This window comes from Aquabacterium sp. TM01 (genome assembly GCF_057808345.1).
Map to the genome: position 1 here is coordinate 2,907,609 of NZ_AP046529.1, position 107,452 is coordinate 3,015,060.

The 107,452-nt window shown below is 63.6% G+C and carries 124 protein-coding genes and 1 tRNA gene (2 of these 125 only partly in view); 51 read left to right on the forward strand and 74 right to left on the reverse strand.

Annotated elements, in window-relative coordinates; translation table 11 throughout:
- Window positions 1-38: the 5' portion of a DNA internalization-related competence protein ComEC/Rec2 gene (locus tag AC3WW4_RS13305; RefSeq protein ID WP_488828959.1), read on the reverse strand. The gene continues 2,671 nt to the left of window position 1, outside the view; 38 of the gene's 2,709 nt are visible here — the first part of the coding sequence; its start codon is at window positions 36-38; its stop codon lies beyond the left edge, outside the window.
- 58 nt (window positions 39-96) lie between these two features.
- The gene (locus AC3WW4_RS13310; RefSeq protein WP_488828960.1) at window positions 97-1,668 is read right to left on the reverse strand and encodes a methyl-accepting chemotaxis protein; all 1,572 of its coding nucleotides are present in this window, start codon (window positions 1,666-1,668) and stop codon (window positions 97-99) included.
- A gap of 47 nt (window positions 1,669-1,715) precedes the next feature.
- Here AC3WW4_RS13310 and AC3WW4_RS13315 point away from each other — a divergent pair, with 47 nt between their 5' ends.
- The 6 genes from AC3WW4_RS13315 (at window position 1,716) to AC3WW4_RS13340 (ending at window position 6,085) form a co-directional block, all read left to right on the forward strand.
- Window positions 1,716-2,171, forward strand: a complete 456-nt coding sequence (locus tag AC3WW4_RS13315; protein WP_488828961.1) for a RidA family protein — start codon at window positions 1,716-1,718, stop codon at window positions 2,169-2,171.
- Window positions 2,172-2,175: 4 nt separating this feature from the next.
- Entirely contained in the window at window positions 2,176-2,664 is a 489-nt protein-coding gene (locus tag AC3WW4_RS13320; protein ID WP_488828962.1) for a disulfide bond formation protein B, read from the forward strand.
- Window positions 2,657-4,519, forward strand: coding sequence for a chorismate-binding protein (locus tag AC3WW4_RS13325; RefSeq protein WP_488828963.1), 1,863 nt, complete (start codon window positions 2,657-2,659; stop codon window positions 4,517-4,519). The genes AC3WW4_RS13320 and AC3WW4_RS13325 overlap by 8 nt, the downstream gene beginning before the upstream one ends.
- Window positions 4,520-4,604: 85 nt before the next feature.
- Window positions 4,605-5,018: a lactoylglutathione lyase gene (gene gloA, locus AC3WW4_RS13330; protein WP_488828964.1), complete on the forward strand. Its 414-nt coding sequence runs from the start codon at window positions 4,605-4,607 to the stop codon at window positions 5,016-5,018.
- 323 nt (window positions 5,019-5,341) lie between these two features.
- The gene (locus tag AC3WW4_RS13335; protein ID WP_488828965.1) at window positions 5,342-5,548 is read left to right on the forward strand and encodes a type II toxin-antitoxin system HicA family toxin; all 207 of its coding nucleotides are present in this window, start codon (window positions 5,342-5,344) and stop codon (window positions 5,546-5,548) included.
- 108 nt (window positions 5,549-5,656) lie between these two features.
- Window positions 5,657-6,085 (forward strand): type II toxin-antitoxin system HicB family antitoxin, encoded by a 429-nt coding sequence (locus tag AC3WW4_RS13340; protein ID WP_488828966.1) that lies wholly within the window; start codon window positions 5,657-5,659, stop codon window positions 6,083-6,085.
- Between the two features lie 39 nt (window positions 6,086-6,124).
- Here AC3WW4_RS13340 and AC3WW4_RS13345 read toward each other — a convergent pair whose 3' ends face one another.
- From AC3WW4_RS13345 to AC3WW4_RS13375, 7 genes are all read right to left on the reverse strand, one after another.
- Window positions 6,125-6,448 (reverse strand): hypothetical protein, encoded by a 324-nt coding sequence (locus tag AC3WW4_RS13345; protein WP_488828967.1) that lies wholly within the window; start codon window positions 6,446-6,448, stop codon window positions 6,125-6,127.
- A 1-nt stretch (window position 6,449) separates the two neighbouring features.
- Window positions 6,450-6,941: a hypothetical protein gene (locus tag AC3WW4_RS13350; protein ID WP_488828968.1), complete on the reverse strand. Its 492-nt coding sequence runs from the start codon at window positions 6,939-6,941 to the stop codon at window positions 6,450-6,452.
- Window positions 6,938-7,483, reverse strand: coding sequence for a hypothetical protein (locus AC3WW4_RS13355; RefSeq protein WP_488828969.1), 546 nt, complete (start codon window positions 7,481-7,483; stop codon window positions 6,938-6,940). Before AC3WW4_RS13355 ends, AC3WW4_RS13350 begins: the two co-directional genes overlap by 4 nt.
- Window positions 7,480-7,875, reverse strand: a complete 396-nt coding sequence (locus tag AC3WW4_RS13360; protein WP_488828970.1) for a phage holin family protein — start codon at window positions 7,873-7,875, stop codon at window positions 7,480-7,482. The genes AC3WW4_RS13355 and AC3WW4_RS13360 overlap by 4 nt, the downstream gene beginning before the upstream one ends.
- Before the next feature lie 39 nt (window positions 7,876-7,914).
- Window positions 7,915-9,438 carry a DNA cytosine methyltransferase gene (locus AC3WW4_RS13365; protein WP_488828971.1) on the reverse strand — a complete coding sequence of 508 codons (1,524 nt, stop codon included), beginning with the start codon at window positions 9,436-9,438 and terminating at the stop codon, window positions 7,915-7,917.
- The gene (locus AC3WW4_RS13370; RefSeq protein WP_488828972.1) at window positions 9,435-9,821 is read right to left on the reverse strand and encodes a hypothetical protein; all 387 of its coding nucleotides are present in this window, start codon (window positions 9,819-9,821) and stop codon (window positions 9,435-9,437) included. The genes AC3WW4_RS13365 and AC3WW4_RS13370 overlap by 4 nt, the downstream gene beginning before the upstream one ends.
- A gap of 100 nt (window positions 9,822-9,921) precedes the next feature.
- Entirely contained in the window at window positions 9,922-10,104 is a 183-nt protein-coding gene (locus AC3WW4_RS13375; RefSeq protein ID WP_488828973.1) for a hypothetical protein, read from the reverse strand.
- 15 nt (window positions 10,105-10,119) lie between these two features.
- Here AC3WW4_RS13375 and AC3WW4_RS13380 point away from each other — a divergent pair, with 15 nt between their 5' ends.
- Window positions 10,120-10,524 (forward strand): hypothetical protein, encoded by a 405-nt coding sequence (locus AC3WW4_RS13380; RefSeq protein WP_488828974.1) that lies wholly within the window; start codon window positions 10,120-10,122, stop codon window positions 10,522-10,524.
- An 18-nt stretch (window positions 10,525-10,542) separates the two neighbouring features.
- On the opposite strand, the gene AC3WW4_RS13385 is transcribed toward AC3WW4_RS13380, so the two are convergent.
- A complete protein-coding gene (locus tag AC3WW4_RS13385) occupies window positions 10,543-10,785 on the reverse strand; it encodes a helix-turn-helix domain-containing protein (RefSeq protein WP_488828975.1) in 243 nt (80 codons plus the stop codon).
- Between AC3WW4_RS13385 and AC3WW4_RS13390 the strand changes: the two genes are divergently transcribed.
- The 22 genes from AC3WW4_RS13390 (at window position 10,784) to AC3WW4_RS13495 (ending at window position 21,689) form a co-directional block, all read left to right on the forward strand.
- Window positions 10,784-11,608 carry a S24 family peptidase gene (locus AC3WW4_RS13390; protein ID WP_488828976.1) on the forward strand — a complete coding sequence of 275 codons (825 nt, stop codon included), beginning with the start codon at window positions 10,784-10,786 and terminating at the stop codon, window positions 11,606-11,608. The genes AC3WW4_RS13385 and AC3WW4_RS13390 overlap by 2 nt on opposite strands.
- Before the next feature lie 83 nt (window positions 11,609-11,691).
- On the forward strand, window positions 11,692-12,030 hold the full coding sequence (locus tag AC3WW4_RS13395) for a hypothetical protein (RefSeq protein WP_488828977.1): 339 nt from the start codon (window positions 11,692-11,694) through the stop codon (window positions 12,028-12,030).
- Between the two features lie 266 nt (window positions 12,031-12,296).
- Window positions 12,297-12,755: a hypothetical protein gene (locus AC3WW4_RS13400; protein ID WP_488828978.1), complete on the forward strand. Its 459-nt coding sequence runs from the start codon at window positions 12,297-12,299 to the stop codon at window positions 12,753-12,755.
- A complete protein-coding gene (locus AC3WW4_RS13405) occupies window positions 12,752-13,510 on the forward strand; it encodes a DUF1828 domain-containing protein (RefSeq protein ID WP_488828979.1) in 759 nt (252 codons plus the stop codon). Before AC3WW4_RS13400 ends, AC3WW4_RS13405 begins: the two co-directional genes overlap by 4 nt.
- Before the next feature lie 267 nt (window positions 13,511-13,777).
- Complete coding sequence (locus AC3WW4_RS13410) at window positions 13,778-14,164, forward strand: hypothetical protein (protein ID WP_488828980.1); 387 nt, start codon at window positions 13,778-13,780, stop codon at window positions 14,162-14,164.
- Window positions 14,165-14,250: 86 nt separating this feature from the next.
- Complete coding sequence (locus AC3WW4_RS13415) at window positions 14,251-14,394, forward strand: hypothetical protein (protein ID WP_488828981.1); 144 nt, start codon at window positions 14,251-14,253, stop codon at window positions 14,392-14,394.
- Window positions 14,391-14,546: a hypothetical protein gene (locus tag AC3WW4_RS13420; protein WP_488828982.1), complete on the forward strand. Its 156-nt coding sequence runs from the start codon at window positions 14,391-14,393 to the stop codon at window positions 14,544-14,546. Before AC3WW4_RS13415 ends, AC3WW4_RS13420 begins: the two co-directional genes overlap by 4 nt.
- On the forward strand, window positions 14,543-14,884 hold the full coding sequence (locus AC3WW4_RS13425; RefSeq protein WP_488828983.1) for a hypothetical protein: 342 nt from the start codon (window positions 14,543-14,545) through the stop codon (window positions 14,882-14,884). The genes AC3WW4_RS13420 and AC3WW4_RS13425 overlap by 4 nt, the downstream gene beginning before the upstream one ends.
- Window positions 14,885-14,891: 7 nt before the next feature.
- Entirely contained in the window at window positions 14,892-15,695 is an 804-nt protein-coding gene (locus AC3WW4_RS13430; RefSeq protein ID WP_488828984.1) for an ERF family protein, read from the forward strand.
- Between the two features lie 72 nt (window positions 15,696-15,767).
- Entirely contained in the window at window positions 15,768-16,022 is a 255-nt protein-coding gene (locus tag AC3WW4_RS13435; protein ID WP_488828985.1) for a hypothetical protein, read from the forward strand.
- 30 nt (window positions 16,023-16,052) lie between these two features.
- Window positions 16,053-17,177, forward strand: a complete 1,125-nt coding sequence (gene rdgC, locus AC3WW4_RS13440) for a recombination-associated protein RdgC (protein ID WP_488828986.1) — start codon at window positions 16,053-16,055, stop codon at window positions 17,175-17,177.
- A complete protein-coding gene (locus AC3WW4_RS13445; protein ID WP_488828987.1) occupies window positions 17,174-17,653 on the forward strand; it encodes a hypothetical protein in 480 nt (159 codons plus the stop codon). The genes rdgC and AC3WW4_RS13445 overlap by 4 nt, the downstream gene beginning before the upstream one ends.
- Window positions 17,650-17,874 carry a hypothetical protein gene (locus tag AC3WW4_RS13450; protein WP_488828988.1) on the forward strand — a complete coding sequence of 75 codons (225 nt, stop codon included), beginning with the start codon at window positions 17,650-17,652 and terminating at the stop codon, window positions 17,872-17,874. The genes AC3WW4_RS13445 and AC3WW4_RS13450 overlap by 4 nt, the downstream gene beginning before the upstream one ends.
- Window positions 17,871-18,197 carry an N-acetyltransferase gene (locus tag AC3WW4_RS13455; RefSeq protein WP_488828989.1) on the forward strand — a complete coding sequence of 109 codons (327 nt, stop codon included), beginning with the start codon at window positions 17,871-17,873 and terminating at the stop codon, window positions 18,195-18,197. Before AC3WW4_RS13450 ends, AC3WW4_RS13455 begins: the two co-directional genes overlap by 4 nt.
- On the forward strand, window positions 18,194-18,814 hold the full coding sequence (locus AC3WW4_RS13460) for an ASCH domain-containing protein (protein ID WP_488828990.1): 621 nt from the start codon (window positions 18,194-18,196) through the stop codon (window positions 18,812-18,814). The genes AC3WW4_RS13455 and AC3WW4_RS13460 overlap by 4 nt, the downstream gene beginning before the upstream one ends.
- A complete protein-coding gene (locus tag AC3WW4_RS13465) occupies window positions 18,811-19,308 on the forward strand; it encodes a hypothetical protein (RefSeq protein WP_488828991.1) in 498 nt (165 codons plus the stop codon). Before AC3WW4_RS13460 ends, AC3WW4_RS13465 begins: the two co-directional genes overlap by 4 nt.
- Window positions 19,305-19,547 carry a hypothetical protein gene (locus AC3WW4_RS13470; RefSeq protein ID WP_488828992.1) on the forward strand — a complete coding sequence of 81 codons (243 nt, stop codon included), beginning with the start codon at window positions 19,305-19,307 and terminating at the stop codon, window positions 19,545-19,547. Before AC3WW4_RS13465 ends, AC3WW4_RS13470 begins: the two co-directional genes overlap by 4 nt.
- Entirely contained in the window at window positions 19,544-19,732 is a 189-nt protein-coding gene (locus AC3WW4_RS13475; protein WP_488828993.1) for a hypothetical protein, read from the forward strand. The genes AC3WW4_RS13470 and AC3WW4_RS13475 overlap by 4 nt, the downstream gene beginning before the upstream one ends.
- On the forward strand, window positions 19,729-20,784 hold the full coding sequence (locus tag AC3WW4_RS13480; RefSeq protein ID WP_488828994.1) for a hypothetical protein: 1,056 nt from the start codon (window positions 19,729-19,731) through the stop codon (window positions 20,782-20,784). The genes AC3WW4_RS13475 and AC3WW4_RS13480 overlap by 4 nt, the downstream gene beginning before the upstream one ends.
- Complete coding sequence (locus tag AC3WW4_RS13485; RefSeq protein WP_488828995.1) at window positions 20,781-21,275, forward strand: hypothetical protein; 495 nt, start codon at window positions 20,781-20,783, stop codon at window positions 21,273-21,275. The genes AC3WW4_RS13480 and AC3WW4_RS13485 overlap by 4 nt, the downstream gene beginning before the upstream one ends.
- The gene (locus AC3WW4_RS13490) at window positions 21,272-21,439 is read left to right on the forward strand and encodes a hypothetical protein (protein ID WP_488828996.1); all 168 of its coding nucleotides are present in this window, start codon (window positions 21,272-21,274) and stop codon (window positions 21,437-21,439) included. The genes AC3WW4_RS13485 and AC3WW4_RS13490 overlap by 4 nt, the downstream gene beginning before the upstream one ends.
- Window positions 21,423-21,689: a helix-turn-helix domain-containing protein gene (locus tag AC3WW4_RS13495; protein ID WP_488828997.1), complete on the forward strand. Its 267-nt coding sequence runs from the start codon at window positions 21,423-21,425 to the stop codon at window positions 21,687-21,689. Before AC3WW4_RS13490 ends, AC3WW4_RS13495 begins: the two co-directional genes overlap by 17 nt.
- On the opposite strand, the gene AC3WW4_RS13500 is transcribed toward AC3WW4_RS13495, so the two are convergent.
- The 4 genes from AC3WW4_RS13500 to AC3WW4_RS13515 all read right to left on the reverse strand — a co-directional run bounded on the left by AC3WW4_RS13500 (window position 21,640) and on the right by AC3WW4_RS13515 (window position 26,312).
- Window positions 21,640-22,857 carry a tyrosine-type recombinase/integrase gene (locus AC3WW4_RS13500; protein ID WP_488828998.1) on the reverse strand — a complete coding sequence of 406 codons (1,218 nt, stop codon included), beginning with the start codon at window positions 22,855-22,857 and terminating at the stop codon, window positions 21,640-21,642. The genes AC3WW4_RS13495 and AC3WW4_RS13500 overlap by 50 nt on opposite strands.
- Before the next feature lie 323 nt (window positions 22,858-23,180).
- On the reverse strand, window positions 23,181-24,278 hold the full coding sequence (gene aroC, locus AC3WW4_RS13505) for a chorismate synthase (RefSeq protein ID WP_488828999.1): 1,098 nt from the start codon (window positions 24,276-24,278) through the stop codon (window positions 23,181-23,183).
- A 122-nt stretch (window positions 24,279-24,400) separates the two neighbouring features.
- Entirely contained in the window at window positions 24,401-24,874 is a 474-nt protein-coding gene (locus AC3WW4_RS13510; protein WP_320365417.1) for a CBS domain-containing protein, read from the reverse strand.
- A 196-nt stretch (window positions 24,875-25,070) separates the two neighbouring features.
- Window positions 25,071-26,312: a YihY family inner membrane protein gene (locus tag AC3WW4_RS13515; protein ID WP_488829000.1), complete on the reverse strand. Its 1,242-nt coding sequence runs from the start codon at window positions 26,310-26,312 to the stop codon at window positions 25,071-25,073.
- Between the two features lie 69 nt (window positions 26,313-26,381).
- On the opposite strand from AC3WW4_RS13515, the gene AC3WW4_RS13520 reads away from it, so the two are divergent.
- Both AC3WW4_RS13520 and AC3WW4_RS13525 read left to right on the forward strand, forming a co-directional pair.
- Entirely contained in the window at window positions 26,382-26,834 is a 453-nt protein-coding gene (locus tag AC3WW4_RS13520) for a DUF2069 domain-containing protein (protein ID WP_488829001.1), read from the forward strand.
- Entirely contained in the window at window positions 26,831-28,306 is a 1,476-nt protein-coding gene (locus tag AC3WW4_RS13525; RefSeq protein ID WP_488829002.1) for an FAD-binding oxidoreductase, read from the forward strand. The genes AC3WW4_RS13520 and AC3WW4_RS13525 overlap by 4 nt, the downstream gene beginning before the upstream one ends.
- Window positions 28,307-28,348: 42 nt before the next feature.
- Here the strand turns inward: AC3WW4_RS13525 and AC3WW4_RS13530 are convergent, their stop codons facing one another.
- The 23 genes from AC3WW4_RS13530 to tsaD all read right to left on the reverse strand — a co-directional run bounded on the left by AC3WW4_RS13530 (window position 28,349) and on the right by tsaD (window position 50,081).
- The gene (locus tag AC3WW4_RS13530; protein ID WP_488829003.1) at window positions 28,349-28,897 is read right to left on the reverse strand and encodes a DUF1178 family protein; all 549 of its coding nucleotides are present in this window, start codon (window positions 28,895-28,897) and stop codon (window positions 28,349-28,351) included.
- Window positions 28,898-28,919: 22 nt separating this feature from the next.
- Window positions 28,920-29,525 (reverse strand): NUDIX domain-containing protein, encoded by a 606-nt coding sequence (locus AC3WW4_RS13535; protein ID WP_488829004.1) that lies wholly within the window; start codon window positions 29,523-29,525, stop codon window positions 28,920-28,922.
- Between the two features lie 20 nt (window positions 29,526-29,545).
- Entirely contained in the window at window positions 29,546-29,851 is a 306-nt protein-coding gene (locus AC3WW4_RS13540) for a DUF2818 family protein (protein WP_488829005.1), read from the reverse strand.
- 39 nt (window positions 29,852-29,890) lie between these two features.
- Window positions 29,891-31,372, reverse strand: coding sequence for an NADH-quinone oxidoreductase subunit NuoN (nuoN, locus tag AC3WW4_RS13545; protein WP_488829006.1), 1,482 nt, complete (start codon window positions 31,370-31,372; stop codon window positions 29,891-29,893).
- Window positions 31,373-31,385: 13 nt separating this feature from the next.
- Window positions 31,386-32,864, reverse strand: coding sequence for an NADH-quinone oxidoreductase subunit M (locus AC3WW4_RS13550; RefSeq protein WP_488829756.1), 1,479 nt, complete (start codon window positions 32,862-32,864; stop codon window positions 31,386-31,388).
- Between the two features lie 25 nt (window positions 32,865-32,889).
- Window positions 32,890-34,899, reverse strand: coding sequence for an NADH-quinone oxidoreductase subunit L (gene nuoL, locus AC3WW4_RS13555; protein WP_488829007.1), 2,010 nt, complete (start codon window positions 34,897-34,899; stop codon window positions 32,890-32,892).
- A gap of 18 nt (window positions 34,900-34,917) precedes the next feature.
- Window positions 34,918-35,229 (reverse strand): NADH-quinone oxidoreductase subunit NuoK, encoded by a 312-nt coding sequence (gene nuoK / locus AC3WW4_RS13560; RefSeq protein ID WP_300153787.1) that lies wholly within the window; start codon window positions 35,227-35,229, stop codon window positions 34,918-34,920.
- Complete coding sequence (locus AC3WW4_RS13565) at window positions 35,226-35,873, reverse strand: NADH-quinone oxidoreductase subunit J (protein WP_300153789.1); 648 nt, start codon at window positions 35,871-35,873, stop codon at window positions 35,226-35,228. Before AC3WW4_RS13565 ends, nuoK begins: the two co-directional genes overlap by 4 nt.
- A gap of 6 nt (window positions 35,874-35,879) precedes the next feature.
- Window positions 35,880-36,374: an NADH-quinone oxidoreductase subunit NuoI gene (nuoI, locus tag AC3WW4_RS13570; RefSeq protein ID WP_300153791.1), complete on the reverse strand. Its 495-nt coding sequence runs from the start codon at window positions 36,372-36,374 to the stop codon at window positions 35,880-35,882.
- A 12-nt stretch (window positions 36,375-36,386) separates the two neighbouring features.
- Window positions 36,387-37,445 (reverse strand): NADH-quinone oxidoreductase subunit NuoH, encoded by a 1,059-nt coding sequence (gene nuoH, locus AC3WW4_RS13575; RefSeq protein WP_300153793.1) that lies wholly within the window; start codon window positions 37,443-37,445, stop codon window positions 36,387-36,389.
- A 19-nt stretch (window positions 37,446-37,464) separates the two neighbouring features.
- Window positions 37,465-39,780, reverse strand: a complete 2,316-nt coding sequence (nuoG, locus tag AC3WW4_RS13580) for an NADH-quinone oxidoreductase subunit NuoG (RefSeq protein ID WP_428021145.1) — start codon at window positions 39,778-39,780, stop codon at window positions 37,465-37,467.
- A gap of 14 nt (window positions 39,781-39,794) precedes the next feature.
- Window positions 39,795-41,138, reverse strand: a complete 1,344-nt coding sequence (gene nuoF, locus AC3WW4_RS13585; RefSeq protein WP_300153796.1) for an NADH-quinone oxidoreductase subunit NuoF — start codon at window positions 41,136-41,138, stop codon at window positions 39,795-39,797.
- A 12-nt stretch (window positions 41,139-41,150) separates the two neighbouring features.
- Window positions 41,151-41,636 (reverse strand): NADH-quinone oxidoreductase subunit NuoE, encoded by a 486-nt coding sequence (nuoE, locus tag AC3WW4_RS13590; RefSeq protein ID WP_300153798.1) that lies wholly within the window; start codon window positions 41,634-41,636, stop codon window positions 41,151-41,153.
- Window positions 41,637-41,651: 15 nt separating this feature from the next.
- Complete coding sequence (locus AC3WW4_RS13595; protein WP_488829008.1) at window positions 41,652-42,905, reverse strand: NADH-quinone oxidoreductase subunit D; 1,254 nt, start codon at window positions 42,903-42,905, stop codon at window positions 41,652-41,654.
- A 17-nt stretch (window positions 42,906-42,922) separates the two neighbouring features.
- Complete coding sequence (locus AC3WW4_RS13600) at window positions 42,923-43,534, reverse strand: NADH-quinone oxidoreductase subunit C (protein ID WP_488829009.1); 612 nt, start codon at window positions 43,532-43,534, stop codon at window positions 42,923-42,925.
- Between the two features lie 14 nt (window positions 43,535-43,548).
- A complete protein-coding gene (locus tag AC3WW4_RS13605; RefSeq protein WP_035035151.1) occupies window positions 43,549-44,025 on the reverse strand; it encodes a NuoB/complex I 20 kDa subunit family protein in 477 nt (158 codons plus the stop codon).
- Between the two features lie 45 nt (window positions 44,026-44,070).
- Entirely contained in the window at window positions 44,071-44,430 is a 360-nt protein-coding gene (locus AC3WW4_RS13610; RefSeq protein WP_300154523.1) for an NADH-quinone oxidoreductase subunit A, read from the reverse strand.
- A 242-nt stretch (window positions 44,431-44,672) separates the two neighbouring features.
- Window positions 44,673-44,757: transfer RNA gene (locus AC3WW4_RS13615), tRNA-Leu, on the reverse strand.
- Between the two features lie 127 nt (window positions 44,758-44,884).
- On the reverse strand, window positions 44,885-45,238 hold the full coding sequence (gene secG / locus AC3WW4_RS13620) for a preprotein translocase subunit SecG (protein WP_488829010.1): 354 nt from the start codon (window positions 45,236-45,238) through the stop codon (window positions 44,885-44,887).
- Between the two features lie 38 nt (window positions 45,239-45,276).
- Complete coding sequence (gene tpiA / locus AC3WW4_RS13625) at window positions 45,277-46,032, reverse strand: triose-phosphate isomerase (RefSeq protein WP_488829011.1); 756 nt, start codon at window positions 46,030-46,032, stop codon at window positions 45,277-45,279.
- Entirely contained in the window at window positions 46,029-48,329 is a 2,301-nt protein-coding gene (gene pnp / locus AC3WW4_RS13630) for a polyribonucleotide nucleotidyltransferase (protein ID WP_488829012.1), read from the reverse strand. The genes tpiA and pnp overlap by 4 nt, the downstream gene beginning before the upstream one ends.
- 205 nt (window positions 48,330-48,534) lie before the next feature.
- Window positions 48,535-48,804 (reverse strand): 30S ribosomal protein S15, encoded by a 270-nt coding sequence (rpsO, locus tag AC3WW4_RS13635; RefSeq protein ID WP_300153809.1) that lies wholly within the window; start codon window positions 48,802-48,804, stop codon window positions 48,535-48,537.
- A 161-nt stretch (window positions 48,805-48,965) separates the two neighbouring features.
- A complete protein-coding gene (tsaD, locus tag AC3WW4_RS13640; protein ID WP_488829013.1) occupies window positions 48,966-50,081 on the reverse strand; it encodes a tRNA (adenosine(37)-N6)-threonylcarbamoyltransferase complex transferase subunit TsaD in 1,116 nt (371 codons plus the stop codon).
- A gap of 89 nt (window positions 50,082-50,170) precedes the next feature.
- On the opposite strand from tsaD, the gene AC3WW4_RS13645 reads away from it, so the two are divergent.
- The 4 genes from AC3WW4_RS13645 to AC3WW4_RS13660 all read left to right on the forward strand — a co-directional run bounded on the left by AC3WW4_RS13645 (window position 50,171) and on the right by AC3WW4_RS13660 (window position 54,088).
- Entirely contained in the window at window positions 50,171-50,803 is a 633-nt protein-coding gene (locus AC3WW4_RS13645; protein ID WP_488829014.1) for an ANTAR domain-containing response regulator, read from the forward strand.
- 308 nt (window positions 50,804-51,111) lie between these two features.
- Window positions 51,112-52,335, forward strand: a complete 1,224-nt coding sequence (locus AC3WW4_RS13650; RefSeq protein WP_488829015.1) for a CmpA/NrtA family ABC transporter substrate-binding protein — start codon at window positions 51,112-51,114, stop codon at window positions 52,333-52,335.
- An 18-nt stretch (window positions 52,336-52,353) separates the two neighbouring features.
- Window positions 52,354-53,262, forward strand: coding sequence for a nitrate ABC transporter permease (gene ntrB, locus AC3WW4_RS13655; RefSeq protein WP_488829016.1), 909 nt, complete (start codon window positions 52,354-52,356; stop codon window positions 53,260-53,262).
- 25 nt (window positions 53,263-53,287) lie between these two features.
- A complete protein-coding gene (locus AC3WW4_RS13660) occupies window positions 53,288-54,088 on the forward strand; it encodes an ABC transporter ATP-binding protein (protein ID WP_488829017.1) in 801 nt (266 codons plus the stop codon).
- A gap of 121 nt (window positions 54,089-54,209) precedes the next feature.
- Here the strand turns inward: AC3WW4_RS13660 and lgt are convergent, their stop codons facing one another.
- From lgt to AC3WW4_RS13675, 3 genes are all read right to left on the reverse strand, one after another.
- The gene (lgt, locus tag AC3WW4_RS13665; RefSeq protein WP_488829018.1) at window positions 54,210-55,028 is read right to left on the reverse strand and encodes a prolipoprotein diacylglyceryl transferase; all 819 of its coding nucleotides are present in this window, start codon (window positions 55,026-55,028) and stop codon (window positions 54,210-54,212) included.
- Between the two features lie 39 nt (window positions 55,029-55,067).
- Window positions 55,068-55,829: a dihydrodipicolinate reductase C-terminal domain-containing protein gene (locus AC3WW4_RS13670; protein WP_488829019.1), complete on the reverse strand. Its 762-nt coding sequence runs from the start codon at window positions 55,827-55,829 to the stop codon at window positions 55,068-55,070.
- 195 nt (window positions 55,830-56,024) lie between these two features.
- Entirely contained in the window at window positions 56,025-56,540 is a 516-nt protein-coding gene (locus AC3WW4_RS13675) for a MarR family winged helix-turn-helix transcriptional regulator (RefSeq protein WP_488829020.1), read from the reverse strand.
- A 23-nt stretch (window positions 56,541-56,563) separates the two neighbouring features.
- On the opposite strand from AC3WW4_RS13675, the gene AC3WW4_RS13680 reads away from it, so the two are divergent.
- Window positions 56,564-57,904 (forward strand): chloride channel protein, encoded by a 1,341-nt coding sequence (locus AC3WW4_RS13680; protein WP_488829021.1) that lies wholly within the window; start codon window positions 56,564-56,566, stop codon window positions 57,902-57,904.
- Here AC3WW4_RS13680 and ilvD read toward each other — a convergent pair.
- Together ilvD and AC3WW4_RS13690 are read right to left on the reverse strand one after the other, a co-directional pair.
- Window positions 57,895-59,745, reverse strand: coding sequence for a dihydroxy-acid dehydratase (gene ilvD, locus AC3WW4_RS13685; RefSeq protein WP_488829022.1), 1,851 nt, complete (start codon window positions 59,743-59,745; stop codon window positions 57,895-57,897). The genes AC3WW4_RS13680 and ilvD overlap by 10 nt on opposite strands.
- 78 nt (window positions 59,746-59,823) lie before the next feature.
- Window positions 59,824-60,078: a TIGR04438 family Trp-rich protein gene (locus tag AC3WW4_RS13690; protein ID WP_488829023.1), complete on the reverse strand. Its 255-nt coding sequence runs from the start codon at window positions 60,076-60,078 to the stop codon at window positions 59,824-59,826.
- 133 nt (window positions 60,079-60,211) lie between these two features.
- Here AC3WW4_RS13690 and AC3WW4_RS13695 point away from each other — a divergent pair, with 133 nt between their 5' ends.
- Window positions 60,212-60,517, forward strand: a complete 306-nt coding sequence (locus AC3WW4_RS13695; protein WP_488829024.1) for a c-type cytochrome — start codon at window positions 60,212-60,214, stop codon at window positions 60,515-60,517.
- Window positions 60,518-60,613: 96 nt separating this feature from the next.
- Here AC3WW4_RS13695 and AC3WW4_RS13700 read toward each other — a convergent pair whose 3' ends face one another.
- The gene (locus AC3WW4_RS13700; RefSeq protein WP_488829025.1) at window positions 60,614-62,269 is read right to left on the reverse strand and encodes an MFS transporter; all 1,656 of its coding nucleotides are present in this window, start codon (window positions 62,267-62,269) and stop codon (window positions 60,614-60,616) included.
- A gap of 253 nt (window positions 62,270-62,522) precedes the next feature.
- Window positions 62,523-64,499 carry an acetate--CoA ligase gene (acs, locus tag AC3WW4_RS13705; protein WP_488829026.1) on the reverse strand — a complete coding sequence of 659 codons (1,977 nt, stop codon included), beginning with the start codon at window positions 64,497-64,499 and terminating at the stop codon, window positions 62,523-62,525.
- Window positions 64,500-64,639: 140 nt separating this feature from the next.
- Between acs and AC3WW4_RS13710 the strand changes: the two genes are divergently transcribed.
- The 3 genes from AC3WW4_RS13710 to AC3WW4_RS13720 all read left to right on the forward strand — a co-directional run bounded on the left by AC3WW4_RS13710 (window position 64,640) and on the right by AC3WW4_RS13720 (window position 68,081).
- Window positions 64,640-65,236: a TIGR00645 family protein gene (locus tag AC3WW4_RS13710; protein ID WP_488829027.1), complete on the forward strand. Its 597-nt coding sequence runs from the start codon at window positions 64,640-64,642 to the stop codon at window positions 65,234-65,236.
- Window positions 65,237-65,376: 140 nt separating this feature from the next.
- Window positions 65,377-66,903, forward strand: coding sequence for a fumarate hydratase (locus AC3WW4_RS13715; RefSeq protein WP_488829028.1), 1,527 nt, complete (start codon window positions 65,377-65,379; stop codon window positions 66,901-66,903).
- 113 nt (window positions 66,904-67,016) lie between these two features.
- Complete coding sequence (locus AC3WW4_RS13720; RefSeq protein ID WP_488829029.1) at window positions 67,017-68,081, forward strand: MBL fold metallo-hydrolase; 1,065 nt, start codon at window positions 67,017-67,019, stop codon at window positions 68,079-68,081.
- A gap of 41 nt (window positions 68,082-68,122) precedes the next feature.
- Here AC3WW4_RS13720 and clpB read toward each other — a convergent pair whose 3' ends face one another.
- The 8 genes from clpB to AC3WW4_RS13760 all read right to left on the reverse strand — a co-directional run bounded on the left by clpB (window position 68,123) and on the right by AC3WW4_RS13760 (window position 78,289).
- Window positions 68,123-70,729 (reverse strand): ATP-dependent chaperone ClpB, encoded by a 2,607-nt coding sequence (gene clpB, locus AC3WW4_RS13725; protein ID WP_488829030.1) that lies wholly within the window; start codon window positions 70,727-70,729, stop codon window positions 68,123-68,125.
- A gap of 118 nt (window positions 70,730-70,847) precedes the next feature.
- Window positions 70,848-72,026 (reverse strand): GGDEF domain-containing protein, encoded by a 1,179-nt coding sequence (locus AC3WW4_RS13730; protein WP_488829031.1) that lies wholly within the window; start codon window positions 72,024-72,026, stop codon window positions 70,848-70,850.
- A 25-nt stretch (window positions 72,027-72,051) separates the two neighbouring features.
- A complete protein-coding gene (locus AC3WW4_RS13735; RefSeq protein ID WP_488829032.1) occupies window positions 72,052-72,582 on the reverse strand; it encodes a molybdenum cofactor biosynthesis protein MoaE in 531 nt (176 codons plus the stop codon).
- A 1-nt stretch (window position 72,583) separates the two neighbouring features.
- On the reverse strand, window positions 72,584-72,841 hold the full coding sequence (gene moaD / locus AC3WW4_RS13740; RefSeq protein WP_488829033.1) for a molybdopterin converting factor subunit 1: 258 nt from the start codon (window positions 72,839-72,841) through the stop codon (window positions 72,584-72,586).
- 16 nt (window positions 72,842-72,857) lie between these two features.
- Window positions 72,858-74,156 carry a molybdopterin molybdotransferase MoeA gene (locus tag AC3WW4_RS13745; RefSeq protein ID WP_488829034.1) on the reverse strand — a complete coding sequence of 433 codons (1,299 nt, stop codon included), beginning with the start codon at window positions 74,154-74,156 and terminating at the stop codon, window positions 72,858-72,860.
- A 52-nt stretch (window positions 74,157-74,208) separates the two neighbouring features.
- Window positions 74,209-75,630, reverse strand: coding sequence for a threonine synthase (gene thrC, locus AC3WW4_RS13750; RefSeq protein ID WP_488829035.1), 1,422 nt, complete (start codon window positions 75,628-75,630; stop codon window positions 74,209-74,211).
- The gene (locus AC3WW4_RS13755) at window positions 75,627-76,949 is read right to left on the reverse strand and encodes a homoserine dehydrogenase (protein ID WP_488829757.1); all 1,323 of its coding nucleotides are present in this window, start codon (window positions 76,947-76,949) and stop codon (window positions 75,627-75,629) included. The genes thrC and AC3WW4_RS13755 overlap by 4 nt, the downstream gene beginning before the upstream one ends.
- 104 nt (window positions 76,950-77,053) lie before the next feature.
- Window positions 77,054-78,289 (reverse strand): pyridoxal phosphate-dependent aminotransferase, encoded by a 1,236-nt coding sequence (locus AC3WW4_RS13760; protein ID WP_488829036.1) that lies wholly within the window; start codon window positions 78,287-78,289, stop codon window positions 77,054-77,056.
- Window positions 78,290-78,402: 113 nt separating this feature from the next.
- On the opposite strand from AC3WW4_RS13760, the gene AC3WW4_RS13765 reads away from it, so the two are divergent.
- The 3 genes from AC3WW4_RS13765 to AC3WW4_RS13775 all read left to right on the forward strand — a co-directional run bounded on the left by AC3WW4_RS13765 (window position 78,403) and on the right by AC3WW4_RS13775 (window position 81,477).
- The gene (locus tag AC3WW4_RS13765; RefSeq protein WP_488829037.1) at window positions 78,403-78,777 is read left to right on the forward strand and encodes an Mth938-like domain-containing protein; all 375 of its coding nucleotides are present in this window, start codon (window positions 78,403-78,405) and stop codon (window positions 78,775-78,777) included.
- Between the two features lie 113 nt (window positions 78,778-78,890).
- Window positions 78,891-79,370, forward strand: coding sequence for a peroxiredoxin (locus AC3WW4_RS13770; RefSeq protein WP_320366322.1), 480 nt, complete (start codon window positions 78,891-78,893; stop codon window positions 79,368-79,370).
- Window positions 79,371-79,677: 307 nt separating this feature from the next.
- Window positions 79,678-81,477: a PhoH family protein gene (locus AC3WW4_RS13775; RefSeq protein WP_488829038.1), complete on the forward strand. Its 1,800-nt coding sequence runs from the start codon at window positions 79,678-79,680 to the stop codon at window positions 81,475-81,477.
- Window positions 81,478-81,599: 122 nt separating this feature from the next.
- On the opposite strand, the gene rlmD is transcribed toward AC3WW4_RS13775, so the two are convergent.
- From rlmD to surE, 4 genes are all read right to left on the reverse strand, one after another.
- Entirely contained in the window at window positions 81,600-83,027 is a 1,428-nt protein-coding gene (gene rlmD / locus AC3WW4_RS13780; RefSeq protein WP_488829039.1) for a 23S rRNA (uracil(1939)-C(5))-methyltransferase RlmD, read from the reverse strand.
- Window positions 83,028-83,100: 73 nt separating this feature from the next.
- Entirely contained in the window at window positions 83,101-83,976 is an 876-nt protein-coding gene (locus AC3WW4_RS13785) for a peptidoglycan DD-metalloendopeptidase family protein (RefSeq protein ID WP_488829040.1), read from the reverse strand.
- Between the two features lie 49 nt (window positions 83,977-84,025).
- The gene (locus AC3WW4_RS13790) at window positions 84,026-84,922 is read right to left on the reverse strand and encodes a protein-L-isoaspartate O-methyltransferase family protein (RefSeq protein ID WP_488829758.1); all 897 of its coding nucleotides are present in this window, start codon (window positions 84,920-84,922) and stop codon (window positions 84,026-84,028) included.
- Between the two features lie 2 nt (window positions 84,923-84,924).
- Entirely contained in the window at window positions 84,925-85,674 is a 750-nt protein-coding gene (surE, locus tag AC3WW4_RS13795) for a 5'/3'-nucleotidase SurE (RefSeq protein WP_488829041.1), read from the reverse strand.
- A gap of 90 nt (window positions 85,675-85,764) precedes the next feature.
- Between surE and AC3WW4_RS13800 the strand changes: the two genes are divergently transcribed.
- Window positions 85,765-86,478: a LuxR C-terminal-related transcriptional regulator gene (locus AC3WW4_RS13800; RefSeq protein ID WP_488829042.1), complete on the forward strand. Its 714-nt coding sequence runs from the start codon at window positions 85,765-85,767 to the stop codon at window positions 86,476-86,478.
- Between the two features lie 5 nt (window positions 86,479-86,483).
- Window positions 86,484-87,404, forward strand: a complete 921-nt coding sequence (locus AC3WW4_RS13805; protein ID WP_488829043.1) for a sensor histidine kinase — start codon at window positions 86,484-86,486, stop codon at window positions 87,402-87,404.
- On the opposite strand, the gene tfpB is transcribed toward AC3WW4_RS13805, so the two are convergent.
- Entirely contained in the window at window positions 87,389-89,191 is a 1,803-nt protein-coding gene (gene tfpB, locus AC3WW4_RS13810; protein WP_488829044.1) for a type IV pilus assembly ATPase TfpB, read from the reverse strand. The two genes, AC3WW4_RS13805 and tfpB, sit on opposite strands and share 16 nt — an antisense overlap.
- Window positions 89,188-89,952, reverse strand: a complete 765-nt coding sequence (locus AC3WW4_RS13815) for a spermine/spermidine synthase domain-containing protein (RefSeq protein WP_488829045.1) — start codon at window positions 89,950-89,952, stop codon at window positions 89,188-89,190. The genes tfpB and AC3WW4_RS13815 overlap by 4 nt, the downstream gene beginning before the upstream one ends.
- Window positions 89,953-89,979: 27 nt before the next feature.
- On the opposite strand from AC3WW4_RS13815, the gene AC3WW4_RS13820 reads away from it, so the two are divergent.
- Genes AC3WW4_RS13820 through AC3WW4_RS13830 form a run of 3 tightly spaced genes read left to right on the forward strand, consistent with a single transcriptional unit; the run spans window position 89,980 to window position 91,605 of the window.
- Window positions 89,980-90,537, forward strand: coding sequence for a DNA-deoxyinosine glycosylase (locus tag AC3WW4_RS13820; RefSeq protein WP_488829759.1), 558 nt, complete (start codon window positions 89,980-89,982; stop codon window positions 90,535-90,537).
- A 16-nt stretch (window positions 90,538-90,553) separates the two neighbouring features.
- Window positions 90,554-91,234: a phosphatase PAP2 family protein gene (locus AC3WW4_RS13825; RefSeq protein ID WP_488829046.1), complete on the forward strand. Its 681-nt coding sequence runs from the start codon at window positions 90,554-90,556 to the stop codon at window positions 91,232-91,234.
- Window positions 91,231-91,605 carry a diacylglycerol kinase gene (locus AC3WW4_RS13830; protein ID WP_488829047.1) on the forward strand — a complete coding sequence of 125 codons (375 nt, stop codon included), beginning with the start codon at window positions 91,231-91,233 and terminating at the stop codon, window positions 91,603-91,605. The genes AC3WW4_RS13825 and AC3WW4_RS13830 overlap by 4 nt, the downstream gene beginning before the upstream one ends.
- Window positions 91,606-91,609: 4 nt before the next feature.
- Here the strand turns inward: AC3WW4_RS13830 and AC3WW4_RS13835 are convergent, their stop codons facing one another.
- From AC3WW4_RS13835 to AC3WW4_RS13895, 13 genes are all read right to left on the reverse strand, one after another.
- Window positions 91,610-92,053 (reverse strand): DUF1810 domain-containing protein, encoded by a 444-nt coding sequence (locus AC3WW4_RS13835; protein WP_488829048.1) that lies wholly within the window; start codon window positions 92,051-92,053, stop codon window positions 91,610-91,612.
- A complete protein-coding gene (locus AC3WW4_RS13840; RefSeq protein ID WP_488829049.1) occupies window positions 92,050-92,472 on the reverse strand; it encodes an MAPEG family protein in 423 nt (140 codons plus the stop codon). The genes AC3WW4_RS13835 and AC3WW4_RS13840 overlap by 4 nt, the downstream gene beginning before the upstream one ends.
- Before the next feature lie 42 nt (window positions 92,473-92,514).
- Entirely contained in the window at window positions 92,515-93,168 is a 654-nt protein-coding gene (locus AC3WW4_RS13845; protein ID WP_488829050.1) for an FMN-binding negative transcriptional regulator, read from the reverse strand.
- A gap of 89 nt (window positions 93,169-93,257) precedes the next feature.
- Window positions 93,258-93,671: a VOC family protein gene (locus AC3WW4_RS13850; RefSeq protein ID WP_488829051.1), complete on the reverse strand. Its 414-nt coding sequence runs from the start codon at window positions 93,669-93,671 to the stop codon at window positions 93,258-93,260.
- Between the two features lie 152 nt (window positions 93,672-93,823).
- Window positions 93,824-94,261, reverse strand: a complete 438-nt coding sequence (locus tag AC3WW4_RS13855; RefSeq protein ID WP_488829052.1) for an SRPBCC family protein — start codon at window positions 94,259-94,261, stop codon at window positions 93,824-93,826.
- Between the two features lie 163 nt (window positions 94,262-94,424).
- Window positions 94,425-96,044: a TIGR04141 family sporadically distributed protein gene (locus tag AC3WW4_RS13860; protein WP_488829053.1), complete on the reverse strand. Its 1,620-nt coding sequence runs from the start codon at window positions 96,042-96,044 to the stop codon at window positions 94,425-94,427.
- A gap of 95 nt (window positions 96,045-96,139) precedes the next feature.
- Complete coding sequence (locus AC3WW4_RS13865; protein WP_488829054.1) at window positions 96,140-97,021, reverse strand: hypothetical protein; 882 nt, start codon at window positions 97,019-97,021, stop codon at window positions 96,140-96,142.
- A gap of 152 nt (window positions 97,022-97,173) precedes the next feature.
- A protein-coding gene (locus AC3WW4_RS13870) for an IS3 family transposase (RefSeq protein WP_488829055.1) occupies window positions 97,174-98,324 on the reverse strand; the annotation gives its coding sequence in 2 pieces (ribosomal slippage) (window positions 97,174-98,078 and window positions 98,078-98,324; 1,152 coding nt in all).
- A 307-nt stretch (window positions 98,325-98,631) separates the two neighbouring features.
- Window positions 98,632-99,477: a TatD family hydrolase gene (locus tag AC3WW4_RS13875; protein WP_488829056.1), complete on the reverse strand. Its 846-nt coding sequence runs from the start codon at window positions 99,475-99,477 to the stop codon at window positions 98,632-98,634.
- A gap of 20 nt (window positions 99,478-99,497) precedes the next feature.
- Window positions 99,498-100,178 (reverse strand): lipoprotein-releasing ABC transporter ATP-binding protein LolD, encoded by a 681-nt coding sequence (lolD, locus tag AC3WW4_RS13880; protein WP_488829057.1) that lies wholly within the window; start codon window positions 100,176-100,178, stop codon window positions 99,498-99,500.
- A 5-nt stretch (window positions 100,179-100,183) separates the two neighbouring features.
- Complete coding sequence (locus tag AC3WW4_RS13885) at window positions 100,184-100,393, reverse strand: DUF2788 domain-containing protein (protein ID WP_488829058.1); 210 nt, start codon at window positions 100,391-100,393, stop codon at window positions 100,184-100,186.
- A gap of 1 nt (window position 100,394) precedes the next feature.
- Entirely contained in the window at window positions 100,395-101,168 is a 774-nt protein-coding gene (locus AC3WW4_RS13890) for a DUF2189 domain-containing protein (RefSeq protein WP_488829059.1), read from the reverse strand.
- The gene (locus tag AC3WW4_RS13895) at window positions 101,161-102,414 is read right to left on the reverse strand and encodes a lipoprotein-releasing ABC transporter permease subunit (RefSeq protein ID WP_488829060.1); all 1,254 of its coding nucleotides are present in this window, start codon (window positions 102,412-102,414) and stop codon (window positions 101,161-101,163) included. The genes AC3WW4_RS13890 and AC3WW4_RS13895 overlap by 8 nt, the downstream gene beginning before the upstream one ends.
- Before the next feature lie 36 nt (window positions 102,415-102,450).
- On the opposite strand from AC3WW4_RS13895, the gene AC3WW4_RS13900 reads away from it, so the two are divergent.
- On the forward strand, window positions 102,451-103,485 hold the full coding sequence (locus AC3WW4_RS13900) for a hypothetical protein (RefSeq protein WP_488829061.1): 1,035 nt from the start codon (window positions 102,451-102,453) through the stop codon (window positions 103,483-103,485).
- Between the two features lie 2 nt (window positions 103,486-103,487).
- The gene (gene recJ / locus AC3WW4_RS13905; RefSeq protein ID WP_488829062.1) at window positions 103,488-105,209 is read left to right on the forward strand and encodes a single-stranded-DNA-specific exonuclease RecJ; all 1,722 of its coding nucleotides are present in this window, start codon (window positions 103,488-103,490) and stop codon (window positions 105,207-105,209) included.
- A gap of 33 nt (window positions 105,210-105,242) precedes the next feature.
- Here the strand turns inward: recJ and AC3WW4_RS13910 are convergent, their stop codons facing one another.
- The 3 genes from AC3WW4_RS13910 to flgA all read right to left on the reverse strand — a co-directional run bounded on the left by AC3WW4_RS13910 (window position 105,243) and on the right by flgA (window position 106,862).
- The gene (locus AC3WW4_RS13910; RefSeq protein WP_488829063.1) at window positions 105,243-105,620 is read right to left on the reverse strand and encodes a hypothetical protein; all 378 of its coding nucleotides are present in this window, start codon (window positions 105,618-105,620) and stop codon (window positions 105,243-105,245) included.
- A 14-nt stretch (window positions 105,621-105,634) separates the two neighbouring features.
- Window positions 105,635-105,937 carry a flagellar biosynthesis anti-sigma factor FlgM gene (flgM, locus tag AC3WW4_RS13915; RefSeq protein ID WP_488829064.1) on the reverse strand — a complete coding sequence of 101 codons (303 nt, stop codon included), beginning with the start codon at window positions 105,935-105,937 and terminating at the stop codon, window positions 105,635-105,637.
- Between the two features lie 136 nt (window positions 105,938-106,073).
- Entirely contained in the window at window positions 106,074-106,862 is a 789-nt protein-coding gene (gene flgA, locus AC3WW4_RS13920) for a flagellar basal body P-ring formation chaperone FlgA (RefSeq protein WP_488829065.1), read from the reverse strand.
- Window positions 106,863-107,015: 153 nt separating this feature from the next.
- On the opposite strand from flgA, the gene flgB reads away from it, so the two are divergent.
- On the forward strand, window positions 107,016-107,452 hold the 5' portion of the coding sequence (gene flgB / locus AC3WW4_RS13925) for a flagellar basal body rod protein FlgB (protein WP_488829066.1). 1 nt of this gene lie beyond the right edge of the window; only the first 437 of its 438 coding nucleotides appear in the window; it begins with the start codon at window positions 107,016-107,018; only part of the stop codon is in view: it crosses the right edge, with 2 bases visible at window positions 107,451-107,452.

The window sequence follows — 107,452 nt, forward strand, 5'->3', positions numbered from 1 at the left end:
CTCACCCAGAAGGGGTCACCCTCCAGGGCGATGGACAAGCGCGCCTCCCGGCGGGGCGTTCAGCCAACTCGCGTCAAACGCTCACACGGTGCGCACTCAGCGCACCTGCCCCACATTGAACACGGAGACCATCTCCATCAACTCGGCGGCCTGGTTGCGCAGGCTCTCGGCCGCCGCCGCGCTTTGCTCCACCAGTGCAGCGTTCTGCTGCGTCCCCTGGTCCAGCGAGTTCACCGCCAGGTTCACCTGATGGATGCCACTGGTCTGCTCCTGCGCCGAGGTGTGGATCTCGGAGATCAGTTGGGTCACGTGGTTCACTTGCCGCACGATCTCGGCCATGGTCTCGCCCGCCTCGTTCACCAGGCGGCTGCCCTGCTCCACCCGGTCCACCGAGTCAGCGATCAGGCTCTTGATTTCGCGGGCGGAGTTGGCGCTGCGCTGCGCCAGGTTGCGCACCTCACCGGCCACCACCGCGAAGCCACGGCCTTGCTCACCAGCCCGAGCGGCTTCCACCGCGGCATTGAGCGCCAGGATGTTGGTCTGAAAGGCAATGCCGTCCATCACCCCGATGATGTCGGCAATCTTGCGGCTGCTGTGCGTGATTTCGTCCATGGTGCGCACCACGCGGCCCACCACCTCGCCCCCTTGGTTGGCCACCTGGGCGGCCTGTCCGGCCAGCTGCGCCGCCTGCTGGGCATGGCTGGCACTGGTCTGCACCCCATCGGTCATCTCCTGCATCGACGCGGCGGTTTCCTCCAGCGCGGCGGCCTGCTGTTCGGTGCGACGCGACAAGTCGCCGTTGCCCGTGGCGATCTCGGCAGACGCCGTGGCAATGCTGTCGGCCGACTGACGCACCCGCGCCACGATGTCACGCAGAGAGTCTCGCATCCGCTGCAGCGAGGTCGCCATCTCCCCGATTTCGTCACGCCGAGCCACCTCGATGTGCGCGGTCAGGTTGCCTGCACCGACCTGATCAGTGGCCTGCCCCAGCGAGTGAAGCGGGTCCAGCACGGCCTTGGCCAATTGGCGGGTGGTCAGCACCAGCAGCACCGCAATGGCCACCATGCCCACAACCACCCACCAAAGCACGGTCATGGCACGTGCCTGCGCCTCTCCACGCAAAGCCTCTGAGCGGGCGCTCTGGTATGCCACGAACTCGCGCTGTGCCCCCAGGTATGCCACCACAGACGGCAACACCTGTGCTTTCAGCGCCTGCAAGGCTGCTGCTTCCTGGCCATCCTTCTTGAGCTGTCGGGCCTGATTGCGCAGATCGATGTACTCTTTGCGCTTGCCTGCCACGGTGTCGAGCAGTGCCTTCTCCTCGGGCAGCTCCGAACTGGTCTCCAGGCCCTTTTGCAGGTCGGAGATGCGTGCTGAGGTGGCATCCACATCGGGCTTGAGTCGGGCATCCAATGCGGCATCGGCCGACTGCAACACCGCCACCACGCGCGCGGCATTGGCCTCGGTCAGGCCGGCCCAGGTGTAGGCATCGCCCAATTTGGCTTGCTGATCACTCAAAGCGCGGGCCGACTCGGCGTCCACCCGCTGCATGGTCCAAGCCGCGCCTGCGCCCATGGCCACGGCCGCCACGCCGATCACCAAGGGGGGCAGCCAGAGGCGGCGTGCAATCGTCAGTGTTTTTTGTGTGCGTGTCTCAGTAGATGTCATCGGTGTAGGATCTGAACTTATTGTGGCCCCTCATTTCTGACACACCCATGTCCATCGAACAACGCCTGCAAACCCTCGGCATCAGCCTGCCGCCCGTGGCCGTTCCAGCCGCTGCCTATGTGCCTTTCGTGCGCACGGGCAACCAGATCTTCTTGTCCGGGCACATCGCCAAGAAGGACGGCCAGGTCTGGGTCGGCAAGCTCGGCCAGAACATGACGACCGAAGAAGGCAAGCAGGCTGCCCGCGCTGTGTCCATCGACCTGATGGGTACCCTGGCCGTGGCCGCTGGCGGCCTGGACAAGGTCGTGCGCATCGTCAAGGTCATGAGCCTGGTCAACAGCACGCCGGAGTTCACCGAACACCACCTCGTCACCAATGGCTGCTCCGAGTTGCTCGGCGAAGTCTTCGGCGAAAAGGGTGTGCACGCACGCAGCGCCTTTGGCGTGGCCCAGATCCCGCTGGGTGCCTGTGTCGAGATCGAACTGATCGCCGAAGTGGCCTGACGCGATGCGCGCCCTGAGTCCCCGCGTGATGCTGTTGGTGCTGAGCCTGCTGTGCGCCGGCTCGGTGGGCTTGGCGCTGCTGGCACAGCATCGCTTCGACATGCAGCCTTGCCCCTGGTGCATCCTGCAGCGCATCCTGTTCATTGCCTTGAGCGTGCTGGCCCTGGTCGGCGCGGCCCTGCCCGGTGGTCTGGGGCGACGGGTGCTCTCGGCACTGAGCCTGCCGCTGGCTCTGGGTGGCATTGCCGCGGCCCTGTGGCAGCACTTTGTTGCCGCCAAGAGCAGCTCTTGCGCCCTGACCTTCGCCGACCGTGTGAACAGCTTTTTCGGGCTGGACACCCGCTGGCCGGAGTGGTTCGAGGTGCGTGCCAACTGCTCAGAAGCCGCGGCCAGCGTGCTGGGCGTGCCGTTCGAGTTCTGGGCACTGGCTCTGTTTGCGGTCGCCGCCGTCGTGCTGCTGATCAACGCCCTGACACCCCAACGTCGTGCTTGACCAAGACCCGGCCCTGCCGACCGCCCTGGTCGACTTTCCGCCTCCCCCCGAGGCCCCCCAGGGCCCACGTCAACGCTGGCGCTTCGAGCGCCCCAGCCGCTGGCTGGTGGCCCATGACCCCAGCCAGGTCGCTGGCCTGCTGGACGCCGCGCACGCACTGGCGCAAGCCGGACAATGGTGTGTGGGTTGGGTGGCGTACGAAGCGGCACCGGGCCTGAACCCGCACCTGCCCGTCAAAGCCCTGCCCCCTGGTCAGCCTTATGCGGTCTGGGCCGTGTTCGACCAGGCCACGCCGTGGGATGGTCAACCGGTGGCCAACACCGATGGCAGCAGCCCCTCGTGGCAAGCCGGCCCCTGGCAAGCCGACCTCGATCAACCCGCCATCGAGCACAAAGTCGCGCAGATCCGGTCGCTGATCCAGGCAGGCGAGGTCTACCAGATCAACCTCACCGGCCAGTTGCACAGCCCCTTCCAGGGTGAGCCCGCCGCCCTGTGGCCCTGGTTCATGGCCCTGCGTCGCAGCCAGCCGCAGAGCTACGCCGTGATGCTGGATGCGCGGGCGGCCTGCCGCGTGCCCGGCGCGGTGCTCAGCGTCTCGCCCGAGCTGTTCTTTGACTGGGACGGCCAGCACCTCACCACCCGCCCCATGAAGGGCACAGCGCCGCGCGGACTGGATGCCGACAGCGATGCCGCCGCCGCCGAGCACCTGCGCAGCAGCGCCAAGGAGCGGGCCGAAAACCTGATGATCGTGGACCTGCTGCGCAACGACCTGTCGCGCGTGGCCGAGGTGGGCAGCGTGCGCGTGCCCGACCTGTTCGAGCTGCACGCCCTGCCCACCGTCTGGCAGATGACGTCCACCATCACCGCCCGCAGCCGCACCGGTCTGCGCCTGAGCGAGCTGTTCGCGGCCCTGTTCCCCTGCGGCTCCGTCACTGGCGCCCCCAAGCGCCAGGCCATGCACCACATCGCACGGCTGGAGCGCAGCGCCCGAGGCGTCTACTGCGGCGCGGTCGGCCTCATGGCCCCAGGCGGGCGGGTCACCTTCAACGTGCCCATCCGTACCGTCACGGTCGACACCCTGCCGCCCCCGGCGCCTTGGCGCGCGCACTGCGGCATCGGCAGCGGCATCACCCTGGATGCCACCGGGCCCGGTGAGGCGCAGGAGTGGCTGGCCAAGCAGGCCTTTCTGCACCGTGCCGACACGCCCTTCCAACTGCTCGAATCGCTGCGACTGGAGAACGGCGAGTTCGCCCGCGTGCCGGCGCACCTGACACGCGTCCAGCAGGCCGCCCTGGCATTCCACTTTGCCGACGCCGACCAGTTCCCGGATCTCGCTCATCGCGTGAGCGAGGCCTTGCACGCCCTCGCCAGCACCCACCCCACGGGCATCCACAAGGTGCGCCTGCTGATCAACGATCGCCTGCACCTCACCGCCGAGGCCGCGCCCTTGCCCAGCACGCCCGAGCCCATCCGGGTGGCCCTGGCCACGCAGCCCATGCCCCCGGCCGATGCCTTCATCCGCCACAAGACCACCCGGCGCACGGCCTATGCCCCCTTCACCCCGCCACCGGGCTGTTTCGACACCCTGCTCTACAACGCGGCGGGCGAGCTCACCGAGTTCACCATCGGCAATCTGGCCCTGCAGCTCGATGGCCAGTGGTACACACCGCCGCTGTCCAGCGGCCTGCTGCCAGGCGTGATGCGTGCCACGCTGTTGGCCGAAGGCCGCCTGCAGGAGCGCCGTCTCACCCTGGACGATCTGCATCACGCGCAAGGCCTGGCCCTGCTCAACAGCGTGCGCGGCTGGTTGACGGTTGACCTCGACGCACTGCGCCTTCACCTCGCCGCCTCTTGAGGCCTTGAGAAACCCCAGGCCGCATGAGCTGCCTCATCCCTGGCAGACTGTGGCCCTGTCTGACACCCCACACGGACCTACCACCATGCGTCTCTTGCACACCATGCTGCGCGTCGGCAACCTGCAGCGCTCCATCGACTTCTACACCCAGGCTCTGGGCATGAGCTTGCTGCGCACCACCGACCGGCCCGAGCAGCAGTACACCCTCGCCTTCCTGGGCTACGGCCGCAACCCCGAGCACGCCGAGATCGAGCTGACCTACAACTACGGCGTGGACCACTACGAGCTGGGCACCGCTTACGGCCACATCGCGCTGGGCGTCGACAATGCCGCTGCGGTGTGCGAGGCCGTGCGCGCCAAGACCGCCACCCTGGGCGGCAGCATCAGCCGCGAGGCCGGTCCCATCAAGGGCGGCAACACCATCATCGCCTTCATCACTGACCCGGACGGCTACAAGATCGAATTAATCCAATTGAAATCATTGGATTACCTCGCCTGACGCCATTCAGCCGCCATTTTGCGCGCCGCCGCCGTGAACCACTCCGGCCTGTCATCCACCATCGAGCACCGCCCGTGCCGCACGTGCGCCCACTGGGTGCGCGACGCCCTGGTGCGCGAGTCGGGTGGATCTGTGGTGCGCTGGTATTCCGACCCAGACACGGCCGAGTGCAGTTACGGCGGCAGCATCAGCATCCGGCCCCAGGCATCCAGGGGCTGCGCCTTCTGGGTCAGGGAGCCGGGATCTGACGACGCCACCACGTCAGCATGACACACCCCATAAGGTAAACATTTTTGTTGACAATGTAATCATTTTTGATTACAATGACCACATCGCAACAACATGGAGTCATATTGAAAATCAGCGAGTTCAAGAGGTGGCTTGAACAGCAGGATGTGAGAATCGAGAACGGCACCAATCACTGGAAGCTGTACGCGAACGGAAAGCAAAGCACCCTGCCGAGACACCCAAGCAAAGAGTTGAATGAGAACCTCAGAAAAGCAATTCTCAAACAGCTTGGAATGAAGTAAACCAGGGGGGCCTGAAAGGGCCTACCCAGCTTCACCGAACTTGCCGATAGACGAATGACTCTTGCTCGCACGCAATACAAGGCGCGAGCTATTTATTGAGGATCTGTCATGTTGACCTACGCCGCAGTCTTTGAACGGGACGACGACGGCTACTTTGTGAGCTTCCGGGATATTCCCGAGGCCCTTACCCAGGGTGACACCCTGGAAGGGGCCATGCAAGCTGCGCAAGATGCCATCGTCACGGCAATTGATTTCTACTTTGAGGATGGTCGCCAAGTTCCGCCACCCAGCCCAGCGCAAGCTGGTGAAGTGATGATCGCGTTGCCTACATCAGTGGCCACCAAGGTTCTACTTTTAAACGCCATGGTGGAAGACCACATCAGGCCCGCCAACTTGGCCAAGGCCATGGAAGTAAAGCCTCAGGAGGTTACCCGCATCCTGAACCTGCACCACGCAACCAAGATTGACACTCTTGAGAAGGCCTTCCGCTCCATTGGGCGAGAGTTGCAGTTCTCAGCCCCACGCGCTCACGCGTAAGGCCTCAGCAGGATCACACACGGCCCGACTGGCGAACGCCTATCGGGCCTTTTTTGCGCCTGCATCAACCGGATGAATCTGGCAGCTCGGCCAGTTCATCGCCTTCAAGTACGCCCTCATCATCGCCCTCAGTGGGCACGGGTCGAACTCAGTGACCCAGCCATTGAGTGGAGGCACCCCACCAGGGATGCGGGCCGACACCTTGCAGGGCTCCCCTGGCAGGTTTACCACCACCTCCACCGCCCGCATCAGGCTCAGGACCTCACGCAACACAGCGGGGTCAAGCGCGGCCGGGTCCGTGATGCCTCTCAACCGCATCACAGCCTCTTTCAACTGCTCATCGGTCAGGGCATCGACGTTCATGTCAGTGCCCCGTCACTTCGATGGCTGGCCAGGCTTCGAGGATGGTTCGCGCATCGCTGGCGTGCCCATCAGCTTGAGCCGCCACCTCTCCATATCGCGCCGAGCACTCAGCGAATACGTCTCCGAGGGTGTTGGCGTACTCAAGGACGGCGGGGGCGGGAGCTTGGGCAAGTCGGCGGGCTGCTTCTGAGGCTTGTGCCCGCATGCTTGCAGCAGCATCGCGCACGGCAACAAGATCAGAACGTAAAACACGTTCACGATCACGCCCAGCATTGAGGGCCGCTTGGTACTTGGCATTCCAGTCTCCTTCGACTTTGCGCACCCGCTCGGCGGCGGCTGCTTTCTCGTCCAGAACTTCGGCCCGGTACCGCGAGGCCTCGGCCCGCAATCCGGCCAGGGTCGCGCCGAGGCGGAAGCCGTTTGCTGACCAGCCTAGGTTGAGGCCTAGAATCGCCCCAGCGGCCAATGCGATGACTGCAGCGCGCGGGATCATGCTCGCGCCCCAGTGATGAACTCACGCGCCGCGGCGTGGTTGCGGTCGAACTTGGCGCGCAGCTCCTGACGCTGCGCATCGGTGCCGCGCTCGTATGCGCCAGGGCGCCAAGTGCGCAGGTACAGGCGCCAGGCCGCCGCCACGTCGGACGGGGCCGGCATGGCGATTGGGTCGGTCCAGATCAGCAGGCGGGCAAAGGCGGCGCCGAGCACATCGTCAACTGCCATGCGCTCCCAGGCCGCGCGGCTGTCGGCATTGACGCCGCGTGCCGCGCAGATGCGGCCGGCATGGATGCGGCTGGCCTTGTGTTGGAGCACACCCAGCACGCCCCCTGCCCGCTCGAACTGCCAGAACGACAAGGCGGGGCCGAGCACGGTGTTCTTGCCACCCGCCTCCAACTGGTCCCGATGCTCGAAGCGCGACTCTTGCAGGCCAAAGGTCAGCATCAGCACGCGGGCGCCCGGCGTGTCCATGATGGACGGCAGCAGGGCCAGCGCCGGCTCGATGGCCGAATGCAGGACTGCGGTGAGCTTTCCGGTCATTGCGTACCGCCCAGCTTTGAAGCGGCGCGGCGCTTGGCCTCGTCCTCGATCAGCGTGATGACCTTGGCTCCCATGTGCCCGCTGATGCCGACCAGCGGCGCGGTCAGCATCTGGTCAATTTTCAGGTACTCGCACAGGTAGAAGACCAGCAGGCCTGCGAAGGCGCTTGTGGCAATCTCACCGACCAGGTGCATGAGGCTCAGAGCCTCAACCTCACCACGGCGGACCTTGCTGTAGAAGCTGACCAGCCCGCCAAAGATCGCCAGCCCAAGCATGAGTCCGTATGTCTTGACGGGGTAGCTCAGCGGGTCGCGTGGCACGTTTGCTTGAGCCCATGAGATCGCCGGGCCAAGCAGGTGCAGGCACAGGATGAGCTGGATCAGGTACTTCATGGCGCCTTTCTGGTGTCTATGCGCCGATGCTAGGGAGGCTCAGGTCTCCTTGACCTTCACAAAAGCTTCGTACTCCTTCTTGCGCCCTCCCACCGTCGTGATGCGTAGCGTCAGCTTGTACTTCTTACCGTGTACGCCACCTATCACCCAGAACTTGACCCAGCCACCCTGATGGGCCAGCTCTTGCGATCCGGTGCCCAGCGACACCTCGTCACCGACTCCAGCCGGCAGCGCGATGACCGCGCTTGCAATCGTGTCGCCGCTGATCTCGCTCAGGTAAGGGTTGATGTCGAGGTCGTAGTCCTGCTCGTCCCATGGCTGCTTGTCGAAGGTGCCGGCCGCTGCGCCAGATGCGGTGACGGTGTTGAGCGGGTCGGCCACGCTGCGGATGCCGTGACTGAATCGCTTGGCGCCGTCTTTGCCCTCGCCGTGGCCCATGTGCACCAGGTTGGCCGTGACAAGGCTGTGGTGGTCCACCGTGGTGGCGGTGCCCATGGGGTCGGCCAGATCAGAGCCCACCACGCCGGTGTAGTGCTTTGCCAGCCAGGCGCTCACCAGTGCGTGCTTCTGACCGGCCACCACGGTGCCCAGCGGCTTGCCAATGTCCAGTGCCCGGGGTGCTTGGCCGTCGCGCTCGCCGTAGCCGGTTTGCACCAGGGTGGGTACGCACAGGGCGTGGTGGCCCCCCTTGGGGTTGGCCGTCACGGTCGACAGTGGTTCGGCTGTTGTGCGCACGCTGTCGCTAGACCAGTTGGCGATGCTGACAATGAACGGCTCGTCAGCCTCGACCACGTACCGCATGATCCCCTTGGCGATGCGCCGGCAGGTGGCGTCGGCTAGTGGCTTGCTGCGCTCAAAGATGCTCGGCGCGGGCACGCTCCAGTCGATGCACTCGGCGGCGGTGCGCCAAGGCTTCAGGCGCTTCTGTTTCACGGGCAGGCTGTCGGGCTTGCCGTGGGTGGCCTCGGGCCACACGATGGGCATGCCGTCGCGCCGGGCCACCAGGAACAGGCGCTTGCGGATGGTGGGTGCGCCGAAGTCGCATGCGCGCATCTCGCGGTGCTCCACCACGTAGCCCATGCGCTCGAGCTGGCGCTTCCAGCGCTGGAAGGTTTGGCCTTTGCGCAGCGGGCATGGCTTGTCGTCAGCGCCCAGAGGTCCCCAGGTCTGGAACTCTTCGACGTTCTCCAGGCAGATCACGCGCGGCTTTACCGCAGCGGCCCACTTCACCACCACCCAGGCCAGTGAGCGGATTTTCTTGCTAACGGGCTTGCCGCCCTTGGCTTTGCTGAAGTGCTTGCAGTCGGGTGATGCCCACAGCAGGCCCACGGGCTGGCCGTCTGTGACCACCACCGGGTCCACCTCGAAAACGTCGCTCACGAAGTGGCGGGTCTGCGGGTGGTTCGCTTCGTGCAGACTGATCGCCTCGGGGTCGTGGTTGATGGCAATGTCGACATGACGGCCGATGGCCTGCTCGATGCCGGTGCTGGCTCCGCCACCCCCCGCAAACAGGTCAACGACCAACTCATGAGCGATAGAGAGGATGAACTGATCTCCAATCACAGTGCGCCCCCAGTCTTGCGATACAGGGCCACCGGGTGGGCGCGTGTTTCTGGGCTGCTGGCCTTGCGGTACTCGCCGGCCGGCTCCATCGGCAAACCCGCCGCGATCAGCACGCGCGGCATGGCGCCCCAAACATGTGGGCTGTGGGGCACCGGGTGCTCGCAGGCGTCCGCGTAGGCGCGCAGATCCTCAATGGCGAACTTGGCGCCTACGTCGAGGCTGGTCAGGTAGGTCTTGGCCAGGAACACGAAGCGGTTGACCCACTCCTGCTTCTCGGCCTCAAGGGCGGCGTCTTGCCCTGCCCGCTTGCGCTGCTCGCCGGACACCACCGCGCGGCTGGCGGCTGTCCTGGCGTCAACGTAGACAAGATCTGCTTGTGTCATGTAGCATTCACTCCGTCTGATAGGCCCGCTGAGGTGTTGCACCACCGATGAAGCGGGCCTTTTCTTTGCCTGCACGTTGTGGCCGCAGGCATCGCCAGATTCAAGCCGCCGACCGCAGCGGGCGCGACCCGTAGGCCAGCGCATCAAGGCGCTGGATGCGCTCAGCCATCTCAGACAGGGCGCGAGTCGATTCGATGAACTGACGCTTCAGCTCGTCCGCCTCATCACGAGGCTCGATTGGCACCGGCTCGGAATAGCTCAGGCTGCGCGCTACGTGGCTCACGTAGGCGTGGCACCCGTGATCACGAGCAAGGCGAGCAATCAGCAGAACCTGATCAGGCGTCAGGCGCTCAGCCTTGCCTTCGTTCAGGCAGTTCAAGAGGTGGCGCTGCGCTGCGTCTACCGTCTTCTCAGGCCACACGCGATGCCCGACAACCTTGGAGCCGCCAGCCTGACGAACGCACTCAATCAGGCACTCGTTGAGGGATTCAAACTCGGTCATATCAACCCTTCCGAAAAGTTCGGAGCCGTTCGGATTGCCGTCATGCAGGCAAAAAAAGAGACTTCGTTCATGACGAAGCCAAACGAAACATCTAATGAAGCCTGGGCAGCCGCGAAGCTCTCTTCGCTGCTTGCCCTGATCGAGTCACGCGCAGCCGTGGTCCTGGCCTGGGTGGCGGACCTTGATGAGCTGGGGGATTGAGTGGCCACGGCGCGCATGTCAGGCGGCGGTGGGCTCTGCGGTGATGGAAGTCGCCGCGGCTCGGTCGATATCCTTGAGGACGTCCGGCCTCGCAACTTCGAGGTACATCATTCGCGCCTCGGGGATTCCGCACTCCCGCCACTTGCTGACGGAGGGCATGCGGATCCTGAACAGACGGGCAACCTTGGCGGTGCCGCCGAGATCGTCGATTACTTTGCAAGCGTTAGCGTTCATAACGCTTATGTTAGCCGCGGCGAACATGAAATGCAAGCCTGCGCGAACCTTGCCGCTGTTAGGCTGGGCTTATATGAATACGCTACAAGAACGCCTGCTTGAACTCTTCCCAGAGCCTCACAAACGCGGGTTGAAGGCCGAGATCGCACGCCTGTGCCATGTCAAGCCGCCATCAGTCACGGCATGGTTCAGTGACCCCCTGAAAGTGACGACGCTGCACCGAACCCACGCAGAACGAATCTGCGCCACGTATCACCAAGACATCTCGCCGATTTGGTTGGCAGAGGGGGTCGGGCCAAAGATGCGCCCCGAACTTCCCTTGCTCAGCCAAGACGCCCTCAATGTAGACGGCGGTGCGCGCCACCGGAAAGGATCATCCCTCAGGGACTCCATCCGGAGCCTTATGTCAGACGGTCTAGAGCCTGGCCAGGTCCGTGTTCCAGTCCTTCAAGTGACTGGAAGCATGGGCTCGGGCGAAGAGACGCCAGCCGATGAGGCGATCTCGGGATCCATTACTTTGGCTATCGAATGGGTGACGAATCACCTGCGCGCGACCAAGGCTGACCACCTGCGGTTCATACACGGGCACGGGGACAGCATGAGCCCCACCTTTGAATCGGGGGACGTCCTTTTGGTGGACTCGGGCGTCAAAGAGGTCCAAATCGACGGAATATATGTCCTGTCCGCACATGGCCGGCTCTTCATCAAGCGGGTTCGTCAGCGGATGGATGGTAGTTTCGAAGTCAGTAGCGATAACCCGGCGCACAAGACCGTTGACGTTCTGAATGGACAGGAGGATGTCTCCATCCACGGGCGGGTCGTGTGGGCGTGGAACGGCAAAAAAATCTAAAGCTAGGCAGGCAAAGCATGAAAGCACTTGTAGCAGCACTCTCCCTCGCAGTCTTGAGCGGGTGCGGAGCGACCGGAGTTCGGGTGACCGAGGAGCAGCTCAACTCATTCAAGAAGGGAGAGGCCACTGTCGACCAGGTGGTTGCCACACTGGGGGAGCCCAACATGCGCATGCGCCTTCCTAACGGCACGATCATGCTCACCTACTCCTATTCGGAGTACAGCGCCCGCCCGGCCAGCTTCATCCCGATCATTGGCCCGTTCGTTGGTGGCGCTGACGCCAAGGCGACCGCCGCCACGCTGAGCTTCGCCCCGGACGGAAAGCTCATCGACACCGTATCGACTGAGACCTCATACGGCACTGGGAACGGCACGGCATCAGGCATCCAGTCTCCGATTGAGACGCAGCAGCCACGCAAATGACCAGCGAAGCCACGAAGCGCAAAGCCGCTCAAGACTTGGCCCGCTTCCTGGCGGAGACCTTCCGCATGCTTGCGGCAAGGGGTCGGCGAGAGACGCAAATGGCTGAGCGATTTGCGCTGATATGGGGTCGCCGGGTTAAGGGTGAGTAGAGCTCGCTCCACTATCTCAGTGACATTCTCCGCATTTCCGTAGTGAAGGGCGAGGGTACCGCCCTACAAATTCAAAGTTTTGGCTGAATACAATGATTTTTTCGAAGGGGATTTGTCTTGAATGACCTGCCGGAAGCAGAGGCGGAGGCGATACTTGGAAAACAGTATTTCTGCGAAGACCCTACTGACTGGATCGAAAACAATAGACCACTGTCGACCTGGACGCTTGAGCAGGGTCTGTTGGATGGAGATGGCTTTAGTGTCGGATTGTTCGTAAGGCTGTGCGTTAAACAGTCAGCCAGAACTCGAACGACCGCCTACAACTTCGGCGTCTTCAAGAGGAAAAACAGGCGCGTGGACACTCCGCGGGTCTATGCTTTGGATGTTCCGCTTACGGCAACGGATCCACAGGATTGGCACGCCTCGGCCCATGAGCACATTGGTGACCGGCGTCACGAGGTCAATAGCGGCCGCCCTTTCGCGAACTTCGAGGCTACCTTAGACTACTTCTGTTCAAGAGCCAACATCACGTTCACTCCGCCCCTTGGCAACCCACTAACATTCACGCTCAAATGATCTGCTCGAATCTCGCACAGCTCACTGGCTTGGAGTGCGTGCCGCTTGCTAAGGACGGTTCCCTGGCTCTGATCAAGACGCCGTTTACGTTTGCGGACGGAAGCCCTATCAGCCTGTTCACGGAGAGGGTTGGCGAACACGTTCGCTTTTTTGATGACGGCCTAGTTCTCTTTCACTTCATAGCGCGCGGGTTAAAGCTGCCGGTGACTTCGAACCCGCGCTTTCTAATGAACATAGCGGAATCGACTGAGGTCAACTGCAATGACGAGGGAGTCCTGGAAGTTCTCGCCCGCGCTGATCGCGCTTCTGAGGCTTTTGCAAAATTCACATCTTGCATGCTCAAGATTGTGGAGTGGGAGCAAGTGAACACCGGCTTGAACTCGCACGCTGCCTATTTTGTCGAGGAAGTTACACATGCGCTCCGCTCTTGGAGGCATGGTGCAACCATCGCGAAATCACCGATCTATACAGGAAGCTCGGGCAAGAAGCACACTGTTGATTTCATGTTTAACGATGAAGGGGTGATGGCGATTACGCCGCATCCCAATGCTGCTGCAGCAGCCCTTCACAAGTTGATCGACATTCAGAATGCGTCAGCCAACTCTGATCAGCGATTCCTGATCGTGATTGATGACCGTAGCGATGCGCGCCGTGCGCATCATGAGTTTGCGATCTTTGAGGCCGTGACAACTACGGTGATGTATTCAAGGTTGGCAAAACTTGCAGAGCCAACTGAAGCTGGCGTTCTTCACTAGCAGCAGCCAACTTCACAAAGCCACCTTCGGGTGGCTTTTTTTTGGCCATCACATCCATGTGCGCTCAGCCTGGCGCGAGAAGCCGAGGCATCACCTCAGCCGCGCCACCCCGGCCTACTCTTTCGCTCGCACCCCTTGTTCGCGGGGCGGCCCCCCTCATCTCACATTTTGTTAGCCTGTCGTTAGCTACGGCTATTGACATGTAGTTAGCTACGGCAAATAATAAGGCCTCGACACACGAAGCCGCTCAGCGGCACGGAGTAGTAGATGGCCTACCTTGACTTTGATGACCTTGCGCTTGCAGCGCACGACCGCGCCGAGTGCGAAGCCGCTGACCGAGAAGCGGCGATGGATGCCCTGACCGACCGCGTGCAGCTCGAAATCGAGCGCGACGTGATGGCCTGCACTGAGCTGGGCGACTTGTCCAAGGGCTTCGTGACTGCCGGTGATGCAATCGGCGGCGGAAAGTCCCGCGAACTCGCGCAGCCTGTCCGCGACGCCTTCCTTGGGGCGGTGATCGACAACGAGCGAAACCTGGGCCTGCTGTCCAAGCTGATCGCGTCGCCGGCCGGCAAGGAACTGCGCGAGGCGTTCGCCAAGACCCACGCGGCCATCAATGCAACAGCAGTTGCGGAAGCGCGGGGGCTGTCATGAGCAACAGAGACACAAGCCCGCCAGCGTTTCCGCTTGCAGATTCCTGCTGCGAGTACGGCGGCACCAATCGCAGCGGCGCAAACGGCATGACCCTGCGCGACTACTTCGCAGCGAAGGCGATGCAGGCGGCAGCCACGAACCCCACGGGCGCTGATGGATTCACCTTCGATGAGCGCGCCAAGTGGGCCTATGCCCAGGCCGACGCAATGCTGGAGGCACGCAAGCAATGAACCGCATCGCCCAAGTCGCCAGCGACTTCGCTGTGTTCTTGCGCGACCCCGTGGAAAGCCTGCTGCGCGCCCTGAACGAGGGCAAGACCTTTGACCGAGCGGTGGTCGTCATCGGTGTCGCCGGCCTGATCGTGATTGGAGCAACCCTGTGAACTACCCAGTCGAAGCCCTGGAGGCTTGCGAGGCCCTGAGCCACCCACTGACCCACCCTGACATGCGAGAGCACGCCAAGCGCACATCAGACGACTCCATCGTTGAGTGGCTTTACACGAAGGACGGCGGGGCCAAGGTGGACACCCGGCACCCCGGCCCCATCGAGATGCTGGATGGCCCCGACGAAGAGCCGGCCATACCGGCCAAGACCGCCCGCATCGACGCCTATCTGGTTGTGGCGGTGCTGTGCGTGATCGCTGTCATTGGCCTCGCACACAAGGCCGCACCCCTGATCGAAACCCACCAGCCTGCCCTGATGGGCGCAACTGCGAAGTGAGGATGACATGAACGAAGTCATTGAAGCCCCAGCACGATCCGTCCAGACGGCCACATCACAAAGCGACTCGTCAGCATTGATCCAAGCAATCACCGCCGCGGCGAACAACCCCCACACGGACATCGAAAAGATGGAGCGCCTGTGGGCCATGCATGAGCGGATGGCCTCCCGCGATGCTGAGCAGGCTTTCAACGAAGCCATGATGACGGCTCAGTCTGAAATGGGCCGGGTCTCCACTGATGCCACCAACAACCAGACCCGAAGCAAGTACGCAACCTACGGGCAACTGGACAAGCACTTGCGCCCAATCTACACGCGCAATGGCTTCTCTCTGAGCTTCGACACGGCGGAAGGTGCGCCAGACGGCCACCTGCGCGTGCTGGCATACGTCTCCCACAAGGCGGGTCACACGCGAACCTATCGCGCCGATGTTCCCGCGGATGGGAAAGGCGCCAAGGGCGGCGACGTGATGACGAAGACTCATGCGACGGGCTCGGCAATGTCCTACGGCATGCGCTACCTGCTCAAGATGATCTTCAACGTGGCCATCGGCGAAGACGACGACGACGGCAACGCGGCCGGTGTTGACGCAGTGAAGCAGGTGGCGGCGGAAACCATCGCCAGCACCATGCTGACCACGTTCAGGGAGCAGCTGCCCAAGACATCGACAGATGAGGCGGCGGCATCTCTGTGGGCCACTGCCGGCAAGGCCCTTCTCGCAACAGGGTGCAGATCTGCATACACGGCATTCCGTGATGAGGTCATCTCTCACCGAACAGCAATGCGCAACACAGGAGGTCAGCATGCTTGACTTCCGCATCCGCTGCAGCTCGGTCGGCAAGATCATGACGGAGCCGAAAACCAAGGCCGAGGGCACCCCCCCATGGCGGCAGCCGCGGCCAGGGCGAATCGCGAGGCCGAGCTTTCCGCCTGGATCAAGACCGGCCGAGTTGGCGCTGCGCCAAAGCCATTCGACGAGGACGTGTGGCGATCAACTGCCCGCCTGAAGGCCGTCCGCTCCAAACCTTACGAAATTGAGTCGTCTGCGCAGCAATGCGCCCAGCTGGCGAAGTCCAGCGGGTGGACCGAGGTTCAGGTTGTTGAGATCAAGAAGAGCCTCAACCCATCTCATGCCTGAGCGACGCCGGGCCAACATCAAACACACACCATGTTCAAGAACCTCACCATCTACCGCATCGGGCCTGACTGGTCCGCCGACCTAGCCACCGTCGAGGAAGCACTCGGCAAGGCGCCCTTCGCCGAGTGTGGCGCCACACAGCAAAAGTCGTCTGGCTTCGTCCCGCCGCGCGGTGAAGCCAACGGCGCCCTGGTGGAGGCCGTCGACGGCCAGTGGATCATCAAGCTGATGACCGAGCAGCGAGTGGTGCCCGGCGCCACGATCAAGAAGCGCGCCGACGAGATCGCCGCCCAGATCGAGGAACAGACCGGCCGCAAGCCGGGGAAAAAGCAGATCAAGGAGCTGAAGGAGCAGGCCCTGCACGAACTGCTGCCCATGGCGTTCACCAAGTCCTCCAGCACCATGGTCTGGATCGACCAGGCCAACCGCCTCCTGATGATCGACAGCGCCAGCCAGTCAAAGTCCGACGAGGTGGTCACGCTGCTGGCTCAGACCTGCCAAGGCCTGTCCATGAGCCTGCTGCAGACCGCCATGTCGCCCAGGGCGGCCATGACCCGCTGGCTCGGTACCGGCGAAGCGCCCTGGAACTTCACCATCGACCGCGAGTGCGAGCTCAAGTCCACCGACGAAATGAAATCCGTGGTGCGCTATGGCCGCCACAACCTCGACACCGACGAAGTGAAACAGCACATCGTCAGCGGCAAGGCGCCCACCCGCGTGGCCATGACCTGGCGCGATCGGGTGTCGTTCGTCCTGACCGACGCCATGACCATCAAGAAGCTGGCCTTCCTCGACGTGGTGTTTGAGGGCGCCGTCTCCGTGGACAAGGGCGAGACGTTCGACGCTGACGTGGCCATTGCCACCGGTGAACTGAGCCAGCTCATCCCCGATCTGGTCCAGGCCCTGGGCGGCGAGCAAACAGTGCCAGCGCCAGCCGCCCCGCTCCTTGAAGTCGATGGGCCTGATCCGATGTATGCCGCAGCCGTGGCCATCGTCACCAAGCATGGCAAGGCGTCGATCTCCCTGGTTCAGCGCCACCTGCGCATCGGCTACAACCGCGCCGCCCGGTTGCTGGAAGCGATGGAAAAGGCCGGAGTGGTCAGCCGCATGGACAGCACGGGCAGCCGCACCATCCTGAAAGGCGGTACGGCATGAGCGACAAGACCCTGCGCGATGCCTTCGAGGCATCAGTCATTGAGCGCATGAAAGAAAGCGGCTTTCTGGAAGTCCAGATCCGTGTGGAATGCCTTGTCCGCAGTGGCGAGGACTACCAAGACGAACTGATCAACTTTGGTTGGTGGGCATGGCAGGCGGCCATCCGCCAGCAGCCCTCCGCCGCTGATCCGGATGGCGGCCTCTGCTACGTGCAGGACTCGCGCACCTACGTGGGCAATTGCCCGCTGTGGTGGCGCGCTGAAGGCAAAGGCTACACGACCAACCTTGACGAGGCTGGGCGCTACACCTTCGATGAGGCCATGCGCATGCATGAGAGCAGGTCAACTGACATCCCTTGGTTCTGCCGAGAGATCGAGCCCCTGCGCCGCGCTACCGTCGACGCCCAATACCTTCCGCGCGACACCCGCGATCAAGGCGCTGCCATGCTCGCAGCCAAGGAAGGCGGTGCTGCATGAACACCCAAGCACCCGCCCAGCCCGTCGCCCAGCACCACTGGCGCTTCATTGAGTTCACCCCCCGCCGCGCCATGCGTGGCGCCGAGGCCGCCCGCGTCGAGATCGACCCATCCGGTGAATGGGTGTGGATGAGCAAACGCGACATCAAGCTCAACATCCGCGACTTCGGCCACCACGCCGAGCTGCAGAAAGCACTCAACGCCTACGGAGAAAAGGCATGACCCGCTACACCACCGAATACGGGGCCTTCTGCATCGAGCAGATCCCCAATCAGCCGCAGCTTGCGCATTGCCACTCGTTTCACATCAAAGACGAGTTCAAAGGCAAGGGCCTGGCCCGCCAGCTCAAGCTGTTCCAGTGCCACGTCCTGCAAACCCTGTCCTTCGACTACGCCACCTGCACCACCGCTGGGGACAACATGCGCCAACACCGCGTACTTGAGGGCCTGGGCTGGGAGCGTAAGGACGAGTTCAAGAACAGCGCCACTGGCGCAACCACGATCCTGTGGGGCTGGAAGGTGCAACCTATCGAGGCCAAAGCATGAAACAGCGCCCCATCCTGTTCAGCGCGCCAATGGTGCGCGCCCTGCTGGACGGCACGAAGACACAGACACGGCGCTTGGTGAAGATGAAGTCACACCATCAGATCGAGCAGCGTGACGACGGCAGCAATTGGCCGTGGATGTACGACGGCGCACGTGACGCCGATTGGTGGATGCCCTGCCCCCACGGCCAGCCAGGCGACCGCCTGTGGGTGCGCGAGACGTGGGCCTATGGCATCCACGCCATGGCAGCCAATCGCGATGAGGACGGCCCGTTTGTCTATGCCGCTGACGGCACCACCCAGGGGCGCCTCTGTGATCGCTGGCGCCCGAGCATCCACATGCCACGCACGGCCAGCCGCATCACCCTGGAGGTGACTGGCGTGCGCGTGGAGCGGTTGCGGGACATCAGCATCGAAGACGCCAAGGCAGAGGGCGCCTGGGGCCCGGACGATTCCATCGTTGACAAGGTGGCCACGTACTTCGGCATCGACGTCCTCGGCGCCAACCCTCGCCTCGCCTTTCAAATGCTCTGGGAATCCATCAACGGCCCCGGATCTTGGGATCTGAACCCCTGGGTGTGGGCGATCGACTTCAAGCGCCTGGAGCAGCCAGCATGAAAAAGCGCACCAAGGCATACCGCCCCAAGCGCGTGGCCTCCAACAACATGTTCCTCGCCGCCCAGAACATGGGTGTCCTCACGGATGACGAACGCACCTTTCTGGTCACGCCGCTGCGGGTCGCCTTCGAGGCCCTGCGCACCGGTCAATGCACCATCGAGCAGTGGGAACTGCTGGCCGACGCCGCAAACATCGCCGGCGAACTCGTCAAGCTGCTGATCTGCACCGATCAGCCGTCCGTCAGCATCCTGACTGAAATGCTCCTGGCCCTCGGCTCTGTGTGCACCCGGTACCACCGCACCGGACGCATCGGCGCCACCGGTGAAGAGCTCAAAGCGATCGCGGCCGGCATCGAGCGTCACGACATCCAGCTTGAGTTCACGACTGGCCTGGATCTCAAGAAAGCCGGCGCCGCGCTGGAGCGCCTGAAATCCGAAGCCCGAGCAGGCCGCGTGCCGTCTCTGGGAATCAAACAAGTGGAAGCGAACCCATGAGCACCACCAAATACAGCGACATCGAGCCCGTCACATCGGTGACGCACGTGACCACGGCCGGCGGTACCGGCGAGGCCTTCGCCGGCCCCATCGTCATCGGCCACTACACCAGCAACGACGGCGAGGTCTGGATCGAGCAAGAAGGCAAGCGCGTGCACATCCCCGCCGAGCACTTCAAGGCAGTCATGAAGCAGCTGAAGCGTGCAAACCAGATCGCCAAGGAGGCATGCAGCAAATGAAAACCGTGACCGTGAACGCTCAAGCCCTACGCCAGGTGCTGTCCGCCCTCGTCGGCCCAGGCCATCTGATCCGTGAGCTGCAGGCAACCCGAACCATTGATCAGCTCACCGGCAGAGAAAACCCCATCAACACGCTGCTGCGTGAGTTCAAAGAGCAAGCAGACGCCAAGGAACACACCCAATGAATCACGCACTGAAACTGGCGGACGAGTTCAACCGCTACTTCACCTCTTCCAATGGCGTTGACGTGCCCGAGCGCGTGAGCGTTTCGCGTGACGAGTGGCGACAGCTCCATACAGCCCTGCAATCCCGCGCACAGGTTGGGCAGGTGCCGCTGCTCGACCTGCCCGAATGGAGCGACATTTTGGATAAAAACAATGCTGGCCTGGAGTTAACCCCAGTTGAGCAATTTATCCATGACAACGAGCCGTCGGGAGATCAAGTAGAACAGTTCCGCAGCGGGCTTATCCGCGTCATCTCCCACGCTGCCGCCCCAACACCAGTGCAGGAGCAAGCCCAGTCCAGCGGAGACAGGCAGCGCCGCGATGTGGGAAACATCATGCGAAAGCTGGACGGCCTGGTGTCCAACATCAACGAGATTCACAAAGCGCGCACTGACGCTGAGCGCGATGAGTTGATCCGCGAAGCAAATACAAACCGACAGTACCTGGTCCAGTTAATCACGCGGGCCATTTATCGGCAGGAGCAAGCCCAGGCCGAAGCGCCGAACCTTTCCGACCCAGCCGTGCAGAAGCGTTTGGCTGCGCAGTGGGGCTATGTGCCAGCCCAGGCCACGCCAGTTTGTGGAGCGCAAAACGCTGAATCTGATCAACAAGCACCGTTGTCACTCACAGGAACCACGCAACCGGCAGAGGTGACGGACCGGGACATCGAGCGGGTGTTTGCCGACCACGGGCTTGTGACAACGAAGCGGTCGATGCGTGCCGCCCGCGCAATCCTCGCCCTGCGCCCATCTACTGCGCCCAACCTTGCGTGCTCGTCGGTACAGGCTCGTCTTGCTGCCCAGTGGGGGTATGTGCGCCCCGCAGCGGTGCCGATGACGGGGGAGCAGTGGACCGATGTGCTCGGATCGGCTGGCCCTGACCTGCTGGACTTGGCCAAGCAGTGGTCTGACAACGAGGTCCATGTCTACCAGTTTGTCAACGAGGCCGAGAAGATCGTGAAGTCCGCAGTGCTGCGGGGCATCACTGCTCAGGCCAAGAAGGAGACGCCATGAGCATCGAACTGAAACAAGCAGCGCAGCAGTCCACACCATCCCTGCAAGCAGTTTCCCGCTACATCTCTGACGTCCTTGCAGGCGATGCGTCATACAGCGAAAAGCACATCGCTCGAACCATCATGTACCTGCTTCCGCTGGAACAAGCCGTGCTTATCCAGCAGGCAGAGGCCAAGCAACCCGCTGCGCCTGAGCCGGTGAAGCTGTCTGCGGACGTTCGGGAGTACCTTCAAGAAGGAATCAACAACGCCACGCAATGCGAGGAAGCTGACATTGATTACGATTTTGCCAATGGTTTGAGCACCCTTCTTTGCGCCACCCTCTACACCCACCCCGCGCCGGGTGTGCCGGTGCCGCCGAAGGCAACACCAGAAATGCGCGCTGCTTTCCGTCGGGCCTACCGAGAAGGTGGGTTTTGGAGCGACCGGCTTGACTATGCGCTTGACCAAATGCTCATCGCCGCCCAGGCGCAGAAAGGTGGTGCAGCATGAGCCGCCGCTACCGAGAACGCCGCGAGGCCATGGACGCCAAGCACCTGGCCATGGCGCCCACCGACGACACCTCCCCTGACGATGACGCCGACTTTGACAGCCTGGCTATCTACCGGGATGCCGAGAACACCGAAAGCGAGGAACCGCGTGAGCGAAACCATTGACTCAGACGAGTGCGCCGACCTGCTGCGCTGCACCCCAACCCAGGTCGAAGAGCTGGCCCGATCCGGCGAGATTCCCGGCCTCAAGCTGGGCCGGGGCTGGCTGTTCGTGAAGGGCGATCTGCTGGCCTACCTGGCAGAGAAGGCCCGCAAGGAGGCCGAGGCCCGACGCGCCCGCCGTCAGCCAGGGATCACTCCGCTGGTCACGAAGCAGCGCCGGAAGACGCCGCCACCTTTGCCGGTTCCTGCGTAGCCCACATGCGCGCCGCCAGATCCGCGCCCCGGAAACTGGCGTAGCGCTGGGCCATGGTCGAGTTGGCCGACCAGCCCATCACGCGGTTGACCTCTTCGGGCCGGAACATCCAATTGCCGGTGGTGTCGCGCATCTCCAGCCACCGGCATGTGGCCTCATGGCGCAGGTCGTGCTCACGCAGCCCAAGCACCCCCGCATACTCAAAGGCCAGCTTGAAGCGGAAGGAAAGCCGCTGGCTGACGGTCTTGATGTCAAGGTCCGGTTCCTCGTCCATGAACGGGAACAGCCACGCCTGCGGCAGCATGGCCCGGGTGGACAGGTAGACAGACAGCGCCTCATGCACCTCGGGCTGCATTGGCACGTCACGGAACACCACTTTTCCGCGCCACTGCTTGCTGGACTGCACGCGGATGACCTTCTCGGCCATGTCGATCTGGTTGCGCCTGAGCGTGTACGCCTCTTTCAGGCGAAGCCCGGTTCCGACGATCAGCAGGAACATGGTCAGCAGGGCATTGCCACCCTTGAGTTGCAGCCCCCTGGGCCGGTCATCACGTTGGCCGCCAGACAGCACCCAGACGATCTTGGCCTCTTCGCCGGGGTTCAGGCGCCGGTCACGCGCCACATCGGCCTTGGCCGTCTTTCCTGCCGACTCAACCATGGCCCGGTCGCGCTCGTTGTAGCTGCTGTACCCCTTGGGCAGCAGGCGCACCGGGTTCTGCATCACCACGTCAGGGTGGTGCCGCGCCCATTCGTCAATGCACCGGCCGAGGGCTTGAATGCGGTGGCGGATCGACCCAGGCGCAAGGTTCTTTTCGACCTTGAGTTGTTGCAGGTACTTGGTCAGCCACGCATAGGTTGCGTCTTCCAGCCGCACCGAGCCGACCTCCATCACCAGCGAGCCCAGCGAAGATTGCTGGGTGGGTGCCGCGTGCCCACTGTTGGCCCACGCACGCACCACCTGGGCCAGGGTAGCATCGGTCAGCGCCTTGGGTTTGAGCAATTCGGCGGGCGGTTCGAGGTTCGCCATCTTCATGACGCGCCACCGCTCAGCGTAGCCGTTCGCCTCTGCTTCGGTGTCGAACGTGAAGTAGCGCCGGCCACCCGGCAGGGATGGGTGGCGTAGGCCAATCTCCCACTTGCCTGACGGCTTCTGTCGTGCTCTTGCCATGGTGCGCTCCGGTTCAATCAGACGGCTATGCTATCCGCCTTGTGGTGTCTCAGCCGCCACTTTCTGGCGTCTTTCACTGATTCTCACCTGTTTTTCACCGACAGAAGCGCCAATGCAATGACGTAAGTTATTGATTTGCATGATCTTTACGTCGCGGATGATGTGGGCGCGATCGCTACAAGATCGAACTGATCGAGCGCCCCGAAGCGGCCAGCGAACTGCAAACCGGCTGAAGCACCGCCACCCGCACACACTGCCCCGGCAACGCCAGGCAGCAAAAAGGGACCCGAGAGTCCCTTTTTTCATCCCCAGCAGAAACCGCCTCAGCGCTGTGCCGGGATGCGGGGCGTGTCCACCTTCACATCGCCACACTGCGCACGGTGGCGCAGCGCGTGGTCGATCAGCACCAGGGCCAGCATGGCCTCGGCGATCGGGGTGGCGCGGATGCCGACACAAGGATCGTGGCGACCAAACGTCTCCACCGTAGCGGGCTGGCCGTTCAAATCGATCGACTGGCGCGGCGTGCGGATCGAGCTGGTCGGCTTGATCGCGATGGCCACACGCAGGTCCTGCCCCGTCGAAATGCCGCCCAGCACGCCACCGGCGTGGTTGCTGGCAAAGCCATCAGGGTGCAGCTCGTCGCCATGCACGGTGCCGCGCTGGCGCACGCTCTCAAAGCCCGCGCCAATCTCCACGCCCTTGACCGCATTGATGCCCATCATCGCGTGGGCAATGTCGGCATCCAGCTTGTCAAACAGCGGCTCGCCCAGGCCCACGGGCACGCCGCTGGCCTCGACGATCAGCTTGGCACCACAGGAATCCCCGTCCCTGCGCAGCTCGTCCATATAGGCTTCCAGCGCCTCGATCTGGCTCACATTGGGCGCAAAGAAGGGGTTGTTAGGTACATGCTCCCAGCCCTCGAAGGCAATGGGCTGCTCACCAAGCTGGGTCATGCAGGCCCGGATCTCGGTCCCGAACTGCTCGCGCAGCCACTTCTTGGCCACCGCACCCGCCGCCACCATCGGGGCCGTCATGCGCGCCGACGAACGTCCGCCACCACGCGGATCACGGATGCCGTACTTGTGCCAGTAGGTGTAGTCGGCGTGGCCCGGCCGGAAGGTCTGCAGGATGTTGCCGTAGTCCTTGCTGCGCTGGTCGGTGTTGCGGATCAGCAGGGCGATCGGTGCACCCGTGGTCTTGCCCTCGTAGATGCCGCTCAGGATCTCGACGGCATCGGGCTCATTGCGCTGCGTGACATGGCGCGAGGTGCCTGGACGGCGACGGTCCAGATCGGGCTGGAGGTCGGCTTCGGACAGGGCCATGCCCGGCGGGCAGCCATCGATGACGCAGCCGATGGCCGGGCCATGCGATTCGCCGAAATTCGTGACCGTGAACAAAAGACCGAGGGTGCTGCCTGCCATAAGAGCGCCAACCAGAAGTGCAAAGGGAAGCCCTTATTGTCCCCCATCGCGCCCCTCCCTGCGACCCACACAGCAAAACGCCCGGCTCAACCGGGCGTTTGCGCATCAACAGTCGGCTGGGTTCACAGCAGCGCCTGGCGTTCCTTGCCGGTTTCCTCTTCGTTCACCGGCCAGTCGCGGATGTAGGCCTTGAGCATGCGGTTCTCGAAGTCCTGCCCGTCAACCACAGCCTTGGCCACGTCGTAGAACGAAATCACGCCCATCAAAGTGCGGTTGGTCATCACCGGCATGTAGCGCGCATGGCGGCTCAGCATCATGCGGCGCACCTCGTCCAGTTCGGTCTCGGGGGTGCAGGTCAGGGGGTGGTCGTCCATGACGGTGCGCACCGTCAGGCTGCCGAACACGCCGCTGTTGCGCACGGTGGCCTTGATCACTTCACGGAAGGTCAACATACCGACCAGGTCGCCGTGGTCCATCACCACCAGCGAACCAATGTCGTGATCGGCCATGGATGCGGCCGCCTCGGCCAAGGGTTGCTCAGGCTGTACGGTGAACAGCGTGCTGCCCTTGACGCGCAGGATGTCACTGACTTTCATGGATGTTCCTCCTCATTCCCGATTCAAAAGCGGCTGGCAAGGCGCTCAATATAGCCCCAGGCCCTGTGTGCATCAAGATGTCGTGCCATCTGCCACGCAGCCGACGCGGCCACACCGCGGCATGCCTTCATTGCGACAGACAACGCTCCATCTGAACAGCGGGCAGACCCTGACGTAGGGCTATTTTGCGCCAAACTCAGCGCAGCATCTGATGGAGTGTCAGTGTGTCCAGGTGCGCCGCATCCCAAAACCCCTCGGTCACCGCCTCGCGCTTGAGCAGCAAGCCCGTCAGCAGTGGCGCCGCCCGCGTGTCTTCGGGGTGGCACAACAACACAAAGCGGCCGCCGTGATCGTCTCCGGCTTCGTTCAACAAGCCCACCCAGTCCAGCGCCTGCAAGCTCTCCAGCAGCGGCTCGATCTGCAGCGGGTCGGTGCGCAGCTGTCGCGCCAGCGCCTCGCCGCTCAAGCCACGCTCGGGCGTGTGCTGCACCGCCCTCAAAGCTTTCAGGATGGCCAGCGTCAAGGCGAAGCGGTGACCCGGCGCATCGGGCCAGCGCTTCACCTGAGACAACAGGCTGGGCGTGTACGCCACCACCACCGCCCCCATCAGCAAGATGAGCCAGCTCAGGTAAATCCACACCAACAAGATCGGCACCGACGCGAACGCGCCATAAATGGTCGCATAGACGGGCACCTTGGACAGGTACAAGGCCAGCCCCTTTTGTGCCAGCTCCAGGCCCACCGACGTGAACACCGCGCCGCCCCAGGCGTGATCCCAGCGCACAAAAGTGTTGGGCACATAGCGGTACAGCGCGGCAAAGCCCGCCGTCTGCAGGGCAAAGACGATCAGACTGAGCAACAGCCCCACGCCCCCCGGCAACTCGTCCACCAGGCCCCGTGAGGCCGACAGCACGTAGGACGTCATCCACAGGCTCGCCCCCACCAGCAAGGGCCCCAGCGTCAGCGCCGCCCAGTACACCAGCACCCGCTGGGCGATCGGCCGCGCACGACGCACCCGCCAGATGCCGTTGAGCGTGTGGTCGATCGTGAGCATCAGGGCCATGGCCGTGATGCCCAGCGCCACCATGCCCAGCCCGCCCAATTGGCTCGCCTTGCCCGCAAACTTCGTCAGCGACAGCAAGACCTGTTTGGCGATCGCATCGGGCACGAGGCCCTGGATGACCTGTTGCTCCAGCACCTTGCGAAAGCGCGCGAACATCGGAAAGGCGCTGAACAGGGCCAGCATCACAGTGAACAAAGGCACCACCGCGATGGTGGTCGTGAAGGTCAGGCTGCCTGCCGTCAAGCCCAGCCGATCTTCGCGAAAACGTTGCCGCAAGGTGTCGTAGGTTTGGCGCCAGGGCCACTGCTGCAAGGTCGTGGCCAGCAAGGTCCAGCGTTGCCGTGCACGCCCCCAGAAAGTCGAATGTGACGTCATCTGGCTATGATGCCAGCCATGCGCCCACCCACTGGGCCTCTCCCGCCGTGCGCGCCTGATTTTTCATCCATGACCACCTCCAACACCCCCGATCTCGAACCGGCTGACCCGGACACCTTCTTCGCCCACCACCCGCCCGAGCGGCGCGTCACCATCGAGCGGCTGCGCCTGCTGTGTGTGGCCTCGCTGGTGAGCCTCATCGGCCTGGGCGTGGCGTGGGAGCTGTGGCTCGCCCCTCTGCCCCAAGGCACCGGCATGCTCGCCCTCAAGGTGCTGCCCCTGTGTCTGGGTGTGGCCGGCCTGCTCAAACACCGGCTCTACACCTTCCGCTGGCTCACCCTGCTGATCTGGCTGTACTTCACCGAAGGCGTCGTGCGCGTGACCGGCGATGCGGGCCTGTCGCAGATCCTGGCGGGCATCGAAGTGGCCCTCAGCGTGGTGCTGTTCACCGCTTGCTCGGTCTACATCCGACTGCGCCTGCGCGTGCTGCCCCCCAAGCCCAAGAAGGGCGCGTCCGCATGACCAACACGCCGTCGTCCCCCTGCGGCCAACATGAGGCCTTGCTCGAAGCCTTGCGGCAGACGGTGGGGGACACGGCCGTTCTGAGACCTGACGCACACGACCCGCTTGATCGCCACCAGATCGACTGGCGCAAGCGTTACCGCGGCCAGGCCCTGGCCATCGTGTGCCCCGCCTCCACCGACGAGGTCGCCGCCGTCGTGCGTCTGTGCGCCCGTCACCGCATCAGCATCGTGCCCCAAGGCGGCAACACCAGCCTGGTCGGTGGCTCGGTGCCGGACGACAGCGGCCAACAGATCGTGCTCAACCTGTCCCGGCTCCAGCGCGTGCTCGCCGTCGATGCCGCCAACCTGTCCATGACCGTGCAAGCCGGCTGCCTGCTGGCTGACGTACAGCGTGCCGCCGACGAGGCAGGACTGCTGTTCCCACTGAGCCTGGCCTCCGAGGGCAGTTGCACCATCGGCGGCAACCTCGCGACCAATGCGGGTGGCACCCAGGTGCTGCGCTACGGCACCGCCCGCGAGTTGTGTCTGGGCCTGGAGGCGGTCACCGCTCAGGGTGAGGTCTGGGATGGCCTCAAGAGCCTGCGCAAGGACAACACCGGCTACGACCTGCGTGACCTGCTGATCGGCAGCGAAGGCACCCTGGCCATCATCACGGCCGCCACCCTGCGCCTCTACCCCCGCCCCACCCGTCGTCAGGCCGCTCTGGTCGGCTGCCATACTCTGGCGCAATGCGTGAGCCTGCTGCAACAGGCCCGCACCCAGCTTGACGCCCGCCTCACCGGTTTCGAGGTCATGCACCACACCCCAGTGGCGCTGGCCCTGCATCACCTGCCCGAGCAGTCGCAGGCAGCCCGCGCCCTGCTCACCCCGGCCCAGCCCACCTTGCCCGCCTGGACGGTACTGCTCGACACCGCCGACACCGGCCGTGCCAGCACCCTGACCGACGACCTCGAAGCCCTGCTGGCCGAAGCCATTCAACAAGGGCTCATCGAGCGGGCGGCCCTGTCACAGACCGAGGCGCAATACCGCGCGATGTGGACGCTGCGCGAGACCATCCCGATGGCCGAGAAAATCGAAGGCCACATGGTCAAGCACGACATCGCCGTGCCCACCTCGCTCGTCCCCACCTTCGTCGAGCAAGCCGAGATTGCGTTGCAACAGCGGCTTCCCGGTTGCCGTATCGTCTGCTTCGGTCATCTGGGGGATGGCAACCTTCACTACAACGTCCAAGCCCCGCTCGGCATGGACATCGAGGTGTTCCTCGCCCAGCACGAAGCCGCCATCCATGCCTTGGTCTACGACCTGGCCCTCAACCTGGGCGGCACGATCTCTGCGGAGCACGGCATCGGCCAGCTGAAACGTGCCGAGCTGGGGCAACGCCAAAGCGCCACCCGCACGGCCTGGATGCGCGCCATCAAGCACGCGCTCGACCCGGACCAACTCTTCAATCCCGGTCGACTGGTACCCTGACCCCGCGCCAGAACCCGGCGACCCACCCAGACGGGCCAGCCTTCACTGCAGCGGGCCCTTGAGTCCATCGGGAATGGGCAAGCTCAGCACCTCGATGCCCTCCTCGCGCAGGGCTTCTCGCTCCTCCGGCGAAGTCTGCCCCCGGATGGCGCGCTCCGGCGCGTCGCCGTGATGGATGCTGCGCGCCTCGTCGGCAAAACGCTCGCCCACGTCTTCGGTGTGGGTCACCACATGGCGCACCGCTTGCAGATAAGCGACCTGCAAGGCCTGCAGAGCCGCATCCGCTGTCAAGGCTGACACCTCATCCGCCCCCGATGTCCGGACCGCGGGGGCCACACCCGTGCCCGCGCTCGCTAGCGGTTCGGCCCCGTGCGCCGGCGCGGGACGGGTACGGCCCGCCGCGGGCAAGGACGAGTCCTTGAGATGCGAGACATTCAGGTGCGGGGCCGAGGGCCGACGCACCACCTCATGGTCGCCACACACAGGGCAGCTCACCAGCCCACGCGACTGCTGCGACACCAGGTCATCCGACGAAGCAAACCAGCCTTCGAAATGATGGCCGTGCGCGCAATGAAGATCTACCACCAACATGGTCAGGATCCGATCCGGGCGCTCACACCGTTTGCCATGTCAGAGGCCAGCGTCCCGCGCGCCACTGCAGCAGCCACATCATGCCCACCACCGTCTTGGCGTCGGTGAGCTGGCCATCGCGCATCCAGTCTTCCAACTCCTGCTGCGTGGCCGTGAACACATCAAGGAACTCCCCCTCGTCGAGGTGGCGCTCTCCCAGGCTCAGATCGTCGGCAAACCAGACCTCGATGACCTCGGTGGCGTAGCCAATCACCGGGTGCATGATCCCCGCCTTGGCCCAGCGGCCAGCACGGTAGCCCGTCTCCTCCAGCAACTCGCGTTGCGCACAGGCCAGACCACCCTCGCCTGCGTCCAGCTTGCCAGCCGGGAACTCGATCATGGTCTGACGCACCGGGTAACGGTACTGGCGCTCCATGACCAGCCGGCCATCCGGCAAAATGGCCACGATCATCACAGCACCGGGGTGCACCACGTACTCGCGCGTAGCCTCTCGACCATCGGGCAAGGCCACGCGGTCGCGGCGCAGCTCCAGGAAATGTCCCTGGTACACCGCCTCAGACGTCAGCGTGTCCTCACGCAGGTGGGCATCGGGGGCGTGAGCGAATGAGGGGTGCTCAGACTGGGGCATCGCCTGTGGCTCCGTCGACATCAGTGCTTGCGCAGATAGCGCCACACGAAGCCGGGGAAGGCCAGCGTCAGGAACACGCACAACCACACCGCCACAAACTCCCAGCGCAATGGGCTGACGCGTCCGAGATGCCCCTCCAAAGCGCGGCCCAGCAAGGCCACGAGCACCGCGAACACCAGCAACTCCAGGAGCCGCCAGGCAACCGTCTTGGGCGCACGACGCGGCCCGACCACGAACAAACGCTCATTCAGAAATGGCAAATTGGCCGCGATCAACGCGGCCAACAGCACCAGAAGCACCGCCCATGCGGGCACAAGGCCCGTCATGGTGCTTCTCGACGACACCAAGTCATCTTCATGTCGACATCATCCTGCCAAAGACTGGGTGATCACGTTGGCGCACAGTGTCATCAGCGCGCCGGGCAAGACACCCAGCACCAGCACGGCCAGCGCGTTCAGCGACAGCAGTGCGGGCGCTGCGCCACCCTGAATGGCCGGTGCCTGAGCAGCCGGTTCGTCAAAGTACATGACCTTGATGACACGCAGGTAGTAGAAGGCGGCAACCAGCGACAACAGCACGGCCACGATGGACACGGTCAGCAACACTGGCGAGTTGGTCGTGATCAGCGATTGCAGCACGGCCAGCTTGGCGTAGAAACCCACGGTCGGCGGGATGCCAGCCAGCGAGAACATGAACACGGCCATGACGCCGGCCAGCATGGGGCTGCGCTTGTGCAGACCGGCCAGATCAGAGATCTCTTCCGACTCGAAACCAGGGCGCGACAGCACCATGATCAGGCCGAAGGTGCCCAGGGTGGTCAGCACATAGGTCAGCACGTAGAACAGCGACGAGCCATAGCCGTTGCCAGCCGACACCGTGTTGCCCGCCACCACGCTGGGAATGAAACCCAGCAGCATGAAGCCCAGCTGTGCAATACCCGAGTAAGCCAGCATGCGCTTGAGGTTGGACTGCGCAATGGCGGCCAGGTTGCCCACGGCCATCGAGGCCACGGCCAGAATCATCAGCATCTGCTGCCAGTCGGTGGCGCTGTTGATCAGGCCTTCCACCAGCAGGCGGATGGTGATCGCAAACGCAGCCAGCTTCGGCGCACCAGCAACCAGCAAAGTCACCGCGGTGGGGGCACCTTGGTAGACGTCAGGCACCCACATGTGGAAAGGCACCACACCCAGCTTGAAAGCCAGACCAGCGACGATGAACACCACACCGAAGGCCAGCACCTGCTTGTTGATCTCACCGGTCAACGTGGCCTGGTACACCTCGGCCAGCTCCAGCGAACCCGTGGCGCCGTACATCATCGACAGACCGTAGAGCAGGAAGCCCGAAGCCAGGGCGCCCAGCACGAAGTACTTCATGCCGGCCTCGACCGAGCGCACGTCATCACGACGCAGGGCCACCAGGGCATACAGCGACAGCGACATCAGCTCCAAGCCCAGGTAGATGGCCAGGAAGTTGTTGCCGATGATCATGATCGAGATGCCCAGCAGCGACAGCATGCTCAAGGAGAACAACTCCCCCTTCAACAGATCGCGGCTGGCAGCATAGCCCTGGGCGTAGACCAGGGTGCCCATGACGGCCAGGGTCGCACACAGCGACAACAGGTGCCCCATCGGGTCGGTCACCACCATGCGCTGCATGGCGTACACCGAAGCGCCACTGTCGAGCGCGCTGAGGTGCAAGCCAGCCACCACCGCCAGCGACAGCATGGTCAGGAAGTAGGTGGGCTTGCGCTGCGGGCAGGTGACGAACAAATCCAGGATCGCCACCACACAGGCCATGCCCAGCAGGACGATCTCGGGGGTCACCGCGAGCCAGTTCAAATCAGTCATTTTGTGTCGGCCCTTAGTTCAACTTGCTCAGGGAGACGTGCTTGATCAGCTCCGTCACCGAAACGTACATCACATCGGTGAAGGGCTTGGGCTGCAAGCCCATCCACAGCACGGCGGCCGCCAACACGGCCAGAATCAGGAATTCGCGGGCGTTGATGTCCTTCAGCTCGCGAACGTGGTCGTTGGTCACATCGCCGAAGTACACACGCTTGTACATCCACAGGTTGTACGAGGCACCCAGGATCAAGGCGGTCGCCGTCAGCATCCCGATCAGGAAGTCATATTCGACCGCACCCAGGATGACCAACCACTCGCCCACGAAACCAGCCGTCGCCGGCAGACCGCTGTTGGCCATGGCGAACAGCAAGGCAAAAGCGGCGAACTTAGGCATGGTGTTGACCACACCGCCGTAACTGGCGATTTCACGCGAGTGAACGCGGTCATACAGCACACCAATGCTGAAGAACATGGCGCCCGACACGAAGCCATGGCCAATCATCTGCACCAAGCCCCCGACGATGCCCAGTTCGTTGAAGATGAAAAAACCCAGGGTCACAAAACCCATGTGCGCGATGGACGAATACGCCACCAGCTTCTTCATGTCCTGCTGCACCATCGCCACCAGCCCGATGTAGATGACACCGATCAGCGACAGGGTGATGACCACCGGCGCGAACTGATGCGACGCATCAGGCACGATCGGCAGCATGAAGCGCAGGAAACCGTAGCAGCCCAGCTTCAGCATGATCGCCGCCAGCACGATGGAGCCGCCGGTAGGCGCTTCCACGTGGGCGTCCGGCAACCAGGTGTGCACCGGCCACATCGGCACCTTCACGGCAAACGCAGCGAAGAACGCACCGAACAGCAGTGCCTGCGGCGTCGCGGGCAGCGGCAACTTGTGCCAGGTCAGGATGTCGAAGCTGCCACCCGACTTGTAGTACAGGTAGACCAGCGCGATCAGCATCAGCAAAGAGCCAAGCAGCGTGTACAAGAAGAACTTGAACGCAGCGTAGACGCGACGCGGGCCGCCCCAGATACCGATGATGATGTACATCGGGATCAGCGTGGCCTCGAAGAACACGTAGAACAGCATGCCGTCCAGTGCCGAGAACACACCCACCATCAGACCCGACAGGATCAGGAAGGCGCCGTAGTACTGGTGTGGACGGTCTTCGATGACTTCCCAGCCGGCCAGCACCACGATGATCGTGATGAAGGCGGTGAGCGGCACGAACCACATCGAGATGCCATCGACACCCAGGTGATAGAACACATTGAAGCGTTCAATCCAGCTGGCCTTTTCGACGAACTGCATCGCTGCGGTGGTCGTGTCGAAGTCGGTCATCAAGGGCAAGGTCACCAGGAAGCTGATGACCGAGCCGATCAACGCGACCCAGCGCGAGACGCCAGCGTGTTGCTGCCGGCCTGCGACCAGCAACAGGATCCCGAATGCCACTGGAATCCAGATGGCCAGAGAGAGGAGATTGGACATTGTTTGCATGAACCGGTCCTCGCGCTCAGTGTTGCATGAACACGAACCAGGTCATGAGGGCGAGCACCCCCAGGATCATGACCAGCGCGTAGTGATAGAGGTAACCCGTCTGGAACAGACGTGTCAGCGAACCAATCAGGCCCACCACCTTGGCAGAGCCGTTGACGATCAAACCGTCGATGATGGCCACGTCGCCCACCTTCCAGAAGATACGACCCAGCAGTCGTGCGCCGGCGGCGAGAACCTTCTCGTTGAACCAGTCCAGGTAGTACTTGTTCTCGCCGATCACGATCAGCGGACGCAGCACCTTGGCCAGGGTCGCAGGGATCTGCGGAGCCACCATGTAGAACACGTAAGCCGTGATCACACCGCCCAGAGCCAGCCAGAACGGCGCAGCCTGGAAGCCGTGCAGGGCCATCGCGGTCGCACCGTGGAAGTGGTGGGCCAGCTCGGCCATGGCCGGATGCTTGGCAGCGTCCACGAAGATGGCCGACTTGAGGAAGTCACCGAACAGCAGCGGGCCGACCGTCAGGAAGCCGATGACCACCGACGGGATCGCCAGCAACACCAGCGGTGCCGTGACCACCCAAGGCGACTCGTGCGGCTCATGGGCGTGGCCATGACCGTGGTCGTCGTCGTGGTGATCGTGCTCACCCGGGAAAGGCTTATGGTGGAAGTTTTCCTTGCCGTGGAAGACCAGGAAGTACACGCGGAAGCTGTAGAACGCCGTGACGAACACGCCCGCCAGCACCGCGAACTGCGCGAACCCAGCGGCCGGCAGGTTGCTGGCTTCCACCGCCATGATGATCGAGTCCTTCGAGAAGTAACCCGAGAAGAACGGCGTGCCGATCAGGGCCAGGTTGGCCAGCAGGAAGGTGATCCAGGTGATGGGCATGCGCTTCCACAGGCCACCCATGTTGCGTATGTCCTGGTCGTGGTGCATGCCGATGATCACGGAACCGGCGCCGAGGAACAGCAGGGCCTTGAAGAAGGCGTGCGTCATCACGTGAAACATGCCGACGCTGTAGGCGGACACGCCCAGGGCCACGGTCATGTAACCGAGCTGCGACAGCGTGGAGTAAGCCACCACACGCTTGATGTCGTTCTGAATGATGCCCAGGAAGCCCATGAACAGCGCAGTGATCGAACCGATGACCACGATGAAGTTCAGTGCGGCGTCCGACAGCTCGAACAGCGGCGACATGCGCGACACCATGAAGATGCCCGCCGTCACCATGGTGGCGGCGTGGATCAGTGCGGAGATCGGGGTCGGGCCTTCCATCGAGTCAGGCAGCCACACGTGCAGCGGGAACTGCGCCGACTTGCCCATCGCACCGATGAACAGACAGACGCAGATCACGGTGATCAGCGCCCAGTCGGTCTTGGGCAGCGTGAGCAGGCTCAGCTCGCTGCCTTTGGCGAACAGCTCGGTGTAGTTGAGCGTGCCGGTGTAGGCCAGCAGCAGGCCAATGCCCAGGATGAAGCCGAAGTCACCAACACGGTTGACCAGGAAGGCCTTCATGTTGGCGAAGATGGCTGTGGGCTTCTTGTACCAGAAGCCGATCAGCAGATAGGACACCAGGCCCACCGCTTCCCACCCGAAGAACAGCTGCAGCAGGTTGTTGCTCATGACGAGCATCAACATCGAGAACGTGAACAGCGAGATGTAGCTGAAGAAGCGTTGGTAGCCGTCGTCCTCTTCCATGTAGCCGATGGTGTAGATGTGCACCATCAGCGACACGAAGGTCACCACGCACATCATCATCGCGGTCAGGCCGTCGACCAGGAAGCCGACTTCCATCTTGAGCGTGCCCAGCGTCATCCACTCGTAGACGGTGCCATTGAAGCTGGCCCCATCGACGGCGACGGCCTTGAGCGTCATCGCCGAGATGATGAAGGAGATCAGCACACCCAGGATGGTGAGCAGGTGCGAGCCACGGCGGCCAATCGTCTTGCCGAACAAGCCGGCAGCGATCGAGCCGACCAGCGGCGCCAGGGGCACCGCCAGCAGCGAATTGAGAGAAAGTTCAGACATGGTTGGTATCTCTCCCGATCAGCCCTTGAGGGTGTCCAGATCACTCACGTTGATCGCCAGGCGATTACGGAAGACCAGCACCAGAATGGCCAGACCGATGGCCGACTCGGCGGCCGCCACCGTGAGGATGAAGAAGACGAAGACCTGACCGGCCATGTCCCCCAGGTAGTGGGAGAACGCCACGAAGTTCAGGTTCACGGCCAGCAGCATCAGCTCAATGGCCATCAGCAGCACGATCAGGTTCTTGCGGTTCATGAAGATGCCGATGATCGACATCGTGAACAGGATCGCGCCGAGCGACAGATAGTGCCCCAGGGTGATCGACGTCATGCTTGGCCTCCAGCCTGTTTGTTGGCATCGGCTTCGGCCGCAGGGGCCTCCACCACGGCCGCCACCTTGTGCACGCGCAGGCGGTCGGCCTTCTTGACGCGGACCTGTTCGGCCGGCTTCTGGAAGTGAGCGTCCTTGCGCTTGCGCAGCGTCAAGGCGATGGCAGCAATGATGCCCACCAGCAAGATGACGGCAGCGACCTGCACCGGGAACAGATAGTTGGTGTACAGGTCAATGCCCAAGGCCTTGGCATTGGGCAACGCTGCCACCTCGGGCGGCATGTTCTTGGCAACCGGCAGGTCGAAACCGCGGGTCAGCACGAAGGACATTTCCAGCGCGATCACGACACCGATGAGCCCGGCGGCTGGAAAGTGCTTCCAGAAGCCTTGACGCACGGAGTCGGAGTTGATGTCGAGCATCATCACCACGAACAGGAAGAGCACCATCACCGCCCCCACGTACACGAGCACGAGGGAGATGGCGAGGAACTCGGCTTGCAGCAGCATCCACACGCACGAGGCACTGGCGAACGCCAACACCAGATGCAGGACGGCGGTCACCGGGCTCTTGGCGGTGATCACGCGGAAGCCCGCGTAGACCAGCACGAAGGCGAAGGTATAGAAAAGTAGGGCTAAGGTGTCCATAACGGGTCAGCGGTATTTCGCGTCCGCCTCCTTGTTGGCTGCAATTTCCTTTTCGTAACGATCACCCACCGCCAGGAGCATGTCCTTGGTGAAGTACAGATCGCCGCGCTTTTCGCCGTGGTATTCGAAGATGTGGGTTTCCACGATCGAATCCACCGGGCAGCTCTCTTCGCAGAAGCCGCAGAAGATGCACTTGGTCAGGTCGATGTCGTAGCGGGTGGTGCGGCGCGAGCCGTCATCACGCACATCGGACTCGATGGTGATGGCCATGGCCGGGCAGACCGCTTCACACAGCTTGCAGGCGATGCAGCGCTCTTCGCCGTTGTCGTAACGGCGCAGGGCGTGCAGGCCACGGAAGCGGGGCGACAGCGGGGTCTTTTCTTCCGGAAACTGCACCGTGATGGTCGGCTTCAGGAAGTGACGACCGGTCAGCGCCAGGCCTTTCAACATGTCCAGCAGGAAAAAGCTGGTCACGAACTCTTTGAGGGACGTAGCAGACATTTCGATGGCCCCTTATTTCCAGATGTTCCAGGGCGACATCATCCAGCCGCCGACGATCACCAGCCAGATCAGCGTGATGGGGATGAAGATCTTCCAGCCCAGACGCATGATCTGGTCGTAGCGGAAGCGGGGGAACGAAGCACGCACCCACAGGAACATCGTCACGATGATGAAGGTCTTGATGCCCAGCCAGATCCAGCCCGGGATGAAGTTCAGGAACTCCACCGGTGCCAGCCAGCCGCCGAAGAACAGGATCGCGCACAGCGTCGAGACCAGGATCATGTTGGCGTATTCGGCCAGGAAGAACATGGCGAACGACATGCCCGAGTACTCGATCATGTGACCGGCCACGATTTCCGACTCACCTTCCACCACGTCGAACGGGTGGCGGTTGGTTTCGGCCAGGCCAGAGATGAAGTACACGACCATGACCGGCAGCAGCGGCAGCCAGTTCCACGACAGGAAGCTCAGGCCCATCTCGGCGAACTGGCCCTTGTCCTGGCTCAGCACGATGTCGGACATGTTCAGCGAGCCGGCCGTCATCAGCACGATCACGAAGCAGAAACCCATCGCGATTTCGTAGGACACCATCTGGGCCGAGGCGCGCAGCGCACCCAGGAAGGCGTACTTCGAGTTCGAAGCCCAGCCGGCGATGATCACGCCATAGACTTCGAGCGAGGTGATGGCCATCAGGAACAGCAGGCCGGCGTTGACGTTGGCCAGCGCGACTTCCGGGCCAAAAGGGATCACGGCCCATGCGGCAAGAGCCGGCATGATGGTCATGATCGGACCCAGGAAGAACAGGCTCTTGTTGGCCGCCGTCGGGACGATGATCTCCTTGAAGATCAGCTTGACCGCGTCAGCGATGGGCTGCAGCAGGCCACGTGGGCCGGTGCGGTTGGGGCCCGGACGAATCTGCGTCCAGGCAATCGCCTTGCGCTCCCACAGGGTCAGATAAGCCACGCAACCGAGCAGCGGCAGCACCAGCGCCACGATCTTGATCAGCGACCAGACCACGGGCCAGGCAGCGCCCAGGTTGGCGGCACCAGCGTTGTACAGGGTATCAATCATCTGTTGTCTCCCCTACCCTTCAGGCTTTTTCGACGCGGATGGCGCCGAAGGAAGCACCCAGGGTGGCGGTGGCCACGGTGGCAGCCGGCACACGCACGACGTTGGCGGGCAGGCTGGCATCCAGGACCGCAGGCAGCACCGCCGAGGCGCCGTCTTGCGTCACCTTGACTTGCGCACCTTGCGACAGGCCCAACTCAGCCCACAGGGCTTGCGGCAGGCTGGCTACCGGGCCCTTGGCATCGGCCGTGGCCTGCAGCGCCGGGGCGCGGCGCACCAGGGCGTCTGCACTGTAGATGGGCACATCGGCCAGACGCTCCAGACCACCGGTCGAAGCCCCCAGTTGGACGGATGCCGTGGTGGCGTTGTTCAGCTTGGCGGGCAGCGCAGCCAGATCGCCCAGGGCGGCGGCTTTGACTTCTTCCGAGGTTTCGAAACCGAAACCAGGCACACCCAGCATCGTGCCCAGCACGCGCAGCACCTTCCAGGCCGGACGGGCATCGCCTTGCGGCTTGACCGAACCGTGGAAGCTCTGCACGCGACCTTCGGCGTTCACGAAGGTGCCCGACGTTTCGGCAAAGGCGGCAATCGGCAAGATGCAGTCGGCGTAGTCCATCGCCGAAGTCTTGAACGACGACAGCGACACGACCATTTCGGCGCCCTGCACTGCGGCGATGGCGGCAGCGGGGTTGGCGGCATCGAACTCGGGCTCGACACCCAACAGCAGCATGCCCTTGAGACCCTTGCCTGCCAGCATCTGGCCAGCGTTGAGGCCGCCTTGTTGCGGCTGGGCGCCCACCAGTTGCGCGCCGACCGAGTTGGCCGACTCACCGAAGAAGCCCAGCTTGGCGCCGGTCTGCTCGGCGATCCACTGACCCAGGGCCTGCAGCGACGAGGCTTGCGGGTGTTGCACGGCGGCGTTGCCCAGCAGCACGGCAGCACGTTGGCCGGACAGCAGCGAAGCAGCGATCGCCTTGGCGGCATCGGTGGCGTTGCCAGCGACCGGGGCGCTCACGCCCTTCTCGGCGGCCACAGCGGCAGCCACGTCGGCCAGGGCTTGCACCCAGGCGCTCGGTGCCACGGTCACGCGGTTGGCGATCGGCAGCAGCCAGTCGTCGTTCACGCCGCCGATGGCGGAGATCTTGGCGCCGCGCTTGGTGGCCTGACGCAGACGCGCGGCAAACAGCGGGTGATCCTTGCGCAGGAAGGAGCCGATCACCAGAGCGCGGTCCAGCGTGGCCAGCTCGGCAATCGGCAGGCCCAGCCAGCGGGCACCAACGCCGGTGGCAAAGTCAGCCTGACGCAGGCGGGTGTCGACGTTGTCGGAACCCAGACCGCGCATCAGCTGCGCCAGCAGGTACAGCTCTTCGACGGTGCTGTGCTCGGTGGCCAGCGCGCCGATGGTGTTCGCGCCTTGTTCCTTGCTGATGCACTTCAGGCCTTGGGCCACGTATTCCAGCGCGGTCGTCCAGTCCACTTCACGCCACTCACCACCCTGCTTGAGCATGGGCTTGGTGATGCGCTGGTCGCTGTTGAGGGCTTCGTAGCTGAAACGATCGCGGTCGGCGATCCAGCATTCGTTGACGTCTTCGTTCTCGAGCGGCACGACACGCAGCACCTGGCCGTTCTTGACCTGAACGATCAGGTTGGCACCGGTGGAATCGTGCGGGCTCACGCTCTTGCGACGCGACAGCTCCCAGGTGCGGGCGCTGTAGCGGAAGGGCTTGCTGGTCAGGGCACCGACCGGGCACAGGTCGATCATGTTGCCCGACAGCTCCGAGTCCACCGTCTGACCGACGAAGGTTTCGATTTCAGAGTGCTCGCCACGGTTGACCATGCCCAGCTCCATGACGCCGGCCACTTCCTGGCCGAAACGCACGCAGCGGGTGCACTGGATGCAGCGGCTCATCTCTTGCATCGAGATCAGCGGGCCGACTTCCTTGTGGAAGACCACACGCTTTTCTTCGTTGTAGCGAGAGGCGCTGCCACCGTAACCCACGGCCAGGTCTTGCAACTGGCACTCACCGCCCTGGTCGCAGATCGGGCAATCGAGCGGGTGGTTGATGAGCAGGAACTCCATCACGCTCTGCTGCGCCTTGATGGCCTTCTCGCTCTTGGTGCGGACGATCATGCCTTGCGTCACGGGCGTGGCGCAAGCGGGCATGGGCTTGGGCGCTTTTTCAACGTCCACCAAGCACATGCGGCAGTTCGCCGCGATCGAGAGCTTCTTGTGATAGCAGAAGTGCGGAATGTAGGTGCCAGATTGCTCGGCTGCATGCATGACCATGCTGCCTTCCTGGCACTGGACTTTCTGTCCGTCGATTTCGATTTCAACCATGGGTGTCGCGCCGATCAGAGGTAGGCAGGGACCGTACAGGTCTTGTGTTCGATGTGGTGCACGAATTCATCGCGGTAGTGCTTGATGAAGGCGCGCACCGGCATGGCAGCGGCGTCGCCCAGGGCGCAAATCGTGCGACCCTGGATGTTCTCGGCCACGTTGTCCAGCAAGTCGATGTCTTCCGGACGACCACGGCCGGTTTCGATGCGATCGACCATGCGCCACAGCCAGCCCGTGCCTTCGCGGCAAGGGGTGCACTGGCCGCAGGACTCGTGCATGTAGAAGTAGGACAGGCGTTGCAGGGCCTTGACCATGCAGCGGGTTTCGTCCATCACGATGACGGCGCCCGAACCGAGCATGGAGCCGGCCTTGGCGATGGCGTCGTAGTCCATCGTCACGTCCATCATGATGTGACCCGGGATCACGGGCGACGACGAGCCGCCGGGGATCACGGCCTTGAGCTTCTTGCCACCGCGCACGCCACCGGCGAGCTCCAGCAGCTTCGAGAACGGTGTGCCCAGCGGGATTTCATAGTTACCAGGCAACTCGACGTCACCGCTGATGGTGAACAGCTTGGTGCCGCCGGCGTTGGGCTTGCCCACCGCCAGGAAGGCCTCGCCACCGTTGCGGATGATCCAGGGAACGGCCGCAAAGGTTTCGGTGTTGTTGATGGTGGTCGGCTTGCCGTACAGACCGAAGCTGGCCGGGAAAGGCGGCTTGAAGCGGGGCTGCCCCTTCTTGCCTTCCAGCGATTCCAGCAGCGCGGTTTCTTCGCCGCAGATGTAGGCGCCGAAACCATGGTGCGCATGCAGCTGGAAGCTGAAGTCGCTGCCCATGATGTTGTTGCCCAGGTAACCGGCGGCACGGGCCTCTTCCAGGGCGGCTTCAAAGCGCTCGTAGGCTTCGAAGATTTCGCCGTGGATGTAGTTGTAGCCCACGGTGATGCCCATCGCATAGGCCGCGATGATCATGCCTTCGATGACGGTGTGCGGGTTGAAGCGCAGGATCTCGCGGTCCTTGGCCGTACCGGGTTCGCCTTCGTCGGAGTTGCAGACGAGGTACTTCTGGCCCGGGAAGGTGCGGGGCATGAAGCTCCACTTCAGACCCGTGGGGAAGCCGGCACCGCCACGACCACGCAGCGACGAAGCCTTGACTTCGGCAATGACCTGATCCTGGGTCATCCCTTCGCCGCCGTCCTTGCCCAGGATCTTGCGCAACGCCGCGTAACCGCCGCGCGACTCGTAGTCCTTCAGGCCCCAGTTGCTGCCGTCAATGCCCGCGTAGATCTGGGGTTCGATGTGGCGGCCGTGGAAAACGGTTTCCTTGCCGGTCGCCTGGAATTTGGAAAGGTCAAGCATCTTGTCTCACCCTCACTTGGCCTGCGCCTTGAGCGCGTCGACCAACTCGTCGAGCTTGTCGTTGCTCATGTAGCTGACCATCTGGCGGTCGTTCACCAAGGCCACGGGTGCATCGGCGCACGCGCCCAGGCACTCGCAGTGCGACACGGTGAACAGGCCGTCGGCCGTGGTGCCGCCGTCTTCCACACCCAGCTTGTCGCACAGGTATTGCAGGGCCTTTTGGCCGTCGCGCAACTGACAAGGCAGGTTGGTGCACACGTTCAACTTGTACTTGCCCACGGGCTTTTGGTTGTACATGTTGTAGAACGTGGTCACCTCGTGCACGGCAATGGCAGGCATGCCGATGTGATCGGCGATGGCCTGCTCGGCCTCAGGCGAGACCCAGCCTTGTTCCTGCTGGATGATGGACAGACAGGCCATGACCGCCGACTGACGCTGGTCAGCCGGGTACTTGGCGATTTCGCGGTCGAAGCGCGCTTTGGTTTGTTCGCTCAGCATGATTTGCTCGGTCACTTAGCGGTCGATTTCACCGAACACGATGTCCATCGTGCCGATGATGGCCACGGCGTCGGCCAGCATGTGGCCACGCGACATTTCGTCGAGGGCGGCCAGGTGCGGGAAGCCGGGGGCGCGGATCTTCAGACGGTAGGGCTTGTTGGCACCGTCGGAAGCCAGGTAGATGCCGAACTCACCCTTGGGGTGTTCGACGGCGGCGTAGGCCTCGCCTTCGGGCACGTGGAAGCCTTCGGTGAACAGCTTGAAGTGGTGAATCAGCTGTTCCATCGAGGTCTTCATCTCGACGCGCGAGGGCGGTGCCACCTTGTGGTTGTCGGTGATGACCGGACCGGGATTGGCACGCAGCCAGTCCACGCACTGCTTGATGATGCGGTTGGACTGACGCAGCTCTTCGACGCGGACCACATAGCGGTCATAGCAGTCGCCATTGGTGCCAACAGGGATGTCGAAGTCGACCTTGTCGTAGACGTCGTAGGGCTGGTGCTTGCGCAGGTCCCACACCACGCCAGAGCCGCGCAGCATGGCACCCGTCAGACCCATCTGCATCGCGCGCTCAGGCGTCACGACGCCGATGCCCACGGTACGCTGCTTCCAGATGCGGTTGTCCGTCAACAAGGTCTCGTACTCGTCGACCAACTTGGGGAAACGCTGCGTGAAGTCGTCGATGAAGTCCAGCAAGGAGCCCTGACGGTTCTCGTTCATGCGAGCGATCGTCTTGGCGTTCTTGATCTTGCTGACCTTGTACTGCGGCATCGTGTCCGGCAGGTCGCGGTACACGCCACCCGGACGGAAGTAGGCCGCGTGCATGCGCGCACCCGACACCGCTTCGTACATGTCGAAGAGGTCTTCGCGCTCGCGGAAGCAGTAGATCAGGATGTTCATGGCGCCACAGTCGAAACCGTGGGCGCCCAGCCACAAGAGGTGGTTCAGAACGCGGGTGATCTCGGCAAACATCACGCGGATGTACTGCGCACGCACCGGTACCTCGATGCCCATCATCTTTTCGATGGCCAGGCAGTAGGCGTGCTCGTTGCACATCATCGAGACGTAATCCAGGCGGTCCATGTAGGGCAGCGACTGGATGAAGGTCTTGGATTCGGCCAGCTTCTCGGTGGCACGGTGCAGCAGACCAATGTGCGGGTCAGCACGCTGGATGACTTCGCCGTCCAACTCGAGGATCAGACGCAGCACGCCGTGCGCGGCCGGGTGCTGCGGACCGAAGTTCAGGGTGTAGTTCTTGATTTCTGACATGACTCAGGCCTTGTGCATCAGTGGAGACCACCGTAGTTGTCTTCGCGGATGATGCGCGGGGTGATCTCGCGCGGCTCGATGGTGACGGGCTGGTAGACCACGCGCTTTTGCACTTCGTCGTAGGTCATCTCCACGTAGCCGGTCGTCGGGAAGTCCTTGCGGAAAGGATGGCCGATGAAGCCGTAGTCCGTCAGGATGCGACGCAGGTCGTTGTGACCGTCGAAGATGATGCCGTAGAGGTCAAAGGCTTCACGCTCGAACCAGTTGGCGCTGCTCCACAGGTCGGTGATAGAGGCCAGCACCGGGAAGTCGTCTTCGGGGGCAAACGCCTTCAGGCGCAAGCGCCAGTTCTTGCTGACAGACAGCAGATGGGTGACGGCGCAAAAACGCGGCCCATCGGCATAGATGCTAGGGCCGCCGTCTTTGTAGGCCGAGTAATCCATGCCGCACAGGTCCATCAGCTGCTCGAACTTCAGTTCGGCGTGGTCGCGCAGGGTCTGGCAGATGGCGTGGTAGTCAGCGGCGGACACGGTCAGGGTCAGTTCACCCTTGATGTTGTCCAGGCGCTTGATCTTGTCACCCAGGATGCGTTCCAGGGCAGCTTGCAGGGTGGCGAGTTTCTGGCTCATGCAATGGCTCCTGATCAGCGGGCAATGGTGTTTTCGCGGCGGATCTTGGCCTGCAGTTGCAGGATGCCGTAGAGCAGCGCTTCAGCCGTCGGGGGGCAACCGGGCACATACACGTCCACCGGCACGATGCGGTCGCAACCGCGCACCACCGAGTAGCTGTAGTGGTAGTAGCCGCCACCGTTGGCGCACGAGCCCATGGACAAAACCCAACGGGGTTCGGCCATCTGGTCGTACACCTTGCGCAGGGCCGGCGCCATCTTGTTGCACAGCGTGCCGGCCACGATCATCAGGTCGGACTGACGGGGACTGGGACGGAACAACATGCCAAAGCGGTCGATGTCGTAGCGCGCCGCACCGGCGTGCATCATCTCGACCGCGCAACAGGCCAGACCAAACGTCATCGGCCACAGCGAACCGGTCTTGGACCAGTTGATCAGCGTGTCGGCCGACGTGGTGATGAAGCCCTCTTTGAAGACGCCTTCGATACCCATGTGTATTACCTCTTCAGATTCCTGTGGGGGATGTGCAAACCGGGATCACTCCCAGTCGAGCGCACCCTTCTTCCATTCGTAGACGAAGCCCACGACCAGGATGCTCAGGAAGAGCATGACGGTCAGAAAGCCTGTCATGCCCACTTCCTTGAGCGCCACAGCCCAAGGGAACAAGAACGCGATTTCCAGGTCGAACAGGATGAAGAGGATGGCGACCAGGTAGTAGCGCACATCGAACTTCATCCGAGCGTCTTCGAAAGCCTCGAAGCCGCATTCGTAGGGGGAGTTCTTCGCCTCGTCAGGACGACGAGGACCGAGCAAGAAGCCCAGCAATTGGGGGGCGACACCGACGCCAACGCCAACCAGAATGAAAAGGATGACCGGCAGGTACTGCTCAATGTTCATCATGATGTGGGGCCTCAGATGGAACAAATTGTGTGATTGAACCACACGGACAAAAGAAAAGCGCGCCAGGCCTTATGACCATCAGGATGAACCTGATGTGACATCAACCAAAGCGCGCCCACCGGAGCATTTCACACCACTGACACATGCCCCTGGAGGCAAGCATCACAGCCATTTGATCAGCGTGGAAGAAACTACCGATGCTGATCATGGTGGGTGCAAAGACTCGTTTAGAAATCTTATGGTGCCGACGGCGAGACTCGAACTCGCACAGCTTTCGCCACTACCCCCTCAAGATAGCGTGTCTACCAATTTCACCACGTCGGCGATTGAATCTTTTGGATTCGCTCGTTGTTTGCTTCGGCTTGCATGAGGCTGGCTCACCGAAGACTCATATTCTAAACTGAAAAATCGACCCAATGAACCGATGCCCCACTACAGGACATCAGATTCATCATTTCGATGGGATCAGTGCGGCACCCGAAGCCGGAACCGCTGGCGCCGAAGCCGCCACCGGAGCCGAGGCAGACTGCTCCAGAATGCTGGCGCCTTGCGAGGCTGCGCCGCGCAGGTTGCCAAAGTAAGCCAGCGCCAGGGTGGCCACGAAGAAGATCGTGGCCGCCACGGCCGTTGAGCGGGAGAGGAAGTTGGCACTGCCCGTGGCACCGAACAGGCTGCCCGAAGCACCGGTGCCGAACGAGGCCCCCATGTCGGCACCCTTGCCGTGCTGCACCAGCACCAGGCCGATCATGGCCAGGGCCGAGATCACCTGCAACAACAGCACCACAGTCATCAACGTATGTTGCATGAAAGAAACTCCTGAATCAGTCTTGTCGCGTAGCCGGGTCAGGCTGCGCGAGCGATGGCCGCAAAGTCGGCCGCCTTGAGGGCTGCACCGCCGATGAGGCCCCCGTTGATGTCGGGCTGCGAGAACAGCTCGACCGCGTTGTCGGGCTTGACGCTGCCACCGTACAGCAGCGGGATGTCCGCCGCCTTGGAAGTGGCCTTCGCCAGTTGCGCACGCAGGCAGGCGTGCACGGCTTGAGCCTGAGCGGGCGATGCGGTCTTGCCGGTGCCGATGGCCCAAACGGGCTCATAGGCCACGACCACGCGAGCGATGTCATCACCGAGGGTGTCGATGACTGCCTGCAGTTGCCGACCCACCACCGCCTCGGTCTGATCGGCCTCACGCTCGGCCAGCGTTTCGCCGACACACACGATGGGCACCAAACCGTGCGACAGGGCCGCCTTGGCCTTGTCGGCGACCAGTTGGTCGCTTTCAGCGTGGCAGCTGCGACGCTCGGAGTGACCCACGATGGCGTACGTGGCACCGAACTCACGGATCATGGGACCCGCGACTTCACCCGTGTACGCACCTTGGGTTTGCGCCGAGATGTCTTGTGTGCCGACGGCAATGGCGCTGCCCTGCAGGGCATCGGCCACATCCGCCAGGAACACGAAGGGCGGGCACACAGCCACATCCGCATGGGGCGCCGTGGCGGCCAGGTCGGCCACCAGAAGACCCTGAATCAGCTCTGCATTGAAGGCACGGCTACCGTGCATCTTCCAGTTGCCAACGACCAGTTTCTTCATGACGCTCATTGCTGCTGTTGTTGCTGTTCCTGACCGCCCTCGCCCTGCTCGGACGGCTGCTGCTCGGCGCGGGGAGCACGGTCGCCACGGTCACCGCGATCGCCACGGGGGGCGCGGTCACCACGGTCGCCGCGATCACCACGGGGACCACGGTCGCCACGCGAGCCACGGTCACCGCGGTCGCCACGCTCTTCGCGCTCAGGCATGCCTTCCGGACGCTCCAGCAGAGCCTTCATGGACAGCTTGACGCGGCCCTTTTCGTCGGTTTCCAGAACCTTGACCTTGACGATCTGGCCTTCGGTCAGGTAGTCGGAGACGTTCTCGACGCGCTCGTGGGCGATCTGGCTGATGTGCAGCAAGCCGTCCTTGCCAGGCATCAGGTTGACCAGGGCACCGAAGTCAAACAGCTTGGTGACAGCGCCTTCGTAGGTCTTGCCGATTTCGACTTCGGCCGTGATCTCGTTGATGCGCTTGATGGCGAAGTCGGCCTTTTCAGCGTCGGTCGAGGCGATGGTGATGACACCATCTTCGCCGATGTTGATCTGGCAGCCGGTTTCTTCGCACAGACCGCGGATGGTGGCGCCGCCCTTACCGATCACGTCACGGATCTTCTCCGGGTTGATCTTGAGGGTGTACAGGCGAGGTGCGAACTCCGAGACTTCGGTGTTGGCGCCGGCCATGGCTTCGGTCATCTTGCCCAGGATGTGCAGACGGGCTTCCTTGGCCTGAGCCAGTGCCACCTGCATGATCTCCTTGGTGATGCCCTGGATCTTGATGTCCATCTGCAGGGCGGTGATGCCACCGGTGGTGCCGGCGACCTTGAAGTCCATGTCGCCGAGGTGATCTTCGTCACCCAGGATGTCGGTCAGGACGGCGAACTTGTTGCCTTCCTTGATCAGGCCCATGGCGATGCCGGCCACGTGGGCCTTCATCGGGACGCCTGCGTCCATCATGGCGAGGCAGCCACCGCAGACCGAAGCCATCGACGAGGAGCCGTTGGACTCGGTGATTTCCGAGACGACGCGCACGGTGTAAGCGAACTCGTCCTTCGGGGGCAGCAACGGCACCAGGGCGCGCTTGGCCAGACGGCCGTGGCCGATTTCGCGACGCTTGGGGGTGCCCACGCGACCGGTTTCGCCGGTGGCGAACGGAGGCATGTTGTAGTGGAACAGGAAGGAGTCGCGGAAGTCGCCGGTCAAGGCGTCAATGCGCTGGGCGTCTTGTTCGGTGCCCAGCGTGGCGACGACCAGAGCCTGGGTTTCGCCACGGGTGAACAGGGCCGAACCGTGAACGCGCGGCAGCACGCCGGTGCGGATCTCGATGGGGCGCACGGTGCGGGTGTCGCGGCCGTCGATGCGGGGCTCGCCGGCCAGGATCTGGTCACGCACGATCTTGGCTTCGATGTCGAACAGCAGGCCTTCGACCTTGACGCCGTCAAAGGCGATGCCTTCTTCGCTCAGGGCCGTCTTGACTTCAGCGTAGGCGGCACGGCAGGCGTGCGTACGGGCTTGCTTGGAGCGGATCTGGTAAGCGGCGCGCAGCTTCTCTTCGGCCAGGGCGTTGACCTTGGCGATGAAGCCCTCGTCCTTGGCGGGCGGCAGCCAGTCCCAGGAAGGCTTGCCAGCGTCGCGAACCAGGTCATGGATGGCGTTGATGGCGATGTTGCCTTGCTCGTGACCGAACACGACACCACCCAGCATGACGTCTTCCGACAGCTGGTCGGCTTCGGACTCGACCATCAGCACAGCGGTTTCGGTGCCGGCCACGATCAGGTCCATCTTGGAGTTGGTCAACTCGGCGATGCTGGGGTTCAGCACGTATTCGCCGTTGATGTAACCCACGCGAGCGGCGCCGATGGGGCCGTTGAACGGGATGCCCGAGATCGACAGCGCAGCGCTGGAGGCGATCATGGCGGCGATGTCGGCCGAGACTTCAGGGTTCAGCGACACCACGTGGATGACCAGCTGAACTTCGTTGAAGAAGCCTTCGGGGAACAGGGGGCGGATGGGACGGTCGATCAGACGCGAGGTCAGCGTTTCCAGCTCGGAAGGCTTGGCTTCGCGCTTGAAGAAGCTGCCAGGGATCTTGCCGGCGGCGTAGGTCTTCTCGATGTAGTCGACGGTCAGGGGGAAGAAGTCCTGGCCAGCCTTGGCGACCTTGGCGCACACGACGGTGGCCAGCACCACGGTGCCTTCGATGTCGACCAGCACGGCGCCGGTGGCTTGACGCGCGATTTCACCCGTCTCCATCGTGACGGTGTGCTTGCCCCATTGGAAGGTCTTGGTGACTTTGTTGAACATGGTCATGGATGAGTTCTCCGGTTTGGTTGTGCGGGCGACACATGCCGCCCGGCGGGGGTGCCGTCACTCAATCGCGATGCCATTCCAGCGAGGTTGAGGCCTCAGCCTCGCTGGAATGACACAGCGTTCGCAGGAGTCGAGTGGCTGGCGTTAAAAAACAAAAAGCCTGTGCTGGAGGGATCCAGACAGGCTTTTTGTCGTCATGCGGTGCTTACTTGCGCAGGCCCAGCTTCTGGATCAGGGCCACGTAACGGGCGGCATCCTTGGACTTCAGGTAGTCCAGCAGCTTGCGGCGACGGCTGACCATGCGCAGCAGGCCGCGACGACCGTGGTGGTCCTTCTTGTTGGCCTTGAAGTGGGGGGTCAGTTCGACGATGCGAGCGGTCAGCAGGGCCACTTGCACTTCAGGAGAGCCGGTGTCATTGGCGGCACGGGCGTTGTCTTTGACGATGGCAGCGGTGTTGATGTCTGCGACGGACATGGTGTTTCCTTGAAAACAGATGCAGGCCTGGGGATCATGGCCTGACGGCCTGTGCCCTGGGTTTCTGCGTTAAGACTTGCGACTCCGGGTGAAACCGACCCAGGTCGTGCGATACATGCCACCATTCAGAATGACGGCAAGCCTGCAAGTATAGCAAGAAGTCAGATGCTGGACAAATCCCAGCGCGGTTTGACGTCGAAGGTGGGCTCGGCACTGAGGCGGGCCTGCCCGCTCTGGATGCGCATGGCGGCCGCCAGGGCGATCATGGCGCCGTTGTCGGTGCACAGATGCATCTCGGGGTAGTGGACGCGGATCTGGCGGCGGGCACAGGCCTGGTCCAGTTGCGCCCGCAGCAGGCGGTTGGCACCCACGCCGCCGGCCACGACCACACGCTTGAGGCCGGTGGACTTCAGCGCCAGCAGCACCTTCTTGACCAGCACCTCCACGATGGCGGCCTGGGTGGAGGCGGCCAGGTTGGCCAAGACGGGCTGCGCCTCGGGAGTGGCCAGCAGGTCGGGACGGTCGAGCCAGCCCAGACGCACCAGATGGGTGCGGACGGCGGTTTTCAGGCCCGCGAACGAGAAATCAAGGTTGCCGCTGTGCAGCATCGGACGAGGCAGCTCGAACGAGGTCGGGTCGCCCGATTCGGCCAGGCCCGAGAGGTGGGGACCGCCGGGATAGGGCAAGCCCATCAGCTTGGCCGACTTGTCGAAGGCCTCGCCGGCGGCGTCATCGACGGTTTCACCCAGCATCTCGTAGCGTCCCACGCCGTCGACGCGCATCAACTGGGTGTGGCCGCCGGACACGAGCAAGGCGACAAAGGGGAACTCGGGCGGGTCGACCGACAAGAAGGGTGACAGCAGGTGGCCTTCGAGGTGGTGCACGCCCAGCAGCGGCTTGTTCAAGGCGGTGCCCAGGGCGCAGGCCATGCCGGCCCCCACCAGCAGAGCCCCAGCCAAGCCGGGGCCACGGGTGTAGGCGACCACGTCGATGTCAGCCAGCGTTTGGCCGGATTCGGCCAGCACCTGGCGCGCAAGCGGCACCACGCGGCGGATGTGGTCACGCGAAGCCAGCTCGGGCACCACGCCACCGTAGGCCTGGTGCATGTCGATCTGGCTGTGCAGGGCGTGCGCGAGAAGACGGGGCTCGCCTTCGGCAGGCAGGGAGACGAGGGCGAGGCCGGTTTCGTCGCAGGAGGACTCGACCCCCAGGATCAGACAGGGGCGCGGCAAGACAGAGGGCGCGGGCGCGCTCAGGGTGGCGGACGGGGACGACATCCCGTCAGTGTAGAGGCCCCCACCTGTTCTCGCCATGCAGCGACCCAGAACCCGGGCTTTCGGGCGCAGTTGTTGCATGCGTGTCGCGCATGCCTACCGAAGTGCCCCACCTGCGTGTCGTGATCGTTTTGCCGCTGCCTCTGTCCGTCGAGCCCGATGACGCAGAGCAGGCCGAGGTCGAGCGCGCCCGGGTGCTGCGCATTGCGCTGCTGGAGGCGGGCTACAACGTGGTGGCAACCCTGCCAGGCGATGCCTTCCTGCCGGAGCGCATCGGTCAGATCCAGCCCGACCTGATCGTGGTGGACGCGGAATCGCAGGGGCGCGACATCCTGGAGCATGTGGTGATGGCCACGCGCGACGAGCGCCGCCCGATCGTGATGTTTTCGGGCGACGAGGACACGGCCTATCTGCGCAAGGCGGTGGCGGCAGGCGTGTCGGCGTATGTGGCGGCGGGCACGCCCGCCGAGCGCATCAAACCGGTGCTCGATGTGGCGATGGCACGCTTCGAGATGGAGGAGTCGCTTCGCCGAGAACTGGCCGATGCCCGCTCGGAGTTGTCCGACCGCAAGGTGCTGGACCGCGCCAAAGGCCTGCTGATGAGCCGCCAGGGCCTGACCGAGCCTCAAGCCCATGCGCGCCTGCGCAAGGCGGCGATGGACAAGGGACTGAAGCTGGTCGAGGTGGCGCAACGCCTGATTGATGCCGCCGACCTGCTGGGCTGAGCCGCCCTGCCCCAGCTTGGCGTGTGACGGCACCAGCACAAGGCGAACATGGCGCACGCCGGGCAAACATGGGGCAAACACGGGGCAATACGGCCCCCAAAAACCTGGCACAGCGTTTGCATATACCCAAGCAAGCAAAGTCAACGGCGATTTTGCAGCCTTGGCGGCCCCGTGACGGGCCCCGAGCATCCGACAAAGGTGTCTTCTGACATGTGAGCCCATCCCTGTGATGCGCTTGCGTGGCGGTTGGCACCTTTTTTGTTTGTCCAAAGGGAAAGTCTTGCACCATGAACACCCAGGATCTGAAAATGACGCGCCGCACCATCTTGAAGAGCGCTGCCGCCGCAGGCGCAGTCGGCGCTGTGCCCGGACTCCAGTCCGCTGTCTGGGCCGCAGGCTCGGACAAGCCCGAGCTGAGCGAGGTGAAGATCGGTTTCATTCCGCTGACCGATTGCGCCTCGGTGGTGATGGCCTCGGTGCTGGGCTTCGACAAGAAGTACGGCGTCAAGATCATCCCGACCAAAGAGGCCTCGTGGGCCGGCGTGCGTGACAAGCTGGTCAACGGCGATCTGCACATGGCCCATGTGCTGTATGGCCTGGTGTACGGCGTGCACCTGGGCATTGGCGGCCCCAAGAAAGACATGGCGGTGCTGATGGGCCTGAACAACAACGGGCAGGCCATCACGCTGTCGAAGGCGCTGGCCTCGAAGGGCGCGGTCGATGGGCCGTCGCTGGCCAAATTGATGGCGCGTGAGAAGCGTGAGTACACCTTTGCGGGCACCTTCCCGACGGGCACGCACGCGATGTGGATGCACTACTGGCTGGCGGCGGCGGGCATCAACCCGCTGTCGGGCGCCAAGCTGATCACGGTGCCGCCGCCGCAGATGGTGGCCAACATGCGTGTGGGCAACATGGACGGCTTCTGCGTGGGCGAACCCTGGAACCACCGCGCCATCATGGATGGCATCGGGGTGACGGCCAACACGACACAGGACATCTGGCAGGACCACCCGGAGAAGGTGCTGGGCTGCACGGGCGAGTTCGTCAAACAGTACCCGAACACCGCCCGCGCCGTGATGATGGCGGTGCTGGAAGCGGGCCGCTGGATCGACGCCGGCCTGCAAAACAAGCTCAAGATGGCCGAGACGATCGCTGCCAAGTCCTATGTGAACACTGGGGTGGATGCGATCAACCAGCGCATCCTGGGCCGCTACCAGAACGGCATGGGCAAGACCTGGGACGACCCCAACCACATGAAGTTCTTCAACGACGGCAAGGTGAACTTCCCTTACCTGTCGGATGGCATGTGGTTCCTGACGCAGCACAAGCGCTGGGGGTTGCTCAAGGCACACCCCGACTACCTGGGCGTGGCCAAGCAGATCAACCAGATCGAGCTGTACAAGCAGGCCGCCAGCGGCCTGGGCATTGCGGTGCCCAAGGACCCGATGCGCACCAGCAAGTTGATCGACGGCGTGGTCTGGACGGGCAAGGACCCGGCCAAGTACGCCGACAGCTTCGCCATCAAAGCCTGAGACTGAAAGGAGCCCATCATGGTCAGTGCCGTCTTTCACAGCCCCTCGGAGGTCGATGAAGCCTTGCCGGTGACGTCGCCCTCCCCCGCGCAGATCGCGCCTGCGCCCGCACAGAAGGCGGCGCCGGCTTCCTATTCAGTGCCGGCCAAGCCCCCCGTGGACTGGGCGGGGTGGGCCTTGCGCACCGTGTCCCCTCTGGCGGGCATCGCCCTGTTGATCGGGATCTGGGCCTTGCTCACACAGGGCAGCAGCACCTTCCCCACGCCGCTGGCCACCTGGCAGTCCGCCGTGGTGCTGTTCGCCGACCCGTTCTACAGCAACGGCCCCAACGATCAGGGCATCGGCTGGAACATCCTGTTCTCGCTGGAGCGCGTGGCCGTCGGGTTCGGACTGGCGGCCCTGGTCGGCATCCCCTTGGGTTTCCTGATTGGCCGCTCGCAGATCGCCAGCAGCATGCTCAACCCGATCATCAGCCTGCTGCGTCCGGTCTCGCCACTGGCCTGGCTGCCGATTGGCCTGCTGGTGTTCAAGTCGGCCGATCCGGCTGCGATCTGGACGATCTTCATCTGCTCGATCTGGCCCATGATCATCAATACCGCTGTGGGTGTGCAGCGAGTGCCCGAGGACTACCTGAACGTGGCCAAGGTGCTGAACCTGAGCGAGTGGAAGATCACCACCAAGATCCTGCTGCCTTCGGTGCTGCCTTACATGCTGACGGGCGTGCGCCTGTCGGTGGGCACCGCGTGGCTGGTGATCGTGGCCGCCGAGATGCTGACGGGCGGCGTGGGCATCGGCTTTTGGGTGTGGGACGAGTGGAACAACCTCAATGTCCAGCACATCCTGATCGCCATTTTCGTGATCGGCATCGTCGGCCTGCTGCTGGAGCAGGGGCTGGTGGCCATCGCCAAGCGCTTCAGCTTTGAATGACCCGCACACCTGACAGGAGCACGTCATGACCCAATTCATCGACATTCATCGCGCCGAAATGGTGTTCCACACAAAAAAGGGGCGCTTTCATGCCCTGAGCGACATCAATCTGGGCATTGCCCAGGGGGAGTTCATCACCCTGATCGGGCACTCGGGCTGCGGCAAGTCCACCCTGCTCAACCTGATCGCCGGGCTGCTGACGCCGACGCAGGGCGGCCTGATCTGTGATGGCCGCGAGATTGCGGGCCCCGGCCCGGAGCGGGCGGTGGTGTTCCAGAACCACTCGCTGCTGCCCTGGCTGAGTTGTCACGACAACGTCTACCTGGCGGTGGAACGTGTGTTCGGCGGCAAGGAGAACAAGGAGCAACTCAAGCAGCGCGTGGCCGACGCCCTGGCGCTGGTGGGCATGAGCCATGCCACGCACAAGCGGCCCCACGAGATCTCGGGGGGCATGAAACAGCGTGTGGGCATTGCCCGCGCCCTGGCCATGGAGCCCAAGGTGCTGCTGATGGACGAGCCGTTTGGCGCCCTGGACGCCCTCACCCGCGCCCACCTGCAAGACGAGCTGCTCAAGATCGTGGCCAAGGCGCATTGCACCGTGGTGATGGTGACGCACGATGTGGACGAGGCGGTGCTGCTGTCAGACCGCATCGTGATGATGAGCAATGGCCCGGCCGCCACCATTGGCGAGATTCTGCCGGTGCCACTGGCCCGGCCTCGCAACCGCGTGGCGCTGGCCGAAGACCCGACCTACATCGCCTGTCGCAAGGCCGTGCTGGACTTTCTGTACACCCGGCACGGCGTGGCAGACCGTCAGGCGGCCTGAGCACCGGTTGACATCAACCTGGCATGCGGTTTGCATGACCCCGCTTGATCACCTGATTCGCCAGAGCCAGGTGGTCTTCCTCAGCGGGGGTCCGTGGTCCGCGAAGATGCCATCGACCTCTTTACGCCTTTCGGTCCTCGGACCGGAAGGCGTTTTTTTGTGCCATGCCCCAGAACAGCGCCCCCAGCAGGATCATCGGCACGCACAACCACTGGCCCATGCTCATGTTGAAGGTCAGCAGGCCCAGGAAACTGTCGGGCTCACGGAAGTATTCGGCGATGAAGCGGAACACGCCATAGCCCATGAGGAAAGCCCCCGACACAGCCCCCAAAGGCCGCGAACGGCGCGCATACAGCCACAGCAGCGCGAACAGCAACAAGCCCTCCAGCCCAAATTGATACAGCTGCGATGGGTGGCGCGCGATGTCGGTGCCCGACTGCGGAAAGACCATGGCCCAAGGCAAGCTGGGATCGGCCGCACGGCCCCACAGCTCACCGTTCATGAAGTTGCCCAGTCGGCCGGCAGCCAGCCCGATCGGCACGCAGGGCGCCACCAGATCGGCCACCTCGAAAAAGCTGCGCCCCCGACGCTTGGCATAGATGGCCATGGCCGTGATCACACCCAGCAGGCCCCCGTGGAAGGCCATGCCGCCCTGCCAGACTGCCAGGATTTCAGACGGGTGACTGAAGTAATACCCGGGCTTGTAGAACAGCACATAGCCCAGACGCCCCCCCAGCACGACCCCCATCACGCCGAAGAACAGCACGTCCTCGACCATCTGGCGGTCCCAGCCGCGCTGCGCGAAGAACGGCTGCTTGGCCCGGGCATTCGCGAGCAGGTAGAACAGGGTGAAGGCCGCCAGGTAGGTCAGGCCATACCAGTGCACCTTGAGCGGCCCCAGGGCAATGGCGATCGGATCGAATTGAGGGTGAATCAGCATGGGGCGAACAATAGCGCAAGTCGGCGCCCGTTCATGGCCTCACGCCTGCGGATCGGCCTCGGGCTGGGTCAGTTGCTCACGGATCATGCGCATCAACAGGTCATCGAAGGTGTAAAAGCCGTAGGGGCGTTTGCTGAGTTCGCCCAACGCAAAGGCCGCGCCGGTACCGAACGCCTCGCGGCGGATGGATTCGTGGGTGATGCGCACCGTCTGGTGGGGAAACCCGAAAATGACCTCATGGAGCCCGACGATGCCCCCCAGGCGCAACGAGGTGATGCGGTCGTTGTCCAGGTCCAGGGTTTTGGCGATCTTGCGCGCGGTGCCCGACATCTCGGGCTTCTCGCGGAAGTGCTGCTCCAGGATCTCGACGTCGGCAAACGGTGCGATGCCGCGCAGCATCCGCGCCGACAGGATCAGGAAGTTGATGCCCAGGGTGATGTTGGGCGAACACAGCACGCGGGCCTGCTCGCCCAGCGTGCGGGCATAGGCAAGGTCGTCGTCACTGTAAGCCGAGATGGCGCTGACCAGCGTGAGGTGGCGCTTGCGCACCTCTTCGCCGTACAGGTGGATCGACTCGGCGGTCGAAAAATCGACCAGCGCATCGACCGGGTGGGCATCCAGCCACTCGCCAAAGTGGCCTTGCGACATGGCCAAGACCGGCAGACCCAGGGGCTGCGGCTGCCCTTCGGGCACCGGGTTGCGCTTGGCAATCCAGACCAGCTCGAAGCGGGGATCCTCTCTCAGGACCTCCGCGACCGCCTGTCCCGCCTTGCCGTAGCCAATCAATCCCACTTTGATCATGTGTTTCTCCTTCTTCGATATCGACACGCCTTGCTGCTGCAATTACATTTGTGCAAATATACAAGCTTCAAGATGATGAAGCAAAAAAAAGGGCCTGCGGTGAGGCAGGCCCTTCAAGACACTCCATATCACTGGTGTTGCAACGACGCGTGTTCGCGCCTTCGTTACCTCGTCATTATATTGTGACAAATGCTTTCACAACTCAGCCAGGGGCGTTTGCGCCGCCACGCCCACCTCTTCCACGCCCAGTTGGGCGATCAGATGCCCCAGGTCGACATGCAAGCGCGTGAGCGTCTCCAGGTCCAGGCGCTGCAAGGCATCGGGCAGCAAGCCCGCAAAAGGCCCCTGGGCGTTGCCCAACAGGGCCTCGCCCTCGGGTGTGGCGTGCAGATGCACCACCCGACGGTCCTCGTCGTCGCGGACACTGCGGATCAGGCCCTTTTTCACCAGCGCACGCACCAGGTTGCTGGCGGTGGACTGATGGATGTCCATCGCGTGCGCCAACGCCCCGACCTCGGTCCCGGCGTGGCGAGACACAATGCTCAAGGCCCACAACTGCGCCCCGCCCAGACCCGACTGGGACTCGACACGCTGAAAGTGCGACTTGATGGCGTTGAACACCACGCGAAACTGCCGCAACACCGTAGCGGCCTGGGGCGTGAGCGCGACCGCATCGGACTCGGAAGCTGACGGAAGACTGAGTCTGGACATGAAAACCTGTTGTGACTGAAAACATGACGCTGCCCGACACCCCACCTGACGAGACTGTCGAACACGCCAAAGCGCTGACCGACTGGCGCCCTTGGGCCGCGCGCGCGGTGGTGTTGAGCTTTGCCACGCTGGCGGGCCTGAGTGTGGTGTTGCTCACCTGGTTGAGCGAGCATGCCCTGGCGGCATTTTTTGCCCTGTCAGCATACTCGCCCTGGCTGGCTTTGGCGTGGACGCCGGCGTTGACCGCCGCCCTGGTGTGGTGTACCAACCGCTATTTTGCCGGTGCGGCGGGCTCGGGCATTCCCCAGGTGCTGGCCGCGCTGGATGTGCATACGCCCCCCGAGCAGCGCCATCTCTTCATTTCGCTCAAGCTGGCGGCCGCCAAGATCGTGCTCACGGTCGGGGGCCTGCTCGCCGGGCTGGCCACGGGTCGCGAGGGCCCCTCGGTGCAGGTGGGCGCCGGGATCATGCACGCCGCCCGTCACTGGCTGCCGCAACGCAGCAGCATCAACGACCACGGCCTGATCGTGGCCGGCGGCGCGGCGGGCATCGCCGCAGCGTTCAACACACCGCTGGGTGGGGTCATGTTCGCCATCGAAGAATTGTCGCGCCGGCCTGAGCACCGCTCCAGCGGGCTGCTGATCGCCGCCATCGTGCTGGCCGGCCTGATCGGCATGTCGGTGTTCGGCAACGTCAGCTACTTTGGCCAGATTTCGGTGGGGGACTTCGGGTGGTCGGCCTTGTGGCCAGGACTGCTGATTGCGGTGGCCACCGGCCTGCTGGGCGGTCTGTTTGCGCGCCTGCTCGTGCAAGCCGCTCGGGGTGGCACCGATCGCTTCAGTCAGTGGCGCCAGCGCTACCCGGTGCGTTTTGCGGCCGGCTGTGGGCTGGCCGTGGCCATCATCGGTGTGGTCAGCCAGGGTGCCTCATCGGGCAGCGGCTACGACGCCACCCGTGCCCTGCTCGAAGGCCAGGACCCGACCAATGGGTTTTACGTGCCGCTGCGGTTCATCGCCACCTGGCTGTCGGCCTGGAGCGGTGTGCCCGGCGGGGTGTTTGCCCCGGCCCTCGCGCTGGGTGCGGGCATCGGCAATGAGATCGCCCAGTTGACGGGCCACCTGAACACGCCCGCGTTGATCGCCTTGGGCATGGCCGGCTTTCTGGCCGCGGTGACGCAGGCGCCGATCACGGCCTTCATCATCGTGATGGAAATGATTGAAGGCCATGGACTGGTGCTCAGTCTCATGGCCTGCAGTGTGGTTGCCAGTGGCGTGGCGCGGCTGATCAGCCCGCCGATGTACGGCGCGATGGCCGCTGCCCAGCTGAAACGGCTGAACAGCAGCCCCTCCGACGCTCAGCGCTGAAGCTGGGTGATGTCGCGCACCGCGCCGGTGTCGGCCGAGGTGGTCATCAAGGCATAGGCCTGCAGCGCGGCCGAAACCACGCGCTCGCGGTTGGCGGGCTTCCAGGCGGCCGCGCCCTTGGCTTCCATGGTCGCACGGCGGGCTGCCATGGCCGCATCGCTGATGGCCAGGTGGATGCGACGGTTGGGGATGTCGATCTCGATGGTGTCGCCATCTTCGACCAGGCCAATGGCCCCGCCTTGCGCCGCTTCCGGCGAAGCGTGGCCGATGGACAGACCCGAGGTACCGCCCGAGAAGCGACCGTCGGTCAGCAGCGCGCATTCCTTGCCCAGGCCACGGCTCTTCAGGTAGGACGTTGGGTAGAGCATTTCCTGCATGCCGGGGCCGCCCTTGGGGCCTTCGTAGCGGATGATGACCACGTCACCGGCCTGCACCTGTTCGCCCAGGATGCCTTCGACGGCATCTTCCTGGCTTTCGTACACGCGGGCGGTGCCAGTGAACTTCCAGATGGACTCGTCCACACCGGCGGTCTTGACAATGCAGCCCTTCTCGGCGATGTTGCCGTAGAGCACGGCCAGGCCGCCGTCTTGCGTGAAGGCGTGTTCCTTGGCGCGGATCACGCCGTGTTCACGGTCAAGGTCGAGCTTCTTCCAACGGCTGTCTTGCGAGAAGGCCACCTGGGTGGGCACGCCGCCGGGAGCGGCCTTGTAGAACTGGTGCACGGCCTCGTCGTTCGTGACCTTGATGTCCCACTGGGCGATGGCGTCGGCCATGGTGGCGCTGTGCACGGTGGGCAAGTCGGTGTGCAGCAGGCCACCACGGGCAAGTTCACCCAGGATGGCCATGATGCCGCCGGCACGGTGCACGTCTTCGATGTGAACGTCGGGCACAGCCGGGGCGACCTTGCTCAGGCAAGGCACCTTGCGCGACATGCGGTCGATGTCGGCCATCGTGAAGTTGACGCCGGCTTCGCGCGCAGCCGCCAACAGGTGCAGCACGGTGTTGGTGGAGCCGCCCATGGCGACGTCGAGTGCCACGGCATTTTCAAACGCCTGGAAGGTGGCGATGTTGCGCGGCAGGGCCGTTTCGTCGTCTTGCTCGTAGTAGCGCTTGGCCAGCTCGACGATGGTGCGGCCGGCCTTGCGGAACAGCTGTTCGCGGTCGGCGTGGGTGGCCAGCGTGGTGCCGTTGCCCGGCAGGGACAGGCCCAGGGCTTCGGTCAGGCAGTTCATCGAGTTGGCGGTGAACATGCCGGAGCAGGAGCCGCAGGTGGGGCAGGCGGAACGCTCGACGGCGGCCACTTCCTCGTCAGAACAGCTCTTGTCAGCGGCCTTGACCATGGCGTCCACCAAGTCGAGCGAAATGACCTTGCCTTCGAGCTTGACCTTGCCGGCTTCCATCGGACCGCCGGAGACGAAAATCACGGGGATGTTCAGGCGCAGCGCCGCCATCAGCATGCCCGGGGTGATCTTGTCGCAGTTGGAGATGCACACCAGCGCGTCGGCGGTGTGGGCATTGACCATGTACTCGACGCTGTCGGCGATCAGATCGCGCGAAGGCAGCGAGTACAGCATGCCGCCGTGGCCCATGGCGATGCCATCGTCGACCGCGATGGTGTTGAACTCTTTGGCCACACCCCCGGCGGCTTCGATCTCGCGGGCGACCAGCTGGCCCAGGTCCTTCAGGTGCACGTGGCCGGGCACGAACTGGGTGAAGCTGTTCGCGATGGCGATGATCGGCTTCTCGAAGTCACCGTCCTTCATGCCGGTGGCACGCCACAGGGCACGGGCACCGGCCATGTTGCGGCCGGCGGTGGAGGTACGGGAACGATACTGAGGCATGGAGGGGCTCCGGGCTGGTGGGTTCTCTGAAGAGAATCGATTTTAGCCCGTGCCACCCGCCCCTGCGGCCCGATGGCCTTACTTGCGACCACCCCGTTTCAGGCCCAGCGCATCGATGGCTTTCTGGCGGCGCGCGTCACGGCGCTCGTCGTCGCGTTCCATCGCTTTGCGGCGGGTGTAACCCGTGGCATCGCTCCAGGTCCACCAGGCCACGGCCAAGGCGAAAGGCAGGAGCAACATGACCCAATCGTTGGCCCAGGTCCAGCTGGCCAAGGGGCCAATTCCGAAAAACTGCATGAGCGCCATCACGACGCCAATTGCCACAAACCACATCGCCTCACTCCTTCTGCCACGACACTGGCACGAAGCACCACGGTCAACCCCACCATGGGATTTCACGCTATTGTTGGGACATTCTCAACTGGAATGACCGCACGCGGAAAGGAAATCCATGAAGATTGCCGCAATGAGCCTCCTGACCCTGTGCCTGAGCGCCACAGCGGTCACGCCCGCCCTGGCGAATCAGGAGCTGGCGCAACGCAAAGCCTGCCTGAGCTGTCACGGTGTGGACAAGGCGGTGTTGGGCCCGGCCTTCAAAGATGTCGCCAACAAATACCGCGGCCAAAAAGGCATGGACGCCAAACTGGCCGAGAAAGTACTCAAGGGCGGCGGCGGTGTCTGGAAGATGCCGATGGGCCCCATGCCGGCGCAAAGCCAGGTGAGCGCGGCCGAAGCCAAGCAATTGAGCGCCTGGATTTTGTCGCTCAAGTAAGCCCCAAAAAAATAATGCCCTCCACCAGGGAGGGCATCAGATCGCTTGGTGCGGATCCGTGGGGCAAAGGCTTGTGGCCCTTGCCCCTCAGAGGCATCAGTCGTCCTTGTAGATGTCGACGTCCTTGGTTTCGCGAACCAGGAACATGCCGAGCACAAAGGTCATCAGGGCGATGATGATCGGGTACCACAGGCCGTTGTAGATGTTCCCGGTCTGGGCCACGATGGCGAAGGCGGTGGTCGGCAGCAAGCCACCGAACCAACCGGTACCGATGTGGTACGGCAAGCTCATCGAGGTGTAGCGGATGCGGGTCGGGAACATTTCCACCAGCATGGCGGCGATGGGACCATAAACCATGGTCACATAGATCACCAGCAAGGTCAGGATACCGACCACCAGAGGCTTGTTGAGCTTGGCCGGATCGGCCTTGGCCGGGTAGCCTGCTTCACGCACCGCATCGATCACGGTCTTCTTGAATGCCGCGTCCTTGGCCTTGGCATCTTCAGCCGAGAGGCCCACAGCGGAGTAAGACTCGATGACCTTGTCGCCGACCTTGATCTGGGCCACGCCCGAGCCATCGATGCTCTCGTAGTTCACGGAGTTGTTGGCGAGCACCTGCTTGGCCACGTCGCACGAGCTGGTGAACTTAGCAGTACCGGTCGGGTTGAACTGGAAGGAGCACTCGGCCGGGTTGGCCACCAAAGACACCGGCGCATTGGCCTGAGCGTGAGCCAGGTCAGGGTTGGCGGCTTCCGTCAGGGCCTTGAACAGCGGAAAGTAGGTCACCGCCGCGATCAGGCAGCCACCCAGGATGATGGGCTTGCGGCCGATCTTGTCAGACAGCGTCCCGAAGATCACGAAGAAAGGCGTCGCGATCAGCAAAGACACCGCCACCAGGATGTTGGCCGTGGCACCGTCCACCTTCAGGGCTTGCGTCAGGAAGAACAGGGCATAGAACTGCCCCGTGTACCAGACCACACCTTGGCCGGCGACCAGGCCGAACAGGGCGATCAGCACGATCTTCAGGTTAGACCATTGGCCGAAGGACTCGGACAGCGGTGCCTTGGAGGTCTTGCCTTCTTCCTTCATCTTCTTGAAGGCAGGCGACTCGTTCATGCTCAGTCGGATCCACACGCTGATGGCCAGCAGAGCGATCGAGACGACGAACGGCACGCGCCAGCCCCAGTCCTGGAAGGCCTCTTCGCCAATCGCAGTACGGGTACCCAAGATGACGAGCAGCGACAGGAACAGACCCAGCGTGGCTGTGGTTTGAATCCAGGCGGTGTAGGCACCCCGACGGCCGTGCGGTGCGTGCTCGGCCACATACGTGGCAGCACCACCATACTCACCACCCAGCGCCAGACCTTGCAGCAGGCGCAGTGCAATCAGGATGACCGGAGCGGCCACACCGATGGTGTTGTAGTTGGGCAAGATACCCACGATGAAGGTCGAGACCCCCATCAGCAAGATCGTGACAAGGAAGGTGTACTTGCGCCCGATCATGTCACCCAGGCGACCGAACACCAAAGCACCAAATGGTCGGACGATGAAACCGGCAGCGAAAGCCAGCAAGGCGAAAATGAAGCCGGACGTGGGATCGAGGCCCGCGAAGAACTGTTTGGCGATGATGGCTGCCAACGAGCCATAAAGATAAAAGTCGTACCACTCGAAAACCGTGCCCAAGCTGGAAGCGAAAATGACTTTCCGCTCCTCGGCCGTCATCGGCGCATCTTTGATTTGGGTGCTTGCCATATTAGGTGCTCCTTGTTTACAGGGACGAGCCTGCTTTTGGCAAGCTCGACCCCTAATTTAGGTGCCTTTGCATGCCATGTGAATAAGGGGGAATGCTAGGAAATGGTGCACACCACCCATATATGTTGTAGGTGTTTATGCTTATAGCCAAGGCGCCAAAATCAACGATTGACGCATAAACAAAAAAATCCCGCCACCGGGGTAATCCAGTGGGCGGGATTTATATTTGATCAATACTGTTTTCAGTACTACATCAATTGGCCTGCGACAGTTGATCAAGAATGGCCGGATTTTCCAGCGTGCTCGTATCCTGGGTCACCGATTCACCCTTGGCGACCACACGCAGCAGGCGGCGCATGATCTTGCCGGAGCGGGTCTTGGGCAAGTTGTCGCCGAAGCGGATGTCCTTGGGCTTGGCGATGGGGCCAATGGCGTGGCCCACATGGTTGCGCAGCTCGGTGGCGATCTGCTTGGCCTCGTCGCCTTCTGGACGGGGGCGCTTGAGCACCACGAACGCGCAGATGGCCTCGCCGGTCAGGTCGTCCGGACGGCCCACCACGGCGGCTTCGGCCACCAGCGGGTGCGAGACCAGCGCCGATTCGATTTCCATCGTGCCCATGCGGTGGCCCGACACGTTCAGCACGTCGTCGATGCGACCGGTGATGGTGAAGTAGCCGGTCACCGCATCGCGGATGGCGCCGTCGCCGGCCAGGTAGTACTTGCCACCGAAATCCTCAGGGTAGTAGCTCTTCTTGAAGCGCTCGGGGTCGTTCCAGATGGTGCGGATCATGGAAGGCCAGGGCTTGCGCACCACCAGCACACCGCCCTGCCCCCACGGCACTTCCTTGCCGGCTTCGTCGACCACGGCGGCGTCGATGCCGGGGAACGGCAGCGTGCAGGAGCCCGGCGTCAGTTCGTGGGCGCCTGGCAGCGGCGTGATCATGTGGCCACCGGTTTCGGTCTGCCAGAAGGTGTCAACGATGGGGCAGCGGCCGCCACCGATTTCGCGGTGGTACCACTCCCAGGCAGCCGGGTTGATCGGCTCGCCCACGGTGCCCAGCAGGCGCAGGCTGCTGAGGTCGAAGTTACGCGGGTGCACGGCGGCATCCGATTCGGCGGCCTTGATCAGGGCGCGGATGGCGGTGGGCGCGGTGTAGAAGATCGTGACCTTGTGAGCCTGGATCATGCGCCAGAAGCGGGCCGCGTCGGGGTAAGTGGGTACGCCCTCGAAGACGACCTGGGTACCACCCAGGGCCAAGGGACCATAGGCCACGTAGGTGTGTCCGGTGATCCAGCCAATGTCGGCCGTGCACCAGAACACATCGTCGGGCTTCATGTCGAAGGTCCACTTGGTGGTCAGCGCCGCGTGCAGCAGGTAACCGCCCGTGGCGTGTTGCACGCCCTTGGGCTTGCCGGTCGAGCCGGAGGTGTAGAGCAGGAACAGCGGGTGCTCGGCCTCGACCCACTCGGGTAGGCAGACATCGCTTTGTGCGCTCAGCACATCGTCCATCCAGACGTCACGACCCGCCACCATGTTGATCTGGCCGCCAGTGCGACGGCAGACGATGACCTGGCGCAGGCTGTCGCAGCCACCCAGACCGATCGCCTCGTCAACGATGGCCTTCAAAGGCAGAGACTTGCCGCCGCGCAGCTGCTCGTCAGCGGTGATGACCATGACGGCGCCGGCGTCTTCGATGCGGTCGCGCAGGCTTTGCGCCGAGAAGCCACCGAACACGACCGAGTGCGTGGCGCCAATGCGGGCGCAAGCCTGCATGGCCACCACGCCCTCCACCGACATGGGCAGATACAGCACCACGCGGTCACCCTTTTGAACCCCCTGAGCCTTGAGCACGTTGGCCAATTGACTCACGCGGGAGAGCAGCTCCCGATAGGTCACATGGGTCACCTTGCCGTCATCCGACTCAAAGATGATGGCGACCTTGTCGCCCCGGCCGGCTTCGACGTGGCGGTCGAGGCAGTTGTACGATGCGTTGATCTGCCCGTCGTCGAACCAGCGGTAGAACGGAGCCTGGCTCTCGTCGAGCGCACGCGTGAAAGGCTTGTGCCAGGTGAGGAACTCGCGGGCCAGGCGGGACCAGTAGCCGGCGTAGTCTTTTTGTGCCTCGGCACAGAGTTCGTCGTAGGCGGCTCGGCTACCGATGTGTGCGGTGCGAGCGAAAGCCTCGGAAACGGGGTGGAGGATGCTGGGGGTCTGGTTGGTACCAGTCATGGTGAGGGCTCCTGGGTGGCAACGCTTGTGGCGCTGGCTGATCGATTGACAGGGCCTTCACATCATGCGCGTTTGCCCCTGCCAACCCGCGACAATGCGCCTAACTCTAGAATTTCACACCCGGATTTTCCCGACACCCCATGAGCACACCTCGTCAACCCCTCAAAGCGGGCCTTCTGCCCTCCTTCATTTTTGCCAGCCGTTGGCTGCAGTTGCCGCTGTATGTCGGACTGATCCTCGCGCAGACGGTGTACGTTTTCCATTTCTGGGTGGAACTGGTGCACCTGATCGAGGCCGCGTTCGGGAATCAGGACGCGCTCAAGCTGATTTTCCAGGCCTCGGGCCAGAAGGCCGATGTGGTGCCCACCCACCTGACCGAGACCACGATCATGCTGGTGGTGCTGGGCCTGATCGACGTGGTGATGATCTCGAACCTGCTGATCATGGTGATCATCGGGGGCTACGAAACTTTTGTCTCTCGCCTGAACCTGGAAGGCCATCCCGACCAGCCGGAGTGGCTGGACCATGTCAACGCCTCGGTGCTGAAGGTCAAGCTGGCGACCGCCATCATCGGGATCTCGTCGATCCACCTGCTCAAGACCTTCATCAACGCCGAAAACTATTCGGACAAGGTGCTGATCTCGCAAACCGTGATCCACGTGGTCTTCCTGTTCTCCGCCATGGCCATTGCCATGACAGACAAGTTGCTGCACCAGGCCACGCACCGCGAACATTGAGCCCCCACACGCCCGCGCCCTCGGGTCGGCACTGCTGACACGCCGGCGTGGCGCAGTAAAATCGACCGCTTGGACGGTGCAAGCACTGTGGACTTGCCTCGGCCCTACCCCACTCCACAACGCCCCACAAAGGCCCTGACATGACGACCATTCGCTACGACGATCTCGTTGAAAGTGTCGCAGCCGCGCTGCAATACATCAGCTACTACCACCCGGCCGACTACATCGCCCACCTGGCGCGCGCCTACGAGCGCGAGGAAAGCCCGGCGGCCAAGGATGCGATCGCCCAGATCCTGACCAACTCGCGCATGAGCGCCGAGGGCCGTCGCCCGATCTGCCAGGACACCGGCATCGTCAACGTCTTCCTGAAGATCGGGATGAACGTGAAGTGGGAGGGCTTCGGCACCCACAGCATCCAGGACGCCGTGGACGAAGGCGTGCGCCGTGGGTACAACAACCCCGACAACAAGCTGCGTGCGTCGGTGCTGTCCGACCCCATCTTCGAGCGCAAGAACACCAAGGACAACACCCCGGCCGTGGTCTTCATGGACGTGATCCCCGGCGACACGGTGGACGTGACCGTTGCGGCCAAGGGCGGCGGCTCGGAAAACAAGTCCAAGGTCTACATGCTCAACCCGTCTGACAACATCGTCGACTGGGTGCTCAAGACCGTGCCGACCATGGGCGCTGGCTGGTGCCCGCCAGGCATGCTGGGCATTGGCGTGGGTGGCACGGCTGAAAAGGCCGCCTTGCTCGCCAAGGAATCGTTGATGGACGACATCGACATGTACGAGCTGTTGGCCCGCGGCCCCCAGAACAAGCTGGAAGAGCTGCGCATCGAGCTGTACGAAAAGGTCAACGCCCTGGGCATTGGCGCCCAAGGCCTGGGTGGCCTGACCACCGTGCTGGACGTCAAGATCAAGACCTACCCGACGCACGCGGCCTCCAAGCCGATTGCCATGATCCCGAACTGCGCGGCCACCCGCCATGCGCACTTCGTGCTCGATGGCTCGGGCCCGTCTTACCTGACCCCGCCGAGCCTGGACCTGTGGCCCGACGTGCACTGGGCGCCGGACTACAACAAGTCCAAGCGCATCGACCTGAACACGCTGACGAAAGAAGAAGTGGCTTCGTGGAAGCCGGGCCAGACCCTGCTGCTCAACGGCAAGATGCTGACCGGCCGCGATGCCGCACACAAGCGCATCCAGGACATGCTGGCCAAGGGCGAGAAGCTGCCCGTGGACTTCACCAACCGCGTGATCTACTACGTGGGCCCGGTCGATCCGGTGCGCGACGAAGCCGTCGGCCCGGCTGGCCCCACCACTGCCACCCGCATGGACAAGTTCACCGACATGATGTTGGAGAAGACCGGCCTGATCTCGATGATCGGCAAGGCCGAGCGCGGCCCGGTTGCCATCGAGTCCATCAAGAAGCACAAGTCGGCTTACCTGATGGCCGTGGGCGGCGCCGCCTACCTGGTGTCCAAGGCCATCAAGTCCGCCAAGGTGGTGGGCTTTGAAGACCTGGGCATGGAAGCGATCTACGAGTTCGACGTGGTTGACATGCCCGTGACCGTGGCCGTGGACAGCGGTGGCACCAGCGCCCACATCGAAGGGCCCAAGACCTGGCAAGCCAAGATCGGCAAGATCCCGGTGTCAGTGGCCTGATTCAGCTTGGACACCCAGTGAACCCGGCACGAAACGCCGGGTCTACACAGCCCCGCCAGGTGACGCCTGCCGGGGCTTTCTTGTACCCGCTTGCGCCCATTTCACTCGTTGCGATGAAGAACCCGTACTACAACCCGGCGAAGAAGCACCATCGGCCCGACGGTTTCCAGAACAACTACCAGTCGTTCCGGGGCAAGCGCTGGCACGAGATCTTGCGGTGGCGCTGGCAGGCCTGGCGAGCAGGGCACCCTCGCCCGCTGCAAGCGCCGATCCCTGTGGTCGCGCCGGATCTGGACTTCATCCACGCCAATGCCCAGGCGGGCCTGGCCATGCAGCCGGCGGCCACCTGGATCGGGCACATCACGGTGCTGCTGCAGATCGGCGGCCTGAACCTGCTGACGGACCCAGTGTTTTCCGAACGCTGCTTTCCGGTGCAATGGGCCGGCCCGCAGCGCCAGACCCCACCGGGCTTGCGCCTCGATCAGTTGCCCCGCATCGACGTGGTGCTGCTGTCGCACAACCACTATGACCACATGGACGAGGCCTCGCTGGCGGCGCTGTCCCAGCAGGCGGGGGGCGCACCGCTGTTCATCACGCCGCTGGGCCACAAGCACTGGTTCGCACGGCGAGGCATCCACCACGTGGTCGAGCTGGACTGGTGGGACGAGCACGTGCTGCCCGCCGCTGAACGCTCTCTGCGCATGCCCGTGGTGCTGACACCGGCTCAACACTGGTCCGCCCGCACCACCCGCGACGCCCTGCGCAGCCTGTGGGGCGGCTTTGCGGTGCTCTCGCCCGACTGCCACGTCTTCTTCGCGGGCGACACGGCGTACTCGAAGGACTTCACCGACATCCGCCAGCACTTTGCGCGTGCGCAAACGCCGGAACAAGGTGGTGGGTTTGACCTGGCGCTGCTGCCCATCGGCGCTTACGAGCCGCGCTGGTTCATGAAGGACCAGCATGTGAACCCAGAAGAGGCGGTGCAAATCTTCCAGGACCTGGGTTGCAAGCAGGCCCTGGCGGTGCACTGGGGCACGTTCCAGCTGACCGATGAGCCCCTGGATCAGCCCCCACGCGACCTGGCCGTCGCTCTGCAGGCCCGGCACCTGTCGGCCGAACAGTTTCAGGTTCGCCCCATCGGCAGCACCATGAAAATCGCCCCTCGAAAGGGGCGATGAAGGGACGGTGGATCAGGCGTCAGGCGGACGCCCGAGCGGACTCAATGCACCACGCGGTCGAACTGGAATTCGCCGTCGGCGTTGACCTGCACCGGGATCACATCCTTGGGGCCGAACTTGCCTTGCAGGATGAGCTTGGCCACCGGATTCTCGATGCGCTGCTGGATGGCGCGCTTGAGCGGACGGGCACCGAACACCGGATCGAAGCCCACCTTGGCGAGTTCGGCCAGCGCCTCGGGCGAGACGTCGAGCTCCATGTCCATCTGCTGCAGACGCCCCTCCAGCCCCTTGAGCTGGATCTTGGCGATGGACGCGATGTGCGCGCGGTCCAGCGCATGGAACACCACCACCTCGTCGATCCGGTTCAGGAACTCGGGACGGAAGTGCTGCTTGACCTCCACCCACACCGCGTCTTTGATGTCCTCGGCGGGCTGACCGGCCATCTGCATGATGTGGTGTGAGCCCAGGTTGGAGGTCATCACGATCACGGTGTTCTTGAAGTCCACGGTACGGCCCTGGCCATCGGTCAGACGACCGTCGTCAAGCACCTGCAGCAGCACGTTGAACACGTCCGGGTGCGCCTTCTCGACCTCGTCGAGCAGGACCACGCTGTAGGGCTTGCGACGCACGGCTTCGGTCAGCGTACCGCCTTCTTCGTAGCCCACATAGCCAGGAGGCGCGCCGATCAGGCGGCTCACCGAGTGCTTCTCCATGAACTCGCTCATGTCGATGCGGATCAGGTGGTCTTCGCTGTCGAACAGGAAGCCGGCCAGCGCCTTGCACAGTTCGGTCTTGCCCACGCCGGTGGGGCCCAGGAACAGGAAGGAGCCATAGGGCCGGTTGGGGTCAGACAGGCCGGCGCGAGAGCGGCGGATGGCGTCCGATACCGCCACGATGGCCTCCTGTTGACCCACGACCCGCTCGTGCAGCTTGTCCTCCATGGACAGCAGCTTGTCGCGTTCGCCCTGCATCAGCTTGGACACGGGGATGCCGGTGGCACGCGCCACCACTTCGGCGATCTCCTCAGCGCCCACCTGGGTGCGCAGCAGCTGAGGCCGGCCCACGCCATCCTTGCCTGCCTTGCCCTTGGCGTTTTCCTTCTCCTGGGCGTCCTTCAGGCGCTTTTCCAGCTCGGGCAGCTTGCCGTATTGCAGCTCGGCCACCTTGGTCAAATCGCCCTTGCGGGTCAGCTCCTCGATCTTCTGGCGTACTTTGTCGATCTCTTCGCGCACGCTCTGGCTGCCCTGGGCCTGGGCCTTTTCGGCCTTCCAGATCTCGTCCAGGTCGGCGATTTCCTTTTGCAGCTTGGTGATCTCTTCGTTGAGCAGCTCGAAACGCTTGACCGACGCCTCGTCCTTCTCGCGCTTGACGGCCTCGCGCTCGATCTGCAGCTGGATCATGCGGCGGTCGAGGCGGTCCATCACCTCGGGCTTGGAGTCCAGCTCGATCTTGATCTTGGCCGCGGCCTCGTCGATCAGGTCGATGGCCTTGTCGGGCAGGAAACGGTCGGTGATGTAGCGGTTCGACAGCTCGGCCGCGGCCACGATGGCCGGGTCGGTGATGTCCACGCCATGGTGCACCTCGTACTTTTCCTGCAAACCGCGCAGGATGGCGATGGTGGCCTCGACAGTGGGCTCGCCCACGAGGATCTTCTGGAAGCGGCGCTCCAGCGCGGCGTCCTTCTCGATGTACTTGCGGTATTCGTCCAGCGTGGTCGCGCCGATGCAGTGCAGCTCGCCGCGCGCCAGGGCGGGCTTGAGCATGTTGCCGGCGTCCATCGCGCCATCGGCCTTGCCCGCACCGACCATGGTGTGGATCTCGTCGATGAACATGATGGTCTGGCCTTCGTCCTTGGCCACTTCTTTCAGCACGCCCTTCAGGCGCTCTTCGAAGTCACCGCGGTACTTGGCGCCGGCCAGCAGCAAGGCCATGTCCAGCACCAGCACACGCTTGTTCTTGAGCGAATCGGGCACCTCGCCGGCCACGATGCGCTGCGCCAGCCCTTCGACGATGGCGGTCTTGCCCACGCCGGGCTCACCGATCAGCACCGGGTTGTTCTTGGAGCGGCGTTGCAGCACCTGGATGGCACGGCGGATTTCCTCGTCACGGCCGATCACCGGGTCAAGCTTGCCCTGACGGGCACGCTCGGTCAGGTCCAGGGTGTATTTTTTCAGCGCCTCGCGCTGGCCTTCGGCTTCGGGGTTGTCCACCTTCTGGTCTCCACGCACGGCCTTGACGGCGGCTTCCAGGGATTTGCGGCTCAGGCCGTGGTCGCGGGCCAGTTCGCCCGTTTCGCCCTTGTGATCGGCCAGCGCCAGCAAGAACATCTCGCTGGCGATGTAGTTGTCGCCCTGCTTGTGAGCTTCCTTCTCGGCGCCCTGCAGCAGGCTGACCGTGTCGCGGCCGGCTTGCACCTGCTCGGCACCTTGCACCTGGGGCAGCTTGTCGATCTGTTTGGTCAGGCCCGCCATCAGAGGGCCCACCTTGACGCCCGCGCGCTCCAGCAAGGCCTTGGGGCCGTCGTCCTGCTGCAGCATGGCCAGCAGGATATGGGCGGGTTCGATGTAGGGGTTGTCGCGTGTCACCGCCAGGCTTTGGGCCTCGGTCAGCGCTTCCTGAAATGTTTGTGTGAGTTTGTCGAGTCGCATGAGTGCTCCCGTGGCCCCGGAGATCGGCGCCGATTGCTCATGAAGATAGGGCAGTCCGGTGACATTTCAAGGGGATCGACCCTCAGCCTCCCGCCCACTTGCGCCAGATCAAGCCTGATCAGGCGTCGGGCCGTGCGGTGACCACCCGGTTGCGCCCGGCCTGCTTGGCCTCGTACAGACAGGCATCGGCCCGGGCCAAGGCGTCTTCCAGCGTGCCCTCCGGGCGGTTGAAGGCCACCCCGATGCTGACAGTGATGGCGACCGGCCCGCCCCGCGTTTCGCACGGCGTCAGCGCCAGCATCTGGCGCAGGCGCTCGGCCACGGCACTGGCCTCCAGGTGGCTGCGCACCGGCAGCAGCACCGTGAACTCCTCACCGCCGTAACGGGCCAGCAATGCGTCGTCACGCAGGCGCTCTCGGGTCTGCTGGGTGACCTGGCGCAGCACGTCGTCTCCCACCTGGTGCCCGTAACGGTCGTTGACGGCCTTGAAGTGGTCCACATCCATCATCAGCACCGCCACCGAGGTGGGCTGATGGGCCTGCATGGACAGCATGCGCTCGCCCAGCTCCCGCAGGCCGCGCCGGGACAGCGCCCCGGTCAGGTCATCGGACAGGGCCCGGTTGCGCAACTGCTGGTTGAGACGCTGGTTGATGATGGCGAACACCACCGCCGCCACCGACAGCGGCAAGATCGCAAAGCCCAGCGCCGTGATGGGCAACAGCCAGTCCGGCGCGTACAGCCAGTGGGCCGGGTAAGCCCCCCCCTCCTCCGAGAGCACATGCGCCAGCGTGATCACCCAGATCATGGCAAAGACGGCCGCCACGATCAGCAGGCTCAACTCGCTGCGCTGGATGCGGGGGCTGCGCAAAATCAGCCATCCCTGATCCAAGGCCATCGCCAGGCCGACCAAGGCAAACACCCAGGCCACGGCCTGAACATACGCGGTGTCCGAGCCCAGAGCCGCCACCCCCCACAGCACGACGGCAGCCGAGGCGGTCAGTGCCCACCCCACGCGCGGCGGGGTCCGCCGCCCGTTGAGCTGCCGGAACGCCCAGGCCAGCAAGGTCACGCCCGCGGCTGCAAAGCCGATGGCGCCCTGCGTGACGAGCGGACGCCAGTCATCCGGACTCAGCACGACCCACAACAGTGCGCTCAGGCAACAAAACGCCCAGCGATACAGGTCCAGCGCGCTGCGCACGCGGTTCTGATCGGTGCGGATCTGCGAAATGAGGACCAGCCCCACAAGCGAGCCAGCGCCGGCCACGCCATAGCAGGTGAAGACGTCGATGGCCAGCATGCGGGGTGCCTGGGGTTCGCGGGGCTCAGCCCTGGGCCACGTTGGGCGGCGTCTGCAGCCCACCCCAGCGCGCGGCGGCCTGGTCGTCGCTGACACGCGCGTCCACCCAGCGGCTCTCGCCCCCGGCCGACTCTTTCTTCCAAAACGGCGCCTGGGTCTTGAGCCAGTCCATCAGGAACTCGGCGCAATGAAACGCATCGCCCCGGTGGGCCGAACTGACCACCACCAGCACGATCTGGTCGCACACGGCCAATGGGCCCACGCGGTGAATCACCTTGACGCCGCGCACATCGAAGCGCCGACGTGCCTCGACGATCAGCTCGGCGATGCTGCGCTCGGTCATGCCGGGGTAGTGCTCCAGCTCCATGATGGCCGGCGGGCTACCAGGTGCGGCGGCTTGCGCCCACTCACGCACCGTGCCCACGAAGCTGACCACCGCCCCCACTTGCGGATCCTGACCGCGCAAGGCCGCGACCTCGGCGCCCAGGTCGAAGTCGTCCGGGCTCACGCGCACGCAGGCCAAGGCGTCCTGCAAGGCCGTGTCGTGATCGCTCATCTCAGCCGCCTGTCACCGGTGGGAAGAAAGCCACCTCGTCGCCATCCTGCACCGCCTGGTCGGCGTTGCACAGGGTCTGGTTACAGGCGGTGCGCAGGCCCTTGGCCAGGTCCAGCGCTGCCGCATGAGCGGCCGAGCGGCCGATCAGCCACTGGCGCAGTTCGCCCACGGTGTGCGCGGCGGTGTCCGCCCAGGACAAGGTTTCAGAAGGACCAAGCTGTTCGCGGACAGCGGCGAAATAACGGACGGTGATGCTCATGATGCCGAGCCCGCGCTCAGGGCTGGCGGGCAGAGAGAGAAGGTTGCACCAACTCTGCCATGGAAATGAAATTCACGGCATCGCCCGGTCGAACGATGGTGCCTGAAGGCAGGTCCACCACGCCCTCGGCCCACGCTGCCGAACTCAGCACGCCCGAGCCCTGGTGCGGGTGCAGCACCACCCTGCCCTGCGCGTCCAGACGCGCCCGCAGGAACTCGCGGCGCTTGTCGGGCTTGGGCCAGCTGAAATCGGCGACCAGGGACACGGCCTGCGGCAGGTGCCAGCCCTCGCCAGCCAGCAGGCCCAGCACCGGACGCACCAGCAAGAGGAAGGTCACGAAGCTGGCGACCGGGTTGCCGGGCAGGCCCATGTAGAGGGCGCGGCTGCCATCGGCGCGCTGGATCCAACCGAACACGAAGGGCTTGCCCGGCTTGATGGCCAGGGCCCAGAAATCCAGGCCGCCTTCGGCCAGCACGGCATTGCGCAGGTGGTCTTCTTCTCCCACCGAAACGCCGCCACTGGTGATGATCAGGTCGTGCTGTTCGGCGGCCGCGCGCAAGGCGGCACGTGTGGCTGCCAGATCGTCCGGCACCACGCCCAGATCGCACGCCTGCGCACCCGTGGCCTGCACCAGGCCACGCAGCGTGTGGCGGTTGCTGTTGTAGATGGCGCCCGGTGGCAAGGGCTCGCCCGGCATCACCAGTTCATCGCCCGTGGTCAGCACGCCCACCTTGGGGCGGCGGAACACGGTAAGCGAGGCGGCGCCCACCGAAGCGGCCACGCCCAGTCCGGCCGGGGTCAGGCGAACGCCGGCATGCAACACCGTCTGGCCCTGGGCGATGTCTTCGCCCCGGCGACGGATGTTCTGGCCGGTCTGGATGGTCTCTTTGAAGTGCACCGAGCCGGTGGCGGCATCCGTCGCCGTGTGCTCCTGCATCACGACGGCGTCAGCGCCCTCGGGCACAGGCGCGCCGGTGAAGATGCGCGCACAGGTGCCCGGCTGCAGCGTGGCGCCCACCTGACCGGCAGCAATGCGCTGGCCTTGCGGCAGGCTCACGGCGGCCACATCGGCACCCTCCTGGCCCGCCAGCGGCAGGTCGGACGCGCGTACGGCATAGCCGTCCATGGCGCTGTTGTCGAGCGGCGGCACGTCCACCGTCGACACCAAGTCTTCGGCCAGCACGCGCCCCAGGGCGTCAAAGCTGTCCACAAGGTCGGTCGAGCAGGGCGCCTGCCCCAGGTGCTCGACCACCGCCGCATGCAGACGAGACCAGGCCTCGTCCAGCGGCATCAAGGGTTTGAACGCAGCCGCCATGGCGCCACTCCTGCAGAGAACCGGGACACTGAGGGCTTCGTAAAAAGCGCGCTCAGTCGTTGCAGTGCTGGACGATGTAGTCCTTCACCGTCTGGGTATTGTTGGGCACCACCACAAAGCGCTTGGGCAGCTCTTCCAGACCGTCCAAACCCTGGATCCATTGCGGACGCTCGGGTTGACGACCCGTGGCTTCGACGATGGTCTCGGCAAACTTGGCCGGCAAGGCGGTTTCCAGCACCAGCATCGGGATGCCAGCCTTGACGTGCTCGCGCGCCACCTTCAGGCCGTCGGCCGTGTGGGTGTCGATCATCACGCCGAAACGCTCGAAGGTGTCCTTGATGGTGGCCAGGCGGTCGCTGTGCTTGCTGGTGCCCGACACGAAGCCGTAGCCTGCCACCTTGGCGAACTCATCGGCCGACAGGTGGAACTCGCCTTGCTGCTCGATCGCGTCCTTGAACAGCGCCTTCACGCGCGCACCGTCGCGGCCCAGCAGGTCGAACACGAAGCGCTCGAAGTTGGACGCCTTGGAGATGTCCATCGACGGTGACGAGGTTTCGTACGTCTCGGCGCTGCCGCGCACGCGGTAGCTGCCGGTGCGGAAGAACTCGTCGAGCACATTGTTCTCGTTGGTGGCCACGACCAGCTGGTCAACGGGCAGGCCCATCATGCGGGCGACGTGGCCAGCGCAGACGTTGCCGAAGTTGCCCGACGGCACCGTGAAGCTGACCTTCTCGGCGTTCGACTTGGTGGCGTAGAAGTAGCCGGCGAAGTAGTACACGACCTGAGCCAGCAGGCGCGCCCAGTTGATCGAGTTGACCGTGCCGATCTTGTACTGGCGCTTGAAGGCCAGGTCGTTGGAGACGGCCTTGACGATGTCTTGCGCGTCGTCGAACACGCCTTCGACGGCCAGGTTATGGATGTTGGGGTCCTGCAGGCTGAACATCTGGGCCTGCTGGAAGGCGCTCATGCGCCCGTGCGGCGACAGCATGAAGACGCGCACGCCCTTCTTGCCGCGCATGGCGTATTCGGCCGCGCTGCCGGTGTCACCCGACGTGGCACCCAGGATGTTGAGCTGCTCACCACGGCGGGCCAGTTCGTACTCGAACAGGTTGCCCAGCAGCTGCATGGCCATGTCCTTGAAGGCCAGCGTGGGGCCGTTGGACAGCGCTTGCAGTGCCAGCCCTGGCTCCAGCGGCTTCAGGGGAGTGATCTCGTCAAAGCCATACACCGACTTGTTGTAGGTGCGGGCCGTGATGTCCTTCAGGTCGGCTGCGGGGATGTCGTCGATGTAGAGCGACAGGACCTCGAAGGCCAGCTCGGCATAGCTCAGGCCACGCCACTTGGTGAGCGTGGCGTCGTCGACCTTGGGATAGGCCACCGGCAGGTAGAGGCCGCCATCGGGCGCCAGGCCTTCCAGCAGGATCTCGCAGAAGTGGCGCTCGGTCTTGTCGCCGCGGGTGCTGATGTATTTCATGCCAACTCTTCCTTGCGCAGCTTGACGATCGGCGCCAGCACGGTCGGCAGGGCCTGCATGGCGGCCAGCGCCTTGTTCATCGCGCCTTCCTTGGTGTCGTGCGTCAGGATCATCAGGTCGGTCTGGTTACCACCTTCACCACTGACCTCGTCGGCTTCACGCTGGATGACCGCGTCGATGCTGATGCCCTGCTCGGCCAGGATGCCGGTGAGCTTGGCCAGCACGCCGGTCTGGTCGGCCACGCGCAGGCGCAGGTAGAACGAGGTAATGACCTCTTCGATCGGCAGGATCGGCAGGTTGGACAGCTGGTTGGACTGGAAACCCAGCGCCGGCACACGCGAGGCGGCCGGTGCATCGATCTGACGGGCAATGTCCACCAGGTCGGCGATCACGGCCGAGGCAGTCGGCTCGGAGCCGGCGCCCTTGCCGTAGTACATGGTCGTGCCCACGGCATCGCCCTGCACCAGCACGGCGTTCATGGCGCCTTCGACGTTGGCGATCAGGCGGCGCATCGGCACCAGGGTCGGGTGCGTGCGCAGCTCGATCCCGTTATCACGGCGGCGGGCAATGCCCAGCAGCTTGATGCGGTAGCCCAGTTGCTCAGCGTACTTGATGTCGGTGGCCGACAGCTTGGTGATGCCTTCCACGTGGGCCTTGTCGAACTGCACGGGCACGCCAAAGGCGATGGCGCTCAGCAGCGTCGCCTTGTGGGCCGCGTCCACACCTTCGATGTCGAAGGTGGGATCGGCTTCGGCGTAACCCAGACGTTGCGCTTCTTTCAGCACCACGTCGAAGTCCAGGCCCTTGTCACGCATTTCGGACAGGATGAAGTTGGTCGTGCCGTTGATGATGCCGGCCACCCACTGGATCTGGTTGGCGGTCAGTCCTTCACGCAGGGCCTTGATGATGGGGATGCCACCGGCCACGGCGGCTTCGAACGCCACCATCACGCCCTTGTCGCGGGCGGCCGCGAAGATCTCGGTGCCATGCACGGCCAGCAGGGCCTTGTTGGCCGTGACCACGTGCTTGCCGGCGGCAATGGCTTCCAGCACCAGCGCCTTGGCAATGCCGTAGCCGCCGATCAGCTCCACCACCACGTCGATCTCGGGGTTGGCGATCACGGCGCGCGCATCGGCCACGACCTGGGCGGCGTCGCCCACCACTTCCTTGGCGCGCTCGGTGTTGAGGTCGGCCACCATGGCGATCTCGATGCCACGGCCCGCACGGCGGCGGATCTCTTCCTGGTTGCGGCTCAGCACCGTGAAGGTGCCACCACCGACCGTACCGATGCCCAGCAGGCCGACTTTGACAGGACGCAGTTGTTCTTGGCTCATAGGATTCTCTTCTCTCGGTGCGCGCCACCTTGTGGGCGGCGTGACGTGTTCAAAATGGGGGAATGGGTGCTTGCTGCTCGGGTGCCGACTCAGGCGGCTGCCGTACCGTGGCGCTTGCGGTAGCTTTCCAGGAAGCGCGCAATGCGGCCAATGGCTTCGGCCAGATCGTCGCTGTTGGGCAGGAAGACCAGGCGGAAGTGGTCGGGATGGGGCCAGTTGAAGCCCGTGCCCTGCACGATCAGCACCTTCTCTTCGGCCAGCAGCTCGTAGGCAAACTGCTGGTCGTCGGCGATGGGGTACATCTTGGGGTCGAGGCGCGGGAACATGTAAAGCGCGCCCTTGGGCTTGACCACGCTGACACCCGGGATCTTGTTGAGCAGCTCGTAGGCCAGGTCGCGCTGCTTGCACAGGCGGCCGGTGGGCGCGACCAGGTCCTTGATGCTCTGATAGCCGCCCAGCGCCGTCTGAATCGCGAGCTGACCGGGCGTGTTGGCGCACAGGCGCATCGAGGCCAGCATGTTCAGGCCCTCGATGTAGTCCTTGGCGTGGCGCTTCTCGCCCGACACCACCATCCAGCCAGCGCGGTAGCCGCACGAACGGTAGTTCTTGCTCAGCCCGTTGAAGGTCAGGAACAGCACGTCTTCGGCCAGCGAGGCCATGGAGGTGTGCGTGTTGCCGTCGAACAGGGTCTTGTCGTAGATCTCGTCGGCCAGCACGATGAGCTGGTGCTCACGGGCGACCTGGATGATCTCTTTGAGTAGGCTCTCAGGGTAGAGCGCACCGGTCGGATTGTTCGGATTGATGACGACGATGGCCTTGGTGCGCGGCGTGATCTTGGCGCGGATGTCGGCAATGTCGGGGTTCCAGTCGGCCTGCTCGTCGCAAATGTAGTGGACCGGACGGCCACCGGACAGCGAGACGGCCGCCGTGTACAGCGGGTAGTCGGGGGCCGGCAGCAGCACCTCGTCGTCTTCGTTGAGTAGGGCGTTCAGGGCCATCACGATCAGCTCGGAGGCGCCGTTGCCCAGGTAGACGTCATCGACCGTCACACCCTGAATGCCCTTTTCCTGGCAGTAGTGCACCACCGACTTGCGCGGGGCAAACAGGCCCTTGGAGTCGGTGTAACCGGCCGCGCCAGCCAGGTTGCGGATCATGTCCTGCACGATCTCGTCCGGTGGCTCCAGCCCGAACACGGCCAGGTTGCCGATGTTGAGCTTGATGATCTTGTGGCCGTCTTCTTCCATCTGGCGCGCTTTTTCCAGCACGGGCCCACGGATGTCATAACAGACGTTGGCGAGTTTGCTGGACTTGGCGATGGGTTTCAAAACGGGCTCCACTGCAGACGAAATGGGGGAAAGATAGAATTTAACCACACCCGCCCACTCCCGGGCGCCCTGCTTCGCACGGCGAACGCGGGCTTTTCCGAGCCATTCCTGCCATGAAACTGCATGCCGACCGCGCCGAAGGCGTCAATGTGATCAATGCCTGCACCCGCGACGCGGTCTCCGTCAACGGCGAAAGCTACGCGCACAGCATCCTGGTGTCGCATGTCGGCCCGGTTCAGGCCTGGCCGGTGGCCACGCTCGACGATCTGCAGGAAGCCCACTTCGCCGACATCCTGGCCGCGGCCCCCGAGGTGGTGATTTTCGGCAGTGGCCCCCGCCTGCGTTTCCCTCATCCGGCCTTGCTGCGCAGCCTGATGGCCGCCCGCATCGGGGTGGAAACCATGGACACGGCAGCGGCCTGCCGCACCTACAACGTGCTGGCCGGTGAAGGGCGGCGCGTGATGGCGGCGCTGCTGGTGCACCCCTGAACAGACTGTCAAACGGATGACGTTTAGCCCAAACGGGTGACTTTACAAGCAGCAATGGCTCAGTACTTTATAATAGAGGGCTACTTTTCACGCAGGCAGCTGATCACTACAACATGACACCCGCCCTCAACAAACCTTTGCCGGAATTCGAAGCGCTCGCCACAGGCGGCGTGAAGTTCACCCCTCAGAGCTTTGTCGGACAGACCGTGGTGCTGTACTTCTACCCGAAGGACCACACCCCTGGATGCACGACCGAAGCCATGCAATTCCGCGACATGCACAAGGAATTCGTCAAGGCTGGAGCCGTGGTGTTCGGCGTTTCTCGAGACAACCTGGTTTCGCATGACAAGTTCAAGCAGAACCTGGAACTGCCGTTCGAGCTGATTGCCGACACCGAAGAAAAACTATGCCACATGTTCGGCGTGGTCAAGAACAAGATCATGTACGGCAAGAAGGTCAAGGGCATTGAGCGCTCGACCTTCCTGATCGGACCGGATGGCATCCTCCGCGAAGAATGGCGTGGCCTGAAGGTGGCCGGCCACGTCGAAGAGGTGCTGAAAGCCGTGCAAGGCCTCAAGCAGGAAGCTGCCTGATCCTGCAAGATGCCCGGCATCGGATCAAGCGCCCTGCGGGGCGCTTTTTTCATGCCTGCCCACACCGACTCGTGGGGCCAAGTGTTGCGCGACACGGACAAAACCACCCCTCGGCGGCCTGAGCCCCAGAGCATGGCGCAGAGTGTGCATAATCAATTTCATGAACCTGAGCTTTTTGCAACTCGGTCACCTGTCACCCTCCCGATCCGCCGCGTGCGCGACGCACCTCCGCCTGATCGCCCCCTTCAAGGCCGCACATTGCCCTGTGCGGCTTTTTTGTTTGTGAACCCTCGCCACGGACCGCACCATGCCCTTGCCCAAGCCGCCCACCAAACGCGCTGACATGCTGACCGATGTCGACTTCGCATCGCAGCCCAAAGCCGCCAAAACCGCCCCCAAGTCCACCGACAAGACGCCCCCTGCAGCCAGCGCGCGCCCGAATGTGGTCGCCAGCGTGAGTACGCCGACACCGGTCCCTGCGCTCGAACGGGCCAAGGTCGTGGCACCCGCCGCCCCAGTGAGCGAAACGCCGCGCCCGGCACGCAAGACCAGCCGCAAACCCGCCGCCCCGGTGAAGACCGCCGCAGCGCCGATCGTGGCCGACAAGAGCCCGAGCAGCCCCGTCATCCCGTCCGCCAGCCCTGCGGCCAGCGCCGCAGCGGCGGGCTACGCCGGCCCCAGCGTGCGCCGCAAGCGCGATGTGGGCGGCCCGGCCAAGCTCTTCGTGCTCGACACCAATGTGCTGCTGCACGACCCGATGTCGCTGTTCCGCTTTGACGAACACGACATCTACCTGCCCATGATCACGCTCGAAGAGCTTGACGGGCACAAGAAGGGCATGACCGAGGTGGCGCGCAACGCCCGCCAGGTCAGCCGCGAGCTGGACACCCTGGCCACCGACCTGAGCACCCGCCAGCAGGTGGACCCGGCCTCGGGCATTGCACTGGCCAAGACCGGCCACATCGAGGCCAAGGGCAATCTGTACTTCCAGACCACCGGTCTGGCGGTCGAGCTGCCCACCGGCCTGCCCCAGGGCAAGGCCGACAACCAGATCCTGGGCGTGGTTCAGGCGCTGCGCTTGCAACACCATGGCCGCGAGGTGGTGCTGGTGTCCAAGGACATCAACATGCGCATCAAGGCCCGTGCGCTGGGCCTGACCGCCGAGGACTATTTCAACGACAAGACCCTGGAAGACGGCGACCTGCTGTACACCGGCGTGCTGGCCCTGGCCCCCGACTTCTGGGAGCGCCACGCCAAGGGCATGGAGAGCTGGCAACAAGGGGGCATCACCTACTACCGCATCACCGGCCCCGCCGTGCCGACGCTGATGGTCAACCAGTTCGTGTACCTGGAAAGCCCGGGCGTCACGCCCTGGTATGGCAAGGTCACCGAGATCACGGGCAAGAGCGCCGTGCTCCGCACGCTCAAGGACTACGCCAACAGCAAGCACTCGGCCTGGGGCGTGAACGCCCGCAACCGCGAGCAGAACTTTGCGCTGAACCTGCTGCTGGACCCGGACTGCGACTTCGTGACGCTGACCGGCTCGGCCGGTACCGGCAAGACCCTGATCACGCTGGCTGCGGCCCTGAGCCAGGTACTCGACGAGCGCCGCTACACGGAAATCATCGTCACCCGCGTGACGGTGCCGGTGGGCGATGACATCGGTTTCCTGCCCGGCACGGAAGAAGAAAAGATGTCGCCCTGGATGGGCGCGCTGGACGACAACCTGGAGGTGCTGGCGCGTGGCGACAGCACGGCGGGCGAGTGGGGTCGTGCGGCCACGTCGGAGCTGGTGCGCAGCAAGATCAAGATCAAGAGCCTGAACTTCATGCGCGGGCGCACCTTCTTGAACAAGTTCGTCATCATCGACGAGGCGCAAAACCTGACGCCCAAGCAGATGAAGACGCTGATCACCCGCGCCGGCCCCGGCACCAAGATCGTCTGCCTGGGCAACCTGGCCCAGATCGACACGCCTTACCTGACCGAAGGCAGCTCAGGTCTGACCTACGCGGTGGACAAGTTCAAGGGCTGGCCGCACGGGGGCCACGTGACCCTGGCGCGCGGCGAGCGTTCGCGCCTGGCGGATTTCGCCTCTGAAGTGCTGTGACGGTAGCCGGCACGCGCCCTGCGGCTTCCTGAGCGAGGCCCCAACAAAAAGCCGAGGTCAATGCCTCGGCTTTTTTCATGGACGCATGGTTGACACCAGCGCCCCCGCACCGACGGCTGCGCTCAATCGCGCTCGAACACTGCCATGCTCTCGACGTGGGCCGTGTGCGGGAACATGTTGACCGCACCCGCCGCCACGCAGCGGTAACCGCCCTGGTGCACCAGCAGGCCGGCATCGCGGGCCAGGGTGCCGGGGCTGCAGCTGACGTAGACGATGCGCTTGGGCGGCACCCAGTCGGGCACCAGGGTCGGGTCCTGGTGCAGGTCGGCCACAGCCTTGGCCAGGGCGAACGCGCCTTCACGGGGCGGGTCGACCAGCCACTTGTCGGCATGGCCGTAGCCGGCCAGCTCTTGCGGGGTGATTTCGAACAGGTTGCGGGCCACGAAGCTGGTGCGCTCGGACTGGCCATTGGCCAAGGCGTTCTCACGCGAGCGGGCCACCAGGGTTTCGCTGCCTTCGATGCCCAGCACCTCGCGCGCCTGGGTGGCCAGCGGCAGGGTGAAGTTGCCCAGGCCGCAGAACCAGTCGATCACGCGCTCGTCTTTCTGCACCTGCAGCAGGCGCAGCGCCCGGCCCACCAGCACCTGGTTGATGGCGTGGTTCACCTGGGTGAAGTCGGTCGGCTTGAACGGCATGGTGATGCCGAACTCGGGCAGGGTGTAGTCCAGCGCGGGCAGGGACTCGTCCAGCGGGTGAACGGTGTCCGGGCCCTTGGGCTGCAGCCACCACGAGATGGCCTGCTGGCCACCTTCGGCCGGGCTGTGCTGGGCGGCAAAAGCTTTCAGGCGCTGGGTGTCGGCGGCGGTGAGCGGCTCCAGATGGCGCAGCACCAGCACGGTGATCTGGGTGCCCACGGCCACTTCGATCTGCGGCAGGCGGTCACGCTGGTCCATGCTGGCGATCAGCTCGCGCAACGGCACCAGCAGGCGGCTCATGTGCGGGGGCAGGATCTCGCAGGTCTTCATGTCGGCCACATAGCGCGATTTGCGCTCGTGGAAACCGACCAGCACGGTGCCTTTCTTGGCCACGTAGCGCACCGACAGGCGGGCACGGAAACGGTAGCCCCAGGCCGGGCCTTCGATGGGGCGCAGCAGGGTTTCGGGCTTGACCTTGCCCAGGTGCCAGAGGTTGTCTTCGAGCACGCGCTGCTTGACGGCCACCTGGGCGCTGGCGTGAAAGTGCTGCATCTTGCAGCCACCGCAAAGGCCAAAGTAGGTGCAACCAGGCTCGACACGCTGGGAGCTGTCGCGGCGACGTTCGGTCATCGTCGCCTGCTCCCAGTTGTTCTTGCGGCGGGTCACGCTGACGCGCACCTCTTCACCGGGGAGCGCATCTTCGATGAAGACGACCTTACCGTCGGCGCGGTGGGCCACACCCTGCGCCTCCAGGTCCAGGGACTCGACTTTCAGCCACTCAAGGTGGGGTGGAACGGGGGCAACGACCGGCTCGGCGGCGTCGCCAGAAACAGAAACGGGGGATGCATCACTCATCCCCCGATTGTCTCAGGACTGTGACCTGTTCTTTCAGACTCTGCGCGCGGCCCCGCAGGTCAGCACCTGGAAATCAGCGCGCAGGCAGCTGGCGAGCCGGATCAATGGGCTTGCCTTGCTTGCGGATCTCGAAATGCAGCTGGACGCGATCGGCATCGGTGGCACCCATTTCGGCGATTTTTTGGCCCTTGCGCACGGCCTGGTCCTCCTTGACCAGCAGCGTCTGGTTGTGGGCGTAGGCCGTCAGGTAGTCGCCACTGTGCTTGATGATGATGAGGTTGCCGTAGCCCCGCAGGCCCGAACCGGCGTAGACCACGCGGCCATCCCCGGCGGCGACCACGGGGTCACCGGCCTTGCCGCCGATGACCAGGCCCTTGCGCTTGCCCTCTTCGAACTGGGCGATGGTGGGGCCATTGGCGGGCCAGATCCAGGCCGGCTCGTCACCTGTTTTCGCGTCGGCACGGTGTGTGTCGGGCGCGCTGGCCGCTGCAGCCGAACTGGAGCTGCTCGCGGCCACGGACGGGGCCGACGCGGCGGAAGCGGCCTTGCCATCGACCGAACGGGGCTCGATGCGGGACGTCGTCACCGGTTTGGCCGCCGGGATGCTGCCCGTGGCTGCCGTGCTGGTCGCGCCCTCGCCCACCGGCGGCACGATGCGCACCACCTGGCCCACTTCGATGCGGTTGGCGTTTTCGATGTTGTTCCAGCCGGCAATGTCGCGCCAGCTCTGGCCGGTTTCCAGGCCAATGCGGATCAGGGTGTCACCCGGCTTGATGGTGTAGTAGCCCGGCTTGCCGGCGTTCTCGGCACCCGGGAGCGGGCGCGGGGGTTGGGCGGCGCTGGCGCGCTCTTCCACCGGCGCACGGTGGGTGGGCGATGCGCAGCCGGCCAGGACGGCCAGAACGGCCACCGAAGCGGCCAATCGGAGGGAGAGTGTGGTGTGCTGCATGAGACCAATCGTCGTGCCTGAGACGGGGGCCGCCTCAGGTCGTCAAACATCAGGTGGTGCCCGATTTTAGGGGGACGAACAAGACCGCGCCGGCACGGGCGTGCTGAAAACGGCCATCGGCCAGCCGATCAACGATGACGAGCACCTGCCCGCCACGCTCATCTTCGGTGGGCGCCACGAGCCGGCCGCCGGGCGCGAGCTGGTCGAGCCAGGCTTGCGGCAGGGCCGCGCCACCCGCGGCGGCGATGATGGTGTCGTAAGGCGCCGAGGGCGCATGACCAATCATGCCGTCACCATACACCAAACGCACGTCGGGCGAGGTGGGCAAGGCGGCGCGCAGCTGATCGAGGTTGCCGCGCGCTTTGAGATGCAGGTCGCGCAGCCGTTCAATGGACACCACACGGCGCGCCATATGGCCAAGCAAGGCGGCCTGATAGCCGCAGCCGGTGCCGATTTCCAGGCAGTTGCCCAAGGGCTTCGTACTCACCGGTGCGCTCGGCACATCGGAGCGGGTCAAGCCCGGCCGCACGCACAGCAGCTGAATCATGGCGGCCACGACCGAGGGCTTGGAGATGGTCTGGCCCAGGCCGATGGGCAGGCTGGTGTCTTCATAGGCCTGGTTGACCAGCGCCGTGTCCACAAACAGGTGGCGCGGGACGGCGGCAAACGCCTGCAACACGCCCGAATGGCTGATGCCATCGGCCTGCAGGCGCTGCACCATGCGCATGCGCACCTGGGCGGAGTCCAGCCCCAGCCCCTGCGGGGCGGTGTGGCGCTGGCGATCGCGCTCAGCCAGGTGCAAGGGCGCCTGAGGGCGCAGCACCTCGCGGGAGACACGCGGTGCGGCGGTGCTGCCAATGGGCGTGCGCGACCCACCGGGTCGGGGGGAGGCCACCTGATCGAGCTGCAGCGGAAAACGCCGCGGCTTGCGATCGTCAGGGGGCACGCTCACCGCGGCTCCAACCAGCGCTGCCACGTGGGCAGGTGCTGGTGATCGGTCATGTCCACCTTCAAGGGGGTGATGGACACCTGGCCTTGGCGGATGGCATGGAAATCGGTGCCTTCACCATCTTCACGGGCCTCGCCAGCCGGGCCGATCCAGTAAAACAGGTCGCCACGCGGGTTGGCCTGGGCCACGGCGGGGAAGCTGGCGTGGCGCCGACCCAGGCGGGTGATGGCCCAGGGGGCGTCCTCGGCCTGCGCCGATGAGGGAATGTTGACGTTGAGCAACCAGGGATGGCCAGCGGGTGGCTGCGCCAGTGCCTGTTCAATCACGCGACGGGCCACCCGGGTGGCGACGTCAAGGTGGGCCCAACCCTTGTCGACCAGCGAGAAGGCGATGGCCGGTATGCCGAACAGATAGCCCTCGGTGGCTGCGGCCACGGTGCCGGAGTACAGGGTGTCGTCCCCCATGTTGGCGCCGTTGTTGATGCCCGACAGCACCAGATCGGGCTTGGGGATGAGCCCCGCCGTGAGCGCCAGGTGCACGCTGTCAGACGGCGTGCCGCTGACGTAGCGGAAGCCGTTGGCCGCCGTGTGCAGGCTCAGGGGCTGGTGCAGGGTCAAGGCGTTGGAGGTGCCGCTGGCATTGCGCTCGGGCGCAAAGACATCGACCTCACCGAGGCCCTGGCAAGCGTCCACCAGCGCGGCAATGCCGGGCGCCAGGTAACCGTCGTCGTTGGCAATGAGGATTCGCATGGGTGGATTGTAGGAGGAGCTGCCATCCACTATATAGTGTGGATCACATCAAACCCGGCCCACCCAGAGGCGGGCAAGGGGAGGAACGACATGACCGTCAAGGTTTTGATTCTTGAAGACAACCCGGTTGCGCGGGGCTTTCTCTGTCGCGTCGTGACCGAGAGTTTCAACGACGTCAGCGGCATCGTGGAGGCCAGCGACCTGGCGTCGGCTCGGCGGGAGCTGGGCCTGGGCGCGGCTGGCCAGGCGGCTGCCGCATCCCCGCCCTTTCAGCTCATTTTGCTCGACCTGGAACTGCCCGATGGCAGCGGCCTGGAGTTGCTGCGCGATCTGAGCGGCTATCCGGCCACGCGCATCGTCACGACCCTGTACTCGGATGACGAGCACCTGTTCCCGGCCCTGCAGTTCGGGGCCGATGGCTACCTGCTCAAGGAAGACCGTTTCGAGGTGCTGGTGGAAGAGCTGCAAAAGATCGTGCGCGGCCAGCCGCCCCTGTCGCCAGCGATTGCACGGCGCTTGCTGCACCACTTCCGCGCCGGTGAAGGGCACTCGGGCTGGGGGGCGTTGTCTCCGGCTGGTGCAGGCTCGCCGGCACAGGTCGAGCCCGACCACGAGCAGTTGACCCCGCGTGAGAGCGAGGTGCTGACCTACCTGAGCAAGGGCTTCACGATCAAGGAAATCGCCTCGCTGATGGGCATCAAGTGGTTCACTGTGAACGACCACATCAAGTCCATCTACAAGAAGCTCAATGTGTCCAGCCGGGCTGAGGCCGCGGTGCTGGCCAGCAAGCAAGGCTTGGTCTGAGCCCCATGGCCGCCCGCCAACTGCCCCCTTTGGTGATTCGCCGTGTGAACTGGCACCGCCCCGTGTTGGTGGCGCGGGTGCTGGCCGAAGCCCTGCTGCTGTCCGCCTGGGTGCTGCTGGCGGCCATCGTGCTGCAACTGGGGCAAGCCAGCCATGCCGCGGCCGCCCCGTCCTTGTGGGCCTTGGGCCTGGCCATGGGCGGCGCACTGGCCGGGCACCTGGTGTCCCGGCGCTGGCTGTGGCCTCCGGCAGGCACGCGGCAGGCCACCGTCGCAGACACGAGCGCCCAGACCCAAACCGACGCGCGGCGCCTGAGTGCTGCCGTGGAACAAGGCCGGGGCGAAGAGCGCCTGCGCATTGCCCAGGACCTGCACGACGACATTGGCGCCCGCTTGCTGACGCTGCTGTACCAGGCCCCGACCCCGGAGATGGGCGACTACATTCGCCACACGCTGCAAGACCTCAAGACCCTGACGCGTGGCCTGGCGGCCTCTTCACACCGGCTGAGCGAGGCGGCGGCGGAGTGGAAGCGCGACCTGAGCCACCGGCTGGAGCTGGCCCACTGCGCCCTGACGTGGGAAATGCAGGCCGACGAGGACGTGGACCTGAACATGGTGCAGTGGTCGGCGCTGACGCGCATCCTGCGCGAACTGGTGAGCAATGCGATCAGCCACGCCCAGGCCGAGCATGTCACCGTGACCCTGATCCTGGCCGAGGACATGCTGACGCTGCGCGTGAGCGACAACGGCCACGGCCGCGCGCCCGAGCAATGGGCTCACGGCCTGGGCCTGGGTGGCGTGCGCAAGCGGGTAAAGCAGCTCAATGGCCAGGTGCGCTGGTTTGAGCGCGACCCCGAGGGCATTTGCTGCGAGGTGTGGGTGCCGAGCTTCATGGGGCTGCCCCCCACGCCTCAACGATCCCACTGAGGGGTGTTGCGCAGCACCTCTTCGACCGTGGTGATCCCTTCGGTCACCTTCATGATGCCCGACAGGCGCAGCGGCCGCAGGCCTTCTTTGGCCGCCGTCTTGCGCATCTGGGCCATGTCCACCTGCGGGTGCAGGGAGTCGCGCACGGCCTCGGACACGGGCAGCAACTCGTACAGGCCCACGCGGCCCTTGAAGCCGGTCATGCGGCAGTCCAGGCAGCCCACGGGCTTGTAGGGGCGGTACTGGCCGTTGAGGCGCCAGGGCTTGATCGACTCGGACAGCGTTTCGCCCGACACCGGCTCGTCGGCCTGTTTGCAAAGCGGGCACAGGGTGCGCACCAGGCGCTGCGCCAGCACGCCAATGACGGTGGCGCTGATGAGGTAAGGCGGCACGCCCAGGTCGGTCAGGCGCGTGATGGCCGAGGCGGCATCGTTGGTGTGCAGGGTTGAGAACACCAAATGGCCGGTGAGCGCCGCCTGGATCGCCATCTCGGCGGTTTCCAGGTCGCGGATTTCGCCCACCATGATGATGTCCGGGTCCTGGCGCATCAGCGCACGCAGGCCATCGGCAAAGTTCAGGTCGATGCCGGGCTGCACCTGGGTCTGGTTGAACGAGGGCTCGATCATTTCGATCGGGTCTTCGATGGTGCAGACGTTGACCTCGTCGGTGGCCAGGCGCTTGAGCGTGGAGTACAGCGTGGTGGTCTTGCCCGAACCCGTGGGGCCGGTGACGAGGATGATGCCGTGCGGCTGGGCGAGCAGCTGCTCCCACACCTGCTTTTCAGACGGGGCAAAGCCCAGGGCCTCGAAGGACTTGACGGTGTTGTCGGGATCGAAAATCCGCATCACCAGCTTTTCGCCAAAGGCGGTGGGCATGGTGGACAGGCGCATTTCGACCTCGTCGCCGCCGGGGTTGCGGGTCTTGATGCGGCCGTCGAGCGGGCGGCGCTTTTCGACCACGTCCATGCGGCCCAGCAGCTTGATGCGCGCCACCATGGCCTGCATGACGGACAAGGGCACCTGGTAGACGGTGTGCAGCACGCCGTCGATGCGGAAGCGGATGGCGCCCATTTCGCGCCGGGGCTCGAGGTGGATGTCGGAGGCGCGTTGGTCGAAGGCGTATTGCCACAGCCAGTCGACGACCTGGATGATGCCCTGGTCGTTGGCGTCGAGCTGGCGGTTGGCGCGGCCCAGTTCCACCAGTTGCTCGAAGTTGTGGGCCACCGAATCGCCGGTCTTCTTCTTGGCATCCTTGACGGAGCGGGCCAGGGTGTAGAACTCGGTGCGGTAGCGTTGCAGGTCGAGCGGGTTGGCCACGGCCAGCTGGATGGTCTTGCGGGTGTGGGCGAGGATCTCCTCCACCCAGGCCACGTCCAGCGGTTCGCTGGTGGCAATGGTGATCTCGTTGGCGCCCACGTACACCGGCAGGGCCTTGCGGCGCTCGGCGTAGGTGATGGACATGACATCGGCCACGCGGGCCACATCCACCTTGAGCGGGTCGATGCGCAGGTAGGGCAGCTTCACGCGCTGCGCCAGCCATTCGGTGAGGGGCTCCAGCTCCAGCGCGGTACCCGTGTCGGCGCGCTTCAAGCCCAGGCTGGCCAGGCGCACCAGCGGGTGCTGGGCGCTGGTGCCGGCGGCAAAGCGCTGCATCACGGTGTCCACATCCTGCGGGGTGAGGATGCCGTCTTCGGCCAGCCAGTTCAGCAGCAGGCGCCACTCCAGCGGCCCGCGGTGGGTGATGGGGCGAGATGCCGGTGTGGCGGTGGCCTTGGCAGACGGTGTCATGGTGCGACGGTGGGTTGGAAAGGCCCCAACAGCTTGACCCATTTCTTGGCGGGCAGCGACCAGCGGGTGTGTAAAGTTTCGGCGCGCTCGGTGAGCACGTCGCGCTCGGGCAAATCGAAGCCCTTCCAGGCCAGCACGATGGTGTTGCCGTCGGTGGTGGGCTTGAGCTGGGCCACGCGGTTGGGGCCGAAGGCCGCACTGATGCGGGCGGCGCTGCGCTCAAAGCTGGCGTCGCGGCCAAACAGGTTGACACTCATCACGCCACCGTCGTCCAGGCAACGCCAGCAGGCGCGGTAGAAGGCTTCGTCATCGAGCACGGGGCTGGCGGCTTCGTGGTCGTAGAGGTCCACGCTCAGGGCATCGAAGCTGGCGACCTGATCGTCGCTGGCCACATAGCGGGCGGCATCGGCCTGGACCACGGTGAGGCGCTCGTCGTCTTCGGGCAGGTGGAACCAGCTGCGGCACACGCCGATGACCTGCGGGTTGATCTCGACCGCCGTGGTGGGCAGGCGCAGCACGCTGTGGCAGTACTTGGTGATGGCGGCGGCGCCCAGGCCCAGTTGCAGGCAGCGGGTGCCGGGCAACTGATCAAGGTCGCGCAGCAGCAGCCAGGCCATCATGCGCTGGATGTATTCGAGCTCCAGCTTCTGGGGCTGGCGGATGCGCATGGCGCCTTGGATCCAGGGCGTGCCCAGGTGCAGGTAGCGCACGCCGCGCTCTTCGGAAATCGTGGCTTCGGCCAGGGTCGGTTTTCTTTTCACGGCAATGAGTGTGGCACAGTCATGGCCATGGTCCGAGCCCCCCTTGCGCATGCCGACACCTTGCCCACTGCGGGCTTGCCACGTCTGCAGGGCTTGGCGCCGGTGGTGGGGCCGGGCGCCAAGCTGCTGGTGCTGGGGAGTTTTCCCGGCGTGGCCTCACTGACGGCGCAGCAGTACTACGCCCACCCTCGCAACCAGTTCTGGCCTATTTTGTCGGCCCTGTGGGGTTTGCAGGGTGACGATGCCTTGAGCGCCCTGCCCTATGCGGCGCGGCTGCCCGTGGTGAAGGCCCGTGGGCTGGCCATTTGGGATGTGTATGCGGGTTGCCTGCGCGAAGGCAGCCTGGACAGTGCCATTGAAGAAGGCGAGCTCAACGACCTGGCAGGCCTGATCACGCAGGTGCCCACGCTGCGCGCCATTGCGCACAATGGGGGCGAATCGGCCCGACACATGCGTGTGACGCAGGCGCTGGGGCTGCCGGTATTCAAACTGCCCTCCACCAGCCCGGCCAATGCCTCGTGGTCGTTCGAACGCAAGCTGGCGGCCTGGCGCGAGGTGTTCGCGCAGGCCGGCCTGCTGGATTGACATTCAGATATTGAACATGGTGACTCAACGCAATTTCGAGCTGCGCCTGTTGTGGCCCATCGTGCTGCTGGGGCTGTGCCTGTGGGGTTTTTTGAACCTGGCCGGCGAGATGATGGAGGGCGACACGCGCGCCGTGGACCAGTGGCTGCTGAGCTGGTTCCGTGCTGGCGGCGTGGACGGCGCGGCCTGGGGCCCGCGCTGGCTGCCCGACGTGATGCGCGACATCACGGCGCTGGGCAGCCCCACCGTGCTGATCATGACCGTGAGCGCGGTGTGTGGCTACCTGATGATGGCCGGCCAGTGGCACATGGCTTGGCTGGCGGCGGGCTCATCGCTGCTGGGCTGGGGCGTGAGCATTGCGCTCAAGCATGGCTTTGCGCGGGCCCGGCCCGATGCGCTGTTTCACGGCACGCTGGCCGATGGCTACAGCTTCCCCAGCGGTCACGCGATGATGTCGGCGGTGGTGTTTTTGACGCTGGCAACGCTGGTGGCGCGGCTGGCCCCGCGCACCCGTCTGCGCGTGTACGCGATTGGCGTGGCCGCCGGGGTCAGCGGCCTCGTGGGCCTGTCGCGGGTGTACCTGGGGGTGCACTGGGCTTCGGACGTAGCGGCGGGCTGGGCAGCCGGGGCCGCCTGGGCTGTGCTGGTGTGGATGGTGGCGCACCGCCTGCACCTGGGCCAGGGGCGCAGCCAATGAAGGGCCACCCGTTCAAAGCCCGCCTGGGCTATGCGATGGCCGGTCTGCGTGCAGCCTGGCGCTCGGAAAAGAGCCTGCGCACCCATGCTGTGGCCACGGTGCTCATCGCGATCTTGCTGGTGCTGACGCGAGCGCCCGCGCTGTGGTGGGCGGTGATGGCCTTGACGATTGCCGCCGTGGTGGCCAGTGAGTTGCTCAACACCGCCCTGGAGGTGCTGGCCGACCACCTGCACCCGCAACTGCATCCGGCCATTGGGCTGAGCAAGGATGTGGCCGCTGGGGCCGTGCTGGTGAGCAGCGTGGCGGCGCTGGTGGTGGGTGTGGCGTTCTTCGTGGATCAGGTGTGGCCGTGGGTGCGAGCACTGGCTTGACACGTCAGGTGTCGTGCGACTGCTGCGTCAGCATTTTGAGTGTGGCCGCATCGCGCTCGGATGAGAAGAACTGCTCCAAAGCCTCATTGAAGCGGGCGACTTGCGGGGCGGCCAACGAGAACAGCGTCAGGCACGATTGAAACTTGCGTGCATCGGTGTCGCCCAGCACATCTTCAGCGGAGGATGCCTTGTGTTGGAGCATGGCTTCCACCACTTCGACCAGGCGCGGCCCCAGCAGCGGGTGGGCCATGTACGCCTTGGCTTCGGCCATGCCGGAGATGCCAAATTTGTGCGCCCTCTCGCTGAAGCCCAGCCCACGGAGCTGAGGCAGGATGAACCACACCCAGTGAGACTGCTTGCGGCCGTTGGTAACCTCGTCAAGAGCCGCTGAATAGCTGTGCTCTTGCGCCTTGACGAAGCGCTCCAAGTCGAATGGATCGGCAGTCATTGTGCAAAGATCTTGAACCCCGCCAGCACCCACAGCACCACCAGCACAACATTGCTGGCCGCAAACGCCAGCAGGCGCTGAATGACATGGTTGTAGGTGAGGTGGATGAGGCTGTGCAGCACCCGCAGGCCGACGTACGCCCAGGCTGTCATGAGCATGGCCGGCGTGGCGCCTCCCGTGACATAGATGAGCACGCCAGCAACGTAGAACAGCACTGGCAATTCCAGCAGGTTCATGTAGTTGCGGTTGGGCAGGCTGACGTGCGGTGGCACGCTGCCGGATTCACCGTGTTTGAAATCGTCGGCCACCACCTCGCGGCGGAAGGCGGCCCGAAATCGGGTGATGGGAATGAGCAGCAAGACCAAGCTGGTCCAGAACGCCAAGGCGAACAAAGGCTGGAGGATGTCGGTGTTGGACATGTGAAAGGCTCCCTGTGTGGTTGGAATCTGGTTTGCTGATGATCACAGCCCGCCGCGCGCCTGCACCAGTGATGCCATCTGGGTTTGCGCGTCAGCGCCTTCTGACAGCAGGCCCTGCACGACGGATTGCTGGTTCTGCTTGGGCTGGTTCTGACTGACCTTCCACTTGCCTTGCATGCGGTGCACACGCAGCTCGATGCCAACGATGTTGGCCAGCAGCTTGTCGGTGTAATCGCTGGGGGCATCGGCCACACGCCAGGGGTGAGCTTGGGTGGCCTCGTGCTGATCGGTGAGTTGGGTGACGACTTGCCGCACCTGCTCGGGATCGTGGCTTACGTGGAGCGAGCAATGGGCGTGCACCACGGCGTAGTTCCACGTGGGGACGACCTTACCGGCCTCATGCTTGGTGGCGTACCAGTTGGGAGAGATGTAGGTGGACGGCCCTTGGAAGACCACCAGCAGCTCTTGGTCAGCCGGCACTTGCCACAACGGGTTGTGCTTGGCGACATGGCCCACCAGCTTGCCCATGCCACCCGGTGTGGGCTGAAACAAAAGCGGCACGTGGTCGGCCGTCAAGCCGTCGGCGTCATGGCGAACGATGGTGGCCAGGGGAAACTGTTCGATGAGGCGAAGCAGCTCTGCAGGACGGTCTTCTTGAAAGTGGGCTGGGCAGTACATGGGGAGTGACGGCTGCACGAAAAGAAATGCGAGTTACTGGCTCAGGTACTGCGCCATGAGCGAACTGATGCGGTCGCTATCGGGCCCGTATTTGCCTGATTTGTGGATCACTCTGGCAAATGGCAGACCGCTTCAATGTTGTTGCCTTCTGGATCGATGACAAACGCTCCATAGTAGCTTGCGTGATAGTCAGGTCGGAGCCCGGGTGCACCGTTGTCTTTCCCGCCAGCAGCCAGGGCCGCCTTGTAAAAAGCATCAACTTGCGCACGGCTTTCAGCGCGCCAGGCGAGGTGGCAACCGGACGTTGCAACTGGGCCGCCATGTGGCGAAGGTCCGTCAATGAACCACACATCTGCCTTCTTGCCATCGGGTTCAGATGCGTCAGGATAGGCAAGCCCAAGCATGTTGGCGCCGTAATGGCCCTCGAAACAGACGCTGTAGCCCAGTGGCGCCAGGGCTGCGGAGTAAAACGCCTTTGCTCGCGCGATGTCGGTCACGCGGAATGTCATATGGTCAAGCATGCGGGGCTCCTGAAGTTGATGATGCGGCGTGATCGGCACGCGCCAAACAACTGTATGCCCATCCAGTTACTTTAACAAGAGGGCTGCTGGCTGCTCAACTGGCGTCGAAGCCCGCGGTGCAGAAATCAGAGCTTTGCGCCTCGCGCGAAAAACTACGCCACACCTCGACCGTGCGCGGCAACCTCTGCCTGCCAACGGCTCAGATTTTGCTCGTTTGCAGGTTCCACGATGTGCCTGATTGAGGCCGCAACTTGTGGGCTCTCGAAGACCTGCTCCCAGGTGACCAGAGTTCCGGTTGCAGTGGGCTTCAGCGTGATGGAGAGTTGAAAGTGAGGCTGGGAGATGTGATTGATCACAACGGCCCTACCCGGCTCAATGGACCCAAAAGTGGCCTCGTTGGGGTAGTTGGTGCCATCGGGGCTGTGCATGGTGAAGCGCCAGAGACCTCCTGGCTTCAGCTCGAAGACCTCAAACGTGTTGCGAAAACCGTCAGGGCCCCACCAACGCGCAAGACGCTCGGGTGCTGAGAAGGCCGCAAACACCTCCGCGGGTGGCGCAGAAAACGCTCGGGATGTTTTGAACGTAGACATGAGACCTCCATGCAAGGCGGGTGCCGGCACACGTTGGGAGCTTGATGTCACGGGTGTACCGATTGACGAATTTGCGGCAAAGCTTGCCCGCAGGGGACATTCTCCGTCAGATTGGAATGTCCACAAAAGTCAGACAAGCTTCGCGTCCGCGTTGAACGCACAGTTATGCAACTGCTCGCTCTAATGTTTCTGCTGCGGATATTCTTACAGAGAATCCGCGTTGAGATAAATTTTCGTAGGCTCTGGCAAGATTAACTTTACTAAAAAAGGGAAGGTTGGATTTAACTTTGCTTGGGTCATCGCCAAGTATTAAGAAAATTATTTCGCATTCGTTGCTTTTTAATTTATCCAAAGGGATCAGATCTTGCGCCCCATCTTTTATTTTTTTAAGAACGCTCCGTGCAACTTTTCGGAAGGGTTTGTCTCCAAGCATGATCTCAGCTGCAACGCTTCCCTGTGCGAATAGATGGCTCAGCCCAGCCGAGCCGCCTTTTCGGTGTTTGACATGTATAAACTGCTTTTCATCTGTGAGTAGATCACACAACTCTATTGATGTAGTGGTTTTGTTGCTCTTTATTAAATTTTTGTCAAGTAGATGGTATCCGTGTGATTTTGATACGCGAGAGTTGTAGTCACCCTCTGGCTCAATTTTGAATTTCCCGTCTTCTTGCCATTTTTCAATAGGAGGGAAAACTATAGCCGCCTCCTCTATCCTGTTTAGTGTTTCCTGAATACGCCCGATGAATGTGTTGTCAACTTGGTACCAGGTGCCGCAGTAAAATATAAATGTCTTGTCGCCAACAGAGAGTTCGAGGTATGCGCACTTATATATTGAGTGCTCATGCTCCATTCCATACACATCATGAACGAACAGGCGGTCTTTTTTTATTGATTCAATTGTGAGCTTATCTTTTGATATTGTTTTGAAGTAATGGTCAGCTTCAATTGTGGGGCTAATTGATGTTTTTGCGCGGGTGAAGCTAAAACCGCTAATAGTGTCCCATTTTCCAATTTCTGGGAGAGTTAGTATTAAATCATTATTTTTATTTTTAATGGACTCTAAGATTTCGCCATCAAGCTTGGTCAACAATGCCTTGTCTTTTACTCTTCTCACATTGTCAACCCAGCCAAATTCATTTTTGTAAGCATCTATTGCGTAGTATTCTGAAATTTTCTTAATGAGATGCGGCAACTCATTAATGTCAAGATCTACCCCAAATGAATACATTGCATCTCCACCGGAGATATTTTTAAGTTCAACGGTTGATCTGGGCGACCCCGTCACCGATCTAAGAATGTCTTTTGATATGTCAATCCCAAATATGCTCGCCTCAGACTCACGTGTTGCTTGTGATTTTTTCTGTATCGGCTGATCCTCCAATGTGTGGAGATCAACGCTCCGCAAGCTTTTATGATCTAGTGTGTTGAGTGCAGTTTTTATTCCAAAATCCTGAATGCAGTGAGCTAGATTAATGAGAAATCTTCCATATCCAAAAGTGATTGCGAATGTTTTGCCATCTGATTTCATGAACATGACAGAAGAGCTGGACTTTGTCTCAAGTCCATCGACTTTTTTGCCCGTTATTTGGTCTAGCATTTCCGCCCATTTGGGTCTTTTTGCAAAAGATTGTTTTACATAAATTTTTCCATCAATATTCCATTGTGGATCTAGCTCGTATTCGTCTACAAGACAGTCTTCTGCTAAAAGGTCCTTAAAATCCTTAATCAGCAAATTTGGCTTAATTAGGAATATATTTATGTAGCGATATTTCTTGACTGCCATAACTTTCCTGTAGTTGCATAACGAATTAGTTAACTGGCGCCCATAAGGCGTATCCGAAGCGATGGGCCGTATCAGCGTCCACGTTGAACACCCAGTTAGGTATGGCGTTGGATAATAAATAAGGCCTCTTGCTCTAAGATGTCGCAAAATTTAAGATTGAGTTTGTTTTGATCGCTGCTTCCCGCCTCCTCGATCAGTATCAGTTTTCCGGTATTATTTATCTGGAAATCATCTCTTAAATTCTTGATCATTGCGCAGGAATCAATAGCTGATTCTGCTCTTATCTGTAGCAGTGCCTCGTAAAGTTCAGTGAACGAATGAAGCCAACTTTCCGTGAACCCCTTTAAATCAATTTTATCCGGCATGGAATTTAGGTCTGATTTGATTTTTTCGTTCAATAAATCACCTTCCTCTAGTAGCTCGTCTCGGTTTAGGTAGATGAGAACTTCAGGAGTGTGCTCTGCACTTTGATCGTGCATTGTTATACCAATCGGGGGTAACCCTATGTGCTGACAAAAGTTTCTTAGTTTGTAGAATATTCTGTAGCATGCGTAGGTGTCATATTGATGGGCTTGTGCGGCCTTCCACGCTGCAATGTGCTTAGATTCTTTGCCAAATTTGCGTCTGATTGTCGTCTCGCTATGCTCTAGGAGGCATTTAAAGAGACTTAATAAGTTCAAGAAGTGCCGACCCATATCAAGGCTGCCCTCCTGCACATTGATGCGGTTGATGCTTGATCTGTTGGATAAGGTAGTGGCCCATTCATCGATGGCATTGATGAAGTCTTGAGCGTTTGAAATTGTTGCGTTTATTAACCCAACGCTATGTATGTAGTCTGATACCAGGCTGTTTGCATTGAGCATTTCCTCAAGATCAACGGCGGCCAAAACGTTTATATTGGCTACTTGAACGCCACTCTCTTCCGTCTTAAAAAACAGATGCGCTAACTTGCCTGATGGTTTTTCTGACTCACTCATACGGGAAATACCTAACTGTTATTAGCCGTCGCAACGCCCATGACACAATGCGGCCCAAGCCAGACTCCCCCTGGCCGAAGAAGATGAGCACCTGCCAGCGCAACCACCTCGTTATGAGGATGCCCCTGACGTGCCCCCTACAGCCATACCAATCAGTTGGAGAGAGGTCCAGGGGTTTGCAGGTTAACTGATCCTGCGTCGGTGGTGGTTGGGTTTTGGTTGCGATGCTTGGCTGCAAAAGCAGCCGGCGGGATTCGGCCAATTGTTCCGTGGGGACGCACCTCGTTGTAGTCCCGACGCCAGATGGCGATGGCTTCACGGGCTTGGGCCAATGATTCGAACCAGTTCTCGTTGAGGCATTCATCCCGGAACTTGCCGTTGAAGCTTTCGATGTAGGCGTTCTGGGTTGGCTTGCCCGGTTGAATCAGGATGTGCTGGATGCCTCGTGCCTGCATCCATGCTATGAAGGCACTGCAAGTGAACTCCGGCCCGTTATCCGTCCTGATGGCCTCTGGATAGCCCCTGAAGCGTGCAGCTCGCTCAAGGATTCTGGTGACGTAAATGCCCGGCATGGACAAGTCCACCGCGATGTCCACGCACTCATGGCTGAAGTCATCGGCGATGGTCAGGCACTTGATGCGCCTGCCGTTGCTCAATGAGTCGCTGACAAAGTCCAGACTCCATGTTTGATTGACCCGAGTTGCGGCCACCAGCGGCGTGCGCTCGCCACGGTACCTCTTGCCCTTGTTGCGCTTGCGGACGGCCAGGCCCTGCTCACGGTAGAGGCGAAACACCTTCTTGTGATTTGTGCCAGGAAACTCTGCGTGCAGCATGTCATGCACGCGGCGATACCCAAAGCGCCGCCGCTCCATGGCCACAGCCTGGATGCGTTCAGCAAGACGCACAGTTTGTGCATCGGGTTGCGGTGGATGCCGCCAGGCATCTCGGGACAGCCCCACAAGACGACAAGCCCGTCGCTCAGAGATCTGGGTGTGCTCCAGCATCTGAGCGATGGCCTTGCGCTTGCCTTGTGGGGCTAGCGCTTTACCCCGAAACCGACCTTGAGCGCCTCCAGATCGAGGTGCGCTTCGGCCAGCAGCTTCTTGAGCCGAGCATTCTCGACTTCCAGGTCCTTGAGGCGGCGGGCCTCATCGGCTTCCATGCCGCCGTACTTGGCGCGCCACTTGTAGAACGTGGGTTCGCTGAACCCGCCTTGGCGGCAGACCTCCTTGACCGCTAGGCCCGATTCGACCTGCTTCAAGAACCCAATGATCTGCTGTTCGGTAAATCGACTCTTCCTCATGCCCGTCATTCTCCAGGTTGACGGACCTCACTTCCATTCCGCTGGTACGGCTATGAGGGGGCACGTCACCCCCAGCATGCAACCAAAACCATTAGTCAATGCAACACGCTACGTCACAGAAATTGCAACGATTCGTTCCAGCATAACTGATCTGGTCTTCTATGCGGCTCAGAGTATGTAAGCCCCCCTCTTTTGGGTGATAGCGGATACTGAAATTGCGTGACACCTCGCACGCACAGACCCCAAAAACTATGTTTTTCAGTCAGAACCGTACGCCGAATATGAACTCAACCAAAGCAGGCTGAGTTCAATCCCCGCACCAAGCCCTCACCCTCGGCAGCGCATCCCGCACATTCGCCGAAGTCCGCTCCCGCGTCTCCGCCAAACTCCACCCCCGCACCTCGGCCAGCGTCTCCGCAATGCGCGGCAGTTCCGCCGGCTCATTGCGCCCACGCTCCCCCAGCGCCCGTTGCTCGGCGGTTTTGTAAAGCCAATGCGGAGGAATGTCCGGCGCATCGGTTTCCAGCACCAGAGTCTCGACAGGTAACTCAGCTGCCAGGCGGCGAATCTGCAAGGCGCGCTCAAAGGTCATGGCCCCGCCAAACCCCAGCTTGAAGCCCAGTTCAATGAACGCCCTCGCCTGCTGCGGGCTGCCGTTGAAGGCATGCGCAATGCCGCCCATCACGGGCCGGCCGGCATCGCGGCAGCGTCGCAGGTGTTTGAGCAATACGTCGGCCGTGCGGCGCACATGCAATATCACCGGCAGACCATGCTCGGCGGCCAGCGCCAGCTGGGCGGCATAGATGTCTTCCTGGCGGGCGCGGTGGGCCGGGTCTTGCCAGCCGGGCACAAAGCCATCCAGCCCAATTTCGCCCACGGCCACCAAGCGCGGGTCGTCGTGCCAGCGTTGCAGCGCGTCGGCCAGCTGGGCCACGGCATCGTCGGGCACCGCGTCCACATACAGGGGGTGAATACCCAAGGCGTACACGCCGTTGCACTGCTCGGCGGCGGCGCGGGCGGTGGCAAAGGTGGCGGGCGTCACCGACGGGATCACGAGCAAGCCCACCCCGGCGGCGCGGGCGCGGGCGATCACCTCGGCGCGATCGGCGTCAAACTCTGGGGCGTCCAGGTGGCAATGGCTGTCGATCCACATGGCCGCACTCCAAGGGGGCCTCAGTCGGCAAACTGCCCGTTGACCAGGCGGTGGCGCTGGGCGCAGCGTTCGGCCAGGGTCGCATCGTGGGTGACCATGACCACGGCCGTGCCTTGGTCGGCCGCCAGTTGCAGCATCAGCTCGAACACGGTGTCGGCGGTGCTGCGGTCGAGGTTGCCGGTGGGCTCGTCGGCCAGCAGGCAAGCGGGCTGGGTCACCAGGGCCCGGGCAATGGCCACGCGCTGGCGTTCGCCACCGGACAGCTCGGCCGGGCGGTGCGCCACGCGGTTGAGCAGGCCGACCTTGTCCAGGCACTGGCGCGCCTGTTCGCGCGCCTGCTCAATGGGCATGCGGCGGATCAGCAAGGGCATGGCCACGTTGTCGAGCGCCGAAAACTCGGGCAGCAGGTGGTGGAACTGGTAGATGAAGCCCAGGTGCTGGTTGCGCCAGGCGCCTTGCTCGGCCGCGCTCATGGCAGACAGGTCGCGGCCCATGAGTTTGACGGTGCCGCGCGTGGGGGCGTCCAGCCCGCCCAGCAGGTGCAGCAAGGTGCTTTTGCCCGAGCCCGAGGTACCCACCACGGCCACGGTCTGGCCGCGCTGCACGGTCAAGTCCAGCCCTTGCAAGATGGTGACGTCGAGCGGGCCTTCGTGGAAGCGCTTGAACAGGCCTTGGGCCTGGAGAATGGGGGTGTCCAGCATGGGCATCAGATGTTGAGAAGCCAGGCGATGATGTTCTTCGCCACGAAACCCAGCACCCCGAAGCCGAGCACCAGAAAGAGCACGAAGGTGCCGAACTTGCCTGCCTTGGACTCGCGCGCCAGTTGCAGGATGATGAACATCATGTAGAGGATGAAGCCACCAACGCCGACCGTCAGCCCAAACTGAGCGATCTGTTCCTCTGTCAAACCAAACATATCAAAGCGCTTCCTGTACCACCAAGTCGCGGTACGCATGCCAGGTGGCGTGGCCGAGCACGGGCATCACCACAATCAAACCGATCATCCCGGTGCCCAGGCCCAGCAGGGTCAGGCTCATCACGATCAGGGCCCACAGGCTCAGGCAAATGGGGTTGGCGATCACCGCGCGCCAGCTGGTCAGCACGGCGGCCTGCACGGCCACGGGGCGGTCCACCAGCAAGGGAATGGCCACCACGCTGGAGGCAAACACGGGTGCGGCCATCAGCCCGCCCACCAGCAACCAGATCTCGAAAAAGCCGGGCTCGGGCGCCAGCACCACGCGGGTCAGAAAGTCAGCCGGGGTGGTGACCGAGGGGTGCACGCCCAGGGTGATGAGCGCGGCCGAGGTGATGACCCAGCCGGTGCCCAAGGCCATGAGCAGGATGCCAAAGCGCACCAGGCGCTGGTCGAGCGAGGACCAGACTTGCCAGACGGCCGACAGGTTGGCCGCCTCGCCACGCAGCAGGGCGCGGCTGACAGCGTACAGGCCGGTGGCCAGGATGGGTGCCACCATCAGGAAGCCCGACATGGCGCCGGCCAGCACCCAGAAGCGGTCCCACGCGAGCCACAACATCAGGGCGCCAAAGCCGGCCATCAGCACGCCGTGCGACAGGCCGACCAGGGGGGCGCGGGCAAAGTCGCGGGCGCCCTTGGCCAGCCAGATGAAGGTGCGCAGGGAGTGCACCTTGCGCACGCGCAAGGGACGGTGGTGGGCGGGCAAGATGTCACTCATACCGAAGGGCCTCTGCAGGTTGGACACGGCTGGCGCGCCAGCTCGGGTAGAGCGTGGCGGCCAGGGACAGCACCAGGGAGATCAGGGCAATGGGGGTGATGTCGCCCCACTGCGGATCGGACGGCATCTTGCTGATGAGGTAGATGCTGCCGGGCAGGAAGTGCACGCCCAGCGCCTGCTCGATGGCGGGCACGATGACGTCAATGTTGAAGGCGACCAGCAGGCCCAGGCCCAAGCCACCCAGCGTGCCCATGACGCCGGAAAGCGCCCCCTGCACCATGAAGATGCCCATGATGGAGCGCGGGCTGGCGCCCAGGGTGCGCAAGATGGCGATGTCGGCGCGCTTGTCGGTCACGGTCATCACCAGGGTGGAGACGAGGTTGAAGGCGGCCACGGCCACGATCAGGGTGAGGATGATGAACATCATGCGCTTTTCCACCTGCACCGCGTCAAACCAGTTACGGTTGGTGTGCGTCCAGTCACGCACGATGACATCGGCGCCCAGGGACTCGGCCAACTCGCCGGCCACGCGGCGAGCGTCTTGCGGGTCTTTGAGCTTGAGCTGCACCCCTGTGGGGCCACCGGTGCGGAACAGGCGAGCGGCATCGTCGGCGTGCATCAGCACCAGGCCGCTGTCGTATTCATAGTGGCCGGCGTTGAAGATGCCCACCACGGTGACCTGCTTGAGGCGGGGCACGACGCCCGCCGGGGTCACCTGGCCGCTGGGGGCCACCACGGTGAGCGGGTCGCCCACGGTCACACCCAGCGCGCGGGCCATTTCCTGGCCGATGACCACGCCCCATTGCCCGCTTTGCAGGCGCGCGAAGGTATCTTGCATGGTGGCGGCCAGCGGGGTCACCGCCGCTTCTTCAGACGGGACGATGCCGCGCACCATGGCGCCGCGCATGTCTTCACCCCGGGCGATCAGGGCTTGCGCCGGCACGAAGGGCGCGGCGCCGATGACGGCGGGGTTCTGCTTGGCCTGGGCGGCCAGAGCGCGCCAGTCGGGCAGGCCTTCGCCGCTGGCGTTGTAGAGCTCAACGTGGGCGACCACCGAGAGCATGCGGTCGCGCACTTCCTTCTGGAAGCCGTTCATGACCGACAGCACGATGATGAGCGCCGCCACCCCCAGGGTGATGCCCAGCACCGACACACCGGAGATGAAGGAGATGAAACCGTTGCGTCGCGCGGAGCGGCTGGCGCGGGTGTAACGCCAACCCACACGCCATTCATAAGGGAGATTCATGGTGTGGGAAGTGTACTCACTCGATAATCCCATCCTATGCACCCGCCCTCTTCTGTTGTGGCCGCACCCCGTCATTGGGTGCTGCCGTTCGCCGCCAGCCTGTCCGAACCCTGCCAGCACGCCCTGCCGCACCTGAATGCCGAGGGGCAGTTGCCACATTTGCGCCGCCTGCTGGGCGCCTTGCAGGTGAGCCAGCGCCTGGCGGGGGATGAATATGCCCTGTCGATGCCCCACGAGCGCGTGCTGGCGGCGGAAATGGGCTGGCCGGGCGCTGCGGCCAATGCGAACCCCGCTGACGCCGATGGTTTGCTGCCCTGGGCCGCCTGGTGGGCCGCCCAGGATGGCGTTCAACTGAACCCGGCGCAATGTTGGGGCCTGTTGAGCCCCGGCCACTGGCTGATGGGCCGCGACCACCTGACCTTGCTGGACCCGGCGACGCTGGGCCTGAGTGACGACGAATCTCGCGCCTTGCTGGAAATTGTGCGCCCGCTGTTTGAGGAAGACGGCTGGACGCTGCAATGGGGTGCCGCCCAGCGCTGGTATGCCGCCCACCCCTCGCTGCAAGGCCTGCCCACCGCCTCGCTGGACCGGGTGATTGGCCGCAACCCCGACCTGTGGCTGACCGACCACCCGCAGGCACGCATGGTGCGGCGTCTGCAAAGCGAGGTGCAGATGATGCTGTACACGCACCCGTTCAACGAGGCGCGCGAAGCCGCCGGGTTGGCCACCGTGAACTCCTTCTGGCTGAGTGGTTGCGGCCAGCCCCCGGCTTGCACCGCCCTGCCCGCCCAGGTGCAGCTTGTGAACGACTTGCGTGCGCCCCTGCTGGCCGACGACATGCCGCGGTGGCTGGAAGCCTGGCAGCATGTGGACGCCACCGTGCTGAAAGACGTCTGCACCGCGCTGGATGCCGGCGAAGCTGTGAAGCTGACCCTGTGCGGCGACCGCCATGCCGAGACGCTGACGCCCGCCGCCGCGCCGTCGCTGGGCGCCCGCCTGGGCCGTGCCCTGCGCCAACTCGCCGGCCGCCCTGACACCGCCCGCGTGACCGACCTGCTTGAGACCCTGTGACCATGAAAATCATCGCCCGCGACGTGCCCCCGCGCACCGCCTGGAGCCTGGAGCAAGCCGGCGTTCACCCCCTGCTGGCCCGCTTGTTTGCCGCCCGCGGCGTGCGCAGCGCCGAAGAGCTGGACGACAACGCCAGCAAGCTGCTGCCGCCGCAGACGCTGCGCGGCACCCAGGAAGCGGCCGTGCTGCTGGCCGACGCCATCGCGCAAGGCCAGCGCATCTGCATCGTGGCCGACTATGACTGCGACGGCGCCACCGCCTGCGCCACCGGCCTGCGTGGCCTGCGCATGCTGGGCGCCCGCCCCGACCAGCTCAGCTACGTGGTGCCCGACCGCGCCTTGCACGGCTATGGTCTGACCCCGCCCATCGTCGAGCTGGTGAAAGCCCAAAACGCCGATGTGCTGGTGACCGTGGACAACGGCATGGCCAGCCACGAGGCGGTGAACCGCGCCCGCGCGCTGGGCATGCGGGTCATCATCACCGACCACCACCTGCCGGTGGTGCTGGACAACGGACAGGTCAGCCTGCCCGACGCCGACGTGATCGTGAACCCCAACCAGCCCGGCTGCGACTTCGCCAGCAAGGCCCTGGTGGGCGTGGGCGTGATGTTCTATGTGCTGCTGGCCCTGCGCGCCGAACTGCGTCAGCGCGGCGCGTTCGACGCCGCCAGCCAGCCCCGCATCGACAGCCTGCTCGATTTGGTCGCTCTGGGCACCATTGCCGACGTGGGCCGCCTGGACGCCAACAACCGCCGCCTGGTGGGCCTGGGCCTCAAGCGCATCCGCGCCGGGCGCATGCAACCAGGCATTGCCGCGCTGTTCACCGCCGCCGGGCGCGATCCGGCCAAGGCCAGCAGCCAGGATTTTGGCTTTGCGCTGGGGCCGCGCATCAACGCGGCGGGCCGTCTGGCCGAAATGGGCTTGGGCATTGAGTGCCTGATCACCGACGACCCGGTGCGGGCGCAGGCCTTGGCGCAGCAGCTCGACGGCATCAACCGCGAGCGCCGCGAACTGGAAGCGGGCATGCGCGAGCAGGCCGAGATGATGCTGGAATCGGTGCTGCCGGAGGGTGATCCGCCTGCGGCGCTGGCGATTTTCGACCCGGACTTCCACGAGGGGGTGGTCGGCATCGTCGCCTCGCGCCTGAAGGACCGCCTGCACCGCCCCACGTTTGTGTTCGCACTGGGGCAGGATGGGCTGCTCAAGGGCTCAGGCCGCTCGATTGCCGGTTTTCACCTGCGCGATGCGCTGGATTTGATCGGCAAGCGTCACCCCGGTCTGCTGCGCAAGTTTGGCGGGCATGCCATGGCGGCAGGCTGCACGATTGCCGAAGAAGACTTCGACACCTTTGAGGCCGCACTGGTGCGGGTGGCCAACGACGACCTGGACCCCAGCTTGCTGCTGCGCCAACTGAGCACAGATGGCCCGCTGGATGCGCAATGGTTCACGGCGGAAACCGTTCTGCAACTGGATAGCGCCGTGTGGGGCCCGGGGTTTGAAGTGCCGGTATTCAGTGACGAGGCGGAGGTGCTGAACCAGCGCCTGGTGGGCGAGCGCCACATGAAGTTGAGCCTGCGCGTGCAGGGTCAGGTGCGCGATGGCATCTGGTTTGGGCGGACGGAACCCCTGCCGGACCGGACACGGCTGGCGTTTCGCATCGACCTGAACGAGTTCCAGGGACGCCAGCGCGTGCAGTTGATTGTGGAAGGCGCCAGCGAGGGCTGAGCCTGCCGGCGACGCGCCTCTGAGTTGAGGCGCTCAGCGGTAGGCTTTGCCCAGGGCGCGGACAGCCGGGCTTTGGCCCAGGGCACCGTAGGTGTCGTTCCCGTCTTGCGGAAACAGCGCGCCGAGCGTGCGGCCGGTGGACGTGAGCACCTTGTGCACCGCCTGCTGCAGCGCCTGCGTGCGGGACTGTGCGGTTTGCAAACGCTGACGCAGATCGGGCGTCAGCGTGTCCGGCGCGGTGTGACGAAAGACGGCAGCGCCATCGGTCAGCGCCTGTTGCAGCTGTTGCGCCTGGGTTTCGATGCGGCCCGCGTCGCCCGAGGCGAGCGCGGCGTCCAGTTCATCCAGGCAGGTTTCGATGCGCGATACCCCAGCGTCGAGTCGGGCGTGGGGCTGCGGCGCATCCGTCATGCGAAATCAGGTGCTCAGCCTTGGCGGCCTTGCAGCAATTCTTTGGCGTTGCCGATCAGCTTGTCGGCGATGGCGCCAGCGTTGACCTGGTAGCTGCCGTTGTCAATGGCCTGCTTGATGCGGGCGACTTTGGCAGCGTCGAACGCCGCCGAGTCTTCTGACAGCACGTTGGCGGCCGCAGACAGGGTCACGGTCGCACTCTTGCTCACGCCGCCATCCAGCGACGCAGTCTTAGCCGGCGTTTTGGTCGAACCGACGCCTTCGGGGCGTGAACTCAGGCCCGTCAGGACCTTGTCCAAGTGGTTGCCGATTTTCATGATTTGCTCCTTACACCCGGCCGATCCCAGGTGCTCACATCTGCGATATCGACGTGACGAGAACAAACTTTAGCGTGAAATGCATCCGACCCCTGCACAGGGGGTAACTGTTGGTAACCCGGGCACCTCACAAATTTCATAATGTGAGTTCCGCGAGCCCATCCCCGGTGGGCTGGGCGCACACCACCCTGCCTTGTTGGGTACGCACCCGGGCGCAACGTCCTTCGTCGCCATGGGCCAGGGCCGTGCCTTCGGAGGCTGCCATGAAGCCGGGGCCCTTCACATGCAATCGTACCGGATCGCCGGCAGAAAACCAGCGGCGCGCCCTCAGGTCGGCTTGTCGCACACTCTGGCCGGCCTGCAGGCGCCGTTGTGACGTGCGGCCCAGCGCCTCGGGCAGGGCCGCAATGGCCGGTGAGGTGCTTTCGGCCAGGTCGACTTCGGCGAGTTTCACGTCCTGAGGGCCAAGTTCCTGTCCGGGTTCGATGGCAGCCACCGCCACCAAAGCCGGTCCCCAGACCTTGACGGTCACCGGCCAGAACACGTTCCAGCGCACCGGGCCTTGTTCGCAGCGCAGGCCCACCCGGGTCTTGCCCCACAGCTTCATGCCCTGGGGAACGTAGGCGTTCACCTTCTGGCAGGGGGCGAGTTTCAAGCGCGGATCCAGCTCGCCCAGCACCACCTCGATTCGGGGAGGCTGGGCGTTGTGGCCGGACGAGGCGGCCTGGGCTTGCTGCGTCTGGCTTTGCAACAACTCGGAGACCAGGCCTGACAGGCTGACCGTCTGAGCGCCGGCCGTCTGGGCCAGGGCCGGACTCAACCCGAGAAACCAGCCAATCAGCCCGCCCGCCACCACGCGTTGCAGCGCACCGCGCCACCAGCGCGAGGCGATGGCGAGCGGGAGGGCGTGGGGGAAGACTGACATGGTGATCACGACTGTACGTGCCACCCCACCCCACCAGGCGGGGAAATGCGCCGGGAAAGCCCGTTTATTCCGGCTCATGTTTTCGACTCAGGCGATCAACATACCTGCCAGAGCCACCATTCGTGCGAGCTGCCCACCCCGGAGGGCCTGACCATGCTGAACCGACTGACCGATTCGTTGAATTTCCAGACCGAAGCCTTGAAGCTGCGGTCGGAGCGCCAGCGCCTGATCGCCAGCAACATTGCCAACGCCGACACGCCGGGTTATGTCTCTCGCGATTTTGATTTCGCCACGGCGCTCAAGACCGCCACCGGCCAAGCTTCAAGCGGCCCCAGCGGGCTGAGTGCACCCAAGCTGGCCATGAACGCAGCCAACCCGGCCCACCTGCAGCGCAATGGGCAGTTGGCGGGCAGCGGCAACAGCACCGAGCTGGCCTACGCCCCCACAGCGCAGACCAATCTGGACCGCAACACCGTGGACATGGACCGCGAGCGCGCCAACTTCGCCGACAACACCGTGCGTTACGAAGCCACGCTGCGTTTCATCAACTCGTCGGTGCGCACCCTCAACACGGCCATCACCGGTCAATA

Excerpts from the sequence above, each read along its gene's own strand:
- AC3WW4_RS13310 (WP_488828960.1), bottom strand. The coding sequence starts at position 1,668 with ATGACATCTACTGAGACACGCACACAAAAAACACTGACGATTGCACGC.
- AC3WW4_RS13315 (WP_488828961.1), top strand. The coding sequence starts at position 1,716 with ATGTCCATCGAACAACGCCTGCAAACCCTCGGCATCAGCCTGCCGCCC.
- AC3WW4_RS13320 (WP_488828962.1), top strand. The coding sequence starts at position 2,176 with ATGCGCGCCCTGAGTCCCCGCGTGATGCTGTTGGTGCTGAGCCTGCTG.
- gloA (WP_488828964.1), top strand. The coding sequence starts at position 4,605 with ATGCGTCTCTTGCACACCATGCTGCGCGTCGGCAACCTGCAGCGCTCC.
- AC3WW4_RS13335 (WP_488828965.1), top strand. The coding sequence starts at position 5,342 with ATGACCACATCGCAACAACATGGAGTCATATTGAAAATCAGCGAGTTC.
- AC3WW4_RS13340 (WP_488828966.1), top strand. The coding sequence starts at position 5,657 with ATGTTGACCTACGCCGCAGTCTTTGAACGGGACGACGACGGCTACTTT.
- AC3WW4_RS13345 (WP_488828967.1), bottom strand. The coding sequence starts at position 6,448 with ATGAACGTCGATGCCCTGACCGATGAGCAGTTGAAAGAGGCTGTGATG.
- AC3WW4_RS13350 (WP_488828968.1), bottom strand. The coding sequence starts at position 6,941 with ATGATCCCGCGCGCTGCAGTCATCGCATTGGCCGCTGGGGCGATTCTA.
- AC3WW4_RS13355 (WP_488828969.1), bottom strand. The coding sequence starts at position 7,483 with ATGACCGGAAAGCTCACCGCAGTCCTGCATTCGGCCATCGAGCCGGCG.
- AC3WW4_RS13360 (WP_488828970.1), bottom strand. The coding sequence starts at position 7,875 with ATGAAGTACCTGATCCAGCTCATCCTGTGCCTGCACCTGCTTGGCCCG.
- AC3WW4_RS13370 (WP_488828972.1), bottom strand. The coding sequence starts at position 9,821 with ATGACACAAGCAGATCTTGTCTACGTTGACGCCAGGACAGCCGCCAGC.
- AC3WW4_RS13390 (WP_488828976.1), top strand. The coding sequence starts at position 10,784 with ATGAAATGCAAGCCTGCGCGAACCTTGCCGCTGTTAGGCTGGGCTTAT.
- AC3WW4_RS13385 (WP_488828975.1), bottom strand. The coding sequence starts at position 10,785 with ATGTTCGCCGCGGCTAACATAAGCGTTATGAACGCTAACGCTTGCAAA.
- AC3WW4_RS13405 (WP_488828979.1), top strand. The coding sequence starts at position 12,752 with ATGATCTGCTCGAATCTCGCACAGCTCACTGGCTTGGAGTGCGTGCCG.
- AC3WW4_RS13410 (WP_488828980.1), top strand. The coding sequence starts at position 13,778 with ATGGCCTACCTTGACTTTGATGACCTTGCGCTTGCAGCGCACGACCGC.
- AC3WW4_RS13415 (WP_488828981.1), top strand. The coding sequence starts at position 14,251 with ATGACCCTGCGCGACTACTTCGCAGCGAAGGCGATGCAGGCGGCAGCC.
- AC3WW4_RS13420 (WP_488828982.1), top strand. The coding sequence starts at position 14,391 with ATGAACCGCATCGCCCAAGTCGCCAGCGACTTCGCTGTGTTCTTGCGC.
- AC3WW4_RS13430 (WP_488828984.1), top strand. The coding sequence starts at position 14,892 with ATGAACGAAGTCATTGAAGCCCCAGCACGATCCGTCCAGACGGCCACA.
- AC3WW4_RS13435 (WP_488828985.1), top strand. The coding sequence starts at position 15,768 with ATGGCGGCAGCCGCGGCCAGGGCGAATCGCGAGGCCGAGCTTTCCGCC.
- rdgC (WP_488828986.1), top strand. The coding sequence starts at position 16,053 with ATGTTCAAGAACCTCACCATCTACCGCATCGGGCCTGACTGGTCCGCC.
- AC3WW4_RS13445 (WP_488828987.1), top strand. The coding sequence starts at position 17,174 with ATGAGCGACAAGACCCTGCGCGATGCCTTCGAGGCATCAGTCATTGAG.
- AC3WW4_RS13450 (WP_488828988.1), top strand. The coding sequence starts at position 17,650 with ATGAACACCCAAGCACCCGCCCAGCCCGTCGCCCAGCACCACTGGCGC.
- AC3WW4_RS13455 (WP_488828989.1), top strand. The coding sequence starts at position 17,871 with ATGACCCGCTACACCACCGAATACGGGGCCTTCTGCATCGAGCAGATC.
- AC3WW4_RS13460 (WP_488828990.1), top strand. The coding sequence starts at position 18,194 with ATGAAACAGCGCCCCATCCTGTTCAGCGCGCCAATGGTGCGCGCCCTG.
- AC3WW4_RS13465 (WP_488828991.1), top strand. The coding sequence starts at position 18,811 with ATGAAAAAGCGCACCAAGGCATACCGCCCCAAGCGCGTGGCCTCCAAC.
- AC3WW4_RS13470 (WP_488828992.1), top strand. The coding sequence starts at position 19,305 with ATGAGCACCACCAAATACAGCGACATCGAGCCCGTCACATCGGTGACG.
- AC3WW4_RS13475 (WP_488828993.1), top strand. The coding sequence starts at position 19,544 with ATGAAAACCGTGACCGTGAACGCTCAAGCCCTACGCCAGGTGCTGTCC.
- AC3WW4_RS13480 (WP_488828994.1), top strand. The coding sequence starts at position 19,729 with ATGAATCACGCACTGAAACTGGCGGACGAGTTCAACCGCTACTTCACC.
- AC3WW4_RS13485 (WP_488828995.1), top strand. The coding sequence starts at position 20,781 with ATGAGCATCGAACTGAAACAAGCAGCGCAGCAGTCCACACCATCCCTG.
- AC3WW4_RS13490 (WP_488828996.1), top strand. The coding sequence starts at position 21,272 with ATGAGCCGCCGCTACCGAGAACGCCGCGAGGCCATGGACGCCAAGCAC.
- AC3WW4_RS13500 (WP_488828998.1), bottom strand. The coding sequence starts at position 22,857 with ATGGCAAGAGCACGACAGAAGCCGTCAGGCAAGTGGGAGATTGGCCTA.
- aroC (WP_488828999.1), bottom strand. The coding sequence starts at position 24,278 with ATGGCAGGCAGCACCCTCGGTCTTTTGTTCACGGTCACGAATTTCGGC.
- AC3WW4_RS13510 (WP_320365417.1), bottom strand. The coding sequence starts at position 24,874 with ATGAAAGTCAGTGACATCCTGCGCGTCAAGGGCAGCACGCTGTTCACC.
- AC3WW4_RS13515 (WP_488829000.1), bottom strand. The coding sequence starts at position 26,312 with ATGACGTCACATTCGACTTTCTGGGGGCGTGCACGGCAACGCTGGACC.
- AC3WW4_RS13520 (WP_488829001.1), top strand. The coding sequence starts at position 26,382 with ATGACCACCTCCAACACCCCCGATCTCGAACCGGCTGACCCGGACACC.
- AC3WW4_RS13525 (WP_488829002.1), top strand. The coding sequence starts at position 26,831 with ATGACCAACACGCCGTCGTCCCCCTGCGGCCAACATGAGGCCTTGCTC.
- AC3WW4_RS13530 (WP_488829003.1), bottom strand. The coding sequence starts at position 28,897 with ATGTTGGTGGTAGATCTTCATTGCGCGCACGGCCATCATTTCGAAGGC.
- AC3WW4_RS13535 (WP_488829004.1), bottom strand. The coding sequence starts at position 29,525 with ATGCCCCAGTCTGAGCACCCCTCATTCGCTCACGCCCCCGATGCCCAC.
- AC3WW4_RS13540 (WP_488829005.1), bottom strand. The coding sequence starts at position 29,851 with ATGACGGGCCTTGTGCCCGCATGGGCGGTGCTTCTGGTGCTGTTGGCC.
- nuoN (WP_488829006.1), bottom strand. The coding sequence starts at position 31,372 with ATGACTGATTTGAACTGGCTCGCGGTGACCCCCGAGATCGTCCTGCTG.
- AC3WW4_RS13550 (WP_488829756.1), bottom strand. The coding sequence starts at position 32,864 with ATGTCCAATCTCCTCTCTCTGGCCATCTGGATTCCAGTGGCATTCGGG.
- nuoL (WP_488829007.1), bottom strand. The coding sequence starts at position 34,899 with ATGTCTGAACTTTCTCTCAATTCGCTGCTGGCGGTGCCCCTGGCGCCG.
- nuoK (WP_300153787.1), bottom strand. The coding sequence starts at position 35,229 with ATGACGTCGATCACCCTGGGGCACTATCTGTCGCTCGGCGCGATCCTG.
- AC3WW4_RS13565 (WP_300153789.1), bottom strand. The coding sequence starts at position 35,873 with ATGGACACCTTAGCCCTACTTTTCTATACCTTCGCCTTCGTGCTGGTC.
- nuoI (WP_300153791.1), bottom strand. The coding sequence starts at position 36,374 with ATGTCTGCTACGTCCCTCAAAGAGTTCGTGACCAGCTTTTTCCTGCTG.
- nuoH (WP_300153793.1), bottom strand. The coding sequence starts at position 37,445 with ATGATTGATACCCTGTACAACGCTGGTGCCGCCAACCTGGGCGCTGCC.
- nuoG (WP_428021145.1), bottom strand. The coding sequence starts at position 39,780 with ATGGTTGAAATCGAAATCGACGGACAGAAAGTCCAGTGCCAGGAAGGC.
- nuoF (WP_300153796.1), bottom strand. The coding sequence starts at position 41,138 with ATGCTTGACCTTTCCAAATTCCAGGCGACCGGCAAGGAAACCGTTTTC.
- nuoE (WP_300153798.1), bottom strand. The coding sequence starts at position 41,636 with ATGCTGAGCGAACAAACCAAAGCGCGCTTCGACCGCGAAATCGCCAAG.
- AC3WW4_RS13595 (WP_488829008.1), bottom strand. The coding sequence starts at position 42,905 with ATGTCAGAAATCAAGAACTACACCCTGAACTTCGGTCCGCAGCACCCG.
- AC3WW4_RS13600 (WP_488829009.1), bottom strand. The coding sequence starts at position 43,534 with ATGAGCCAGAAACTCGCCACCCTGCAAGCTGCCCTGGAACGCATCCTG.
- AC3WW4_RS13605 (WP_035035151.1), bottom strand. The coding sequence starts at position 44,025 with ATGGGTATCGAAGGCGTCTTCAAAGAGGGCTTCATCACCACGTCGGCC.
- AC3WW4_RS13610 (WP_300154523.1), bottom strand. The coding sequence starts at position 44,430 with ATGAACATTGAGCAGTACCTGCCGGTCATCCTTTTCATTCTGGTTGGC.
- secG (WP_488829010.1), bottom strand. The coding sequence starts at position 45,238 with ATGCAACATACGTTGATGACTGTGGTGCTGTTGTTGCAGGTGATCTCG.
- tpiA (WP_488829011.1), bottom strand. The coding sequence starts at position 46,032 with ATGAGCGTCATGAAGAAACTGGTCGTTGGCAACTGGAAGATGCACGGT.
- pnp (WP_488829012.1), bottom strand. The coding sequence starts at position 48,329 with ATGACCATGTTCAACAAAGTCACCAAGACCTTCCAATGGGGCAAGCAC.
- rpsO (WP_300153809.1), bottom strand. The coding sequence starts at position 48,804 with ATGTCCGTCGCAGACATCAACACCGCTGCCATCGTCAAAGACAACGCC.
- tsaD (WP_488829013.1), bottom strand. The coding sequence starts at position 50,081 with ATGTCGTCCCCGTCCGCCACCCTGAGCGCGCCCGCGCCCTCTGTCTTG.
- AC3WW4_RS13645 (WP_488829014.1), top strand. The coding sequence starts at position 50,171 with ATGCCTACCGAAGTGCCCCACCTGCGTGTCGTGATCGTTTTGCCGCTG.
- AC3WW4_RS13650 (WP_488829015.1), top strand. The coding sequence starts at position 51,112 with ATGACGCGCCGCACCATCTTGAAGAGCGCTGCCGCCGCAGGCGCAGTC.
- ntrB (WP_488829016.1), top strand. The coding sequence starts at position 52,354 with ATGGTCAGTGCCGTCTTTCACAGCCCCTCGGAGGTCGATGAAGCCTTG.
- AC3WW4_RS13660 (WP_488829017.1), top strand. The coding sequence starts at position 53,288 with ATGACCCAATTCATCGACATTCATCGCGCCGAAATGGTGTTCCACACA.
- lgt (WP_488829018.1), bottom strand. The coding sequence starts at position 55,028 with ATGCTGATTCACCCTCAATTCGATCCGATCGCCATTGCCCTGGGGCCG.
- AC3WW4_RS13670 (WP_488829019.1), bottom strand. The coding sequence starts at position 55,829 with ATGATCAAAGTGGGATTGATTGGCTACGGCAAGGCGGGACAGGCGGTC.
- AC3WW4_RS13675 (WP_488829020.1), bottom strand. The coding sequence starts at position 56,540 with ATGTCCAGACTCAGTCTTCCGTCAGCTTCCGAGTCCGATGCGGTCGCG.
- AC3WW4_RS13680 (WP_488829021.1), top strand. The coding sequence starts at position 56,564 with ATGACGCTGCCCGACACCCCACCTGACGAGACTGTCGAACACGCCAAA.
- ilvD (WP_488829022.1), bottom strand. The coding sequence starts at position 59,745 with ATGCCTCAGTATCGTTCCCGTACCTCCACCGCCGGCCGCAACATGGCC.
- AC3WW4_RS13690 (WP_488829023.1), bottom strand. The coding sequence starts at position 60,078 with ATGTGGTTTGTGGCAATTGGCGTCGTGATGGCGCTCATGCAGTTTTTC.
- AC3WW4_RS13695 (WP_488829024.1), top strand. The coding sequence starts at position 60,212 with ATGAGCCTCCTGACCCTGTGCCTGAGCGCCACAGCGGTCACGCCCGCC.
- AC3WW4_RS13700 (WP_488829025.1), bottom strand. The coding sequence starts at position 62,269 with ATGGCAAGCACCCAAATCAAAGATGCGCCGATGACGGCCGAGGAGCGG.
- acs (WP_488829026.1), bottom strand. The coding sequence starts at position 64,499 with ATGACTGGTACCAACCAGACCCCCAGCATCCTCCACCCCGTTTCCGAG.
- AC3WW4_RS13710 (WP_488829027.1), top strand. The coding sequence starts at position 64,640 with ATGAGCACACCTCGTCAACCCCTCAAAGCGGGCCTTCTGCCCTCCTTC.
- AC3WW4_RS13715 (WP_488829028.1), top strand. The coding sequence starts at position 65,377 with ATGACGACCATTCGCTACGACGATCTCGTTGAAAGTGTCGCAGCCGCG.
- AC3WW4_RS13720 (WP_488829029.1), top strand. The coding sequence starts at position 67,017 with ATGAAGAACCCGTACTACAACCCGGCGAAGAAGCACCATCGGCCCGAC.
- clpB (WP_488829030.1), bottom strand. The coding sequence starts at position 70,729 with ATGCGACTCGACAAACTCACACAAACATTTCAGGAAGCGCTGACCGAG.
- AC3WW4_RS13730 (WP_488829031.1), bottom strand. The coding sequence starts at position 72,026 with ATGCTGGCCATCGACGTCTTCACCTGCTATGGCGTGGCCGGCGCTGGC.
- AC3WW4_RS13735 (WP_488829032.1), bottom strand. The coding sequence starts at position 72,582 with ATGAGCGATCACGACACGGCCTTGCAGGACGCCTTGGCCTGCGTGCGC.
- moaD (WP_488829033.1), bottom strand. The coding sequence starts at position 72,841 with ATGAGCATCACCGTCCGTTATTTCGCCGCTGTCCGCGAACAGCTTGGT.
- AC3WW4_RS13745 (WP_488829034.1), bottom strand. The coding sequence starts at position 74,156 with ATGGCGGCTGCGTTCAAACCCTTGATGCCGCTGGACGAGGCCTGGTCT.
- thrC (WP_488829035.1), bottom strand. The coding sequence starts at position 75,630 with ATGAAATACATCAGCACCCGCGGCGACAAGACCGAGCGCCACTTCTGC.
- AC3WW4_RS13765 (WP_488829037.1), top strand. The coding sequence starts at position 78,403 with ATGAAACTGCATGCCGACCGCGCCGAAGGCGTCAATGTGATCAATGCC.
- AC3WW4_RS13770 (WP_320366322.1), top strand. The coding sequence starts at position 78,891 with ATGACACCCGCCCTCAACAAACCTTTGCCGGAATTCGAAGCGCTCGCC.
- AC3WW4_RS13775 (WP_488829038.1), top strand. The coding sequence starts at position 79,678 with ATGCCCTTGCCCAAGCCGCCCACCAAACGCGCTGACATGCTGACCGAT.
- rlmD (WP_488829039.1), bottom strand. The coding sequence starts at position 83,027 with ATGAGTGATGCATCCCCCGTTTCTGTTTCTGGCGACGCCGCCGAGCCG.
- AC3WW4_RS13785 (WP_488829040.1), bottom strand. The coding sequence starts at position 83,976 with ATGCAGCACACCACACTCTCCCTCCGATTGGCCGCTTCGGTGGCCGTT.
- surE (WP_488829041.1), bottom strand. The coding sequence starts at position 85,674 with ATGCGAATCCTCATTGCCAACGACGACGGTTACCTGGCGCCCGGCATT.
- AC3WW4_RS13800 (WP_488829042.1), top strand. The coding sequence starts at position 85,765 with ATGACCGTCAAGGTTTTGATTCTTGAAGACAACCCGGTTGCGCGGGGC.
- AC3WW4_RS13805 (WP_488829043.1), top strand. The coding sequence starts at position 86,484 with ATGGCCGCCCGCCAACTGCCCCCTTTGGTGATTCGCCGTGTGAACTGG.
- tfpB (WP_488829044.1), bottom strand. The coding sequence starts at position 89,191 with ATGACACCGTCTGCCAAGGCCACCGCCACACCGGCATCTCGCCCCATC.
- AC3WW4_RS13820 (WP_488829759.1), top strand. The coding sequence starts at position 89,980 with ATGGTCCGAGCCCCCCTTGCGCATGCCGACACCTTGCCCACTGCGGGC.
- AC3WW4_RS13825 (WP_488829046.1), top strand. The coding sequence starts at position 90,554 with ATGGTGACTCAACGCAATTTCGAGCTGCGCCTGTTGTGGCCCATCGTG.
- AC3WW4_RS13830 (WP_488829047.1), top strand. The coding sequence starts at position 91,231 with ATGAAGGGCCACCCGTTCAAAGCCCGCCTGGGCTATGCGATGGCCGGT.
- AC3WW4_RS13835 (WP_488829048.1), bottom strand. The coding sequence starts at position 92,053 with ATGACTGCCGATCCATTCGACTTGGAGCGCTTCGTCAAGGCGCAAGAG.
- AC3WW4_RS13840 (WP_488829049.1), bottom strand. The coding sequence starts at position 92,472 with ATGTCCAACACCGACATCCTCCAGCCTTTGTTCGCCTTGGCGTTCTGG.
- AC3WW4_RS13850 (WP_488829051.1), bottom strand. The coding sequence starts at position 93,671 with ATGCTTGACCATATGACATTCCGCGTGACCGACATCGCGCGAGCAAAG.
- AC3WW4_RS13855 (WP_488829052.1), bottom strand. The coding sequence starts at position 94,261 with ATGTCTACGTTCAAAACATCCCGAGCGTTTTCTGCGCCACCCGCGGAG.
- AC3WW4_RS13860 (WP_488829053.1), bottom strand. The coding sequence starts at position 96,044 with ATGGCAGTCAAGAAATATCGCTACATAAATATATTCCTAATTAAGCCA.
- AC3WW4_RS13865 (WP_488829054.1), bottom strand. The coding sequence starts at position 97,021 with ATGAGTGAGTCAGAAAAACCATCAGGCAAGTTAGCGCATCTGTTTTTT.
- AC3WW4_RS13875 (WP_488829056.1), bottom strand. The coding sequence starts at position 99,477 with ATGTGGATCGACAGCCATTGCCACCTGGACGCCCCAGAGTTTGACGCC.
- lolD (WP_488829057.1), bottom strand. The coding sequence starts at position 100,178 with ATGCTGGACACCCCCATTCTCCAGGCCCAAGGCCTGTTCAAGCGCTTC.
- AC3WW4_RS13885 (WP_488829058.1), bottom strand. The coding sequence starts at position 100,393 with ATGTTTGGTTTGACAGAGGAACAGATCGCTCAGTTTGGGCTGACGGTC.
- AC3WW4_RS13890 (WP_488829059.1), bottom strand. The coding sequence starts at position 101,168 with ATGAGTGACATCTTGCCCGCCCACCACCGTCCCTTGCGCGTGCGCAAG.
- AC3WW4_RS13895 (WP_488829060.1), bottom strand. The coding sequence starts at position 102,414 with ATGAATCTCCCTTATGAATGGCGTGTGGGTTGGCGTTACACCCGCGCC.
- AC3WW4_RS13900 (WP_488829061.1), top strand. The coding sequence starts at position 102,451 with ATGCACCCGCCCTCTTCTGTTGTGGCCGCACCCCGTCATTGGGTGCTG.
- recJ (WP_488829062.1), top strand. The coding sequence starts at position 103,488 with ATGAAAATCATCGCCCGCGACGTGCCCCCGCGCACCGCCTGGAGCCTG.
- AC3WW4_RS13910 (WP_488829063.1), bottom strand. The coding sequence starts at position 105,620 with ATGACGGATGCGCCGCAGCCCCACGCCCGACTCGACGCTGGGGTATCG.
- flgM (WP_488829064.1), bottom strand. The coding sequence starts at position 105,937 with ATGAAAATCGGCAACCACTTGGACAAGGTCCTGACGGGCCTGAGTTCA.
- flgA (WP_488829065.1), bottom strand. The coding sequence starts at position 106,862 with ATGTCAGTCTTCCCCCACGCCCTCCCGCTCGCCATCGCCTCGCGCTGG.